This window comes from Adhaeribacter aerolatus (assembly GCF_007991635.1).
GTDB lineage: Bacteria > Bacteroidota > Bacteroidia > Cytophagales > Hymenobacteraceae > Adhaeribacter > Adhaeribacter aerolatus.
In genome coordinates this window covers 1-115,343 of sequence record NZ_BJYS01000007.1, presented here as the reverse complement: position 1 = coordinate 115,343, position 115,343 = coordinate 1, and the positions used below count along the sequence as shown (strand labels likewise).

Annotated in this window: 106 protein-coding genes and 2 tRNA genes (1 of these 108 running past the window's edge); 78 read left to right on the top strand and 30 right to left on the bottom strand. The window is 44.1% G+C overall.

Annotated features, from left to right (window positions below; all coding sequences use genetic code 11):
* Positions 1–1,093, bottom strand: partial view of a pyrroloquinoline quinone-dependent dehydrogenase gene (locus AAE02nite_RS06900; protein ID WP_371863461.1) — the 5' portion only. It extends 1,076 nt beyond the left edge of the window; the window shows 1,093 of its 2,169 coding nt (coding positions 1–1,093); it begins with the start codon at positions 1,091–1,093; the stop codon falls past the left edge of the window.
* 15 nt (positions 1,094–1,108) lie between these two features.
* Complete coding sequence (locus AAE02nite_RS06895; RefSeq protein WP_146896432.1) at positions 1,109–1,999, bottom strand: 3-hydroxyacyl-CoA dehydrogenase family protein; 891 nt, start codon at positions 1,997–1,999, stop codon at positions 1,109–1,111.
* Positions 2,000–2,326: 327 nt separating this feature from the next.
* Between AAE02nite_RS06895 and AAE02nite_RS06890 the strand changes: the two genes are divergently transcribed.
* Positions 2,327–2,479, top strand: coding sequence for a lmo0937 family membrane protein (locus tag AAE02nite_RS06890; protein WP_146896319.1), 153 nt, complete (start codon positions 2,327–2,329; stop codon positions 2,477–2,479).
* A 58-nt stretch (positions 2,480–2,537) separates the two neighbouring features.
* Positions 2,538–2,693 carry a lmo0937 family membrane protein gene (locus AAE02nite_RS06885; protein ID WP_146896317.1) on the top strand — a complete coding sequence of 52 codons (156 nt, stop codon included), beginning with the start codon at positions 2,538–2,540 and terminating at the stop codon, positions 2,691–2,693.
* Between the two features lie 119 nt (positions 2,694–2,812).
* On the opposite strand, the gene AAE02nite_RS06880 is transcribed toward AAE02nite_RS06885, so the two are convergent.
* Together AAE02nite_RS06880 and AAE02nite_RS06875 are read right to left on the bottom strand one after the other, a co-directional pair.
* On the bottom strand, positions 2,813–3,532 hold the full coding sequence (locus AAE02nite_RS06880; protein ID WP_146896315.1) for a hypothetical protein: 720 nt from the start codon (positions 3,530–3,532) through the stop codon (positions 2,813–2,815).
* 60 nt (positions 3,533–3,592) lie between these two features.
* A complete protein-coding gene (locus AAE02nite_RS06875) occupies positions 3,593–5,209 on the bottom strand; it encodes an ABC-F family ATP-binding cassette domain-containing protein (protein ID WP_146896313.1) in 1,617 nt (538 codons plus the stop codon).
* Positions 5,210–5,511: 302 nt separating this feature from the next.
* Here AAE02nite_RS06875 and AAE02nite_RS06870 point away from each other — a divergent pair, with 302 nt between their 5' ends.
* Together AAE02nite_RS06870 and AAE02nite_RS06865 are read left to right on the top strand one after the other, a co-directional pair.
* The gene (locus AAE02nite_RS06870; protein ID WP_146896311.1) at positions 5,512–5,985 is read left to right on the top strand and encodes a DUF4199 domain-containing protein; all 474 of its coding nucleotides are present in this window, start codon (positions 5,512–5,514) and stop codon (positions 5,983–5,985) included.
* Between the two features lie 658 nt (positions 5,986–6,643).
* Positions 6,644–7,252: a hypothetical protein gene (locus AAE02nite_RS06865; protein WP_146896309.1), complete on the top strand. Its 609-nt coding sequence runs from the start codon at positions 6,644–6,646 to the stop codon at positions 7,250–7,252.
* An 89-nt stretch (positions 7,253–7,341) separates the two neighbouring features.
* Here the strand turns inward: AAE02nite_RS06865 and AAE02nite_RS06860 are convergent, their stop codons facing one another.
* Positions 7,342–7,776, bottom strand: coding sequence for a hypothetical protein (locus AAE02nite_RS06860; protein ID WP_146896307.1), 435 nt, complete (start codon positions 7,774–7,776; stop codon positions 7,342–7,344).
* Between the two features lie 141 nt (positions 7,777–7,917).
* On the opposite strand from AAE02nite_RS06860, the gene AAE02nite_RS06855 reads away from it, so the two are divergent.
* Entirely contained in the window at positions 7,918–8,769 is an 852-nt protein-coding gene (locus AAE02nite_RS06855; RefSeq protein ID WP_146896304.1) for a murein L,D-transpeptidase catalytic domain family protein, read from the top strand.
* An 86-nt stretch (positions 8,770–8,855) separates the two neighbouring features.
* Here AAE02nite_RS06855 and AAE02nite_RS06850 read toward each other — a convergent pair whose 3' ends face one another.
* Positions 8,856–9,056: a hypothetical protein gene (locus tag AAE02nite_RS06850; protein WP_146896302.1), complete on the bottom strand. Its 201-nt coding sequence runs from the start codon at positions 9,054–9,056 to the stop codon at positions 8,856–8,858.
* A 228-nt stretch (positions 9,057–9,284) separates the two neighbouring features.
* On the opposite strand from AAE02nite_RS06850, the gene AAE02nite_RS06845 reads away from it, so the two are divergent.
* Together AAE02nite_RS06845 and AAE02nite_RS06840 are read left to right on the top strand one after the other, a co-directional pair.
* Positions 9,285–10,094, top strand: coding sequence for a M48 family metalloprotease (locus AAE02nite_RS06845; protein WP_146896300.1), 810 nt, complete (start codon positions 9,285–9,287; stop codon positions 10,092–10,094).
* Between the two features lie 14 nt (positions 10,095–10,108).
* Complete coding sequence (locus tag AAE02nite_RS06840) at positions 10,109–11,023, top strand: diacylglycerol/lipid kinase family protein (protein WP_146896298.1); 915 nt, start codon at positions 10,109–10,111, stop codon at positions 11,021–11,023.
* A 4-nt stretch (positions 11,024–11,027) separates the two neighbouring features.
* On the opposite strand, the gene AAE02nite_RS06835 is transcribed toward AAE02nite_RS06840, so the two are convergent.
* Both AAE02nite_RS06835 and AAE02nite_RS06830 read right to left on the bottom strand, forming a co-directional pair.
* On the bottom strand, positions 11,028–12,068 hold the full coding sequence (locus AAE02nite_RS06835; RefSeq protein WP_170252537.1) for a metallophosphoesterase: 1,041 nt from the start codon (positions 12,066–12,068) through the stop codon (positions 11,028–11,030).
* Between the two features lie 194 nt (positions 12,069–12,262).
* Positions 12,263–12,898 (bottom strand): LON peptidase substrate-binding domain-containing protein, encoded by a 636-nt coding sequence (locus AAE02nite_RS06830; RefSeq protein WP_146896294.1) that lies wholly within the window; start codon positions 12,896–12,898, stop codon positions 12,263–12,265.
* A gap of 250 nt (positions 12,899–13,148) precedes the next feature.
* On the opposite strand from AAE02nite_RS06830, the gene mtgA reads away from it, so the two are divergent.
* Positions 13,149–13,871, top strand: a complete 723-nt coding sequence (gene mtgA, locus AAE02nite_RS06825; protein ID WP_146896292.1) for a monofunctional biosynthetic peptidoglycan transglycosylase — start codon at positions 13,149–13,151, stop codon at positions 13,869–13,871.
* A gap of 7 nt (positions 13,872–13,878) precedes the next feature.
* Here mtgA and AAE02nite_RS06820 read toward each other — a convergent pair whose 3' ends face one another.
* Both AAE02nite_RS06820 and AAE02nite_RS06815 read right to left on the bottom strand, forming a co-directional pair.
* Entirely contained in the window at positions 13,879–15,060 is a 1,182-nt protein-coding gene (locus AAE02nite_RS06820; RefSeq protein WP_146896290.1) for an App1 family protein phosphatidate phosphatase, read from the bottom strand.
* Positions 15,061–15,226: 166 nt separating this feature from the next.
* Positions 15,227–16,051, bottom strand: coding sequence for a M48 family metalloprotease (locus AAE02nite_RS06815; RefSeq protein WP_146896287.1), 825 nt, complete (start codon positions 16,049–16,051; stop codon positions 15,227–15,229).
* A 272-nt stretch (positions 16,052–16,323) separates the two neighbouring features.
* Between AAE02nite_RS06815 and AAE02nite_RS06810 the strand changes: the two genes are divergently transcribed.
* Positions 16,324–17,403, top strand: coding sequence for a DNA topoisomerase IB (locus tag AAE02nite_RS06810; protein WP_146896285.1), 1,080 nt, complete (start codon positions 16,324–16,326; stop codon positions 17,401–17,403).
* A 20-nt stretch (positions 17,404–17,423) separates the two neighbouring features.
* Here AAE02nite_RS06810 and AAE02nite_RS06805 read toward each other — a convergent pair whose 3' ends face one another.
* The 4 genes from AAE02nite_RS06805 to AAE02nite_RS06790 form a co-directional block, all read right to left on the bottom strand.
* Positions 17,424–18,908, bottom strand: coding sequence for a hypothetical protein (locus AAE02nite_RS06805; RefSeq protein ID WP_146896283.1), 1,485 nt, complete (start codon positions 18,906–18,908; stop codon positions 17,424–17,426).
* Positions 18,909–19,314: 406 nt separating this feature from the next.
* Entirely contained in the window at positions 19,315–20,712 is a 1,398-nt protein-coding gene (locus AAE02nite_RS06800) for an exonuclease domain-containing protein (RefSeq protein ID WP_146896281.1), read from the bottom strand.
* Between the two features lie 326 nt (positions 20,713–21,038).
* A complete protein-coding gene (locus AAE02nite_RS06795; protein WP_146896279.1) occupies positions 21,039–21,512 on the bottom strand; it encodes a ferritin-like domain-containing protein in 474 nt (157 codons plus the stop codon).
* 109 nt (positions 21,513–21,621) lie between these two features.
* On the bottom strand, positions 21,622–22,755 hold the full coding sequence (locus AAE02nite_RS06790; protein WP_146896277.1) for an AI-2E family transporter: 1,134 nt from the start codon (positions 22,753–22,755) through the stop codon (positions 21,622–21,624).
* 340 nt (positions 22,756–23,095) lie between these two features.
* Here AAE02nite_RS06790 and AAE02nite_RS06785 point away from each other — a divergent pair, with 340 nt between their 5' ends.
* The 8 genes from AAE02nite_RS06785 to rplT all read left to right on the top strand — a co-directional run bounded on the left by AAE02nite_RS06785 (position 23,096) and on the right by rplT (position 33,381).
* Complete coding sequence (locus AAE02nite_RS06785; protein ID WP_146896275.1) at positions 23,096–24,970, top strand: DNA topoisomerase IV subunit B; 1,875 nt, start codon at positions 23,096–23,098, stop codon at positions 24,968–24,970.
* Entirely contained in the window at positions 24,963–27,659 is a 2,697-nt protein-coding gene (locus AAE02nite_RS06780; RefSeq protein WP_146896273.1) for a DNA gyrase/topoisomerase IV subunit A, read from the top strand. The genes AAE02nite_RS06785 and AAE02nite_RS06780 overlap by 8 nt, the downstream gene beginning before the upstream one ends.
* Positions 27,660–27,706: 47 nt before the next feature.
* On the top strand, positions 27,707–28,492 hold the full coding sequence (locus AAE02nite_RS06775; protein ID WP_146896271.1) for a tetratricopeptide repeat protein: 786 nt from the start codon (positions 27,707–27,709) through the stop codon (positions 28,490–28,492).
* A gap of 483 nt (positions 28,493–28,975) precedes the next feature.
* Positions 28,976–30,115: a tetratricopeptide repeat protein gene (locus AAE02nite_RS06770; protein WP_146896269.1), complete on the top strand. Its 1,140-nt coding sequence runs from the start codon at positions 28,976–28,978 to the stop codon at positions 30,113–30,115.
* A gap of 15 nt (positions 30,116–30,130) precedes the next feature.
* Positions 30,131–32,071, top strand: coding sequence for a threonine--tRNA ligase (gene thrS / locus AAE02nite_RS06765; protein WP_146896267.1), 1,941 nt, complete (start codon positions 30,131–30,133; stop codon positions 32,069–32,071).
* 103 nt (positions 32,072–32,174) lie between these two features.
* Entirely contained in the window at positions 32,175–32,705 is a 531-nt protein-coding gene (infC, locus tag AAE02nite_RS06760) for a translation initiation factor IF-3 (protein WP_146896265.1), read from the top strand.
* Between the two features lie 65 nt (positions 32,706–32,770).
* Complete coding sequence (gene rpmI, locus AAE02nite_RS06755) at positions 32,771–32,965, top strand: 50S ribosomal protein L35 (protein ID WP_146896263.1); 195 nt, start codon at positions 32,771–32,773, stop codon at positions 32,963–32,965.
* A 71-nt stretch (positions 32,966–33,036) separates the two neighbouring features.
* Entirely contained in the window at positions 33,037–33,381 is a 345-nt protein-coding gene (rplT, locus tag AAE02nite_RS06750) for a 50S ribosomal protein L20 (protein ID WP_146896260.1), read from the top strand.
* 136 nt (positions 33,382–33,517) lie between these two features.
* Here the strand turns inward: rplT and AAE02nite_RS06745 are convergent.
* Positions 33,518–33,591 (bottom strand) — tRNA-Met (locus AAE02nite_RS06745).
* 115 nt (positions 33,592–33,706) lie between these two features.
* Here AAE02nite_RS06745 and AAE02nite_RS06740 point away from each other — a divergent pair.
* The 8 genes from AAE02nite_RS06740 to bshB1 all read left to right on the top strand — a co-directional run bounded on the left by AAE02nite_RS06740 (position 33,707) and on the right by bshB1 (position 42,375).
* Positions 33,707–34,102, top strand: a complete 396-nt coding sequence (locus tag AAE02nite_RS06740; RefSeq protein ID WP_146896258.1) for an START-like domain-containing protein — start codon at positions 33,707–33,709, stop codon at positions 34,100–34,102.
* Between the two features lie 77 nt (positions 34,103–34,179).
* On the top strand, positions 34,180–35,601 hold the full coding sequence (locus tag AAE02nite_RS06735) for an LptF/LptG family permease (RefSeq protein WP_146896256.1): 1,422 nt from the start codon (positions 34,180–34,182) through the stop codon (positions 35,599–35,601).
* Positions 35,602–35,710: 109 nt separating this feature from the next.
* Complete coding sequence (rpsO, locus tag AAE02nite_RS06730; protein ID WP_146896254.1) at positions 35,711–35,986, top strand: 30S ribosomal protein S15; 276 nt, start codon at positions 35,711–35,713, stop codon at positions 35,984–35,986.
* A 111-nt stretch (positions 35,987–36,097) separates the two neighbouring features.
* Positions 36,098–38,239 carry a polyribonucleotide nucleotidyltransferase gene (pnp, locus tag AAE02nite_RS06725; protein WP_146896252.1) on the top strand — a complete coding sequence of 714 codons (2,142 nt, stop codon included), beginning with the start codon at positions 36,098–36,100 and terminating at the stop codon, positions 38,237–38,239.
* Between the two features lie 213 nt (positions 38,240–38,452).
* Positions 38,453–39,316 carry a sigma-70 family RNA polymerase sigma factor gene (locus AAE02nite_RS06720; protein WP_026464485.1) on the top strand — a complete coding sequence of 288 codons (864 nt, stop codon included), beginning with the start codon at positions 38,453–38,455 and terminating at the stop codon, positions 39,314–39,316.
* Positions 39,317–39,505: 189 nt separating this feature from the next.
* Positions 39,506–40,444 carry a thioredoxin-disulfide reductase gene (trxB, locus tag AAE02nite_RS06715; RefSeq protein WP_146896250.1) on the top strand — a complete coding sequence of 313 codons (939 nt, stop codon included), beginning with the start codon at positions 39,506–39,508 and terminating at the stop codon, positions 40,442–40,444.
* Positions 40,445–40,619: 175 nt separating this feature from the next.
* A complete protein-coding gene (locus AAE02nite_RS06710; protein WP_146896247.1) occupies positions 40,620–41,651 on the top strand; it encodes a M23 family metallopeptidase in 1,032 nt (343 codons plus the stop codon).
* A 4-nt stretch (positions 41,652–41,655) separates the two neighbouring features.
* Complete coding sequence (gene bshB1 / locus AAE02nite_RS06705) at positions 41,656–42,375, top strand: bacillithiol biosynthesis deacetylase BshB1 (protein ID WP_146896245.1); 720 nt, start codon at positions 41,656–41,658, stop codon at positions 42,373–42,375.
* On the opposite strand, the gene accC is transcribed toward bshB1, so the two are convergent.
* Positions 42,372–43,874 (bottom strand): acetyl-CoA carboxylase biotin carboxylase subunit, encoded by a 1,503-nt coding sequence (accC, locus tag AAE02nite_RS06700; RefSeq protein WP_146896243.1) that lies wholly within the window; start codon positions 43,872–43,874, stop codon positions 42,372–42,374. The two genes, bshB1 and accC, sit on opposite strands and share 4 nt — an antisense overlap.
* 205 nt (positions 43,875–44,079) lie before the next feature.
* On the opposite strand from accC, the gene AAE02nite_RS06695 reads away from it, so the two are divergent.
* Both AAE02nite_RS06695 and AAE02nite_RS06690 read left to right on the top strand, forming a co-directional pair.
* Positions 44,080–45,327 carry an aminotransferase class I/II-fold pyridoxal phosphate-dependent enzyme gene (locus AAE02nite_RS06695; RefSeq protein ID WP_146896241.1) on the top strand — a complete coding sequence of 416 codons (1,248 nt, stop codon included), beginning with the start codon at positions 44,080–44,082 and terminating at the stop codon, positions 45,325–45,327.
* A 118-nt stretch (positions 45,328–45,445) separates the two neighbouring features.
* Positions 45,446–45,661 carry a BF3379 family histone-like protein gene (locus AAE02nite_RS06690; RefSeq protein WP_146896238.1) on the top strand — a complete coding sequence of 72 codons (216 nt, stop codon included), beginning with the start codon at positions 45,446–45,448 and terminating at the stop codon, positions 45,659–45,661.
* Positions 45,662–45,970: 309 nt separating this feature from the next.
* Here the strand turns inward: AAE02nite_RS06690 and tyrS are convergent, their stop codons facing one another.
* The gene (tyrS, locus tag AAE02nite_RS06685; RefSeq protein ID WP_146896236.1) at positions 45,971–47,281 is read right to left on the bottom strand and encodes a tyrosine--tRNA ligase; all 1,311 of its coding nucleotides are present in this window, start codon (positions 47,279–47,281) and stop codon (positions 45,971–45,973) included.
* 298 nt (positions 47,282–47,579) lie between these two features.
* Between tyrS and holA the strand changes: the two genes are divergently transcribed.
* From holA to trmB, 9 genes are all read left to right on the top strand, one after another.
* Entirely contained in the window at positions 47,580–48,623 is a 1,044-nt protein-coding gene (holA, locus tag AAE02nite_RS06680) for a DNA polymerase III subunit delta (RefSeq protein WP_146896234.1), read from the top strand.
* A gap of 188 nt (positions 48,624–48,811) precedes the next feature.
* The gene (locus tag AAE02nite_RS06675) at positions 48,812–51,871 is read left to right on the top strand and encodes a tetratricopeptide repeat protein (RefSeq protein WP_146896232.1); all 3,060 of its coding nucleotides are present in this window, start codon (positions 48,812–48,814) and stop codon (positions 51,869–51,871) included.
* A gap of 27 nt (positions 51,872–51,898) precedes the next feature.
* Positions 51,899–53,596 carry a TonB-dependent receptor gene (locus tag AAE02nite_RS06670; RefSeq protein WP_146896230.1) on the top strand — a complete coding sequence of 566 codons (1,698 nt, stop codon included), beginning with the start codon at positions 51,899–51,901 and terminating at the stop codon, positions 53,594–53,596.
* Positions 53,597–53,598: 2 nt separating this feature from the next.
* Positions 53,599–54,807: an HU domain-containing protein gene (locus tag AAE02nite_RS06665; protein ID WP_146896228.1), complete on the top strand. Its 1,209-nt coding sequence runs from the start codon at positions 53,599–53,601 to the stop codon at positions 54,805–54,807.
* 1 nt (position 54,808) lies between these two features.
* On the top strand, positions 54,809–55,522 hold the full coding sequence (locus AAE02nite_RS06660) for a MotA/TolQ/ExbB proton channel family protein (protein ID WP_170252536.1): 714 nt from the start codon (positions 54,809–54,811) through the stop codon (positions 55,520–55,522).
* Between the two features lie 2 nt (positions 55,523–55,524).
* Positions 55,525–55,929: an ExbD/TolR family protein gene (locus AAE02nite_RS06655; protein WP_146896226.1), complete on the top strand. Its 405-nt coding sequence runs from the start codon at positions 55,525–55,527 to the stop codon at positions 55,927–55,929.
* Position 55,930: 1 nt separating this feature from the next.
* On the top strand, positions 55,931–56,797 hold the full coding sequence (locus AAE02nite_RS06650; RefSeq protein WP_146896224.1) for an energy transducer TonB: 867 nt from the start codon (positions 55,931–55,933) through the stop codon (positions 56,795–56,797).
* 24 nt (positions 56,798–56,821) lie between these two features.
* Positions 56,822–58,114, top strand: a complete 1,293-nt coding sequence (locus AAE02nite_RS06645; protein WP_146896222.1) for a bifunctional folylpolyglutamate synthase/dihydrofolate synthase — start codon at positions 56,822–56,824, stop codon at positions 58,112–58,114.
* A gap of 7 nt (positions 58,115–58,121) precedes the next feature.
* Positions 58,122–58,790 (top strand): tRNA (guanosine(46)-N7)-methyltransferase TrmB, encoded by a 669-nt coding sequence (gene trmB / locus AAE02nite_RS06640; RefSeq protein ID WP_146896220.1) that lies wholly within the window; start codon positions 58,122–58,124, stop codon positions 58,788–58,790.
* A gap of 114 nt (positions 58,791–58,904) precedes the next feature.
* Here trmB and trpF read toward each other — a convergent pair whose 3' ends face one another.
* A complete protein-coding gene (gene trpF, locus AAE02nite_RS06635; protein WP_146896218.1) occupies positions 58,905–59,525 on the bottom strand; it encodes a phosphoribosylanthranilate isomerase in 621 nt (206 codons plus the stop codon).
* Positions 59,526–59,775: 250 nt separating this feature from the next.
* On the opposite strand from trpF, the gene mnmA reads away from it, so the two are divergent.
* The 5 genes from mnmA (at position 59,776) to AAE02nite_RS06610 (ending at position 66,499) form a co-directional block, all read left to right on the top strand.
* Positions 59,776–60,879 carry a tRNA 2-thiouridine(34) synthase MnmA gene (mnmA, locus tag AAE02nite_RS06630; RefSeq protein ID WP_146896216.1) on the top strand — a complete coding sequence of 368 codons (1,104 nt, stop codon included), beginning with the start codon at positions 59,776–59,778 and terminating at the stop codon, positions 60,877–60,879.
* Positions 60,880–60,884: 5 nt separating this feature from the next.
* A complete protein-coding gene (locus tag AAE02nite_RS06625; RefSeq protein WP_146896214.1) occupies positions 60,885–61,571 on the top strand; it encodes a hypothetical protein in 687 nt (228 codons plus the stop codon).
* 2 nt (positions 61,572–61,573) lie between these two features.
* Complete coding sequence (locus AAE02nite_RS06620; protein ID WP_146896211.1) at positions 61,574–63,244, top strand: S8 family serine peptidase; 1,671 nt, start codon at positions 61,574–61,576, stop codon at positions 63,242–63,244.
* Between the two features lie 149 nt (positions 63,245–63,393).
* Positions 63,394–64,053 (top strand): ribulose-phosphate 3-epimerase, encoded by a 660-nt coding sequence (rpe, locus tag AAE02nite_RS06615; RefSeq protein WP_146896209.1) that lies wholly within the window; start codon positions 63,394–63,396, stop codon positions 64,051–64,053.
* Between the two features lie 31 nt (positions 64,054–64,084).
* Positions 64,085–66,499 carry a TonB-dependent receptor gene (locus tag AAE02nite_RS06610; protein WP_246150839.1) on the top strand — a complete coding sequence of 805 codons (2,415 nt, stop codon included), beginning with the start codon at positions 64,085–64,087 and terminating at the stop codon, positions 66,497–66,499.
* Here AAE02nite_RS06610 and AAE02nite_RS06605 read toward each other — a convergent pair.
* Positions 66,496–67,365 carry a DUF2911 domain-containing protein gene (locus AAE02nite_RS06605; RefSeq protein WP_146896205.1) on the bottom strand — a complete coding sequence of 290 codons (870 nt, stop codon included), beginning with the start codon at positions 67,363–67,365 and terminating at the stop codon, positions 66,496–66,498. The genes AAE02nite_RS06610 and AAE02nite_RS06605 overlap by 4 nt on opposite strands.
* A gap of 403 nt (positions 67,366–67,768) precedes the next feature.
* Between AAE02nite_RS06605 and hisG the strand changes: the two genes are divergently transcribed.
* From hisG to hisIE, 8 genes are all read left to right on the top strand, one after another.
* Positions 67,769–68,620: an ATP phosphoribosyltransferase gene (gene hisG / locus AAE02nite_RS06600; protein ID WP_146896203.1), complete on the top strand. Its 852-nt coding sequence runs from the start codon at positions 67,769–67,771 to the stop codon at positions 68,618–68,620.
* Complete coding sequence (hisD, locus tag AAE02nite_RS06595; RefSeq protein WP_146896200.1) at positions 68,617–69,909, top strand: histidinol dehydrogenase; 1,293 nt, start codon at positions 68,617–68,619, stop codon at positions 69,907–69,909. Before hisG ends, hisD begins: the two co-directional genes overlap by 4 nt.
* A gap of 4 nt (positions 69,910–69,913) precedes the next feature.
* Positions 69,914–70,978: a histidinol-phosphate transaminase gene (gene hisC / locus AAE02nite_RS06590; protein ID WP_146896198.1), complete on the top strand. Its 1,065-nt coding sequence runs from the start codon at positions 69,914–69,916 to the stop codon at positions 70,976–70,978.
* A gap of 7 nt (positions 70,979–70,985) precedes the next feature.
* Positions 70,986–72,089, top strand: coding sequence for a bifunctional histidinol-phosphatase/imidazoleglycerol-phosphate dehydratase HisB (gene hisB, locus AAE02nite_RS06585; RefSeq protein ID WP_146896196.1), 1,104 nt, complete (start codon positions 70,986–70,988; stop codon positions 72,087–72,089).
* A 71-nt stretch (positions 72,090–72,160) separates the two neighbouring features.
* Complete coding sequence (hisH, locus tag AAE02nite_RS06580) at positions 72,161–72,742, top strand: imidazole glycerol phosphate synthase subunit HisH (protein ID WP_146896194.1); 582 nt, start codon at positions 72,161–72,163, stop codon at positions 72,740–72,742.
* Positions 72,742–73,461 carry a 1-(5-phosphoribosyl)-5-[(5-phosphoribosylamino)methylideneamino]imidazole-4-carboxamide isomerase gene (gene hisA / locus AAE02nite_RS06575; protein ID WP_170252541.1) on the top strand — a complete coding sequence of 240 codons (720 nt, stop codon included), beginning with the start codon at positions 72,742–72,744 and terminating at the stop codon, positions 73,459–73,461. The genes hisH and hisA overlap by 1 nt, the downstream gene beginning before the upstream one ends.
* Positions 73,455–74,210, top strand: coding sequence for an imidazole glycerol phosphate synthase subunit HisF (gene hisF / locus AAE02nite_RS06570; RefSeq protein ID WP_146896190.1), 756 nt, complete (start codon positions 73,455–73,457; stop codon positions 74,208–74,210). The genes hisA and hisF overlap by 7 nt, the downstream gene beginning before the upstream one ends.
* Positions 74,207–74,821, top strand: a complete 615-nt coding sequence (hisIE, locus tag AAE02nite_RS06565; RefSeq protein ID WP_146896188.1) for a bifunctional phosphoribosyl-AMP cyclohydrolase/phosphoribosyl-ATP diphosphatase HisIE — start codon at positions 74,207–74,209, stop codon at positions 74,819–74,821. Before hisF ends, hisIE begins: the two co-directional genes overlap by 4 nt.
* 312 nt (positions 74,822–75,133) lie before the next feature.
* Here the strand turns inward: hisIE and AAE02nite_RS06560 are convergent, their stop codons facing one another.
* On the bottom strand, positions 75,134–75,703 hold the full coding sequence (locus AAE02nite_RS06560) for a TetR/AcrR family transcriptional regulator (RefSeq protein WP_146896186.1): 570 nt from the start codon (positions 75,701–75,703) through the stop codon (positions 75,134–75,136).
* Positions 75,704–76,340: 637 nt separating this feature from the next.
* On the opposite strand from AAE02nite_RS06560, the gene AAE02nite_RS06555 reads away from it, so the two are divergent.
* The 5 genes from AAE02nite_RS06555 to AAE02nite_RS06535 all read left to right on the top strand — a co-directional run bounded on the left by AAE02nite_RS06555 (position 76,341) and on the right by AAE02nite_RS06535 (position 83,998).
* Positions 76,341–76,742 carry a phage holin family protein gene (locus AAE02nite_RS06555; RefSeq protein ID WP_146896184.1) on the top strand — a complete coding sequence of 134 codons (402 nt, stop codon included), beginning with the start codon at positions 76,341–76,343 and terminating at the stop codon, positions 76,740–76,742.
* A 312-nt stretch (positions 76,743–77,054) separates the two neighbouring features.
* Positions 77,055–77,303 (top strand): hypothetical protein, encoded by a 249-nt coding sequence (locus AAE02nite_RS06550; RefSeq protein WP_170252535.1) that lies wholly within the window; start codon positions 77,055–77,057, stop codon positions 77,301–77,303.
* 319 nt (positions 77,304–77,622) lie between these two features.
* On the top strand, positions 77,623–80,199 hold the full coding sequence (locus AAE02nite_RS06545) for a phosphoenolpyruvate carboxylase (RefSeq protein ID WP_146896179.1): 2,577 nt from the start codon (positions 77,623–77,625) through the stop codon (positions 80,197–80,199).
* A gap of 844 nt (positions 80,200–81,043) precedes the next feature.
* The gene (locus tag AAE02nite_RS06540) at positions 81,044–82,246 is read left to right on the top strand and encodes a zinc ribbon domain-containing protein (protein WP_146896177.1); all 1,203 of its coding nucleotides are present in this window, start codon (positions 81,044–81,046) and stop codon (positions 82,244–82,246) included.
* A 438-nt stretch (positions 82,247–82,684) separates the two neighbouring features.
* Positions 82,685–83,998: a Gfo/Idh/MocA family protein gene (locus AAE02nite_RS06535; RefSeq protein ID WP_146896175.1), complete on the top strand. Its 1,314-nt coding sequence runs from the start codon at positions 82,685–82,687 to the stop codon at positions 83,996–83,998.
* A gap of 122 nt (positions 83,999–84,120) precedes the next feature.
* Here AAE02nite_RS06535 and AAE02nite_RS06530 read toward each other — a convergent pair whose 3' ends face one another.
* The 3 genes from AAE02nite_RS06530 to AAE02nite_RS06520 form a co-directional block, all read right to left on the bottom strand.
* Positions 84,121–85,032, bottom strand: coding sequence for a c-type cytochrome (locus AAE02nite_RS06530; protein WP_146896173.1), 912 nt, complete (start codon positions 85,030–85,032; stop codon positions 84,121–84,123).
* A gap of 258 nt (positions 85,033–85,290) precedes the next feature.
* The gene (locus AAE02nite_RS06525; protein ID WP_146896171.1) at positions 85,291–85,683 is read right to left on the bottom strand and encodes a hypothetical protein; all 393 of its coding nucleotides are present in this window, start codon (positions 85,681–85,683) and stop codon (positions 85,291–85,293) included.
* Between the two features lies 1 nt (position 85,684).
* Positions 85,685–86,257 (bottom strand): cupin domain-containing protein, encoded by a 573-nt coding sequence (locus AAE02nite_RS06520; protein WP_146896169.1) that lies wholly within the window; start codon positions 86,255–86,257, stop codon positions 85,685–85,687.
* Between the two features lie 136 nt (positions 86,258–86,393).
* Here AAE02nite_RS06520 and AAE02nite_RS06515 point away from each other — a divergent pair, with 136 nt between their 5' ends.
* From AAE02nite_RS06515 to AAE02nite_RS06455, 13 genes are all read left to right on the top strand, one after another.
* A complete protein-coding gene (locus tag AAE02nite_RS06515) occupies positions 86,394–87,008 on the top strand; it encodes a TetR/AcrR family transcriptional regulator (protein ID WP_146896167.1) in 615 nt (204 codons plus the stop codon).
* 854 nt (positions 87,009–87,862) lie between these two features.
* Entirely contained in the window at positions 87,863–88,135 is a 273-nt protein-coding gene (locus tag AAE02nite_RS06510) for a hypothetical protein (RefSeq protein WP_146896165.1), read from the top strand.
* Between the two features lie 620 nt (positions 88,136–88,755).
* On the top strand, positions 88,756–89,184 hold the full coding sequence (locus AAE02nite_RS06505) for a tail fiber domain-containing protein (protein WP_146896163.1): 429 nt from the start codon (positions 88,756–88,758) through the stop codon (positions 89,182–89,184).
* 608 nt (positions 89,185–89,792) lie between these two features.
* On the top strand, positions 89,793–90,230 hold the full coding sequence (locus AAE02nite_RS06500) for a DUF2267 domain-containing protein (protein WP_146896161.1): 438 nt from the start codon (positions 89,793–89,795) through the stop codon (positions 90,228–90,230).
* 388 nt (positions 90,231–90,618) lie between these two features.
* Positions 90,619–91,590: a TIGR03885 family FMN-dependent LLM class oxidoreductase gene (locus AAE02nite_RS06495; protein ID WP_146896159.1), complete on the top strand. Its 972-nt coding sequence runs from the start codon at positions 90,619–90,621 to the stop codon at positions 91,588–91,590.
* A 149-nt stretch (positions 91,591–91,739) separates the two neighbouring features.
* Positions 91,740–93,074: a Na+/H+ antiporter NhaC family protein gene (locus AAE02nite_RS06490; RefSeq protein ID WP_146896157.1), complete on the top strand. Its 1,335-nt coding sequence runs from the start codon at positions 91,740–91,742 to the stop codon at positions 93,072–93,074.
* 232 nt (positions 93,075–93,306) lie between these two features.
* The gene (cobA, locus tag AAE02nite_RS06485) at positions 93,307–94,032 is read left to right on the top strand and encodes a uroporphyrinogen-III C-methyltransferase (protein ID WP_146896155.1); all 726 of its coding nucleotides are present in this window, start codon (positions 93,307–93,309) and stop codon (positions 94,030–94,032) included.
* Positions 94,033–94,158: 126 nt separating this feature from the next.
* A complete protein-coding gene (locus AAE02nite_RS06480) occupies positions 94,159–95,310 on the top strand; it encodes a glycosyltransferase family 4 protein (protein ID WP_170252534.1) in 1,152 nt (383 codons plus the stop codon).
* Positions 95,297–95,926, top strand: a complete 630-nt coding sequence (locus tag AAE02nite_RS06475) for a polysaccharide deacetylase family protein (RefSeq protein ID WP_146896151.1) — start codon at positions 95,297–95,299, stop codon at positions 95,924–95,926. Before AAE02nite_RS06480 ends, AAE02nite_RS06475 begins: the two co-directional genes overlap by 14 nt.
* Positions 95,923–97,017: a glycosyltransferase gene (locus AAE02nite_RS06470; protein ID WP_146896149.1), complete on the top strand. Its 1,095-nt coding sequence runs from the start codon at positions 95,923–95,925 to the stop codon at positions 97,015–97,017. Before AAE02nite_RS06475 ends, AAE02nite_RS06470 begins: the two co-directional genes overlap by 4 nt.
* Positions 97,018–97,042: 25 nt before the next feature.
* Complete coding sequence (locus tag AAE02nite_RS06465) at positions 97,043–97,819, top strand: TatD family hydrolase (RefSeq protein ID WP_146896147.1); 777 nt, start codon at positions 97,043–97,045, stop codon at positions 97,817–97,819.
* Position 97,820: 1 nt separating this feature from the next.
* On the top strand, positions 97,821–98,897 hold the full coding sequence (locus AAE02nite_RS06460; protein WP_146896145.1) for an asparaginase: 1,077 nt from the start codon (positions 97,821–97,823) through the stop codon (positions 98,895–98,897).
* 69 nt (positions 98,898–98,966) lie between these two features.
* A tRNA-Ser gene (locus AAE02nite_RS06455) sits at positions 98,967–99,054 on the top strand.
* Between the two features lie 293 nt (positions 99,055–99,347).
* On the opposite strand, the gene AAE02nite_RS06450 is transcribed toward AAE02nite_RS06455, so the two are convergent.
* Complete coding sequence (locus AAE02nite_RS06450; protein ID WP_146896143.1) at positions 99,348–100,337, bottom strand: Vgb family protein; 990 nt, start codon at positions 100,335–100,337, stop codon at positions 99,348–99,350.
* A 206-nt stretch (positions 100,338–100,543) separates the two neighbouring features.
* Between AAE02nite_RS06450 and AAE02nite_RS06445 the strand changes: the two genes are divergently transcribed.
* Both AAE02nite_RS06445 and AAE02nite_RS06440 read left to right on the top strand, forming a co-directional pair.
* On the top strand, positions 100,544–102,016 hold the full coding sequence (locus tag AAE02nite_RS06445; protein ID WP_146896141.1) for a PQQ-dependent sugar dehydrogenase: 1,473 nt from the start codon (positions 100,544–100,546) through the stop codon (positions 102,014–102,016).
* Positions 102,013–102,408, top strand: a complete 396-nt coding sequence (locus AAE02nite_RS06440; RefSeq protein ID WP_146896139.1) for a c-type cytochrome — start codon at positions 102,013–102,015, stop codon at positions 102,406–102,408. Before AAE02nite_RS06445 ends, AAE02nite_RS06440 begins: the two co-directional genes overlap by 4 nt.
* 355 nt (positions 102,409–102,763) lie before the next feature.
* On the opposite strand, the gene AAE02nite_RS06435 is transcribed toward AAE02nite_RS06440, so the two are convergent.
* From AAE02nite_RS06435 to AAE02nite_RS06425, 3 genes are all read right to left on the bottom strand, one after another.
* On the bottom strand, positions 102,764–103,201 hold the full coding sequence (locus AAE02nite_RS06435) for a DoxX family membrane protein (protein ID WP_146896136.1): 438 nt from the start codon (positions 103,199–103,201) through the stop codon (positions 102,764–102,766).
* A gap of 151 nt (positions 103,202–103,352) precedes the next feature.
* Entirely contained in the window at positions 103,353–103,898 is a 546-nt protein-coding gene (locus AAE02nite_RS06430; RefSeq protein ID WP_146896134.1) for a carboxymuconolactone decarboxylase family protein, read from the bottom strand.
* Positions 103,899–103,932: 34 nt separating this feature from the next.
* Positions 103,933–104,550, bottom strand: a complete 618-nt coding sequence (locus tag AAE02nite_RS06425; protein ID WP_146896132.1) for a nitroreductase family protein — start codon at positions 104,548–104,550, stop codon at positions 103,933–103,935.
* A 105-nt stretch (positions 104,551–104,655) separates the two neighbouring features.
* On the opposite strand from AAE02nite_RS06425, the gene pdxR reads away from it, so the two are divergent.
* Positions 104,656–106,179 (top strand): MocR-like pyridoxine biosynthesis transcription factor PdxR, encoded by a 1,524-nt coding sequence (gene pdxR / locus AAE02nite_RS06420; RefSeq protein ID WP_146896130.1) that lies wholly within the window; start codon positions 104,656–104,658, stop codon positions 106,177–106,179.
* Between the two features lie 115 nt (positions 106,180–106,294).
* Here the strand turns inward: pdxR and AAE02nite_RS06415 are convergent, their stop codons facing one another.
* On the bottom strand, positions 106,295–108,451 hold the full coding sequence (locus AAE02nite_RS06415; RefSeq protein WP_146896128.1) for a PAS domain-containing response regulator: 2,157 nt from the start codon (positions 108,449–108,451) through the stop codon (positions 106,295–106,297).
* Between the two features lie 306 nt (positions 108,452–108,757).
* Positions 108,758–109,675, bottom strand: a complete 918-nt coding sequence (locus tag AAE02nite_RS06410; protein ID WP_146896126.1) for an NADP-dependent oxidoreductase — start codon at positions 109,673–109,675, stop codon at positions 108,758–108,760.
* Positions 109,676–109,949: 274 nt separating this feature from the next.
* Between AAE02nite_RS06410 and AAE02nite_RS06405 the strand changes: the two genes are divergently transcribed.
* The 8 genes from AAE02nite_RS06405 (at position 109,950) to AAE02nite_RS06375 (ending at position 114,193) form a co-directional block, all read left to right on the top strand.
* On the top strand, positions 109,950–110,162 hold the full coding sequence (locus tag AAE02nite_RS06405; protein ID WP_146896124.1) for a hypothetical protein: 213 nt from the start codon (positions 109,950–109,952) through the stop codon (positions 110,160–110,162).
* An 86-nt stretch (positions 110,163–110,248) separates the two neighbouring features.
* Positions 110,249–110,566: a transposase gene (locus AAE02nite_RS06400; RefSeq protein ID WP_146896122.1), complete on the top strand. Its 318-nt coding sequence runs from the start codon at positions 110,249–110,251 to the stop codon at positions 110,564–110,566.
* Between the two features lie 93 nt (positions 110,567–110,659).
* Positions 110,660–110,854 carry an IS3 family transposase gene (locus AAE02nite_RS06395; RefSeq protein WP_170252533.1) on the top strand — a complete coding sequence of 65 codons (195 nt, stop codon included), beginning with the start codon at positions 110,660–110,662 and terminating at the stop codon, positions 110,852–110,854.
* 51 nt (positions 110,855–110,905) lie between these two features.
* On the top strand, positions 110,906–111,082 hold the full coding sequence (locus tag AAE02nite_RS26225) for a hypothetical protein (protein ID WP_170252532.1): 177 nt from the start codon (positions 110,906–110,908) through the stop codon (positions 111,080–111,082).
* 215 nt (positions 111,083–111,297) lie between these two features.
* Positions 111,298–111,399: an IS3 family transposase gene (locus AAE02nite_RS27005; RefSeq protein ID WP_371863460.1), complete on the top strand. Its 102-nt coding sequence runs from the start codon at positions 111,298–111,300 to the stop codon at positions 111,397–111,399.
* A 309-nt stretch (positions 111,400–111,708) separates the two neighbouring features.
* On the top strand, positions 111,709–112,296 hold the full coding sequence (locus tag AAE02nite_RS06385) for a YceI family protein (protein ID WP_146896118.1): 588 nt from the start codon (positions 111,709–111,711) through the stop codon (positions 112,294–112,296).
* A 7-nt stretch (positions 112,297–112,303) separates the two neighbouring features.
* Positions 112,304–113,599 (top strand): hypothetical protein, encoded by a 1,296-nt coding sequence (locus AAE02nite_RS06380; RefSeq protein ID WP_146896116.1) that lies wholly within the window; start codon positions 112,304–112,306, stop codon positions 113,597–113,599.
* 39 nt (positions 113,600–113,638) lie between these two features.
* Positions 113,639–114,193, top strand: coding sequence for a hypothetical protein (locus tag AAE02nite_RS06375; RefSeq protein WP_146896113.1), 555 nt, complete (start codon positions 113,639–113,641; stop codon positions 114,191–114,193).
* 373 nt (positions 114,194–114,566) lie between these two features.
* Here the strand turns inward: AAE02nite_RS06375 and AAE02nite_RS06370 are convergent, their stop codons facing one another.
* Positions 114,567–115,046, bottom strand: coding sequence for a DUF6992 family protein (locus AAE02nite_RS06370; RefSeq protein ID WP_146896111.1), 480 nt, complete (start codon positions 115,044–115,046; stop codon positions 114,567–114,569).
* Positions 115,047–115,343 lie beyond the last annotated feature (297 nt).

Sequence of the window (115,343 nt, the reverse complement as noted above, 5' to 3'; positions counted from 1 at the left end):
TACCGGTTTCCCTGTCCAGCAGAAAAATGAAACCGGATTTAGTAGCCTGCGCGACGGCATCAATTTTTTTACCACGGTGGTTTACGGTTACCAGATTAGGCTGGCAGGGCAAATCCCGGTCCCAGAGATCGTGGTGTACCGTTTGGTAGTGCCATACGCGCTCACCGGTAGCGGCTTTTAAAGCAATTATACAATTTGCAAATAAATTCTGACCCGGCCGGTTGCCCCCGTAAAAATCGAAAGAGGCCGAACCGGTTGGTAAAAACACCAAACCCCTTTTTTCGTCGAGGCTCATGCCGCTCCACACATTGGCGCCACCTATCTTCTCCCACACATCTGCGGGCCAGGTATCATAACCCAATTCGCCGGGTTGCGGTATGGTCCGGAAAACCCAGGCAATAGCGCCCGTCCGGATGTCGTAAGCCCGTATAAAACCCGGTGCAGCATCGGCATTCTCCGAAACCCGTGAACCCAGAATGAGAAGATTTTGAAAAACAATGCCCGGCGTAGTACTGATAATATAAAAACCTTTCAGGTCCCGGCCTAAACCTTCGTAAAGACTTACCTGCCCATTATTTCCAAAGGACGTAATGGGTTGACCTGTTTGGGCATTAAGGGCATATAGTACCGGACCGGCCGTAAACAATATTCTTTTGTCGGAGCCATTTTCCCAGTAAGTTACGCCCCGGTTGGCATGTAAGGTTGGGTCTTTGTGCTGGAACGGATCAAATTGCCAGCGCAAGGTGCCGGTAGCTGCATCCAAGGCCAGAACTTTTAATTTTGGCGAGGTTGTATATAAAACCCCGTTTTTAATAATGGGGTGGCTCTGCATTTCGGTGCCTTTGCCGGTGTTGTCGCCGGTATGGTAAGTCCAGGCTACTTGCAGGCGGCTTACATTTTGGGTGTTTATCTGGTTTAAGCCCGAGTAGCGGTTACCCTGGGCGTTGCCGCCGTAAACTGGCCATTCTTTTTCCTGTCCCACGCGCCCCGGTACCTGATTCGCCTTCTGATTTATTTGGGTACAGCCACCCAAGGCAGCTAAGCAAATAAACAGCGATTTAAAGTAAGTTGATTTCTTCATGCTAAAATTCATCGCAGCCATAAATATCTATCTTCTGAATTGTTCGGCTACTAGTAAATCTTTGCTGCCGGCGGTGTAGGTATAAAAGCCCTTGCCCGATTTAACCCCCAGGTGCCCGGCCTGAACCATATTTACCAGCAAAGGGCACGGAGCGTATTTAGGATGACCAAATCCATCCTGCATCACTTTCAAAATAAATAAACAAACATCCAATCCAATAAAATCAGCTAGTTGCAGCGGCCCCATTGGGTGCGCCATGCCTAATTTCATAACGGTGTCAATTTCTTCCACGCCGGCTACGCCTTCGTACAGGGCATAAATGGCTTCATTCAGCATGGGCATTAAAATGCGGTTGGCAATAAAGCCCGGATAATCGTTTACTTCGGTCGGCATTTTACCTAATTTTTTTGCCAAATCCATTACGGTAGCCGTTACTTCCGGTGAGGTGGCGTAGCCGCGGATTACCTCTACCAGTTTCATAATAGGAACCGGGTTCATAAAATGCATACCAATTACCTGACCGGGGCGATTGGTGGCCGCAGCAATCCGGGTGATGGATATAGAAGAAGTATTAGAGGCCAGAATAGCCTCGGGCGGGGTAAAAGCCTCTAAGTCCTTAAATATTTTCAGTTTTAAATCCGCATTTTCGGTGGCGGCTTCCACTACCACATCTGCCGTAGCAACGCCGGTTTTCAGGTCGGTAAAAGTTTGGATATTGGCAAGGGTAGATTTTTTTTCGACTTCGGTCAGGGTGCCTTTCGTCATCAGCCGGTCCAGATTTTTAGCAATGGTAGCCAAAGCACTTTCCAGGGCTGGGGCCGAAACATCAATTAAAGCTACGTTAAAATCATGCTGCGCAAACACGTGGGCGATGCCATTGCCCATGGTGCCGGCACCAATTACGGAAATATTTTTCACCATATTTTTTTCTTACGTACCAGTTTAAGTACGCCGCTCTAAATTTATAGATTTTAAGGTATCCGGCAGCAAAACCTGTTCTGAAATATTGAGTATATAGGGGTGGATAACTCGTATATTTATGCCAGTTTTTTCAAGCTTTTTGTAAAAAGAAATAAAAAAAATATACCTATATAAATCTTTTGGAATATAACTGCGTAAATAGGAAAAATTAAAAATTGAAGTCTCTGGAAAAACAAGGGTAGCTGATTAAAAGCTTGTTTTTAAAGGGGTTTTAAAAAAAATTAACAATTTAGATATTCGTCCTTATATTAAAAAAAACAAACTATGGGAAACATGCTTTATATTATTGCAGTAGTATTAATTATACTATGGCTAATCGGATTTCTTGGATTTCCAAACCAGGTAGGTGGCATTATTCACATCTTGCTGGTAATAGCCGTTATTGCCATTATTCTCCGGCTAATCCGCAGCGCTTAACTTTCGATTTTAGACTTAAACCTTGAACTTAAACTTTGATCTTTAAACAATTAAAACTATGGGAAATTTATTGTATATTATTGCAGTTGTGTTAATTATTCTTTGGTTAATTGGTTTCTTAGGATTTGGTGACACTGTTGGTGGCATCATCCATATTTTACTGGTTATTGCCGTTATTGCCATTATTTTAAGATTAATTCGCGGAGCTGCTTAAATAGCCAGTTATAAAATAATTAATAAACAGAAAGAGCGCCCGCAAGGCGCTCTTTCTGTTTATTAATTATCTAGCTTCAACCGGAATATTTATTTACTGTGAAAGGTAAGTACAGTAAGCTATTTTAAATTATAGATAAAACCAGCCCGTAAAATAGGCCGCGAATTTCGCACGCCGTTAGAGTTGGCAATATTAAACAGCAAATACAAGTCAAAACCGAAACGGTCCGAAGCCATTTGCCGGTAGCCGGCTCCGGCCAGCGTAGATTGAATATTTTGGCGGCTATCCGGTGTAATCCGGCCCGACGAATCATAGCCTTGGGTATTTAATATTTGGTGTTCGGCGTGCAGGAAAAATGCTTTGTAAAGAATAACCTGCGTAAAAGCTTTAGCACCGTAATCGCTGAAAGACCTGCCCCCTAAATTATAATAATTATAAACTATACCGGGGCCCAGCGCAAAACGCTTGGTGATGCGGTAACCCAGAATAGGAGAGGCGCCAATATTAAAAAAGTTGCCGTAGTAAGAATTGCTGCTGAATCCTAAATCGCCGCTGCCGCCGATAAATAGTTTTTCGCGGATGCTGGGTCTTTCTGTTACCGGTTCTTCTTTTTCTTCGGGTTCAGGTTCGGGTTGCGGTTGAGGCGGTGGCACTGGCCGGTTGGGTTGGGTAACCGGGGCTTGCGGCTGCGCCGGAACGGCCGGCGGACTGGTATCTAGCTGCGGTTTTTGCTGGGTACTATCTCTTTCCTGGGCCACTGCCGTAGCCCAGGTACCCCAAAAAAAGAAAACCAGAAGAACAGCCCAACGGCTGAATTTGTTAGTATGGGTCGGCAGCATTTCTGCGGAATTTAAGTTTAATACCAAAACGATTTACCTGACCTAAAAGTATAAAGTGGCTTAATTATACATTTTCTGCCGTAAAGCTTTTATCTGCTCATCTTCCAGGTATTCTTCGTAACTCATGCGCTTGTCTATAATTCCTTTAGGTGTAAGCTCTATAATGCGGTTAGCAATGGTATCAACAAACTGTAAATCGTGCGAAGAAAATAAAATAGTGCCGGTAAAGTCTTTTAAACCGTTGTTTAAGGCTGTAATAGACTCTAAGTCCAGGTGGTTCGTAGGTTCATCCAGTAACAGGAAGTTACCCGATTGCAGCATCATTTTAGACAGCATACAACGCACTTTCTCACCGCCGGATAAAACATTGGCTTTCTTAAGCGATTCTTCGCCGGTAAACAACATCCGGCCCAAAAAGCCGCGGATAAAACTCTCGTCCTTTTCATCGGAGAATTGTCGCAGCCAATCCACCAGGTTCAAATCGGTATCGAAATAATGAGCATTGTCTTTCGGGAAGAAAGCCGTAGTAATCGTAGTGCCCCAGGTAAATGAACCGCTGTCCGCCTGTTTCTCACCCATTAAAATTTCGAAGAAGGTAGATGCCGACAAGTCGTTGCGGCCCAAAACGGCAATTTTATCTTTTTTATCAACGGTAAAGCTGATGTTTTTAAATAAAGTTGTGCCGTCTTCCAGTGTTTTGCCCAGGTTTTCTACGGTTAGCAGTTGGTTTCCGGCTTCCCGCTCGGGTTTAAACTGAATGTAAGGGTACTTCCGGGAAGAAGGCTTAATATCTTCTAAGGTTAATTTATTCAGTAATTTCTGGCGCGAAGTAGCCTGTTTAGATTTAGAAGCATTGGCGCTGAACCGCCGGATGAATTCTTCCAGTTCTTTGCGTTTATCTTCGGTTTTCTTGTTGGCTTCGGATCTCTGTTTAGAAGCTAACTGGCTCGATTCGTACCAGAAAGAATAATTTCCTGCGTATAACTGAATTTTACCGTAATCAATATCGGCCACGTGCGTACACACCGCATCCAGGAAGTGGCGGTCGTGCGAAACTACAATTACCGTATTAGTAAAGTTATCCAGAAAATGCTCCAGCCACAGAATAGATTCGGCATCCAGGTGGTTGGTAGGCTCATCGAGCAATAAAATATCGGGGTTGCCAAACAGCGCCTGGGCTAATAATACCCGCACTTTTTCGCTGCCGCTCAATTCTTTAACCAGCGAATAATGCAGTTCTTCTGTTATGCCCAATCCGTTCAAAAGGGTAGCCGCGTCATTTTCGGCGTTCCAGCCTTCCAAATCAGCAAACTCGGCTTCCAGATCAGAGGCCCGCAAGCCATCTTCTTCGGTAAAATCCTCTTTCGCGTAAATGGCGTCTTTTTCCTGCATGATATCGTACAGGCGTTTGTGACCCATTATTACGGTTTGCAATACCGGGAACTCGTCAAACTCAAAGTGGTTTTGCTTTAAAACAGCCAGGCGCATTCCACCCGGAATTTCTACCCGTCCCGTCCGCGGATCGATATCACCGGATAATATTTTAAGGAAAGTTGATTTACCGGCACCATTGGCACCTATCAGGCCGTAACAGTTACCGGGGATAAATTTTATGGTTACGTCTTCGAATAATGTGCGCTTACCGTACGACAAGCTAACATTGGAGGTACTAATCATATCAGGAATTTTTTCGGCCGCAAAGGTACGGAAATTATTTTGGTTAAACTTTTAATTGAACTAATTTAAACTAACCAAACAGGTTAAGCGGAGGTTCGAAAGAATCTGAACTTTGTTTTGGCGCCGGTTTACAGGCATCAGACATAATGAATAAGAAATAATAATAAGCTGGTAAAACAGAAAAAATGGCTAAAATATAAAACACAGAGTGGGATAACCTAGTATATAATTTCAAACATATAAGAAGAAACAGTATCAGGCTTTTTATTTTTTATAAAAAGTTAACCATTAAACGAAAGAATATGGCAACAGAAAAAGTCTCTATACCAAGTATCGGCGTACGATATGGTATAATTGCGTGTGTATTAATGATAATTTATTTTATAGTAATGGTTTTATTGGGCCTGTCGGATATAGAGGTGGTCCGTTTTTCCAGTCATATCTTTATTATAATTGCAGTAGTGCTGGCTATTGGTACTTTTAAACGGTCCAGAGGCGGTCATATGCCGTATCTGCCTGGTTTAGGAATTGGGTTTGTGGTTGGTCTGGTAGGTTCCGCGCTGTACGCGGCTTTTATATTTTTATACGCCCATTTCATCGACCAGGATTACCAGCAATCTTTAAGAACCCAGGATTATTTTGGTACCTTTTTATCACCTCTGGCTTTGGCCGGCTCCATTACGTTGTTGGGCCTGATGATTGGGGCTTTTACCGGCTATACCCTGATGATGTTATACGATAACTCCGGTGGCAGCTTCGAGAACAAGAAGGCCTGATTTATTAAGAATCGGGAATAGAAATCTTATTGGGACGCGGCCATGCAGCTTTAAGCGTTAGAATACAGAAAGCCGGTATATTGCCGGCTTTCTGTATTTTAGTCCTGCGGAATATTTATTTAAGCGATTTGGCTCGATAGACCAAAGGTATTTTGTCCTGAATTTTAAAATTTTTATATCTACACCAGCGGGCCTTTAAATTATCTGCTAAAGAAATGCATGAGGCCACCATCATTGCCTGAAGGATAAAACAACAGCATTGGATTTTCTGCCGCTTTTAACACCGCAAACTTATCTGTTTTGTATTCAGGTTAAAAGTACATAGTTCTCTAAATTTGTATAAAGCCTTGGTAAAATCTGGCCTTTTTTAGGGCAGATTGTATTATTTCTTTTTCCTTAAAAAATGATAGGAATGGGATCATCAACGGATGGTTCTTTGAAGTTGATTTATACTGTTGGCTACAACCTCGGTTGTGCTTACCAGAGCTGAAAAGTGCTTAATTTTAATTTTTTGGCCATTTTTTTCCACCAAATTGGCTCATATACGTATAAAACAACAGCAAATAATAGCTAATGAGCTAAAAATTTACTAACTTAAAGTAAACAATTTCAGCAGCTCAGAAACATAATTGACAAGGTTAACTAAAGTTATAAGAATATGAAGAAGTTAATTTTAAGTACTTTTTTTACGCTGAGTGTTTTGGCTGTTTCTGCCCAAACCGAAGGCAGCGCTGGTATGGCTCACCATACCGGAAAACCAAATAAAGATTACCTTTCTACGGTAAGTACCAGCGATGCTATCCGGCAACTATCAAACCAGATGCAACTAAACGAAGGCCAGTATATTCGTTTGCGCGATTTAAGCCGGGCTAAAAACGAGCAGGTAAGAGAAATAAATAATATGTATGCCAATGATGCAGCCACCCGGCAGCAAAAATTACAGGCGGCAAACCAGGAGTTTGAGCGGCAATTGGCTCAGACTGTTTCACAGGAACAATTTACGGCTTACTTAGCAACCCAGGGCCGGGCGCCTGCCAACACCGCTGGAAACAATTATCAGGCTACCGGATACGGGGGACAGTCTTTGGAGGGTGCCGCCGCAACCGGTACTTCGGTTAATGGTGGTGCCGTTAACCCCAACGAGGCTGGTACCACAAATAACCAGGGTGCTATAAACGCCAATACCGGCAGCAATAAAGAGAAGAAGGCCAAGCATATTAAAAAAGAGAATCGCCGGAACAAGATGAAAAAAGATAACCATCAGTAAGAGCGTAACAGCCGAATCCTTGCAAGAAAAAAGCCGCTAAAATATTTAGCGGCTTTTTTCTTTAAATATTATACCAATGTTTGATTGCGCTATCCTTCATTATCAACCCGGACTTTATAAACCCGATCCAGGGCATCGAACCGGATAAAAAGTTTACTGGCGGCGGATTGCATCGTCTTGTTTTTACATTGGTCGCCGGACTGGAGGTAATAGAAATAAACCCGCTCACCGCTTTTTTCGAGCGAATTTCCTTCGGGCTTTCCTAACGTTGACAATATTTGGTTGTGATTTAAACCAACCAATTGCGATTTGTTTTTAAGTAAGGCCGGCACTAAAGTGGGTCTGATATTCTGGCAACTCCGGACATCTTTTTGCCAGGCTTTTTCGTCAAAATCCGGTAAATCAACCGGCGATGAACAACTGGTAATAAAGCAGGTAAAAGCTAAAAGAATTACATTTAAAAAAGCTAAATGCTTGCGCAAAAATATTTTGTAATTATCAGAATTGACTAATAATAAAAGCATGGGAAAGGATTAATAATTAAATTATAGTGCAAAGATGCTGCGCGGCGGGGATAAATTGGAGAAAAAACGCTTAAATTTTAAAGTTGGGAACAATTATCTTTGTAAATCGCGTTCATAGAGTACCCTAATAAAAAAGCATATATGAAAAGATACACTGTACTAAGTGCCGCTTTTATCTTATTTGCCTTTACCAAGCCTGCCGTTAGTCAAAGTCCGGGTATTACTCCGGCGCAACCCATAATAGCCTCGGCTAATGTTACTGCCGAACGTGCGATGGCGATGGAAGCCGAAAACCCGGCGATAGCCGAACTTTCGGTAGAAAAAGCCTTTGAAGATTATATTGATGATAGCTTCGACCGGATGGATTTAAGAGGAAAAGGCTTAAAACTGGATATTTACCGGAAAGCAGTAATCGGTTTCCAAAATCTGAAGCGCAACAAAAAAATACCCGCTACCAAATCTGTTTTGTCGATTGTTGATTTTAGTAAATCGAGCCGGCAGAAGCGCCTGTGGATTATTGACCTGAAAAGCGAAAAATTAGTTTATCATACGTTGGTAGCGCACGGGCAGGGCAGTGGCAACGATTTGGCTACAGTTTTTTCGAATAAAATAAATTCGCACCAGAGCAGCCTTGGTTTTTATGTAACCGGCAATACCTACTTTGGCAAACACGGCTTGTCTTTAAAGTTACACGGCATGGATGCCGGCTTTAATTCCAACGCTTATCAGCGAGCCATTGTGGTACACGGGGCCGATTATGTCAGCAACGATTTTGTTAAACGCCAGGGCCGGTTAGGCCGCAGCCATGGTTGCCCGGCGGTTCCTGCCGAATTAAACGAAAAGATAATAAATTTAATTAAAGACAAATCTGTGCTATATATTGATGCGGATGTAGATTCTTACTCCTCGGTGTATTTAGATAAAACCGGTGCCCTGACCCAGTTTGCCGCCGAAAATAAAACTTTCCCATCGAGTATTCAGGCAAGTATTTAAGGTTAAATCCGTATAAACTACGAGGTAATTAAAACAAAGAAGCCCACCGACCATAATAGTCGGCGGGCTTCTTTGTTTTAAAGCGTTTAAGCTTCGTCTTTGGTGCCTTTTACCAGGCCTATACCGGAACCGAAAAATATTAATCCTACTACAAACGGAATCAGAGCATTAAAACGGCCACCGGGCAAACCACCGCCGCCACCGGTCATAAAACTATATGCACCCCAAATTATGCCAATTATGCCCAGTATGGTTAAAAGGGCACCAAAAGATCTTTTCATGTTCATGGTTACAGTATTTAAGTTTTTCTTTCTATTCTAAACTGTTCACCTTTTACGTTATAATTAACTGCGGGTATATAGTTTTTTTTTAATTTCTACCCAGCCCTGTTTTGTAGCGAATGTCTGCCTGTAGCCGGTAATTTTAGAGTTGAAAATATTCCTTGTTTCCGGAATATAACCATGAAACTATACCCCCGCTTTAGCGTTCATACATCCGTATAAATACTAGAAATCATGCGCGGATCCCTTAGATATATTATCGCCTTACTCATTGCCGGTTTTTCCTTTATTACCTATTGGTGTAAACGGGAAGAAAATGAAATTACCGGCGAAACCCAACACATAGACATGACGGTAGACCAGGAAATTGCCCTGGGTTTACAGGCCGCGCCGGAAATGGCGGCGCAGTACGGCGGCTTGCATTCCGACCAGCAGGCCACCGCCAAGGTAAAAGAAATAGGGCAGCGGTTGGTAGAACAAACCAAAGCCGGTACCAGCCCTTATAAATTCGATTTTCACTTGCTGGCCGACGAAAAAACATTAAATGCTTTTGCGTTGCCCGGCGGTCAAATATTTATAACGGCGGGCTTACTGAGTAAGCTCCAGACCGAAGGGCAACTGGCCGGAGTTTTAGGGCATGAAATAGGTCATGTAATTGCCCGCCATTCGGCCGAGCAGCTGGCAAAAGCTAAACTTACCCAGGGCTTATCCAGTGCAGCCGGCATTGCTACTTACGATCCGGATCGGCCGGCCAGTGCCACCGGCGCAGTTGCTGCGGCCGCTATAGCCAAACTCATGACTTTAAAATACGGCCGCGATGATGAACTGGAGTCGGATAACTGGGCCGTCCGGTTTACTGCCCAGGCCGGCTACGATCCTCGCGCTATGATAGGGGTAATGGAAATATTGGGCGCTGGCCGGGAAGGCGGGGGCGGTGTAGAATTCTTTCAAACCCATCCCAATCCCGAAAACCGGATAGCCCGTCTGCAAACCGCTATAGAGCAGGAGTTTCCAGAGGGTGTACCTAGTGGCTTAATTAAATAATCATTATCCTATTTATGTTACAAAAGCCTTCTTTTCAGAAAGCATTATTTGTGCTGAACCCTATTTCGGGCGATATAAGCAAAGAAGAGGTTCAGGCCATGGTGGAAGAATATTGCTACGAACACCACTTGCAACTTACCTTTTACCACACTACCGGAGATAACGATTGCAACGAAATAAAAGAGTTAATAGCAACCCAAAAGCCGGATGTAGTAATGGCTATTGGCGGCGACGGAACCGTGAGCCTGGTAGCCGAAATTCTAAATTTTAGTTCTATTCCGCTGGGTATTATTCCATTGGGTTCCGGCAATGGTTTATCTAAAGATATTGGCATACCCCAGGAAATAGATCAGGCACTGGCGCTCCTCAAAAACGGCGTTATCCGGAAGATAGATTCTTTGGACATTAACGGCAAAACCGTTTTTCATTTAAGCGACTTAGGTTTTAATGCGTTTATCGTAAAAAAATTTAATGAGGGCGAAACCCGTGGACCTGGTGCCTACGCCTGGATTGCTTTGCAGGAATATATCAATTACGCACCTTTTTCTTATAAAATCCAGACAGATAAAGAATATTGGGAAGGAGAAGCCTTTATGGTAACCATCGCCAATGCCAATGCTTTTGGCAGTAACGCTACCATAAACCCCAGCGGCATTCTAGACGATGGCTTTTTTGAAATTTGCCTGATAGAACCTTTCCCGAAAGGAGCAGCTATTGGTTTGCTCTTTAGTTTATACACCGATAAAATTCATAATTCGGTTTACTCCCGCATATTAAAATGCAAATCGGCTACTATCCGGAAAAGCGCCGATGATATATTACAGATTGACGGCGAACTGGTAGAAACGAGTGATACCTTAATCGTTAAAATGAATACCAAAAGTTTATCGGTGCTGATGCCGCCAGTTGTAGAAGAGGAAACGCAATAAAATATTAAGAACCCAAAACTTTGCGCTGAAAAATAATTTCCTGGGCGTGGCTTAGCAGGGTGGGTGGTTCGAGGGCCCGCAGCCAGACCTCATTAGGCGCGTAATAATCAACTACAAAAAAGCCTTTGTGTTCGTGGGTAAAGGCTGCTTTGCCGCCTTTCTTTACAAAAGCGGTTTTCGAACCCGAGCCACTTACTAAATAATGGTTGCCTCTAATTGGGAAATATTGCAGGTTATGGTCGTGGCCGGCTGCGTAAATAATATTTTTATGCTGGTGCAGTAAACGCAGTAATTTTTTGCGGAGCCGGCGGTACCGGGGATGCGCCATATCTTCGTAAGCTCCAAAAAATTTGCGGTAAACCGGGTATACCGAGCCAGCTACCGGTAAGGGTACGTATAATTTTTTGTGCGCCGCCGTTAACGGGAAAAAGTGCTGTTTTACCGTTGAGTGTCCTCCGTGCTGGGCATTGCTGAACAAAGGATGATGGGCCGCCAGCACTACGCAGTCGTTGCGGTGCTGCTCCAGCAAAAGACTTAACTCCTGAAAAAACTGTTCTTCGGTTTCTACCGTGCAGTTGTAGTTTTTGCCAATAGGGCGCAAGCCCCTTTGTACCCACCATTGCGTATTAATAATAATTAACTGCAGCCCCGGCACTAACGGCCTGGAAACCGGACCCGGACAGCCATCTAAAGGCAAGTAACTGTGCGTATTATTTAGCTCTTTCCGGATGAATTCCTGCTGCTCCAGCACGTACTGGTATCCATTGGAGCGGCCTTTATTCCAGTCGTGGTTACCGCTCAGGTATATTACCTGGCCCTGGTGTTTTTTAAACGTGTTGAGTTGTGCCATTATCCGGCGCTCGGCCTGTTCTCTTTTAAATCCGGAAAATGGTGGTAAGCCAGTGGGGTAGATATTATCGCCCAAAATAATCAGCGTGCCGTCCGGGCCATTCTTTTCCATCCATTTGCGCATTAGCACCAGAATAGGATCGTTTTCGGAATCGGTTATGCTGCCCGGATCGCCGAGTAAGGCCACCGAATGCACTGGTTTTTCCAGGTCGGACAGGGAGGCCGGACAGTGATCAGCTTGAAGTTTAAAATAGGGCCTGCGCCGGTAGCGGCGTTCGAGTAAATAGGCAGCCAGAAAACAGAGACAAAGCGATATGAAAAAATAAAGAAAATAATGATAAACCATGCACCAGCCTGAGAACTATTTAGTATACATACCTTTTTTGAGGCTTAAAAGTTAGGCGGTACCACATTTTTAAAATGCCCGTTCATTTTTACCCGTTCTTTTAGTTTCTCGGTTTCCAGCACCACTGGCAATAATTTCTGCAGGTGCAGCCACACAAACTCCTGCCGGGTTAGTTCATCGGGCAATTGTAACAACTCGTACTCCTGCTCGGTAGTCAGCCCTAGGTGATGGGCAATATCAAATATCCGGTAGTTGGCCGGTAATTGCAAAAATATTTTATTAATACCCAAAATGCTGTACAACTGCCGGATGCATTCTGTAATTTTTATTTTAAGCTGCGGATCTTCGTTCAGAACATCGGGTATTTCTTCAATAGTGCCGGCCGGGTAAAATTTATTCGGTGCCTGCTTAAAAAAGTCGAGAACCCGGATAAGTCGCAGGCCTTCGGTTTTAATATCCATTTCGCCTTTGGAGTGAATCTTTTGAATACTTAAAAGTTTCACCTCAGTGCCAATGGCGGAAACCTGGTTTTGCAAATAAGCCGGAATGCCAAACGTGACGCCGCTGGTTTCACACTCCTGAATTAGTTGTTTGTAGCGGGGCTCAAAAATATGCAGGTTCAGCTTCTCGCCGGGAAAAACCACCAGGTTCAACGGAAACAAAGGCAAAAATCGCGTCATTTAAAAGAAGTAAGATAACGAAAGTAACCTTTTATACGGAAAAATACGGAGCCGGACGGCTTTACTTTATTTGAAGCGCCCGGATTGCGATACTGTTCGTAAATATACTGAACTGTCATCGCTGCTTAAAACATTTACAAGTATTAAAGGAGTCTTTTAAATTAATGAAAAGCCTATAAAGTGGCTCCGGTATGTTGGGCAGATTGGTTTACAGAAATTTTAATTTTGTATTTTTGCGCAATAAGGAAGCATGAAGAAGGTAAATCTGAATATCAAGGCACTGGTAGTAAAGCTTATTTTGATTTTATTTCTGGGGAGCATTCTTTGGGTTTTGATATACCGTTGGTTACCACCGCCGGCCACCTTGCACATGTTTAAACGCCGTGCCGCCGCCGGTAAACAGGAATTGCCTAATAAAAAAATCAAATACACGTACGTTGCCATCGAGGAGGTATCGGAACAAGTGCCATTGGCCTTAATTGCCGCCGAAGATCAATTGTTTCTGAAACACGATGGGTTTGACTTTAAAGCCATGAAGGGTGCTTTTGAGCATAACCAGAAAAGCAAACGTGTTGCGGGCGGGAGTACTATTAGCCAGCAGGTAGCCAAAAACGTGTTTCTCTGGCACGGCCGAAGTTACCTCCGCAAAGGCGTAGAAGCTTATTTTACCTTTTTAGTAGAACTGCTATGGGGTAAAAAACGCATCATGGAAGTTTACCTGAACATAGCCGAAATGGGAGACCGCATTTTTGGCATAGAAGAAGCCGCCCGGATATATTTTAAAAAATCGCCAAAAGATTTAACACCAAACCAAGCCGCTTTAATTGCTTCGGTATTGCCCAACCCCATAAAATATTCGGTTAAAAACCCAAGTGGCGCTATTTTGCGCAAAAGGCGGCGCGTGGTACAGAATATGCGCCGGCTAGGCGGCGTAGCCCACGTAAAGCCAATTACCGACGGAAAAGAAAAATGAGTTAAGTTTATTTATCGGTCTTAGGTGTTGGGTTTTCAGGTGCTGCATTTTCTTCCGGTTCGGGACTTTCGTCTTTTATTTTTTCTTCTACAATAGCCGGAATTTCTTCCTGAAAAATCAGGCCTATTTTGGCTGCGTGCTCGGCGGCTTTTACGGTATTTTCTACTAGCAGCATTTCTACTTTACCTTTTTTAAGTTCTTCCGATACTTCCACCACCATTTTGGCCCGGTCGGGAAGTTCCACATCGCGGATGTAAATGGCCAGGATGCGGGTCGGGAAATTTTTAACTACTTCGCGGTAAATATTGGCGTCTTCCTGGCCGCTATCACCAATCAGCACAAAGTTTAGTTCCGGGTAAGTAAGCAATATATTCTGGATTTCTTTGTACTTGTGGCCCATGTGGTCGGAGCGGAAGAGTTTTTCTTTTTCCAATCCGAAATCGCGGAGCAAGATGGGCCCTGGCGGAATCCCGTTGATATCCATGAAATCGTGGAGCAAATCGTACATATTCCAGGGGCTGCTCGATACGTAAAAGAAAGGATTATTGCGCTTACCGTTGCGACCTAATTGCAGCGATTTGTAAAAAGCCGAAACGCCGGCAAATGGTAGCCGCGAGTGGGCATTATGAAAAACCACGTTGCCCCACATGGCCACCATGTTGGTAGATTGGGTTTTAATAATAGTATCGTCTATGTCGCTGATAATGCCGTATTCGGCGTCCAGTGGCGGTACTAATATCTCGGCTTTCGCCTGCAGCCCATCCGGAATTTTTACAGGAGCATCTACCAATTCAACTACCATGTGGTGCCAGATATCGGCTAATTCCAACGGTGTTTTGGGTTCCAGGTTTATGACAAAGTAGCCTTCTTTATCGGTAGTGGTAAAATATTCCTGGTCCTGAAACATTATTTTTAAACGGGCATTCGGTATTTCATCGCTTTCAAAACGCCGGTAGATGTTCAGAATATTATCCAGAATAGTATCCGTATCAGCGGGCGGAGTAACGCCTTTATCGGCCAGCACCCGGCCTTTGAGGTAAAGCCGGTTTCGGGTGCCGTAGCTCCGATAGGTAATAATTTGCAAGGGATTAAATAAACCCAAGCGCTGGCGGATGCTCAGAATAATATCATCGGCTTGGTCTTCCAGGTTAGATGCCAGGCGCGTAAATTGTTTTTGCCAATCTGCCATAACGTTCAAAATTTACCTCCGGAACGGTTGCCGGAGTAGTTCTGTTATTTCTTTTTCTTTATGCTTCGTAAGGCCGGTTAATAGAAAACACTGGCAATAAAGCTTCATAGCCGGAAATAAAAAATCCCGGTTTTTACCGGGATTTACTCTTTTTTTACCGGTTGGGTTACTGATTAAGGTTATTCTTTAGTTGGGCAAAGCTGCCGGAACCCGAAGGTGTGGTTTTACAGCCTTGCTGCTGGGCTTTATCGTTAATGGCCTGGATGCGGTTACCCGGATTGGGGTGCGTACTAAAAAATTCCGGCACAGCGCCGCCCTGATTTTCGGCTTCCATTTTCTGGAAGAAACCGGCTGCCCCGTTACAAGCATAATCGGTACCGGACAAGTAAATTACCGAAAAATCATCGGCTTCCCGCTCGGCATCCCGGCCAAACTTTAATCCGGTCAGACTGGTGGCTATTTGGGTAAGGGCACCCTGGTTTTCGCCGAGTACAACGGCCAGCAAAATATTAATACCGTACTGGGTTTGCAGTTGCTTGGTGGTGTGGCGCTTATCGGCGTGGGCAATTTCGTGGCCCAAAACCCCGGCAAACTGGTCTTCATTATCCAGGTATTTTATCAGGCCGGAAAACACGTAAATATGCCCGCCCGGGGTGGCAAAAGCATTTAGGGTTTTATCGTCTTTTATTATTTTGGTATCCCATTTAAATTCATCTTTATAAGCTACCTGACCCGAGTTTAAAATACGCTTCACAATCAGGTCGAGATTTTGGTAGGCAGGAGCGTAACGGGCATTATTCCGCTCAATTAACTGGCCTTTAGCCCGGTAAGTAGAATCTACGGTGTGGGCAACCTGCTCGCCCAGGGCAATATCCTGATCAATTGAAAACAACAGCCGGTCGCCGTTTTTATCTTTAGCGCACGATTGGGTAAAGAACGCCAGCAGCAAACCAAATAATGCCAGACGGTAAGAATAAATAATTTGTTTCATAGTTTAAAGCGTGAAAATTTAGCGCAATTTAAGCAAAGCCTTTGGGTTGCCGAATTCTTTTCAGACTGACAGCGGCTTTTTACAACGGTATTCATTCGTTTTACGAAAAACTAAATCGGGCAGCTTATTAATATTTCAGGAGAAAGATGAACCTAATAGGGGCAGGGAATTTTAAATAGCTACAACTATTTGGCTAAGCCACTTAACCAAAAACCTTTTAGGCTAATATCGGTTAATAATTACATTCCGAACCGGAAGTAAATATTCTGAAAATGACAAAAAGTTTAGCCGTAATAGATGTTCAGGCACTCCATGCCGATTTAGCCGGCGCCGCCTCCCTGGCTGGTTTACGGTATCTGCCCGACACCCGCAAAGGCATTACCCGCGAGAAACAAGGCGAAGATTTTAAATTTATTGACCCGAAAGGTGAAGAAATAACCGATGAAAAAACGCTGGAACGAATTAAAAAATTAATAATTCCGCCGGCCTGGACCGATGTTTGGATCAGTCCTTCGCCCAATGGGCATATACAAGTTACCGGCCGCGACCAGAAAGGACGGAAGCAATATATTTACCACGCCAAGTGGCGCGATGTACGGAGTTTAACCAAGTTTGGCCGGATGATAGCTTTTGGCGAAAGCCTGCCCCAAATGCGGGAACAAATTGAGAAAGACCTGTCCCAAAAAGAGTTAAATAAACGCAAAATTGCGGCGGTAGTGGTAAACTTACTCGATAATTCACTTATCCGGATTGGTAACAAGTACTACGCGGAATCAAATAAATCTTACGGCCTTACCACCCTGCGCGACAGGCATGTGAAAATTGAAGGCGATAATATTAAATTTAGCTTTGTTGGTAAAAAAGGTGTAGAGCACGAAATAGATGTTCGGGACCGCCGCCTGGCTAAATTGGTAAAAAAATGCAAAGATATTCCGGGCTACGATTTATTTCAATATTTCGATGAAAACGGCGAGCGGCAAACCTTAGAATCGGGTGATGTAAACGAATATATTCAGGAAATTAGCCAGCAGGATTTTACGGCCAAAGATTTCCGGACCTGGGGCGGCACTGTTTTAATGGTGCAATGCCTGGAACAAATGCTGGAAGAGCAGCCCGAACTGGAGAAAGAAAAAACAGTAAAGGAAGCTTTTAAACACGTAGCTAAAGGCCTGGGCAATACCCCCGCTGTTTGCAGCAAATATTATGTACATCCCCAAGTACTGGATATTTTTAAAGAAGATAAGCTCTACGATTACCTCAAAAAACACGATGCCCCCAGCAATGGTACTTCCTATTTGTCACCGATCGAGCGAATGGTGCTGGAGATGTTGAAGTCGGTAAAACCAAATTAAATAAAAGATTCAGTCGGTATTTATTTCGATTTATGCCCTTCAGCCATTAATTCGGTTTTACTTTTTCTTTCTTTAATTTTTATTACCGGAGTTCTTTTGCCCGGCTTATCTACTACAAATTCATCTTTATTACCCACGCCATCTAACGTTATCTTCTTAGTATCCTGGTAAGTAAAAATTCGATGATAAAGAAGGCGAGGCGATTCCCCGGGGGTTTCGGGTAAGGTAAAAACTTCTACCAGGGTAGTTTTGTCTGGCAACTGCTTTACAATAAATTTCTCCCTTTTTTCAGAACCCAAAACCTTTACATTGCTGGCTAACAACTGGTAATATTCGTCGGCTAATTGGGGTAAATTATTTACGCGTTGGGTTAACTTTTTACTTATTTGGGCACTAGCCCCTTGATTAACCGGATGCGGAAACCTAGACATGGCCTCTTGAATAACCGGCTGAGAAAGAGCTGACTGAAGTTCCTTCGCCACCTGTGCCCATTCTTCTGCCGAAATTTGGCTTAAAAACTTTTTGTCTAACTCTCTGCCTTTGTAAGCCAATCCGGCTACATCCGGAATATTATGAATAAAGGCTTTCATCTTTCCAACTAAAACCCGACGGGTCAGCAGCCAGGGAATCAGGCCATCGGCAAATTGGTAATAAGCATAATCTCGGTCTTTGGGAATGGGTTTATAAATGACGGTACCAGCGTCCATGCGGTATTCGGCCCAATTCCACTGCCCTTCGTGGCGATCTAAATCCATTATCAGAATATCGAACAAGCGGGCGCGGGCAAAAGCCAATTGATCTACCTGGTTATGGTGAGATGATTTTACCTCCCGGAACAGTTTTTTGGAGTTTATAACTTGCGTGGCCTTGCCAAAGTTAGGCGTTAAAGATTCTTTATTTTCGAATTTCTCTTCCAGCATTACTAATTTCCCCGCAAATAATTCCTGGAATTTACCTAAACCGGAACCGGCGGCCGGAACATAAAACAAATCCGGATTGGTGTGGAATATTTCCCCAGCTTTGGCCAGCGGCGGTACCGTAAAGGCCCCGTACGGGTTTATAGCCGATGTTTGATCCCGCATGATGTTACTGATAAAGGTTTTTTGCCAGAACGGCGACAAAGATTTAACCGGGTCTTTATCGAGGGTACGTAAGGTAAAAGAGCGGCCTTCGGAGTTTACCAGGGTCAGGCTGGTGGTTTGTAAGCCGCCACCTATTTCGGACGGCACTAAGCCGCCGCTTATTTGAGTTAAATTTAATATTGGTACTGCCACCGGCGTGGCCCACACATCCCGGTAATGCTTACCCCAAATGAAGGTGTGTACCTTAGATCGTTGGTAATGCTTACCGGCAGTTGCCCAAACAAACCCTGGTTCTGGCTGCGCAAGTTTTTCTGCCTCCGAGGCAGTGTATAGCGCATTTTTCTGAAAATAATTTTCCCTGGCACAACTCCCCAGGAATAATAAACTGAAAAGAAAAACAAAGCGGGTTAACGGCTGCAACATGCTTTTAATTTATTTATATAATCTGACCGCTTATTTTCTGCCGAAGGATTTAGCCAATTTAATCTGTTTATGGCAGTAAATACGTAGAGAAAATTGCGTGTACGGTAATAAATACTTAAACGTAGAAATATAGATTAAGTATAATAAATATTATATATAAATAAGGGATTAATAGCAATAGGAGAGAACGAGGTTAAGCTTTTAATTAGGTGGGAATATTTTTGGAAGGCAAAAGGAGCTTTCTAATCAGTAATACTTAAATTATTGGGATTGCCGGGAAAGATATTACCGCTGGAGAGGTTAACTGTAATAAAGCCTTTTTCTTGCAGAAGATAGGTGGTTTATAAAATTGTTTACGCCTGAATTTATTTAATCAGTAATTATGCTTATTGCCAGAAATAATAAATTAAAAAACAAGTAATTTATCGCGCATACCAGAACGCATATAGCCCCTAATTATTTGCTGCACGTCTTTATTGTCGTTGTAGCGCTTGATAACTTCTTTAAAATCATTAAAATTAGCTGCACTAAAAGTTTCATCAATAAAGCCAAAACCCAAGTAGTGACCGTTTTCGATGCAAACTATCGATTTTTCTTCGGGCGTCCGGCCTTTACCAATCAGTACAAAATTTTCGTGCTCAAAGCTAAAGGAATCAATAGCCGCATCTACCCGGGCGTTGTATTCTTCCGGCGATTCCTGACCCACGCAAGCGCCTTTGCATTGGTGCACCTGATAATCGAAGCAAGCTCCGTTAGATTTGTACAGGCTGCACATTTTCTGGCAAAGATTAAACTTCTCTACCTTATGAAAAAGAAAACTTTTAGACTTATGATGATTCGAAAGCGCAATAAGTGGTATGCGGTCGCTGCTCACTTTATCGTAAGTCAAGCGTTTGTAACCATTCTGGTCGTAATAAGCATAAATGCCGGAGCTAAACACGCTGCGGCGTTGTTGCCGGTTATAATAAGGTTTCAGCCTTTTTATTTCGTCCGACTCGTACAACAAAGCCACCAGTTCGCTCCCGGTTAACTCGTAAGTTATATCAGCAATCCGGTTCTTAAACTCCAGCGATTTTTTGCTTTTATAATCAATATTAAAATGCTGGATAATACGTTTGCGAATATTTATGCTTTTACCTACGTAAATAATTTCACCATCGCTGTCGTAGAAATAATACACGCCGGCCTGATCTGGTAACGCATCTATCTGCTCGCGGGAGATCTGCGGGGGCAGCAACGACGTTTTTACCGCCGAGGAAATTATCTTTTTATTATTTTCCAATGCATCTGGCGTGGCATCTATAGCGGGTTGGTTCAATTTCAGCAAGCGGTCGAAAAGAACGGCGGTGGCTTCGGCATCGCCAATGGCCCGGTGCCGCATTTTAAGTTCTATGTTAACGCTCTGGCAAAGTTTACCTAAACTGTAAGAAGGTAATCCCGGTATTAAAGAGCGGCTAAGCCTTACGGTACACAAGGTTTTACGCTGGTAATTGTAACCCAAATCACCAAATTCTTTTTTTACAAAAGAATAATCGAACCTAACGTTGTGGGCTACAAATATTTTGCCCTCGGTAAACTGGACAATTTCTTTGGCTACTTCGTGAAATTTAGGCGCATCCCGCACCATATCGTCGGTAATGCCGGTGAGTTGGGTGATAAAGTAGGGGATGGGCCGCTGCGGATTAATGAGAGTATGATATTTATCTACAATGGCTTTACCATCGTGGATAAAAATGGCAATCTCAGTTATTCTGTCCTGGGCCGGCTGACCACCCGTGGTTTCAATATCTATAATGGCGTACAAAACAAAGAAGAGTTTTTAAGAACGATTATTTCGGGGCTTATAGCAGCTCTGTTTTACAAACCCGAAAAAAGGCAAATACGTTTCCTTTTATTAGTAATACTAAATTAGTTAGTAAAAAGTTAAAAATTCAATTTAAGTTCTATTTTATTTAAAAATCTTTACTGCAGGTAAATTATTTTAGCTTCCCACCATATTAATTCCTGTCATTATTAATTTATACTTTCAAATTCAGGTAAGCATATAGTTGCGTCCCACTAAAAAGGCTATAAAAAAAAGCAGCCTTATTGGCTGCTTTTTTCCTAACAAACACTAAACTTACTAATTTTTTACATTCCTGTTTTTAGGGTTGTTAAGCGGTTTTTAGCTTCCAGAATGTCATGGTGCTGTCGTTCAATCACACTCCGTACATCCATAGGTAAGTCCTGAACTTTGAGGGCTTCTTCATAGGTTTTCAGCGCCGCAGCATCGCCGTTTTCGCATTCGTTTAAAATAGCAGAGGTGCTATTACCCGAAATGGCCGATTTTAAATTAATCCAACCCCGGTGTACGGCATTAGCAGCATCCATTACCACACCTTCTACGGTATTGTCGTTCCGGGTTTCGATGCCGTATTGGCGGGCATTGGTTTCTAATTCGCTTACAAATGAAGCCCGTTGTTGGGCTAAACGGCTTAGTTCCGCTTTAATCTGCGGATTTTCTACATTTTCGGCGGCGGTTTCGTAGCCTTTCATGCCGGCTTTGGCAGTTTCTACGAGGTCGTTTACGGCCCTAAAAGTTTTTTCTTCAAAATTGCTATTCATAGTTTTTTCAGTTAACAAGGTCCAATTCCCGGCGCAATTTTCTTTTTCTTAAGTAATTCCGGCCGGAGTAAAACTTTATACCCCTTTCAGACACTTTAAGTTACATGGGTTATTTGGTCTCCTGTTCGGAAGGCTGAGATTTGAGCTTCTTTTTAATTCGGGTAATCAGGTTACTGAAAAAGCCCGGCTCGGTGTTTTTCTGACTGGTATCGCCCAGCAGAAAACCAATTGGCCGTAGCGGTTCGTAAGCATCAAATACAACTTTTAACATGGCAATTACCGGAATAGACAAAATCATGCCGGCGGCTCCCCATATTTCGCCCCCAATAATTAAAGCCAGAATAGCAGCAAACGGGTTAATACTTACTTTAGAACCGGTAATATTGGGCGTAATAAAATTTCCTTCTAAAAACTGAACGAAAGTAAATATACCAACTACGATGAGGGCATTGAACAAGGAACCCGTTTGGATGAGTGTAAATAAAGCCGGTAGCAAAGCTCCGATTAAAATACCAATATACGGAATAACGGTCAGCACCGAGGCAAAAGCGCCAAAGAAAATAGCATAAGGCACGCCCATAATCATTAAACCAATGGTATTCAGGATGGCCACAATTACTATTACAATCATTAACCCGGAAATATAGCTTTCTACCACTTTCTGAATATTATCCATCGTGGTCATAAAAGCATCGCGTTTATCCCGCGAAATACACTGGAAGATAAACCGCCGGAAATGGTCGCGGTAATAGAGCATACAAAAAATATAGATGGGTATTAAAGTAATTACACTTAAAGCGCCGGTAGTAACCGAAATAGTGCTACCCAGAAATCGGGTGCCGGTTTCCTGCAAAGCAGTTAAGTTTTTGCTTAACAGTTCATTTTTGCTGGTAGGCTGAATGCCAAACTTCTGAAAAAGAAATTGTTGAATCTTGTTTACAAACACCAGCAGCTTATCCGAAATATTCTTCATCTCTTCCGAAAAGCTGGCTATCTGCATCGAAAGCAAATAAATAAGCAAGCCTAAAATCAGAATAATAAATACAATGCTGGTAATAATAGCTAAAGAACGAGGCATTCTTTTTTCGAGCCGTTCCGAGATGGGCAATAGCAACAAAGCAAATAAAACAGAAAAAAGAATAGGCACCAGAAAAGACTGAAACATTTGGAGCAGGTAGAGCAATAAAATCAACCCCAGTAAAATAATGGTGTATTTTAAGTAATTTGGTAATTTAAGTTCCATAAAAAGTTAACGTTTAAACCTTTAAGCGTAATGAGTTTTATTTTGTTTGGGAATATAGGGTAATATTTTTCGCAGGACTTGGCGGTAATAAAATTAAATATTATTATTAATCTATTTTGCTCTTTATATTAGCAAAAAAGCCAATTAAAATAGCTTTTTATTGAACCTGTTCCGTCTGAATTTGGTTACTTATAAACCAGAATAAAGATGCTTATTTTATAACATTTTATGTGATTTTTTACGCCCTTTGGCCTTTAGCGGCTCATTCGCCGGTTTTCCGTATCGGATTAAATCCTTACCTTTAGTCTAATTTTATTCTAAAATTTATTGCTTTTTAAGAATGGCAGAAACAAATAATGCTTATACCGAAGACAGTATCCGCTCCCTGGACTGGCGCGAACACATTCGTTTGCGGCCGGGAATGTACATTGGGAAACTGGGCGATGGCTCTTCCCAAGACGACGGTATTTACATTTTAGTAAAAGAAATTATCGACAACTCCATCGACGAATACGTGATGGGCAATGGCAAAACCATTGAAATTAAAATTTCTGAACACAAAGTACAGGTACGCGATTATGGCCGCGGCATTCCGCTGGGTAAAGTAATCGACTGCGTATCTAAAATAAATACCGGTGGTAAGTACGACAGCAAGGCTTTCCAGAAATCGGTAGGTCTGAACGGGGTAGGTACTAAAGCCACCAACGCTTTGGCCAGCTATTTCCGCGTGCAGTCGGTGCGCGAAGGCCAGATGAAAGTAGCCGAATTTGAACGCGGCGAACTGGTGCAGGACCATCCGGTAACCGAAACCAACCAGCGTAACGGTACTTTAATCACGTTTGTACCCGACGATACCATTTTCAAGAATTACCGGTTTATTCCGGAATACCTCGAAAACCAAATGTGGAATTACGTGTACCTGAACGCCGGGCTCACGGTTAATTTCAACGGTCAGAAATTTTATTCCGAAAATGGTTTAAAAGATTTGCTCAGTCGTAAAGGCGATCCCGAAAGTTTGCGTTACCCAATTATTCACCTGAAGGGCCAAGATATTGAAATTGCTTTAACGCACGGCGATGAGTACGGCGAGGAATATTATTCTTTTGTAAACGGCCAGTATACTACCCAAGGCGGTACCCACTTAGCGGCTTTCCGCGAAGCCATTGCCCGGACGGTAAAAGAATTTTTCAAGAAAGATTACGAAGCCTCCGACGTGCGCGCCTCTATAATTGGTGCCATCAGTTTGCGGGTGCAGGAGCCGGTTTTCGAATCACAAACCAAGACTAAATTAGGTTCTATCCTGATGGGGCCCGACAGCCCAACGGTGCGCGGCTACATCAACGATTTTGTGAAGGAGCATTTAGATAACTACCTGCACAAAAATCCGGCCGTGGCCGACGCCATGAAAAGGCGGATTGAGCAAAGTGAGCGCGAACGCAAAGATATGGCCGGCATTAAAAAGCTGGCGAACCAACGGGCTAAGAAAGCCAATTTGCACAACCGCAAACTCCGCGATTGCCGCATCCACTTTACCGACGAGCAAAACGAAAAACACTTGCTTTCTACTTTATTTATTACAGAGGGCGATTCGGCGAGTGGTTCTATTACCAAATCGCGGAACGTGGAGTCGGAAGCCGTATTTAGTTTACGGGGTAAACCGCTGAACTGCTATGGCCTGAAAAAGAAAGTAGTATACGAAAACGAAGAGTTTAACTTGTTGCAGCACGCTTTAAATATCGAAGAAGGTCTGGAAGATTTGCGTTACAACCGCGTGGTAATTGCCACCGATGCTGACGTGGATGGCATGCACATCCGGTTACTACTGCTTACGTTCTTTCTGCAATTTTTCCCCGACTTGGTAAAAAATGGCCACTTGTTTATTCTGGAAACCCCTTTGTTCCGGGTGCGCAACAAGAAAGAAACCATTTACTGCTACAACGAAGAGGAAAAACAGGCAGCCATGAAAAAGCTGGGCAAAAACCCGGAGATTACCCGCTTTAAAGGTTTAGGCGAAATTTCGCCGGATGAGTTTGGTAAATTTATTGGCGATAATATTCGCCTGGAGCCGGTAATTCTGCACGCCGATACTTCTATCCCGAAAACGCTGAGCTACTACATGGGCAAAAATACGCCCGAGCGCCAGCAATTTATTATTCAGAACCTGAAGGTGGAGAAAGACATTGTTGCCGACGTAGAAGAAGAAATTTATGCTTAACGATACTGAAAACGAAGGCCTTTTAAACGAACCGTTTGAAGGCGAAGAGAAAATACACGACATTACCCCGGTTGATGGTTTATACCAGAACTGGTTTTTAGATTACGCTTCCTACGTTATTCTGGAACGGGCAGTGCCGGCCATTGAAGACGGGTTGAAACCCGTGCAGCGCCGCATCCTGCACGCCATGAAGGAAATGGACGATGGTCGCTTTAACAAAGTGGCTAACGTAATCGGCCAAACCATGCAGTATCACCCGCACGGCGATGCTTCTATTGGCGATGCCATTGTAAACCTGGGGCAGAAAGATTTATTAATTGAAACGCAAGGTAACTGGGGCGATGTACGCACCGGCGACAGTGCGGCTGCACCCCGTTATATTGAAGCACGCTTATCAAAGTTTGCGCTGGATGTAGTTTTTAACCCCGATACCACCGTTTGGCAGGCTTCTTACGACGGCCGGAAAAACGAGCCGGTTACCTTGCCAGTAAAATTCCCATTGCTGTTGGTGCAGGGCGTAGAGGGGATTGCCGTTGGATTGTCTACGAAGATTATGCCGCACAACTTTAAGGAGCTAATCAAAGCTTCTATTGATGTGCTCAAAGGCAAGAAAACGCAAGTATTGCCGGATTTTCAGACCGGTGGTATGATTGATGTGACCGATTACAAAGGTGGGGCGCGCGGCAGCCGGATTAGAGTACGGGCAACCATTGAAAAGGTAGATAAATCTTTGCTGATTATCCGGGATGTGCCTTATGGTTCTACCACTACGGCTTTGATGGAATCTATCGTAAAAGCCAGCGAAGCGAATAAAATCAAGATTAAAAAGGTAGTAGATAATACGGCGGCCAACGTGGAAATTCACGTGCAATTACCGCCCGGTGTATCGCCCGATTTAACCATTGATGCACTTTACGCCTTTACCGATTGCGAAATTTCTATTTCGCCGAATATTTGCGTAATTATCGAAGATAAGCCGCATTTTATGACGGCCGACGACGTATTGCAGATTTCGACGCAGAAAACGTTGGCCTTGCTGAAGCGGGAACTCGAAATTCGAGCGGCTGAACTGGATCTGAAATGGCACATGTCGTCGCTGGAAAAAATATTCATCGAGAACCGCATCTATCGCAAAATTGAAGAATGTACTACCTGGGAAGCCGTACTGGAAGCTATTGATAAAGGATTAAAACCTTTTAAAAAGCTACTGCGCCGGGAAGTTACCCAGGAGGATATTATTCGATTGACCGAAATAAAAATTAAGCGGATTTCGAAATACGATTCTTTTAAAGCCGACGAATATATTAACAAGCTGGAAGAGGAAATGGCCGAGGTAGCCGATAACCTGGCGAACCTGGTGCGCTTTGCGATTGCTTACTTCGAAAACCTGTTAAAGAAATATGGCCAGGGACGTGACCGCAAAACTCAAATAAGAACTTTTGATGTAATTACGGCTCAAAAAGTTGCAATCGCGAATCAAAAGTTATATATTAACCGGGCCGACGGCTTTGTGGGGTACGGATTGAAGAAAGACGAGTTCGTGTGCGATTGCTCCGACATGGATGATATTATTGCCATTACCAAAGACGGGAAATTTAGGGTAACTCGTATTGCCGAGAAAACTTTTGTGGGCAAGGATATTATTTATGCCGGTATTTACAGTAAAAACGACGAGCATATGGTGTACAACATGATTTACGTGGATGGTAAATCTGGTATTTCCATGGCCAAGCGCTTCTCGGTAAATGGCATAACCCGTGACAAAGAATACGACTTAACCAAAGGCAACAAAGGTTCGAAGGTACATTATTTAACCGCCAACCCGAATAGTGAGTCGGAGATTGTAACCATTACGCTGGCGCCAGCGTCTACAGCCAGGGTAAAAACCTTCGACTACGACTTTGCCGAGCTGATGATTAAAGGCAAAGGTTCGCAGGGCAACATGGTTACGAAGTACCCGGTGAAGAAAGTAGTACAGAAAAGCCTGGGCGAATCGACTTTAGGTGGCCGCGAAATATACTACGACGAAGTAATTGGCCGTTTAAATACCGAATCCAGAGGACGTTACCTGGGTAGCTTTAATACTGAGGATACGATTCTGGTGCTGTTTAAAGATGGCAGTTATGAACTTACTTCGTTCGACCTGACGAACCATTACGATGTTCAGAATATTGAAATAATTGAAAAGTTTGATCCGGAGCGGGTAATTACGGCTATCCATTACGACGGGGAGAACAAGCAATACTACGTGAAGCGGTTCCGGATTGAAACCCGCACCACGGGTAAGCGTTTCTCTTACCTGAACGAAAGCAAAGGTTCAAAACTGGTTTCGGTAAGTACGCAGGAAGAACCCATTGCAGAAGTGAAGTACCAGAAAGATAAGAAGAGTGAAAAGGAAACCGAAACTATCAGCCTGAACCTCTTTATTGATGTGAAAGGTTGGAAGGCAACCGGCAATAAACTGAATTATTTTAAAATACATAATATTCAAATACTTAAAAAAGCAGAAGAGGAAGTGCCTGAACCAGCGCCGAAACAAGTTAAAAAAGTGCCAAAGTCTATACCTATTACGCTGCCGAAAGAAGTAGAAATATCCGTAGATGGGGCAACTATTCCGCTGGAAATGAGTAGTATAGATGGTACAGAAGATAAACCACCAAAAGCAAAAAAGCAATTAAATTTATTTTAATTCTTGCTTTTGTACTATATTCTTTTATGAAATGACATAGGTAGTATATGATTAAGACCTTTAAAGTTTTTATTTTGGTATTAGGTGCATGGCTGGCAGTGGCGGGCCATGCACTTGCCTCTTTACCTTCGGATGAATTGCTGAAAGAAGCTAACCGTTTGTACCTGGAGTATAAAGACGGGGAGGCCCTCCAAAAATTTGAACTGGTTTTAACCTTTGATTCCAACAACTACGAAGCCCTTTACAAACTAAGCCTGCTCGACCTCCGGATTGGCTCCCGCTTTTCCGATGAAACCCAAAGGCTACAATTTCTTACTTCGGCCCGAGATTATGCTCAGAAAGCACTCTCCGTAAATGCCAATGGGGCTGATGCCCATTATGCGATGGCAGCCGCTTTAAACAATTTATCGTTAATGTCCGGGGTAAAAGAACGCCTGGTTAATATGAAGCTGGTAAAGGCACATCTGGATAAAGCATTAGCCTTAAATCCGGCTCATGCCGATTCTTGGCAGCTATTAGGCCGCTGGTATTATAAAGCAGCTAATCTCAATTTTTTTGAATGTACGGCCTCTAAATTCATAAGCGGCGGCCTGCCGGTTGGCGCCAGCAATTACAAAGCCATTCAATCGCTTAACCGGTCTATCGAGTACAATCCCAGCAATATTAGCAGTTACTACGACCTGGCTATTATTTACCGCGACATGAAAAATCCGGTTAAAAGCGTTGAAGTACTTGAAAAAGCAATTATGCTGCAATTGGTTACCTCCGATGATTTGGAGCTGAGCCGTCGCTGCAAAGCTTTGTTGCATAACCTTGGTAAAACTGCTGCCTAATGTTTTTAGTACAATAATTTGGCTTAAACCATTTCACAAAGTTTTAGGGTTAGCAAAAAAGGAAAATATTCCTTCTTTCAGTATAAAAAATATTCCTTTTTTCAGTAATAATTTAAGCAAATTTATCCCAGATCTATTTATTAGAAGTAATGGATTGGTGCGGTTGAAACATTGTGCGGACTTAAATTATGTATTAACCAGAAAGACCCAAACTACCTTCCCGAAAAGCAAAACCACCTGGATTAAAGGTAATTCCTGTTCCTTATTATTCTCTGTTTTAGAAAAAAATGAATCCTTCCTGTTTCTACTAAAATTCTAGGACTTGGCTTAGGAAATAACGTGGCCGGTGCGCCAGATAGGTAAATCCTTCCATTGTGAGCATAATGGGTATTTCTGTGAAAAATTAAGCAGTTCAAGAGGCTACTTTACTATAATTTATGATTATAGCGGAATAAGTAATAATTTAGCACCGGATTATAGTTTATGAAAGGTTTAGGTGGCATATCGGGCTTTCTGCTGACAGCATATTTATTTAGCGTAAGCGCATGCACCACCGAAGTCATAAACCAGGACCCAATGGTAAATACCAAGGCGCTTACCGGGGTTAGCGAAATCAAAATAGCTGATTTAAACGAGGCTTTAAACCTGGACCAGAATAATGCCGGTTTATATGCCAAGCGGGCTAAACTTTTCTGGCAGGCTAAAAAGCTCGATAAAGCTTTAGCCGATATAGAGCAGGCTATAAAATTTAACAGCAACCAACCCGATTATTATTTCTGGGAGGCCGTTATTTTGCGCGATATGGGCAGAATAACCCAAGCCTTAAACAGGGTGGAGGAAGCTGAAAAAATTGGTTTAAAAGAAGCTAACGGGTATTTACTCGGAGCTGAACTGTTAATAAAGAAAAAGAACTACCAGGGAGCGCTAGAAAAAGTAAATCTGGCGCTGGACGAGGAACCCGATAATGAGTACGGCCTATTTTATAAAGGCATAGCCCGGGCGGCTTTAGGCGATACTGCTTCGGCCATGGTTTTATACCGGCGGGCCATCCGGAATGCACCTGAGTTTGTGCATCCTTATTTGCATTTGGGGAGTATCTACAACGCGCAGCAGAATTATCCGGAGGCCGCTGTTTTCCTGGCAAAAGGAAAAATTTTAGAACCGGCGAATGCCTTTTTATGGTATCAGAAAGGTCTTTGGTACAAAGGCCTGAAAAAACCGGATAGCGCTTATGTGAGTTTTGCCCAGGCCCAAAAGTTAGACCCGGATTTATATCTGGCTAACTACCAGTTAGCTTTAATGGAGTACAAGAAAAGGAATTATGCCGGCGTGGCGGCTAACCTGGAAAAGGTAAAAACCGGACTGCGGAACCTGGAGCAAGGTCAGGAAATGTTAGCCGAAAGCTATGAAAAAACTGGCCGGTATCAGGAAGCCTTAGCGGTTTATAGTCAGGTTTTACAGCGGAAACCCAACGATATTAAATCGATGTGGGGGGTACGTCGTTCAACTTGGGGCATAAAAAAGACGGAGCGGGACAGCCTGCGCAGAACCCGTAATTATAATAATATTATGCCGGCAGATATTTATATTCCGGATGATATCATACAAGACACTATTTATTAAATTTATATAATAAAAATGATCAATATTACTTTGCCAGATAACTCGGTGAGGCAGTACCAACCGGGTGTTACCGGTATGGAAATAGCCGCCAGCATTAGCGAAGGGTTGGCCCGCAATGTATTAGCCGTAAAAGTAAATAATGAAGTCTGGGATTTAAGCCGGCCCATCGAGGCAGATGCCAGGGTGCAATTACTCACCTGGAACGATACTGAAGGCAAAGCTACTTACTGGCATTCATCGGCGCACCTCCTGGCCGAGGCCCTGGAAGCGCTGTACCCCGGCGTGAAATTCGGTATTGGTCCGGCCATCGAAAATGGCTTTTACTACGACATAGATTTGGGCGGGAAGCAGTTGTCGCAGGATGATTTTCCGGCTATCGAACAAAAAATGCTGGAGCTGGCCCGCAACAAAAGCGAATATATTCGCCGGCCCGTACCTAAAGCCGAAGCCATCGAATATTTCAAAACCAAAGGCGACCAGTATAAGCTGGATTTGCTCGAAGGGCTGGAAGATGGTTCTATCACTTTTTATTCGCAGGGCAATTTTGTTGATCTGTGCCGCGGACCGCATATTCCGAATACCGGGTTTATAAAAGCGGCCAAACTCATGAACGTAGCCGGCGCTTACTGGCGCGGAGATGAAAAACGCGAACAGCTTACCCGCGTTTACGCCATTACTTTCCCGAAGCAGAAAGAATTAACCGAATATCTGGAGCGCCTGGAAGAAGCCAAACGCCGCGACCACCGCAAATTAGGTAAAGAGCTGGAGTTATTTGCTTTCTCCGAAAAAGTTGGAATGGGCTTGCCCTTGTGGTTACCCAAAGGCACCATGCTGCGCGAACGCCTGGAGAGTTTTATGCGCAAAGCCCAAACCCGGGCTGGTTATCAGCAGGTAGTTACGCCGCACATTGGCAGCAAAGAACTATACGTAACCTCCGGGCATTACGAAAAATACGGCGCCGATTCTTTCCAGCCCATCCGCACCCCGAACGAAGGCGAGGAGTTTCTGCTGAAACCGATGAACTGCCCGCACCACTGCGAGATTTACAAAACCAAGCCCCGGTCTTACCGCGATTTACCTTTACGGCTGGCCGAGTTTGGGACTGTTTACCGCTACGAGCAAAGCGGTGAGCTGCACGGTTTAACCCGGGTGCGCGGCTTTACCCAGGACGATGCACATATTTTCTGCCGACCCGACCAGGTGAAAGAAGAATTTATTAAGGTTATTGACTTGGTGCTGTATGTATTTAAAGTGTTAGGCTTTGAAGATTATACCGCCCAGATATCTTTGCGCGACCCGGAAAATCAGCAGAAATATATTGGTACCGATGAAGCTTGGGAAAAAGCCGAAAGCGCTATTATAGAAGCAGCCCACGAAAAAGGATTGCGTACCGTAACCGAATTAGGCGAGGCGGCTTTTTACGGACCAAAGCTCGACTTTATGGTAAAGGATGCCTTGGGCCGGAAGTGGCAATTAGGTACCATACAGGTAGATTATAATTTACCGGAACGCTTCCAACTGGAATACACCGCCCCGGATAACACCAAACAACGGCCGGTGATGATTCACCGGGCGCCGTTTGGATCGTTGGAGCGCTTTGTGGCCGTGTTAATTGAGCATTGTGCCGGCAATTTCCCTCTTTGGCTGAGCCCGGAACAGTTTGCCATTCTGCCTATTTCGGAAAAATACCATGAGTACGCTGAAAAAGTTTACCAGCGTTTATTGCAGGAAGACATTCGGGGCTTTATTGACAACCGCGACGAAAAAATCGGCCGGAAAATCCGGGATGCTGAAGTTCAGAAAGTGCCTTATATGATAATTGTAGGCGAGAAAGAACAGGAAAACGATATTATTTCGGTGCGGAAACACGGCGAAGGAGATATGGGCAACTTAACCGTTGATGCATTTATTCAGAATTTTAAAGAAATGTTATCAGATATTTTAAGCAAAAATTAGAATTATTTTTTCATAATACCTGAATTAGTGCGATATTCGCACCTTAGTTGTAAAAACCGTTATTTAAGGAGGCAAAATTATCAATACGAATACTAACAGACGGATGCCGCAGCGTGGGGTGGTAGAGGAACCCTACAAGATCAATAATAAGATTCTGGCCCGGCAGGTAAGATTAGTTGGTGAGAATATAGAGACCGGCGTGTATTCCACGGAAGATGCTTTACGCATTGCCCGGGAACAAAACCTCGATCTGGTAGAAATATCGCCTAAAGCTGAACCGCCGGTTTGTCGTATTGTTGATTACTCCAAGTTTAAGTACGACTTGAAGAAGAAGCAGCGGGAAATGAAGGCCAAAACGCAGAAAGTGGTAACAAAAGAAATCCGCTTTGGCCCCAATACCGATGATCATGACTTCGAGTTTAAAGTAAAACATGCCCGGGCTTTCTTAGAAGATGGCGCCAAAGTAAAGGCTTATGTGCACTTTGTTGGCCGGACCATTGTGTTTAAAGAAAGAGGAGAGGTGTTGTTACTTAAATTTGCCCAGGCCCTGGAGGATGTAGCAAAAGTAGAGCAATTGCCGAAGCTGGAAGGTAAACGGATGTTCTTGTTCCTGACACCGAAGCCAAAGAAATAAAATATTACGGTTTGAATTATTTCGGCCGGAAAAAAGTTTAAATCAATTACCTAAATTTCTATAAAATGCCTAAAGTTAAAACTAAATCTGGTGCAAAGAAGCGGTTTTCTTTAACAGGTACAGGCAAAATTAAGCGGAAACACGCTTTTAAGAGCCACATCCTGACCAAGAAAACCACCAAACAGAAGAGAGCATTAACGCACGTGGGCCTGGTTAGCTCCGCTGACGAGAACCGCGTAAGAGCCATGCTCAACATCTAAAATTATTTTTCACCCGGGGCCTGGTAAAAAGAATTCCGCTGGAATCACCAATCTCCAAAAATTAAGTTAAAATGCCAAGATCAGTCAATGTCGTAGCTGCCCGACAAAAAAGAAAGCGCATCATGAAACTGGCAAAGGGTTATTTCGGACGTCGCAAGAATGTTTGGACCGTTGCCAAGAATGCCGTTGAAAAAGGTTTAGTTTATGCTTACCGCGATCGCAAAGCCAAGAAAAGAGATTTCCGTGGCTTGTGGATCCAGCGTATTAACGCCGGTGCGCGCGAATATGGTTTATCTTACTCTCAGTTTATGGGCGGCTTAAAGAAAGCCAATATTAACCTGAACCGGAAAGTATTAGCCGATTTGGCAATGAACAATCCGGCTGCCTTTAAAGGTATCATCGAAAAAGTTAAATAGCCTTAATTGCATAAATAAAAAAAGCTTAGCCCCCCGCTAAGCTTTTTTTATTTAGGTTAAATATTCTTTATGATATTTTATTATATCTATATTGTAAAAAACAAAAAAAGCCTTAGGCAGTTAACCTAAGGCTGTGTAGCGGGGAGGGGATTTGAACCCCTGACCTCAGGGTTATGAATCCTGTGCTCTAACCAACTGAGCTACCCCGCCGTGTAATTGGAGTGCAAATGTATAAATAGGTACATACAAACACAACTTTTTTTAAAATAAAAAATATTGATTTTATTTGAGCATCTTTTCTACTCTACCCTCTAACCTCTGTGCTATGAAAAAGCATAAATTTGTATGCGAACGCATCATCAATGCCTCCCCCCGCATGATTTACCCTTATTTAAGTTCTGCTTCCGGTTTGGAACAATGGTTTTGCGACAAAGTAATTGTGAACGAAGACAAAACCTTCAACTTTATCTGGGATAACCAGAACCATTTCGCCGAAATGACCAACCACCGCTTAAATAAATCGGTGCGGTTTGTTTTTCTGACCGATGATAAAAAACACGAGCCTGATGCGAGTTATATGGATTTTACCATAGAAACCAGTGACCTAACCCAGGAACAGTACCTGCGGGTAATAGATTATTCAGACGAAGAAGATATGGAAGAGATGAAAGAGTTGTGGGATGGCCTGATTGTGAGTTTGCGTGAAATTATTGGGGGCTAAATTTCGTTATTAAATAGCTTAAAATATCCGGCACGGATTTATGAAAGCAATAGGAATATTTATTGCTTCGACCCTACATGAAAAAATTAGATAAGTTAATATTAAAATCTTTTTTAGGTCCTTTTGTTTTAACGTTTGCGGTAGTAGAATTTATTCTGCTCACGCAGTACATGCTTAAATACCTCGACGATTTAGTAGGCAAAGATTTAGGCATACAGGTAATTATTCAGTTATTAGGTTACTTTAGTTTAAACATGGTGCCCGTAGCTTTGCCGCTGGCTGTTTTGCTTTCGTCGCTGATGACTTTCGGGAACCTGGGCGAGCACCATGAACTAACGGCTATTAAAACTTCCGGTATTTCGCTGCTCCGTATTTTGCGGCCGGTTTTTTTTGTCGCGTTATTATTATCTGTCGGCGCCTTCTTTTTTAACGAAAAAATAGTGCCGAAAGCCAATTTAAAAGCTTACAGCTTGCTCTGGGATATCCGGCAAAAAAAACCTTCGCTCGATATCCGGGAGAAAATATTCTACAACGGTATTCCGGGGTATAGCATTAAAGTAGATAAAAAGTATGATGATGGTTCTACGCTGAAAGGTGTAATGATATACGATCACTCTGATGCCAATGGCAATACCAACGTTATCTTGGCCGACTCCGGCCGGATGTACACTAAATTTAACGAGCAATATTTAGCGCTCGATTTATTTAATGGACAGTTGTTTGCCGAAGGGGCGCAGCAAGGTTCTATGTCGGCGACGAACAACAATGGGGCTGGTTTTTTCCGGCAGCGCTTCGAAACAAATAAACTGCTTTTTAACTTATCTTCTTTTAACCTCGACCGGACCCGCGAAGAATTATTTAAAGGCAGCAAAATGATGCTGAACATTAAAGAATTGCAGCACGTCACCGATTCGCTCCGCACCCAGTTAAGTAAAGATAAGGAAACCAGTGGGATACAAATTAGTCCTTATTATACGTATTTACCCGTAGATTCTGCCCGGCGGGCTACTAAACCCAAGGTGGCAAAAGTAACTAAACGCAAACTGGAGCCTGTTACCCGCGATATTTATTCGGCGGCGGCCAATAAGGCCCGTAATATTCGCAGCTTTACTACTACGGCAGCCGATAAACGCAAGGTTGCTTATCGCGAGGCCAACAACTACGAAATTGAAATTTACAAAAAGTACACCCAATCGGCAGCCTGTTTAATTATGTTTTTAATAGGTGCCCCGCTGGGCGCCATTATAAAAAAAGGTGGCTTGGGAATGCCCGTTATTATTTCTATTATATTTTTTATTATTTATTACGTGCTCACCATTTTGGGCGAAAAATGGGGGCGCGAAGGCCTGGTGATTGTACCGGCCGGGATGTGGGCGGCTAATTTTATATTATTGCCGGTTGGCTTATTTTTCCTGTACCAGGCTCGCAACGACTCTAATTTGCTCGAACTTGATTTCTGGCGGAAGCTAAGCCTGCGGCTAAAGAAAAATAAAATGTAGCATTAGGAAAGTTTAGGAAAAAATTTCCGATAAAGGAAACAATTTTGTAACTTTGCGCCTTATATAAAAAAATATACTCGGAAATAGATTGATAAGTATAAATACCCCGATGAAATTAACAACTGAAGCGAAACAAGAAATTTTTGAAAAAAACAGTTTAAGTAAGTCTAAAACCGATACTGGTTCTCCTGAATCGCAAATCGGTCTGTTTACCCATCGTATAATCCACCTGACAGAGCACTTAAAATCTAATCAGAAGGATTTTTCTACCCGGTTAGGTTTGCTGAAACTGGTAGGTAAAAGAAGAAGACTTTTAAACTACTTATCAAAAACTGATATCGCAAGATACCGCGCCATTATCAGTGAGTTAGGTATAAGAAAATAATAAACTATTAGGGAATTCATAAAAGGGTTCCCTAATATTTTTATACCTATTTCTTTTTCTTATTACAGATCTTATGCAGGCTTATGCCTGCTTTTTAATGTTTTAAAATAGATGTCTTATAAAGTTATAAATAAAACTATACGCCTGGCCGACGGAAGGGAAATTACCCTCGAAACCGGAAAACTGGCGAAACAGGCCGATGGTGCCGTAGTGGTAAGAATGGGTAATACCATGTTGCTGGCTACCGTTGTTTCGGCTAAAGAGGCCCGCGCCGGCGTCGACTTTCTGCCTCTGTCGGTAGATTATCAGGAGAAATTTGCTTCCTCCGGTAAAATTCCGGGTGGCTTTCTAAAAAGAGAGGCGCGTTTATCAGATTACGAAATCCTGATCAGCCGCTTGGTTGACCGGGTGTTGCGTCCTACTTTCCCGGATGATTACCATGCCGAAACGCAAGTATTAATCAGTCTTATCTCGGCCGATACGGAAGTATTGCCGGATGCCCTGGCCGGTTTAGCCGCTTCGGCTGCTATCTCGGTTTCCGATATTCCATTTAATGGTCCCATTTCGGAAGTACGGGTTGCCCGCATCGATGGTCAGTTTATAATTAACCCGACCTTAACCGATTTAGGCCGGGCTGATATCGACATGATTGTAGGTGGCTCCATGGAAGGGGTAGCTATGGTAGAAGGTGAAATGAACGAGGTGTCGGAAGAAGAAATGCTGTCCGCCATTCAGTTTGCCCACGAAGCTATCAAAGACCAGTGTCAGGCTCAGATTGAGTTTGCCCAGGAAGCTGGCGCTACCGAGAAGCGGGAATATTCGCACGAAACCCACGATGACTCCTTGAAAGACCAAATATTTAAGGCCGTATACGATAAAGCTTACCAGGTAGCTTCCAGTGCCAACCCGGTGAAAGCCGAACGTAAAAAAGCTTTTGGTGCCATTAAAAAAGAGTTTGTTGATTCTTTGCCGGCCGAACAGGAAGTAGACGAAGAATTAATATCTAAATATTACCACGACGCCGAAAAAGCAGCTGTACGGAACGTTGTTTTAAATGAACGGCTACGGTTAGACGGACGTCAGTTAGACGAAATCCGCCCGATTTGGTCAGAAGTGAATTATTTGCCATCTACCCACGGATCGGCGGTATTTACCCGCGGCGAAACCCAGTCGTTAACCACGGTTACGTTGGGTACCAAACTCGATGAGCAAATGATCGACGGAGCCATGTTCTCGGGTTATAATAAATTTATCTTACACTATAATTTCCCGGCTTTCTCTACCGGCGAAGTAAAACCAAACCGCGGCCCCGGCCGGCGGGAGGTAGGCCACGGTAACCTGGCCATGCGCGCCTTGCGGAAAGTATTACCTGGTGAAGAAGAAAATCCTTATACCATCCGGATTGTATCGGATATCCTGGAATCAAACGGTTCTTCCTCGATGGCTACAGTTTGTGCCGGTAGTTTGGCGCTGATGGATGCCGGGGTGCAGGTTAAAGGTGCAGTAGCGGGTATTGCCATGGGTTTAATTACCGATACCGAAACCGGTAAGTTTGCTGTGTTGTCTGATATTTTAGGTGATGAAGACCACTTAGGTGATATGGATTTTAAAGTGGCTGGTACCAAACAAGGTATAACAGCTTGCCAGATGGATATTAAAGTGCTGAGCTTAAGCAATGATGTTTTGTCACAGGCTTTAAGCCAGGCCAAACAAGGCCGCTTGCACATCCTCGGCGAAATGGAAAAAACCATTACGCAGCCTAATGCGGATTACAAACCGCATACGCCACGTTCGCAGAATATTATTATTGAAAAAGAATTTATCGGCGCTATTATTGGGCCAGGCGGTAAAGTAATTCAGCAGATTCAGAAAGATACTGGTGCAACTATCCAGATTGAAGAGAAGAACGAAAAAGGCTACGTTAATATCTTCGCGGTGAACCAGGAAGCCATGCAAGAAGCCGTACGTAAAATTAAAGCCATTGTAGCCGTGCCCGAAATAGGAGAGGTTTACGTAGGAAAGGTTAAATCTATTCAGCCTTACGGAGCCTTTGTGGAGTTTATGGCCGGTAAAGATGGTTTGCTGCACATTTCGGAAGTGAAATGGGAGCGTTTAGAAAGCCTGGAAGGCGTATTGGAGATTGGCGAAGAGATTAAAGTGAAGCTGATGGATGTAGATAAGAAAACCGGCAAATTCAAACTGTCTCGGAAAGCTCTGTTACCAAAACCCGAAAATGTGAGCGATAAAAAATAAGCTGCGCTTCGGCGAACTAATTTTAGTATAAATTCAGTTACAAATAAGATATCTGCACACTACCAAATAGAAGCAGAACCTAACAATCAGAAAAGCTTTAAATCATTAATCAGGGAGGTGCATTGAACCTCCCTGGTAAATATTAAAGGGCCAATAATTGTAACTGAAAGATCTTAACTAATTAAAAAATTAAATTATTTAGACAATACTCTAATGAGACAGCTTAAAATAAGTAAACAAATAACCAACCGCGAAAGCCAGTCGCTTGATAAATATTTACAGGAGATTGGAAAGGTTGATTTGCTTACTCCGGACGAAGAAGTAACGTTAGCCCAGCGCATTAAAGAAGGTGATCAGTTTGCGTTAGAAAAGTTAACGAAAGCCAACCTTCGCTTTGTGGTTTCGGTAGCCAAACAATATCAGAACCAGGGTCTGTCTTTAGGGGATTTAATTAACGAAGGTAATTTGGGTTTGATTAAAGCCGCCAAACGCTTTGACGAAACCCGTGGTTTTAAATTTATTTCCTACGCTGTTTGGTGGATTCGTCAGTCTATTCTGCAGGCTTTGGCCGAGCAGTCGCGGATTGTGCGTTTGCCTTTAAACCGGGTAGGTTCTTTAAATAAAATCTCCAAATCATTCTCAGAACTGGAGCAGAAGTTCGAACGCGAGCCCTCTCCGGAAGAAATTGCAGAAGTACTGGAATTAACCACTTCTGAAGTAGTTGATACCCTAAAAATTTCCGGCCGCCACGTATCGGTAGATGCGCCGTTTGTGCAGGGAGAAGAAAACAGGTTGTTAGATGTGCTGGAGAACGAAGATGAAGAATCGCCGGATACCGGTCTGATGAACGACTCTTTGCGCAAAGAAGTGCAACGGGCCTTATCTACTTTAACCAAGCGCGAAGCCGATGTGATTACCCTTTACTTTGGTTTGAATGGGGAACACTCTTTAACCCTGGAAGAAATTGGCGAAAAGTTTAACCTGACCCGCGAGCGGGTTCGGCAGATTAAAGAAAAAGCTATCCGGCGCTTACGTCATACTTCGCGTAGCAAAGCCCTGAAACCATATTTAGGTTAATATTTAAAACAAAAAGCCTTAACCAACCAAGTTAAGGCTTTTTGTTTTTAAGTTCTTATCAAACCCCCACTTTACCGCAAAAGCACCTGTTCTAATCCGGCTCATTTTAAGGTTCTGCTTTGGTAGTAGTGAAATTAGCTGCAGAATATTTTGTAATATTGCAGCCACAAAATTTGCTTAGAGAAAGTAATGGATTCTGAAATAATTAAATGTTTAATTATTGGTTCCGGACCGGCAGGTTATACCGCCGCTATTTATGCGGCCCGCGCCGGTTTACAACCAGTAATGTACCAGGGTTTACAACCCGGTGGGCAGCTTACCATCACCAACGATGTTGAAAATTATCCGGGTTATCCGCAAGGCATAAACGGCCCGCAAATGATGGAAGACTTTAAAGCCCAGGCGGCCCGGTTTGGCACGGATATCCGGTACGGCATTGCCACTGGAGTTGATTTTTCGAGTAAGCCCCTGAAAGTAACCATCGACGACAACCTGACTCTGGCTGCTCACACCGTTGTTATTGCAACCGGCGCTTCGGCCAAATGGCTGGGCCTGGACTCGGAAGCACGTTTAAATGGCAACGGGGTTTCGGCTTGTGCGGTTTGCGATGGCTTTTTTTACCGCGGACAGGAAGTTGCCATTGTAGGAGCGGGCGATACTGCCTGCGAAGAAGCTACCTACCTCGCTAATTTATGCTCGAAAGTATACATGATTATCCGCCGCGACGAAATGCGGGCTTCCCAAATTATGCAGCGCCGGGTAAAAAATAATCCCAAAATTGAAATAATCTGGAACTCAGTTACCGATGAAATTCTGGGAGAGCAGGCCGTGGAAGGGGTACGTTTAAAAAATACGATTACCGGGGAATTAACCGAAATACCGGTTTCGGGTTTCTTTGTAGCCATTGGGCACGAGCCTAACTCCAATATATTCCTGGATTATATTAACCACGATGAACAAGGTTACCTGCGTACTATTCCGGGCTCAACCAAAACCAATATAGACGGTGTTTTTGCCTGCGGCGATGTGCAGGACAATGAATATCGCCAGGCGGTTACAGCCGCCGGAACCGGTTGTATGGCCGCACTTGATGCTGAACGCTACCTGGTGGCAAATGAAATCCACTAGATATACCTAAAGCTGTTTTAAGTAGATTCAGAATTAATATAATAAAATAAAAATAGCTGCCTGTGGTTAATAAAACTATGCCTGATTTGTTAAAATGCAAGCCACAGGCAGCTAAATTTAAAGGCTAATGTTATTGAATAAACTTAAAATACATTTTTTTCTTCTACTTATATTTATGTTGGTAAGTATCCTGCCCGGCTACGCCCAACGAAAAAATAATAATAAATCCAAATCAAAAGATTTCTTTAAACCAAAGTCGCCGCAGATTAAATATGTGCGTCCGGACACAACGGTTTTAATTAAGTACGAGGATTATCCGGATGATAAATCTGATGCCGGTAAATCTGTTCCTTTTAACCCCGCTAAAAAACTTTCGATTGTTAACGAAGATACATCCTCGCTGGACCTGGGCCAGCAGAGCATTGTGGAAATGTCGGAAGAAGTGCTGGTAGATAGCACCTGGATTAAAGTGGCAGGTTATTATTACATTTGGGATACCAAAAACATTAACCCCTATCAAATGGACGGTCGCCAGATAAAAGAAGAAATTCCGTTAAAGCTAGTAGATGCAGCTAACAAGCGGTACAGCAAAATGCCCCTAATCCAAACGCCCGTTACATCGGATTTCGGATTTCGGGGTTACCGATGGCATTATGGTACCGACCTGGATTTGGATACTGGCGATTCGGTACGGGCAGTTTTCGATGGGGTGGTGCGAATTTCGAAATGGGATGGCAGCGGCTACGGAAATTACCTGGTGGTACGGCATTATAACGGCTTGGAAACCTTGTACGGACATCTGAAACAAGCTATTGTAAAAACAGGCCAATACGTAAAAGCCGGCGAACTGATAGGATGGGGAGGAAGTACGGGTCGTAGCACCGGGCCTCATTTGCATTTTGAAGTACGTTATCAGGGAAACCCCTTAGACCCGGAACGCGTTTATGATTTTCCGGATTACGCTCTGATGTCCGAAGAATTTAAAATTTCGGCCGCTTTGTTTAATTATTATAACCAAACCAAGCGCTCGTCCAGTCGCAGCCGGGCCAGTTCGGCCAGGAGGGTAGTCAGTCACAAAATCCGGAGCGGCGATACCCTGAGTGGCATTGCCAAACGGTATGGCGTTTCTGTGTCGCAGCTTACCCGTTTAAACGGCATTTCCAGTCGTACCACGCTTCGCCCCGGGCGCAGTATTCGTATAAAATAATATTATGAAATTAGATATTCTGGCTTTTGCCTCGCACCCCGACGATGTGGAATTAGGTTGTGCCGGCACTATTATTTCGCATATTCGCCAAGGCAAAAAAGTAGGTGTGGCCGATATTACCCAAGGTGAGTTAGGTACCCGCGGAACGCCCGAAATCAGGGCACAGGAATCTGAAGCGGCCTCTAAATTACTGGGTTTACACGTTCGGGTAAATTTAGGTTTGGCTGACGGTTTTTTCCGGAGCGAGAAAGACCAGTTACTGGCGGCGGTAAAAGTAGTGCGGCAGTTTAAACCCGAAATTGTTATTGCCAATGCCGTTCACGACCGGCACCCCGACCATGGCCGCGGTTCCGCATTTGCTTCAGAAGCCTGTTTTCTGGCTGGTTTAAAACAAGTTAAAACTACTGATGAAACTGAGCAGGAGCAGGAAGCCTGGCGTCCTAAAGCTGTTTACCATTATATCCAGGACCGTTATATTCAGCCGGATTTTGTGGTAGATATTACCGACTACTGGGAAGAAAAACTGGAAACCATTAAGGCCTTTAAATCCCAGTTTTACGATCCGCAAAACACGACTCCCAACACCTATATTTCGGATCCCAACTTCTTAAAATTTGTAGAAGCCAGGGCCCGCGAAATGGGGCATGCCATTGGTGTTGTTTTCGGCGAAGGTTTTACCAAAGAACGCCAATTAGGTGTCCGGAATTTATTTGATTTAATTTAAGAAGATCGGTTCTTTTTCCAGTTAGATTCAGTTGGATGATTGGAGATTGTGCCGGATGCGGCTGTTTGCGGCCGGGCTTGCTCGTAAATAAAAGCAGCTAATACAGCAGCAACCTGTTCAGCTTCGGGTGCTGGGGTAGGAATTAAACTTTCTGGCCCAAAATAATTCTGAATAAATTTGGTATCGAAGTTTCCGGAGCGGAAAGCTTCGTGCTCCATTACAAACTTCCCGAAAGTCAAGGTGGTTTGCACCCCGGTAATCTGGTATTCTGCTATCGCCCGAATCATGCGGTCGATGGCTTCTGCCCGGGTTTGCCCGTAGGTAATTAATTTGGCAATCATCGGGTCGTAATAAATAGGTACTTCCATTCCTTCTTCAAAGCCGTCATCTACCCGCACGCCTAAACCCTGCGGCCTTTTGTAAGTGGTTAACCGGCCAATATCCGGTAAAAAATTATTCAGCGGGTCTTCGGCGTACACCCGTAGCTCCAATGCATGACCCGATATTTCTAAATCTTCCTGTTTAAAAGACAAAGGCTCGCCCTGCGCAATTTTAATTTGCTCCTTTACCAAATCCAATCCGGTTATCAGTTCGGTTACGGGATGCTCTACCTGCAGCCGGGTGTTCATTTCCAGGAAGTAGAATTGAAGATTTTCATCTAATAAAAATTCTACGGTACCGGCCCCCACGTAATTACAGGCCCGGGCTACCGCTACGGCACATTGTCCCATTTGCGCCCGCAAGGCCGGGGTTAGTACCGCCGATGGCGCTTCTTCAATTACTTTCTGGTGGCGGCGCTGGATAGAACATTCGCGTTCAAACAGATGCACAATATTACCGTGGGTATCGCCCAGCACTTGTATTTCGATGTGCCGCGGCGAACCAATATATTTTTCAATAAAAACAGCGCCATCGCCAAAAGCCGAAACAGCTTCGTTAACGGCCAACTGCATTTGTTCTTCGAAGGCACCTGCTTCTTCCACCACGCGCATACCTTTACCCCCCCCGCCGGCACTGGCCTTAATTAAAATAGGGAACCCAACTCTTTCGGCAATATTTTTAGCTTCGGCAATATCCGTGATGGCTTGGTCGGTACCCGGTACCATCGGAATATTATAGTTGGCCACCGCAGCTTTAGCTGCCAGCTTACTACCCATTAAACTTATAGATTCAGGCTCGGGACCAATAAATATAATACCAGCGGCGGCGGCAGCTTGGGCAAAGGCAGCATTTTCCGATAAAAAGCCATAACCCGGATGAACAGCATCTACTGCTAGCTTTTTACAAACCTCCAGAATAGTATCAATTTTCAGGTAAGAATCAGCGGACTTCGGCCCTCCAACACAAACGGCTTCATCGGCATAACGCACATGCAGCGCGTTCCGGTCGGCCTCGCTGTAAATGGCCACTGTTTTAATGCCCATTTCTTTGGCCGAGCGCATAACGCGTAAGGCAATTTCGCCCCGGTTGGCCACTAATATTTTTCTGATTTTATTCATAATCGAATTACCTTACCGCAACTCAAAGAAACAGTATTACCCGCTAATATAAAAATAGGAGCCTCTTAAAATAACGTTAAAAGGCCGGGCGGCAACATTGGATATGAAAAGATAAAACTATAAATTTGTGCCCACCAAAAGGGTTCAGTTTAAGGTTAATAGACTGAACTTTATTTAATTGATTTTTTATAAAAAAATTGAGATAGTGGATTTATTCGAAAAATTACTTGCTAACCGTGGCCCTCTAGGAAGCCATTCGCATTACGCTCATGGTTACTTTACTTTCCCGAAGTTGGAAGGAGAAATTAATCCCCGCATGACTTTCCGGGGAAAAGAAGTGCTAACCTGGAGTTTAAATAATTATTTAGGTTTGGCAAACCATCCGGAAGTGCGAAAAGTAGATGCCGAAGCCGCTGCTGAGTGGGGTATGGCTACGCCGATGGGAGCCCGGATTATGTCGGGTAATAGTACACAGCACGAATTACTGGAGTCTGAATTGGCTGATTTTGTGCAGAAAGAAGACGCGTTACTTTTAAATTTTGGTTACCAGGGGGTTGTTTCGATTATTGATGCCCTGGTAGACCGGCACGATGTTATCGTTTACGATGCAGAATCACACGCCTGTATCATCGATGGTGTGCGGCTGCACCAGGGTAAGCGTTTTGTATACGCCCATAACAACATGGATAACCTGGAAAAGCAGCTGCAGCGGGCAACCCGCATGGTAAACGAAACCGGTGGTGCCATTCTCGTAATTACCGAAGGGGTATTCGGTATGTCGGGAAACCTGGGGAACTTGCCGGCAATTGTGGCTTTAAAAGAAAAATATAAATTCCGGCTATTTATTGATGATGCCCACGGATTTGGTACCCAGGGTAAAACCGGTGCCGGAACCGGCGAGCATTTTGAGGTGCAGGACGGCATTGATGTTTATTTCTCTACCTTTGCCAAATCCATGGCCAGTATCGGCGCGTTCGTGGCCGGTCCGGAGCAGGTTATCGAATATTTGCGCTACAACATGCGCTCGCAGATATTTGCCAAATCGTTGCCTATGCCACTGGTAATTGGCGCTTTAAAGCGGTTGGAGTTATTGCGTACCCAGCCACAGTTAAAAGATAAGCTATGGGAAATTACTTACGCGCTGCAAAATGGCTTGCGGAGCCGTGGTTTTAATATTGGTACCACGCAATCGTGCGTAACACCGGTTGTTTTAAAAGGACAGATACCGGATGCTACTGCCCTTACTTTGGATTTACGCGAAAACTTTAGTATTTTCTGTTCTATTGTGGTGTACCCGGTAGTGCCAAAAGATGTTATCATGCTCCGGTTAATTCCTACTGCCGCGCATACTTTAGCCGACGTGGAAGAAACAATCAGCGCTTTCGAGAAGATTGCGCAGAAGCTGGAACAGGGACAATATTCTAAACAAACTGCAATACCGGCTGTTTCGTAAAAGAAATATTACCCAGATCGACTTTAAATAGTAAAAAAAGCTGTTTTTTTTGCTTCTAATTCAATTTTTACTATATTAGAGCGATCAAATACATGTTCCACACACATAACAAAAAACAATGAACAAGTTCAGTAAAGTAAGAGATTTAGTAATGTCGCTGGAAGCGGATTTCGAAAAGTTCTATGAGAAGGGCAATTCCGCAGCAGGTACGCGTGTTCGTAAAGGTATGCAAGACCTGAAGAATTTAGCGCAAGACCTTCGGAAAGAGGTGCAGGATATGAAAAATAACACTGCCAACGAAGACGCAGCTAAAGCAAGCAAAGCCAAAAAGTAAGCCAACCTTAATTAACGCTGAACACAAACAAAAAAGGTGACCAGGAAGGTCACTTTTTTTATTTATAGCCAGTAGGGGGCTTGCCCTAATAAACTGTTCTGGTAATTCTTAAATTAACCTCCTTATTAATATTAATATGGCAGATTGTAAACCTGACATATTTAAATTATGAAGCTGTTTTGAGCAAGAACGAGTGCTATTGGTAGTGTTATCACCACTAATTTTAAGCTACGCAGCACCCTTGCTGGATTATAAACTAGCAAGGGCAGCGGTTTACTTTACTTAAACAACTAAACAAGTTCTCTGCTACTATTCAGTTACCGCCAGTAGGTAATAATTTTTCTTGCCTTTCTGTACCACCAAATATTTATTGTGCAGTAACTCAAAGCCATTGCCGGCATCGAATAAACTTACTTTTTGCCGGTTAATGTTTACCCCACCATTCTGGATCATGCGCTTGGCTTCGCCTTTCGATTCAAAAACCTGCTGCTGGGTAGCGTCCGCTAATAAATCCGGTACAGTAGCCGCCGATTCAAAATCTGACCGGGAAACCGAAACCAGAGGTACGCCTTCAAAAACCGTTAGCAATAAGTCTTCCGATAATTTCTTCAAGGCATTAATATCGCCTTTACCAAACAATATTTCGGATGCCTCTACAGCGGCCATGTAATCTTCGGCGGAATGCACGCGGGTAGTTACTTCTTTGGCCAAGGCTTTTTGCAAAGTGCGCAAATGCGGCGCTTCGTCGTGCTGGCTTATTAAGCCTTCAATTTCTTCTTGGGGTAAAAGGGTGTAAACTTTAATCAGCTTTTTTGCTTCGTCATCGGCCAGGTTCAGCCAGAACTGGTAAAACTGGTACGGCGAAGTTAAGTTCGGGTCGAGCCACACATTGCCGCCTTCAGATTTACCAAACTTAGTACCATCAGACTTGGTAACCAGCTTCCCTACTAAGGCAAAGGCTTTACCACCGTCTATTCGCCGGATTAACTCAGTACCGGTAGTTATATTGCCCCATTGGTCGGAGGCTCCCATTTGCAGCAGCACGTTTTTATGCTTGTACAAATGGTAAAAATCATAGCCTTGCAGCAACTGATACGAGAACTCGGTGAACGAAATACCTTCGGCGCGGCCTTCTCCTTCTTCGCTTACATTCAGGCGTTTTTGCACGGCATCTTTTTTAATCATGTAATTCACCGTCAGGTGTTTGCCTACTTCCCGCAAAAAGCCTAAAAAGGAGAAATCCTTCATCCAATCGTAGTTATTTACCACTTCGGCCGAGTTGGCGCCGCAGTCAAAATCCAGAAATTTTTCTAACTGTTTTTGAATGCCCGCCTGGTTAAATTGCAACGTTTCTTCCGAAAGCATGCTGCGTTCCGAAGCTTTAAAAGAAGGGTCGCCAATCATGCCGGTAGCGCCGCCTACTAAGGCAATAGGTTTATGACCGGCCCGTTGCAAATGCACCAAAAGCATAATGGTGGCCAGGTTGCCAATATGTAAAGAGTGGGCTGTAGGGTCAAAGCCAATATAACCGGTCGTCATGCCGGAAGCTAGTTGTTCTTCGGTGCCGGGCATGAAATCGTGCAGCATGCCCCGCCATCTTAATTCTTCAATCAGGTTCATGGTATGTAATTAGCGGTAGTGGTTTAATAACCAGCTATTTTTAGCGGTGCAAAGATATGGGAAAAATCAAGCTGTATTATATAATTGCAAGCGTAAAAGCCCGGTAGTAGCGCTCGGGAGCAAAATTTTAACCTTTCCGGCAAGCTATTTTTGGTCTGAATTTTGAATGGGCTCAACCAACAAAAGGAAAAACTGCTGTTTAGGACGATTGACCGGTTATCCTATTTAATATCCAGGTAGGTCAAATCGAATACCTGCTTTCCTTGTTCCTTCGGGTTTACTACCGTATTTTTGTTTTATGACTGCCGACGAAATTTTAGTAAAATTAAGGAATAAACAATACGCACCGATTTACTTCTTGCAGGGCGAAGAACCTTATTATATTGATTTAATCGCGAATTTTATCGAAGAAAAGGTTTTATCGGAAAGCGAAAAAGGTTTTAACCAGGTGGTTTTGTACGGCAAAGACGTAGATATTGCTACTATTCTGCTGCAGGCTAAGCGCTACCCCATGATGGCCGAACGGCAGGTAGTGATTGTAAAAGAGGCCCAGGCTACAGCCGATATCGACAAAGAATCGGGTATAAAGCAACTGGAAGCTTATTTTCAGAACCCATTGCCCAGCACCGTACTGGTATTTTGTTATAAACATAAAGTACTGGACGGCCGCAAAGCATTTGCCAAAACCGTAAACAAACACGCCGTACTCCTCACCACCAAAAAACTGTACGATAACCAGGTACCCGCCTGGATTAACAGTTATATCAAAAACAAAGGCCTGCAGATTAATCCCAAGGCTACGATGCTTTTGAGCGAGTACATTGGGGCCGATATTTCGCGGCTTGCCAACGAAATAGACAAACTCGCCATTAACCTGAAAGAAGGGCAAACCATTTCGGAAAACCTGGTGCAGGAAAATGTAGGCATCAGCAAAGATTACAATATTTTTGAGCTCCAAACGGCCCTGATTAACCAGGATGTGCTAAAGGCTAACCGGATTGTTAATTATTTCGAAGCCAACCCGAAGAATAATCCCCTGATTCCCAATATTACCTTGCTGTTCTCTTTTTTTACGAAACTCCTTTGCCTGCACGCATCGCCCGATAAATCTGAAAGTGCCATTAGCAAGAGTTTGGGTAACCGCAGTTTTTTGGTAAAAGAATATGTGCAGGCCATGCGCCTGTTTAATTATGGCCGCACGGTGCAAATTATTCATTTTATCCGGCAGGCCGATCTGCAATCGAAAGGCATCGAGGGCGGCAACATGGGCGACGGCGAAATTTTGCGGGAATTGGTTTTTAAAATTCTGCACCCGATTCCGGAAGAAGTTTTAGCGGTTTAAACCAATATTTAACCTGGCGGGGGCGTTATGTAGCAACACCCGGTTTAGACCTTAACCAGAGGAAAGAACTCCTATTAAAATTTCTTCCGGTTCCAAACTTCCGGTTAAAAACTGCTTTCCCGCAACCTATTTTTTATTATTTTTGACGACTCAGAAGTTCCGGAAGCACACCGGTCAAGACAATTGGTATGAATAAATTCCACAAGATAATCATTACATCGGCTTTGGTAAGCGGCGCTCATTGGGCAGAAGCCCAACACCAGCAAGCATTTACTTCGAAAGAACGTTTTTATCAGGAAGGGTTGGAATTATTCGATCGGCAGTTGTACGGGGCAGCGCAGCAGGCTTTTGCCAAATACGTAAGCTTGCAGCAAGACGATGCCCAGGCTGCCGATGCCCAATATTATTATGCGGTAAGTGGCCTGTATTTATTGCATAACAATGCCGAAAATCTAATCCTGGATTTTGCCAGTGCTTACCCGGCCCACCCTAAAGCGTCGCTGGCTTACTACGAACTTGGTCTTTTTTACTTTAATAAAAAGAATTACAACAAGGCCGTAGAATATTTAGAAAAAGTACCCACGAATAAACTGGATAACAAGCAAGCCAAAGAAGCGGAGTTTAAGCTGGGCTATGCATATTTTGCCCAGAAAGATTTTAAAAAGGCCAAACCGCTTTTCGATCGGAGTAAAACTGGCGACCACGGTTTTGTTTATGCCGCTAATTATTATGCCGGTTATATAGCCTACCGCGACGGTGATTACGCCAGTGCCAAAAAAGATTTACGCGAGGCGGAAAAAAATGAAGCATACAAGCAGATTGTGCCGTACATGCTCACCGAAATTTCTTACAAGGAAGGTGATCTGAAAGAAGTAGTTTCGTACGGGGAACGCGTGTTAAAAAGTAATCCGCTGCCACAAAATGCCGACGAAATCCGGGCTTTGGTAGGAGATGCTTATTTTCAGCAGGGCGATTACAAGAATGCCAACCGGTATTTTAACGAGTATGTGAAAGGCAAACGCACTATTGAAGATAACCTGGAGTATAAAATTGGTTTTTCTTATTACAAAGTAGACGATTATAAAAACGCTATTACTTACCTGAAGAATGTGGCCTTGCAAAAAAATGCTTTAGGGCAGAATGCCGCCTACCATTTGGGTTTAAGTTACCTGAAAGAGAAAAATCCGCAGTTTGCCCTAACGGCTTTTGACCAGGCCCGCCGCCAGGAGTTTGACAAACAAATTACCGAAGCTTCTTATATTAAATACGCCCAGCTTAATTACGAAACCGGCAATTTCAGTGAAGTGATTAATGCCATGGCGGAGTTTAACAAAAAATTCCCCAAGTCAAAATTTGCTTCCGAAGCCGACGATATTTTAAGCGAATCGTACCTGAACTCGAATAACTACGCCGAAGCCATCCGGCACATCGAAAGCCTAAGTAACCGCAGCGAACGTATTAACCAGACCTACCAGCGGGTTACCTATTACCAGGGTGTAAAATTGTTTAACGACAGCCGTTTTCAGGAAGCGGTACAAATGCTTGATAAATCGCTGCAATTTCCTTACGACAATGAATTAAAAGCAGCCAGTCATTTCCTGAAAGGCGAAGCTTACTCGATTGCGCAACGGTATAACGATGCCATTAACAGTTACGGCGCCGTTTTCCGGACCGCTAAGGCGAATAAAACCGAATATTACCCAAAGACCCGTTACGGCATTGGCTACGCTTATTACAATACCAAACAATACGATAAAGCCCAGACGCATTTTAACGCCTACATTTCCGACAGCGAGGCCAAAAGCAACCCGGCTTACCTGAATGATGCGCTCATCCGGCTGGCCGACTGTTATTACATTGCCAAAAATTACCCGCAGGCCCTGAAACTGTACGATCAGGCCATTGCTCAGAACGCTCAAGACCGCGACTACGCTTACTTTCAGCGGGGTGTAATATTTGGCCTTACCGGCCGGCGCGAAGAAGCCGACCAGAGCTTACGTACTTTGCTAGCACAATATCCTAAATCGCAATACGCCGACGAAGGAATTTACCAGAAAGCCATCCTTGATTTTGAAGCCGGCAGTTATGCTACCGCTATATCGGGCTTTTCTGATTTAATTGTGAACCGTTCTGCCAGCCGTTTGGTACCTTTTGCCCTGCAAAAAAGAGGCCTGGCTTATAATAACTTAAAGAAGCCAAACGAAGCTATTGCGGATTTTAAACGGGTTTTGGATGAATATCCTTCCTCTAAAATTGCATCCAATGCTTTACTGAGTTTGCAGGAAACCATGGCGGCCAATAACCAGAGCGAAGGCGTAGAGCCGTATATTGCCCGTTTCCGGGCGGCTAACCCACAAAGCAATGCCCTGGAAAGTATTGAGTTTGAGGCAGCTAAAACCTTGTACTTCAACGAAAAATATGCCCAAGCTATTACCAAGCTCGAAGCTTATATAAAAGCTTACCCCAACACCACTTTTGCCGGCGATGCCAAATATTTCCTGGCGGACGCTTACCTGAAATCAAACAAAAAGGATCAGGCCCTGGTGCAGTTTAGACAAGTAGTGGCCGATAACCAAACCGAGTACATGAACCGGGCGTTGCAAAGGACCGCAGAACTGGAGTTTGAGGGTAAAAACTACGCCGAAGCGATTAAATATTATAGCCGCCTCAGCGAAACGCCGGCCAACAAGCGGGAGCAAGCGAATGCTTTAATGGGTATGATGCGAAGCTACTTTTTGCTGAACGATTATGCTAATACCACCAAGGTTGCCGATCAGTTAATTGCCGAAGGAAATGCAGCCCTGAATGCTTATAACTCGGCGCTCCTGTTTAAGGCCAAGGCAACTTATGCGCAGGGCAATCTAGATGAGGCCCTGAAACAATTTACGGCTACGGCTACTTCGGCTACCGATGTAAACGGCGCTGAAGCCCAGTACGCTATCGCCGAAATATATTATAAGCAAAACAAATACAAAGAGTCGCTGGAGGCAGCTCAGAAAGTAAGCGCCAACTTTGCTAATTACGACTACTGGCTGGTAAAATCGTTTTTGCTGATCGCCGACAATTATGTGGCTCAGAAAGAAACCTTCCAGGCCAAAGCCACCCTTAATTCTATTATCGAAAATGCCACCATTAAAGAACTGGTAGACGAAGCTAAAGCTAAATTGACCGCCCTGGACCAACCAGCCGCCGCTCCGGCCCCTGCGCCCGATACTACCAGTACCAGTGAGGCAAATCCAAATAAGTAATTAAAGCAAAGCGCTAATAGTCCCGATATGAGTAGTAATCTGAAAAAAATAAGTTTAATTACGTTTTGCAGCCTGGGTGTTTTCTGGTCATTGCCATTGGCGGCCCAGCAAACCGGCTGGGGCGAAAAAAATAAACTCGAAGACGCGGAAATTGTAGTGGAAAAAAACCGCGTGAACGAATTGCCGGAAGCAACCCGTAATTTCGAGAAACTGAGAATTCCGCCGCCCGAAAAAAAGCCGCGTCAGGTAAATTACCGCTTTGCCGATTACCGGTTGGCAACTAATAATTTAAACCTGCCCATGCGGGTTTTAACCATTAAGCAAGAGGATTTGACCCAGGTAAACGGCAATTATATAAAATTGGGATTGGGCAATTACAGCACCGCTTACGTTAAAGGTTATTTTCATAACAAGCGCGACAATCAATTCTCTTACGGGGCTGATGTGAGCCACGTTGCTTCTGCCAAAGGCCCCGTGGACGGTAGCAATTCCGGCGTTTCCAATTCAGAAATTAAATTCAATGCGGAGTCGTATACCCGCGATTTGACCGTAGGCGGTAACTTGTATTACAATCATGATCGCTATAATTTTTACGGATACAGCCCTGTTATCGAAAAGATTGACCGCGATACCATCAAGCAGGTGTTTAACCGGATTGGAGCCGATATATTTTTTAACAACAAGGTATCTAAAAGTGAATTGCAGTTTCAGGGCGGCGTAGGCTTTAAATATTTTACCAACCGGTTTGGGGCCCGCGAGTCTAATATTTTAACCAATATTGGGGTAGGCTACGCCTTAGACGAAAATGCCAAAATTAACGTAGATGCCAAAGCTTCTTTTGTAGGATATAAAGATTCAACGTCTATAAACCGCGGGTATTTTAGGTTGCGGCCTTCTTACGAAAGTGTTTCGGATTTGGTAAGTTTATCGTTGGGGGCGGTTATTGCTTATACCGGCGACGAAGTAAACAATGCCCGTAAATTAAATATTTATCCGTCGGTGCGGGTGGGTTACGAAGTGGTGGATGATCAATTCCAATTATTTGCCGGCGTCGAAGGCGACCTGAAACGGGTAACGTTGCATGATCTAACCCAGGAAAATCCTTACCTGAACCAGGATGTACAAGTAGCCGACGAAAACAAAGTGCTGGATTTTTACGGCGGCTTAACAGGTAACCTGGGCAGCAGCCTGAAATTCACGGCCCGGGCCGGTTACCAGAGCTTCCGTAATTTGTATTTCTTTAACGCCAGCCAAACCGATTCTACCAAATTCGATTTAGTTTACGACAATGGTACCACCAAGGTAATCAACTTTTTAGGCGAGTTATCTTATAATTATTCCGAGCGGTTCCGGTTAGGCCTTAAAACCGAAATTAACAAATATACAACCGATTTATTAGCCAAACCATTCCACCGGCCGGCTTTCCAGACCAATATTTCGGGTAGCTATAACTACAACGATAAAATATATTTCCATACTGAGTTATATTACCTCAGCCGCACGTATGGCCAGGTTTTCCGCCGCGATAATGAAGGTATTTACCGACCTGCCCTGAAAGAGACCGACAATATAACTGACTTAAATTTAAAAGTAGATTATAGATTCTCGAATAAATTTTCAACATTTGTAATGGGAAATAACCTGCTGGGCAACCAGTACCAGCGCTTTGTTAATTACCCCAACAAAGGTTTGCAGTTGATTATTGGTGCGTCATATATATTTTAAATATGGTAGAGGAGCATATTAACAAACTTTTATTTGAGCACGATTGTGTAATTATTCCGGACTTTGGCGGTTTAATTACCCATTATGCGCCAGCCCGAATTCATCCGGTAAAAAATACGCTGACCCCGCCTTCGAAGCGCATTGCTTTTAACGAGAAGCTGAAGCTGAACGATGGTCTGCTCATCAGCACCCTGGCTTACGAACGGAAGCTAACCACCGAAGCAGCTCAAACGGAAGTAAACGCATTTGTGCGGCAACTGCAGGATTCTTTGTTGCAGCATCAGCGGCACGAGCTAAAAGGAATTGGGATATTCCGGTATAATGCCGCCCAAAAGTTAGAGTTTGATTATGTGCCGGCCGATAATTTCCTGAACGATAGCTTCGGCTTGCCCGAATTATTAGCGCGGCCCCTCGAAACGCCGGATGCGGCTAATAGTCTGCGCACTTTACTTCAGGAGAAGAGAACCGAGCAACCAGCCCCTCTTACTACATTAACCTGGCGCCGACGGCTAAGAAAAATATACGATACGGCTGCGGTGGTCGTAATTGCGGGTTTAAGCGTTACCGCCCTCTACGTTTTATCTTTACAAAACGAATACAGCCAAAGCTCTTTAAACCCATTTGCGGTGTTAAATATTGCGGCCAATACCGTTGCGCCTAAACCGGCCACGCTGGAAGAGCAAATCACCGCTATTTACCCCGAGGAGACTCCGGCCGAATTTACGGCCACCGATAATATTAGCCCGATTAATTCAGCAGCAACTGAAGAAATAAAATCAACAGAAGTAGAAAGTACCCCGGAAACTTTACCTACAGCAGAAAGTCCTGCTTCTGCCGGATTGGTTGAAACAAATAAAAATGTTGCCGCCTCTAAAACGGAGAAGTTAAAAACTGAAAACGCTAATTCTGCTGCAGTAGCTATTGTAGCTGTACCCGCCGTAGCACCCGCTAAAAAGTTGGGTATTAACATTAAGGAAGCTACCGACCGGTATTATGTAATTGCCGGCGGTTATTCAACTTTGCCAAAAGCCGATTACAGCCGGAAAGTAGCCAATCGTTTTGGCGCTCAGGGGCGGATCATCTTCCCTTTCGGAGATGGTAAGCTTTACCGGGTCTCAATCGCTGACTTTGATAGCAAAGAAGAAGCGCTGGTTTATTTACCTAAGCTTAAAATAAATTACGGAAAAAACATCTGGATACTTAAATATTAACATGCACCTTAATCTTCTCTTACAAATTACCACTACCACCACTGTTGCCGATAGCACGGCTGCCGCCACCGGAGCCACCGGGGCTCCCGAATCTGTTTCGTTACTCGATTTAGCCATGGCTGGCGGGTGGGCCATGATCCCACTTTTATTGTTATCCATTGTTGGTATTTACATTTTTGTGGAACGGTTGTTGTCTTTGAAAAAGGCGCAGGCAGCTAGTTCAATGCGGTTTGTAGATCGGATTAAAAATATGGTACTGGCCGGCGATATTAACGGAGCCAAATTATTATGTGCCCAAACCAACACGCCGGTTTCGCGCATGTTGCAGAAAGGTATCTCGCGCTTAGGCAATCCCTTAAAAGATATTGAAGCGGCTATTGAGAACGTAGGCAAAATTGAAGTAAGTAACCTGGAGAAGAATTTATCAACTTTGGCAACTGTAGCGGGGGCTGCACCAATGCTGGGCTTCCTGGGAACAGTAACCGGTATGATTCAGGCCTTTATTGCCATCGCCCAGGCCGAAGGTTCGGTAAGCCCTAAGTTACTATCGAGCGGGATTTACGAAGCGATGGTAACCACGGCGGCCGGCCTGATTATTGGTTTACCAGCGTATGTGGGTTACAATTACCTGGTTTCCAAAATTGACAAAATTGTGCATGCCATGGAGTACAGCGCCATTGAGTTTATGGATTTACTACAGGAACCACAGTTATAAACATGAATTTTCGCTCTAAAAATAAAGTTAATCCGGAGTTCAGCATGTCGTCAATGACAGATATTATATTTCTGTTATTGATATTTTTTATGCTGACTTCCAATTTTGTTACGCCTTCGGGTTTGCCGGTGAATTTACCGTCAAGTAAATCTTCTACTATTGTAATGCAGAAGATAAGCGTAACCATTACCCCAGACCTGCAATATTTCGTAAATGATAAACCAATGGCCTTCGAAAATATTGAGCCGGAACTGAAAAGTTTATTAGCCGGAACGGCTGCCGGGGGAGAAGGTGTTGTGGTATTACACGTGGACAAATCGGTACCGGTAGAATATTTGGTAAAAGTAGCCGGCATTGCCACTGAATTAAAAGCAAAAGTAACTTTGGCAACTTTGCCAACCGAATAAAATGTTAGAAACGAGCCAGGAACAAAAAGATAGGAGAATAGCCTTAACGGTAAGCATTGTTTTTCATGCCTTGCTGTTATTGCTGTTGTTTTACATTATGGCCTGGCGGGCTCCGGATCCGCCGTTGCCGGAGTTTGGCATTGAATTAAACTTTGGCATGGATGCTACGGGTAGTGGCGATGTGCAAAGTGCGGCTGTGGCCAACGAAACCCCTAACCGGGAAGACAGCCGGCCTCCCACCAAGGCCCCAACCCCCACCAAACCGGAAGTAGTAGAACCTGTGCGGACAGCCGTAAAAGCAGAGCCTCAGCAGGCGTTGGCTACGAACAACGATAATCCGGTAGCATTTAAGAAAGAAGAAGTAAAGCCTACTCCCGAGCCGCCTAAAGAAGAAGTGAAGGTTGTGGAAAAACCAAAATCTTTGTATCCGGGCAAAACTGTTACGAATAGTTCAGGTAATGGCACAGCTGGCACCAGCAATCGGCCCACCGGCAATAATAACGGCGACGACAAGGACGCCGTGGGCGACAAAGGTGACCCCAACGGCAAAATGGAAGCCAAAAGTTTGTACGGTAAACCAGGCGGCGGGGGCGGAGGCCCCAGTTTGAATATGCCGGGCTGGCGCTACGATCTTAAGCCCAAAGATGACCCGTATGAAAATGAAACCGGCAAGGTAGTTTTTCGCATCACCATTGATCCGGATGGTAACATAGAGTCAGTTCAGGTGGTAGAAACGAACGTATCGCCGCAGGTAGTAAAATGGTACCGCGACGAAGTTTTTAAAACATCTTTCAGCCGGACGAATGCGAGTGCTCCCACTGATAAAGGTGCTACTGGTACCATTACTTTCATTATCCGGTCGCGCTAGTAATTTACGCTGCGGTTTTCGCTTATGACTTACCAGGAATGCCTTGCTTATTTGTATGAGCAGTTGCCCATGTTTCAGCGGGTAGGCAGCAGCGCCCTAACCAAAGATTTAAATAATACCATTGCGCTTTGTGCAGTTGTGGGTAATCCGCAAGCTAATTTTTCCTGTATACATATTGCGGGTACCAACGGGAAGGGTAGTAGCTCTAACATGCTGGCTGCTGTGCTGCAAAGTGCCGGGTATCGTACCGGACTCTACACTTCGCCGCATTTAAAGGAATTCACCGAAAGAATTAAAGTAAACGGTGCCGATATTCCGGCCGATTATTTAATCAGCTTTGTTCAAGCGCATAAATCTTTATTCGAAGAAATAAAGCCGTCCTTTTTTGAAATGACGGTGGCACTGGCTTTTAAATATTTTGCCGATAACCAAATTGATATTGCGGTGGTGGAGGTTGGTCTAGGTGGTCGCCTCGATTCTACCAATATTATTACCCCTTTGGTTTCTTTAATTACCAATATAAGCCTCGACCACCAGAATATTCTGGGCGATGATTTAGCAACTATTGCGGCGGAAAAGGCCGGTATTATTAAAAAAGGAGTACCGGCTGTCATCAGCAAAACCCAACCCGACATTGCAGCGGTATTTACCCAAAAAGCCGAAGCTGAAGCCGCACCCCTTTACTTCGCCGACCAGGATCTAAAAGTTACTTCCCTAAAAAACGAATTAACCCGGCAATATTTTAGGGTTGAAAAGGAAAATCAGATCTTGTATCCAAATCTAGAATTAGGCTTAGCCGGCAATTATCAGCAATTTAACTTACCGGGTGTTTTAAAGACTATAGAGCTGTTAAACCAAAAAGAATTTCCGGTCCCGGCAGATGCACTGCAAAATGGTTTAGCCCGGGTAAACGAAATAACTGGTTTTAAAGGTCGGTGGCAGGTAATCAGACAGAGTCCTTTAACTATCTGCGATACAGGTCACAACGAAGATGGGATTAAACAAATACTCCAGCAATTAGAAAGCCTCCAACGTCCGGCTGTGCACCTGGTTTTGGGCTTAGTTAAGGATAAGGATGTAACTAAAATACTAAGCTTATTGCCTACCGGTTATAAATATTATTTTTGCCAGGCTCATTTGCCGCGCGCCTTACCTGCGCAAGAACTGGCGCTGATGGCAAGTGATTTTAATTTAAAAGGAAAAGCCTACCCGGATGTGAACGAAGCTTATGCGGCTGCCCGCAAAGTGGCCAATCCGGATGATGTTATTTTTATTGGCGGTAGTACCTTTGTGGTAGCCGAGTTAGCAGAATTGTAAAGAATTAATGGGAAGATCGAAATTAGAGCGCTTTGCAGTAATTGCCGAGCGGCAAAATGTAATTGAAAACGGGAAAGAACTATTTACCAATTTAAAAGGAAAGTGGTCGGAAGAATATTTTGGTAATAACCACGATTTAATACTGGAAATTGGCTGCGGTAAAGGCGACTATACAGTGGGCATGGCCAATTTATTCCCAAATAAAAACTTTATTGGCGTCGATATTAAAGGTTCGCGGTTGTGGAAGGGCAGCACCGTTGCCGAAGAAAACGAATTAACGAATGCAGCCTTCTTGCGGAATTTTATTGAACACCTCGGCGAGAATTTTACTCCGGGCGAAATAAGCGAAATCTGGATTACTTTCCCGGATCCTCGTCCCAAGAAAGGCGATATCAAGAAAAGACTTACTTCGCCGCGTTACTTAGATTTATACGAATCGTTGGTGAAACCCGGCGGGATTATTCATTTCAAGACCGATAACCTGGAGTTGTTCCAGTACACCCTGGATTTACTGCAGGAGCGAAAGGTTACTAACTTAATTTACTCCTTCGACCTGTATGCCTCCGATTTGCAGCACCACACCCTAAATATTCAGACTACCTACGAAAAGCGTTTTCTGGCTGAAGGTTTGCCTATTAAATATTTGCAGTATACAAACAATCCGGCAACTGCCTAGTAGATTTTACTTTGTTCTATTAAGATATAGTTTCTAATCAACCTAAAAGCAAAGCGCTGTTTCCCTGCAGAAATAGTGCTTTGCTTTTAAGGTGATTCCGGTGAACCGTTGCGGCTAATCTTCTAATTCTTCTAAGATGTGGCTTAATTCGTCAAAGGTTTTCAGCCCCGGTTTTATTTCGTGACCACCTTTCAGGGCAATACCGGCCGGATTTACTTCTTCTAACAGATTCAGTATATTTTCTTTACTGATGCCAAAACCAATTAGAATTGGAAAGCTCCGGGCTAAATCGGCCAGGAACGGAATATTTGTTTCGTCGATGCCGTTGAAATCGTCCGTGGCTATTAAAAAGTACCGTATTTTGTTTTGGTAAACCCGGAAATAATCGACCAGTTCGCTTTCGTCGGTATCTTTGTTAATTAGTACGCGCTGAATAACCGGCACTTTTATGGCTGAAATATCGTCCAGCAAATAAGGTTGGTTTAATTGTACCAGATGCAAGCCGCAGGTATCTACCAGCTCATTAATTAAGTCGGGTGCTTCATCTAAGAATTCGCCGGCCAATTTAATCCCCGAAACCCAACCTGCAATTTCTTTGACGGCCGTAGGAGAAGTATAACCCGGTTGCCCTTCGCTTAAACAAAAGCCTAAAATGTCTACACCCATGCCCGCACAATACCGGGCATCACTTAAATTATTAATATTGTTAACAGCTACTAAGGTTTTTAAATTCATGCTTTTATGCTGGTTGGTTTAAACTTAAACTAGAAGCTATGTGTCTCTTCTAAATCCTGCGTAAAAGTAACATTCTATTCTTTTCTGATAAATATTAATGCTGTTTACGGTGTAATTATCTTTTTTACTGCTTTTGACGCAGAAAAGATTAACCTTAAAAAATTAAAAATAAAGAGATAAACCTATATTGCTCAATCGTTGTTGGTATATTTGCAGAAGTTTTTATTTGAGTAAATTTAATATAATATAGATGAGTAAGTTAGGGAGGGTATTGGTAGCCATGAGCGGCGGTATAGATTCGTCGGTGGCGGCTGTTATGCTGCACGAGCAAGGCTACGAGGTTGTAGGCATGACGATGAAAACCTGGGATTATGCTTCATCGGGTGGTAACCGCAAAGAAACCGGTTGCTGCAGCCTCGATTCCATCAACGATGCCCGGAATATTGCCGTTAACCTGGGTTTTCCGCATTATATAATTGACATCCGGGAAGAGTTTGGTGATTTTGTTATTAACCATTTTACCGATGAATATATTGCCGGTCGCACGCCTAATCCGTGCGTTTTGTGTAATACCCACATTAAATGGGACGCCCTGTTGCGCCGGGCCGACCAGTTAGACTGTGATTTTATTGCCACGGGACATTACGCCAATTTAAGAGAAGAAGACGGCCGCTTTGTTATTTCCAAAGGTCTGGATGAGCATAAAGATCAATCGTATGCCTTGTGGGGCATTTCGCAGCAAAGCCTGAGCCGCACACTATTCCCGTTGGGTAACTTAAGAAAAACCCAAATCCGGGAAATGGCGCTGGAACGTGGTTTCAACGAATTGGTGCAAAAGCCTGAGTCTTACGAAATTTGTTTCATTCCGGATAACGACTACCGCGGTTTTCTGAAGCGCCGGGTAAATGGCCTCGAAGCCGAAGTAGCCGGTGGGGAGTTTGTAATGGAAGACGGCACCGTAGTAGGAAAACACGAAGGTTATCCGTTTTATACCATTGGCCAGCGGAAAGGATTAGGGGTGGCGCTGGGCTTCCCCGCTTACGTAACCCGCATCGAGAAAGATAAAAACCGGGTAATTTTAGGAAATTACAACGATTTAGCTAAAAATGGCATGACCGTAGGCAAACTGAATATGAGCAAATACGCTGATTTGTGGGGTCGGCCTACCCAAACTGTTACAAAAGTACGTTATAATGATGCCGGTACGCCTGCTATAATTGAGCAGGTAGAAGGCAAAATGGTAGTGCGTTTCCAGGAAGGAGTACATGCTATTGCGCCCGGCCAGGCGGCTGTTTTTTACGAAGGCAACGACGTAATAGGTGGCGGCTGGATAGAAGCCAGCTACAACGAATAGAATATATGCTTAGAAATCTGCTTTTGGGGTTGTCTGTAATATTTTGCTTCGCCCGGTGCTCGGAAGAAGTAACCACTACCGATGCCGAAATAGGTCGGGAGTATTACCCAATTAAAATTGGCAACTACTGGATTTATGATGTAGTGGAAACCCGAGTGTCTAACAACAAATACGACTCCACTAAATACCAGGTGCGGGAACGTGTAGATACAGTTTTCCGGAATGCCGCGGATGAATTAACCTATCAGCTGGTCCTTTCCCGGAAAAACAGGGCAGATGCTAACTGGGGTAATGATTCATTGGTTCTGGTAAATAAATCCTTATCGGATGTCCTGAGAACCCATAATAATTTTAAAACTATAAAATTGTTGTTTCCGGTACAGGAGGGTAAACAATGGGATACCAACGCCTTTAATATTCTGGATGCGGATGATTTCAGCTACGCCCGGGTTAACCAGCCGTTTGTGTTGCATAATATTACGTATGACTCAACCGTAACTGTGGTTCAGGGTGAACCCAATGAAGTAATGTTGGATGACCGGACCGAAGTTTATGCTTATAATATTGGGTTGATTTATAAAAACTTTACAGTTTATGAGTATGTGCAGACTCAGGGTGTGTCCGACAAAAACAAAGTAGCAAGAGGGCTTCGGCGGGTTTTTAAATTAAATACTTTTCACGCAGCGGAATAATAATGACGGCTCATAAAGGTGAAACAGCTACAATAATATTCTTTTTAATATACTGTTTAGGCTTATGCTTACCAGTAGCTGCGCAATCAGGCGGCCAGGCCCGTAAACACCTCATTTATTTTCGGGATAAAGCTAATTCGCCTTTTTCGGTAGATAACCCACAGCAATATTTATCTGATAGAGCCATCAGCCGACGGCACAAGCAGCAAATTAATATTACCGCGCGCGACCTGCCGGTCAATCCTTTGTACACTGCCGGCCTAAAAAGCAAAGGTGCAGAGGTATTGTATGCTTCCCGGTGGTTTAATGCGGCCGTAGTTTATTGCGACTCTTCGGTTTATACCGAGTTGGTAAAGCTGCCTTTTGTGAAGAACGGACAAACGTTGAGCCGGCGCAATACCAGCACCGTTACTATCCGGAATGGCAGTGCCTCGCCTAAACCGGCCCCGGCCAATAATCGCCGGCTTAAAACCGACCGGCAGACATACGGGGCGGCTTACAACCAGGCCAATATGCTGGGGGTGTTGCAAATGCACGAAGCAGGCTTTCGGGGCGAGGGCATGCACGTGGCAGTTTTCGACGGGGGCTTTAGCGGGGTTCACCGGGTACCGGCATTTGCCCATTTGTTCGAGGAAAGCCGGGTAAAAGCTACTTTTGATTTTGTAGATAAAAACGAAGATGTGTTTGAAAAGGACACGCATGGCACCAATGTATTATCTACGTTAGCCGCCTATCAGCCCGGAACCTACGTGGGCAATGCGTACAAGGCCAATTATTATTTGTTTATAACCGAAGATTCACGCGGCGAGCACAACATTGAAGAAGTAAACTGGTTATTGGCCGCGGAATTTGCCGATAGTGCCGGTGTAGATGTAATTAACTCTTCGTTGGGTTATACCACTTTTGATGCACCTTCGCGCAGCTATTCTTACAACGATTTAAACGGCAGCCTGGCTATTGTAACCCGGGCGGCAGATTATGCCGCCGCAACCGGTATGCTGGTGGTAAACAGTGCCGGCAACGAAGGCAACAAGCCCTGGCGGTACATTAGTGCCCCGGCCGATGCCGATTCGGCGCTGAGTGTAGGGGCGGTTGATTCCCTAGGGCGGCGGGCTGCTTTTAGTTCGGTTGGTCCTACGGCTGATGGCCGGATTAAACCTAATTTGGTAGCGCAAGGTTTATTGGCTGCGGTAGTTACACCGGGCGGCCAGGTTGTGCGGGCTAACGGTACTTCATTTTCGGGTCCAATATTATGTGGACTAGCCGTAGGTTTCTGGCAGGCCAATCCTACGCTTACCAATATGCAGGTGATAAAATACCTCGAAAGAACCGCTTCACAGGCTAGTATTCCTGATTTCCTTATAGGTTACGGTATACCTAATTTTTCCCAGGCCCATAAACTAGCGCAGGAAGAAGAAAATAAGTCTGTAATTTTCCCGAACCCGGTGCAGAATAACCAACTGCAGATTCGGATGAGTAAGGAGTTTATAAACCAGCGGATAAACGTAACCATTTACAATACCGTTGCCCAAAAAGTTGTAAAAGAAATTATTGCCACGACACCGGTTAGTCGGAATGTAGTGGTTGATATTTCCTCGCTAAGTCCGGGCATATACAATTGTGTGATCAATGGCAATGATGGTCCGAAGATTTTTAAATTCTTAAAAATTTAAAAATAAAGGGTTAAGCAAGGGTTTGCCAGTCAAAGGCTAAACTTTTAATAAACCTTAATTAAGTCTACTATTAATATTTATAAATTATTAAAGCAACGTACCGGAATCAGCAAACAAAGCTGGTAAATAGCCTAACCAACAACAAGCCCGTGAACACGATTATTGCGCCATCTCTTTTAGCCGCCAATTTTGCTAACCTCCAATCCGAAGTAAACATGCTTAACCAAAGCGAAGCCGAATGGATTCACTTTGATGTAATGGATGGGGTGTTTGTGCCCAATATTTCTTTCGGATTTCCGGTACTGGAGGCAGTTAAAAAATACGCGACCAAGGTGCTGGACGTGCATTTAATGATTCAGGAACCTGGCCGTTATGTAGAGCAGTTCCGGGCTGCCGGAGCCGGAAATATTACCGTGCACTACGAGGCTTGTCCGCACCTGCACCGCACGGTTCAGCAAATAAAAGATTCCGGCGCCAAAGCCGGCGTTGCATTAAACCCCCACACACCAGTGCAGGTTTTATCTGAAATTATTCAGGATTTAGATCTGGTGCTCATCATGTCGGTAAACCCCGGGTTTGGTGGCCAGAAATTTATTCAGCGTACTTTCCAAAAAGTACAAGAGGCAAAAGAATTAATCCGGGAGAGTGGCTCTAAAGCTTTAATTGAAATAGATGGGGGCGTAAACCAACAAAATTCGGTGGCGTTAATAGAACAAGGGGCCAATGTATTGGTAGCCGGTAATTTCGTGTTTTCATCGCCGGAACCTTTAAAAACCATTGCGGCTTTAAAAAATTCAGTTAACGTTTAATTGAATGCACCCGAAACTATTTACCTGTTGTTTGCTTTTTTTATTTTCTTTAAGGGTATTTGCCCAGCAAGCTACAGTAACCGGTAAGGTCGTATCGCAATCCCAAACGCCCCTGTTTTCGGCTTCGGTAGGCCTAAAAGGTACCAACACCGGAACCCTCACTAATGCCCAGGGCGTATTTAAATTATCTGTTCCGGCAGAAGAGGATATTCAGCTCATTATAAAGTATATAAACTATCGGGAGCAGCAGGTGGCTTTACGCCTGAAAACAGGAGAACAACGCGAAATAACAGTGGTGCTGACAAATGATACCACTGCCCTACAAACCGTTACAATTACCGGGCTTAAACGCAATAACACGCGCGAGGAGGTAAGCATTACCCGCCTGGAGCCCCGGCTTACCAAACAACTACCCACGCCTTTCGGCGAGTTTAATAAAATATTGGTAACGCTGCCCGGCGTAATCAGCAACAACGAATTATCTTCTACTTATTCGGTGCGGGGCGGTAATTACGACGAAAACCTCGTGTATGTAAATGGCATTGAGATCTACCGGCCGTTTTTGGTTTCGAACGCCCAACAGGAAGGCTTAAGCTTTATTAACCCCGACCTGGTTGGTAATATTGAATTTTCGGCCGGCGGTTGGCAACCGAAATATGGTGACAAACTTTCCTCCGTTTTAAATATTGATTACAAAATACCCACACACTTTGCCGGTTCGGTTACGGGTGGTTTGCTGGGTGGAGCTGCGCACTTGGAAGGTATTACCCGTAATAAACGATTTACTTACCTGATAGGTACCCGTTATAAAAACGCCCAGTTACTCTTTAATAAAAGTTTGCAAACCAGTGGTAATTATCAGCCTAAATTCGGTGACATACAGGGTTACTTTAACCTGAGTTTAGGTAAAAAGGAAAATCCGGAACGTACGACATTAGGTTTCGTGGGCAGTTTAGCCCGGAATAAATACCTCGTAATTCCCAGCTTACGCGAAACTACTTTTGGTACCGTAAACCAGTACGTGCGACTGCGGGTAGCTTACGAAGGGCGGGAGCGGATGGAGTATGATGCTTACCAGGGCGGCCTGAATTTACAGCACCGGTTTAACGATGCCTACACAGCTCATTTTATTATTTCTTCTTTGCTATCGCGGGAGCGGGAGTTGCGAAACATTGAAGCCGGTTATAACTTTTGCGATATCGATCTGGACCCCAACTCCAAAGACTTTAACAAATGCGTACAGGAGCGCGATGCAGGTACCGAATACAACTACGCGCGTAATAATTTAACGGCCCGTATTTTTGCCCTGGAAACCCGCCACGTTTGGGAATTAGGTAACCGCAACCAGGTACAATGGGGCATTAAATGGAGCCAGGAACGGATACAGGATATATTGGATGAATACCGGTTTGTCGATTCAGCTGACTTTGTTTTTCTTAAAAATTCACTGAAGACAGATATTTTACTCAATTCCAATCGCTTCAGCGGATATGCCCAGCAAACGTTGCGCTGGGACGGTGGCGAAACCCTGACGTATGGCGTAAGGGCTAACTACTGGAGTTTTAACAAAGAATTAACCTTTAGCCCGCGCATCCAGTATGCTTTTGTGGCGCCTACAAACGATCGGCTTTCGTTTAAAGTGGCGGCCGGCGTTTACTACCAACCACCATTTTACCGCGAACTCCGCGACCAGGCCGGTAACCTGAACCAGAACCTGAAAGCGCAACGTTCCGTCCATTTTATTGCGGGCAACGAGTACCGGTTTAAAGCCTGGAACCGCGACTTTAAGCTAGTTACCGAAGCTTATTATAAATATCTGACCAACGTAGTCCCTTACGAGGTAGATAATGTCCGGCTGCGGTATTATGCGAAAAACAATGCCAAGGCTTATGCTGTTGGATTCGATACCCGTATTAATGGCGAATTTATTAAGGGTGCTGAGTCGTGGTTTAGTTTGGGTATATTGTCGGCGCGCGAAGATATTACCGGCGATTCCACGAATATTTACGACGCAAAAACCCGGAAAATAATCGGACGGGCGCCACTAGGCTATATCCGGCGACCAACTGATCAGCGGATTACGTTAGGCATATTTTTCCAGGACCAGTTACCCAACGATCCCACCGTTAAAATGAACCTGAACCTGGTGTATGGTACCGGTCTGCCGTTTAGTCCGCCCGGTATTGAAGGCATTCGCAACCAGTATAATATGCCGGGCTACAAACGGGTAGATATTGGTTTTTCTAAATTAATTACCCTGCGGCACGAGAACGAAGATAAATTTGGCTTGGAGAGTTTGTGGCTCGCCCTGGAGGTTTTAAATTTACTCGCTACTAATAATGTGGTTTCGTACAATTACGTGCAGGACGTAAATGAAATTACTTACGCCGTTCCTAATTATTTATCGTCAAGGTTGCTCAACGTGCGCTTTATCGCCCGTTTTTAATCCCGGCTGTGCATTTTAACTTTCCACACGTCTAAAGAGCGCTCCATTTCGTGAGTTAATGGCGTAAAGGTTTTATCGTCTTTGCTGCCTAATTTTAAAGCCTTTTTCGTCAGGTTAATGGCTTCTTCGTATTCGTCTTTTTGGGCCAGGAGCTGGGCTTTCAGCCAGTTGTTATAAAAGTTCTCTTTTATCTTAATCGATTTATTAATCCACTGCAAGGCCAGTTCGTGTTGCTTGTTGTTCTGAATCAGAAAATGGGCAGCTTGGGCATAGCTGTTCCAGTCATCGGCTTTTACACTAGCTAAATCTTCTTTTAAAGTGGCTACCGTTTTGTTAAAAACTTCAACTGTAATGGTAAACGGAATTTTAAGCTTTTCCCACACCAGGTTCAAGCGCCCCTCCGTGGCTTTCATATCCGAAAAATAATAAAGCAGCGATTCGTGGAAAGGGGCCGCTTCTGGTTTTACCGGCACCCGCAGCACATCTTCTTCCGGCTTGTAGCCCTCGGTGCCCCATAATTCGGTATTGCGGTTAAATATTACGAACCAGTTGGTTTCGGATTCGGGTAAGGTAAAAAAGGAATAAGTACCCGCCGGCAAGTCCTGTCCGTTTATTTTAACATCATCAGAAAAGGAAATTACCGTTGCTTCGTTCGCCCCGCTCCGCCAAACTTGGCCGTATGGTACCAACTTGCCCCATACCGGTCGGCCTTTTACACCCGGCGTATGGTAAGTAACGGTTATATCGGTTAAGCCAATGGTTTGCGAAACCACCGCTTCCGGGCTGGGTTGCGGCAAACGGATTTGGGCAAATGTATAGCTACAACATATAAAGAGGAGCAAAGTGGTTAAAAAATGCTTATTCATATCTTAATTTTAGCCAACAAATTAGTACAACAGCCAGGCTCTGTTTTGTAACAAAGGAAAAATGATGCCAGATAGGTTCTACTTATTAAATCTTTTTACAAAAATATACCTTTATAAGTAAATTTTCCTAAAAAATCAAACTTAAGGCTAACGCATTTTTGTAATTCGCCAAAACCGTTTACCTTTGGACTCATAATGAGCACCAGCAAAAAAAATATTTCTTCTCCTGTTTCTACCGAAGTATTTTCCGGCAGCCCAGCCACTTTTTTGCATTGCTTTCATCATCACCATTCTTCGCACGAGGAATAATTAATTTCTTACAAAATCTCTATACGGGATTATTCCTCATTTTTAAGCACATTATTCGTGTTTGGGTTATATCTTTGAAAATATTTTTTAATTCATGATCCGTTTAGCTATTCAAAAGTCCGGTCGGTTAAGTGAAGATTCTCTAAACCTGATTCGGGAGTGCGGTATTTCTTTTATCAACAGTTCGCTTAAACTAAAAACCGAAGCCACTAATTTTCCGCTCGAAATCTTATTTCTGCGCGACGACGATATTCCGGGCTATGTAGCCGACGGAGTTGCCGATATTGGTATTGTTGGTGAAAACGTACTCGTGGAAGAAGGCAAGCAGGAACTGGCCATTCAGAAGTTAGGCTTTTCCAAGTGCCGGCTTTCCATCGCCGTTCCAAAATCCGCTGAGTACCGCAACATACAGGATTTACAGGATAAAAACCTGGCTACTTCCTATCCTAATTTATTACAGGCTTATTTAACCCAGCAGGGCGTAACTGCCAATATTCACACCATTAGCGGCTCCGTAGAAATTGCGCCCAGTATTGGCTTGGCCGATGCTATCTGCGATATTGTGAGTTCCGGCAGTACTTTAATCAGTAATGGGCTGCGCGAAGTTGAAAGCGTGTTCCGTTCCGAAGCCGTCCTGATTTCGAATACAGAGTTAACCGCCGAGAAGACCCGGATTCTAAACCAATTGGTATTCCGAATTCAATCGGTCCGGAAGGCTCAAAAGGCGAAATATATCTTGTTAAATGCGCCCAACGAGGCCATCCCGACTATTAAATCTTTATTACCCGGCATGAAAGCGCCTTCTATTCTGCCCTTGGCTGAAGAAGGTTGGAGCTCGGTACATTCGGTTGTGAACGAAGACGATTTCTGGGAAATTATTGAAAAGCTACGGGAGGCCGGCGCGCAGGGTATATTGGTAGTGCCTATCGAAAAAATGATTTTATGATCCGGCAAGTCCTTTATCCTACCCCCGACGAATGGCCGGCGCTTACACAACGGCCGGTTCAGCAACTAGCCGCCATTGAGCCCGCTATTCAGGCCATTTTTGAGCGGGTAAAAGCCGAAGGAGACGCCGGCTTACGGGCATTAACCGAAAAGTTTGACGGCGTTTTGCTGAATAATTTTTGGGTAACCGAAAATGAAATTACGGCTGCCACTGGTTTTGTAGCACCGGAATTGCAAATAGCCATCCAAAAGGCAGCCCAAAATATTAAAGCTTTTCATGAACAACAACGCGAACCCAGCCGGCGGATAGAAACGGTTAACGGCGTGACCTGCTGGCGGAAAAGTGTACCCATTGATAAGGTAGGTTTATATATTCCGGGCGGTTCGGCACCGTTGTTTTCGACGTTACTAATGCTGGGCATACCAGCCCAATTAGCTGGTTGCCGCAATATTATTTTATGTACTCCGCCTGCCAAAGACGGTTCTGTTCACCCGGCTATTTTGTACACCGCCGGTTTACTAGGCATTACTAAAATTGTGAAAGTAGGAGGTGCCCAGGCCGTTGCGGCTTTGGCATTTGGCACTGAAAGTATTCCGGCCGTTCATAAAATATTTGGTCCAGGTAACCAGTACGTTACAGTTGCCAAACAACTGGTTGGAAAATTAGGCGTGGCGATTGATATGCCGGCCGGGCCTTCCGAAGTATTGGTAATGGCAGATGCTACAGCTAACCCGGCTTTCGTGGCGGCCGATCTGCTTTCCCAAGCCGAGCATGGCCCGGATTCACAGGTTGTATTACTTTCGGAATCAGTAGATTTTGTTACTCAGGTTGAAGCAGAACTGGAAGTGCAATTAAAGGTTTTGCCGCGTCGCGAAGTGGCCCAAAAAGCCTTAAATAATAGCCTAGGTGTGGTGCTGCCAAGTGTTGACCAGATGCTGGCTTTTTCGGATTTATATGCGCCCGAGCATTTAATATTGGCTGTGGAAAATTATGAGCAGGTAGCCGAAAAAGTAACAAATGCCGGCTCCGTGTTTTTAGGAAATTATAGTTCCGAATCGTTCGGCGATTACGCCTCCGGTACCAACCATACCTTACCTACCAACGGATTTGCCCGGGCTTACAGCGGCGTTTCCCTGGATAGTTTTGTGAAAAAAATTACCTTTCAGGAAATATCGGCTGCGGGTTTGCAGCAATTAGGTAAAACCGTGGAAACGATGGCGGCCGCCGAAGGTTTAGATGCCCATAAAAATGCGGTTTCTATCCGGTTAAAGCAATTAGAAAGTTTATAATATTATGTTTGATATAAAAACGCTGGTCCGGGCCAATATTCTGGCTATGAAACCTTACTCCTCGGCCCGCGATGAGTTTAAAGGAGAAGCCAGCATTTACATTGATGCCAACGAAAATAATTTGGGTAGTCTGGCGCAGAACCAGTCTTTTAACCGCTACCCGGACCCCTACCAGCGGAAGCTAAAAGCAAAAATTGGCTTTATTAAAGGGGTAGACCCCAGCCAGCTGTTTTTGGGCAATGGCAGCGACGAAGCCATTGATTTATTAATCCGGCTGGTTTGCAAACCGGGTCACGACGAAATATTAACGTTTGGCCCTACTTACGGCATGTACGATGTGGCGGCCAACCTGAACGATGTTTTTCTCCGGCACATCAGCCTCGACGAGAATTTTCAGGTGCAAATCAGTAAACTGCAGGGGCAGATTCACGCCAACACCAAAATCATATTTCTATGCTCGCCGAATAACCCCACAGGTAATTTGATAAACCCCAAAAGCATCGAATATATTCTGCGGAATTTTGCCGGCTTGGTGGTGGTAGACGAAGCTTATATTGATTTTGCGGATGCCGAAAGCTGGTCCAAACGCTTGGCCGAGTTTCCGAACTTAGTGGTGCTGCAAACTTTTTCCAAGGCCTGGGGTATGGCGGCGGTGCGGTTAGGAATGGCTTTTGCCTCACCCGAAATTATCAATTTCCTGAACAAAATTAAGCCGCCTTACAATATCAGCGAAGCCACCCAACTCATTGCGCTGGATGCTTTGCAGCGCGCTGACCAACTGCCCGAAATGATTGCCGAAATAAACCAGGGCCGGGAATATTTGCAGCAAGCTCTAAAACAAGTGCCGGTGGTGCAGAAAGTTTATCCGTCGGATGCCAACTTCCTCCTCATTCAGGTAACCGATGCAAATAAAATCTATGATTATTTGTTGCAGCAGGGCATTGTGGTGCGTAACCGTACCAATCAGCTTAATTGTTATAATTGTTTGCGGGTGTCTGTCGGCACCGACTCCGAGAACAAAGCGTTGGTAGAAGCTTTAAAAGCGTTGGCCGAAAAAAGATTTAGTTAAATAAAGCATGATTAGCAAAAAGAAGGTTTTGTTTATCGACCGGGATGGCACCATCCTGCTAGAGCCACCTACCGATTTTCAGGTAGATTCTTTCGAGAAATTTAGTTTTTACCCCGGTGTTATCCGGAACTTATATAAAATACAAACCGAACTGGATTACGATTTTGTAATGGTTACGAACCAGGACGGGTTAGGCACTACTTCCTACCCCGAAGAAACATTCTGGCCTTACCAAAACAAAATGTTGGAAATCCTGGAAGGGGAGGGCATTACATTCAGCAATATTCACATCGACCGGAGTTTCGAGCACGAGAACTTGCCTTCGCGCAAACCGGGTATTGGCATGTTAAATGAATATTTTGCCGAGACTTACGATTTAGCCAACTCTTATGTCATCGGCGATCGCCTGACCGATATTCAATTAGCCGAAAACCTGGGCGCTAAAAGTATTTTATTGGCAACTGCGCCGAATGAACGTGCAACCATAACCACTACCAACTGGGACGAAATTTATAAATTCCTAAGGCTGCCCGATCGAACCGCTTCGGTTGTCCGGAACACGAATGAAACCAAAATACAAGTAAGCCTGAACCTGGATGGCAAAGGCCACATGCAAATTCATACGGGTTTGGGTTTCTTCGACCATATGCTGGAGCAGCTCAGTAAACATTCTGGCGCCGATATGGCCATTCAGGTACAAGGTGATTTACACATCGACGAGCACCATACCATTGAAGACACCGCTATAGCTTTAGGCGAAGCCTTCAGCCAAGCTTTAGGAAATAAAATGGGCATCAGCCGTTACGGTTATTTATTGCCAATGGATGATGTACTGGCGCAAGTAGCAATCGATTTTTCCGGCCGCCCTTGGCTGGTTTGGGAAGCCGAGTTTAAACGCGAAAAAGTAGGCGATATGCCCACCGAAATGTTTTACCATTTCTTCAAATCGTTTAGTGATGCGGCCAAGTGCAACCTGAACGTAAAAGCCGAAGGCGCCAACGAACACCATAAAATTGAAGCCATCTTTAAAGCCGTTGCCAAATCTATTAAAATGGCCGTTGCTCGCGATGTTACCAATATGGCTTTGCCCAGTACCAAAGGAGTTTTATAATTTAGTAATTAGGTATTGCACAGGGAAATATTAAAACTAACTACTAATAACTAACTACTAACCACTTAAATATGAACGTAGTTATTATTGATTATAAAGGCGGGAATGTGCAGTCGGTGCGGTTTGCGCTGGAGCGCTTAGGCGTGCAGGCTACCTTAACCGAGGACCGCGAAACTATTCAGCAAGCTGATAAGGTTATCTTTCCGGGGGAAGGCGAAGCAAATTCGGCTATGCGCCAACTAACAGCCGATGGGCTGGATAAAATTATTCCAGCACTGACACAACCCTTTCTGGGTATTTGCCTGGGAATGCAACTCATGTGCCGCCACAGTGAAGAAAATGATACGCCCATGCTGAATATTATTCCTTTAGACGTAAAACGGTTTGTAACCGATCTGAAGGTGCCGCACATGGGCTGGAACAATATTTATAACTTAAAAAGCCCCTTAATGAAAGGGCTGAACGAGCAGGATTACGTTTATTTCGTACACAGCTACCACGTGCCCCAGAGCGAACACACCATAGCAGCCGCCGATTACCCCCAACCTTTTAGTGCGGCCGTACAGTACCAGAATTTTTACGCCGTGCAGTTTCATGCCGAAAAGAGCGGCCCTACCGGCACTAAAATCCTGCAGAATTTTTTAGATTTATGATGCGAATTATTCCGGCTATTGATATTATTAACGGCCAATGTGTGCGCCTCACCGAAGGCGATTTCAGTCAGCAAAAAACCTACGACAGCAACCCGGTAGAAGTAGCCAAGCGTTTTGAAGGCGAAGGTATTACGCACCTGCACTTAGTAGATTTGGATGGTGCCCGCGCCCGCAAACCAGTAAACTTAGCCGTGCTCGAAGCTATTGCTAAAGCAACCAACCTGGATATTGATTTTGGCGGTGGCATTCAATCACAAGAAGCGATAGAACAGGCCTTTTCGGCGGGAGCCGGGCACATTACTGCTGGCAGTATTGCCGTACGCGAACCCGAAACGGTTACCCAGTGGCTGGCAAAATACGGTGAGGAAAGAATATTTATTGGGGCCGATTTCCGGGACAACACCATCTCCATCAATGCCTGGGCTGATCAATCAGATATTACGGTAGCTAATTTTGTTTCGGATTACTTAGCAAAAGGCGCCAGTACTTTTATTTGTACCGATGTTAGTAAAGACGGCAAACTGCAAGGCCCCGCTACCGAAACTTACACCAACCTGGTAAAAACCTACCCGGAAGCCCAGATTATTGCTAGTGGCGGTGTAACCACCATCCAGGACTTAGAAGAATTAGAAGCAGCCGGTCTGTTCGGGGCCATTATTGGCAAAGCTATTTACGAGGGCACCATTACCCTGCTCGAATTAAAACGATTTGTATGTTAACCAAACGCATTATTCCGTGCCTCGATATTAAAAACGGGCGTACGGTTAAAGGCATTATGTTCGAGAACATCCGGGATGCTGGCGACCCGGTTGAACTCGGCGCCGAATACGCCCGCCAGGGAGCTGATGAACTGGTTTTCCTGGACATAACCGCTACGAACGAAGAGCGTAAAACCTTTGCCGCGCTGGTTAGGGATATTGCCCGCCATTTAGATATTCCGTTTACCGTAGGCGGTGGCATTAGTTGTGTGGCCGATGTGGAATTATTGTTGCTGGAAGGAGCCGATAAGGTTTCCGTTAATTCAGCGGCCATTAAAACTCCGGAACTGGTAAATGAGCTGGCCAAGCGCTTCGGCAGCCAATGTATAACCGTAGCCATCGATACCAAATTCACTCCTCAGGGCTGGAAAGTATTTAGCCGGGCCGGTACCCTCGAAACCCCTTACGAAACCGTAGAGTGGGCCAAAATGGTTACAGATTTAGGGGCCGGCGAAATATTATTAACCTCGATGAGCAACGATGGTACAAAAAATGGTTTTGCCTTAGATATCACCGGCGCAGTTTCCAAAGAAGTCAGTATTCCGGTTATTGCCTCTGGTGGCGCTGGCTCCGTCGAACATTTCTCCGAAGTATTTCAGGAAGCCCAGGCTGACGCGGCTTTAGCGGCCAGTATCTTTCACTTCGGCGAAATAGAAATACCTTATTTAAAAAACTACCTGGCTGCCCAGAATTTACCCATACGCTTATGAATTTAGACTTTCAAAAAACGGGCGGATTAATCCCGGCCATTATTCAGGACCACGCCACCGGGCAGGTATTAATGCTGGGCTACATGAACGAGGAAGCTTTAGCGCAGACCCAGCAGGAAAAAAAAGTTACTTTCTTTTCCCGGACTAAAAATCGACTCTGGACCAAAGGCGAGACCTCCGGTAACTTTTTAAATGTGGTTAGCATCCAGCAGGATTGCGATGCCGATACCTTGTTGATTAAAGTTAACCCGGTTGGTCCGGTTTGCCATACCGGCTCGGCTACCTGTTTCACCGATCAAAAAGAAGTTTATCCCACGCATAATGGCAGCGCTTTGTTCCTGGAATACCTCGAAAATTTAATCCAGGATCGCAAAAATAATCCTTCCGAAAACTCTTATACTAATTCGCTTTTCCAGCGCGGCATCCAGAAAATGGCCCAGAAAGTAGGAGAGGAAGCCGTAGAAGTAGTGATAGATGCCGTGGCTGGTAACCGGGAACCCATGAAAGGCGAAGCCGCCGATTTGCTTTATCACCTGTTAGTGCTGTTAGCGGGTTCCGACATGAAACTCAGCGACGTGATTCAGGTGCTGGAAGAAAGACACAAAAGATAGAAGTATATAGGTTTCCTATATTTTTAGCTTTGCCTCAGACCATTTCAGTTGTAAATTCTTATATACCTGTTACAGAAAACAAAAGGACTTAAAGTATTTTAAGTCTTTTGTTTTCTGTAAGTGTAATCATTATGTTAAATAATTTGAATTAACATTACTTTCGTATTGCTGCTGTCTTAATATTTCTAATTAACTGTCTTAATATTTCTAATTAATAATAACTAAAGGGTAGATTCCGGCAGGAGACCATCACCGGCATTACACCAGCAGAAACCTTGGCCAAAGCACACATTAAATTGTTTTTTAGTATCATTACTTTCGGATTTGTTCCCGATATTTCAGTATAAGCAAATTGGCTATATCATCAACGGGGTAGTTCTCGTAGAGCAGGTAGTGGTTGGTAATACCATCCAGGGTGGCAAATAAAAGCTTCGCTTCCAAACCCGGAAAAGGAATGCCGCCATTTATTAAATTTTCTTCTATTCTTTTCTGCATGAATTCTGTTTCAGCTTTCATCTCTGCTTCCAGTTTCTGAATAACCGGCGATTGCATCCGGATACCGTGCAGCAGCTTCCAATAAGAACGGTTCTGCTTTAGTATTTTAAAGGTTAACCGGATATGATTTTCAATATCATTATACCGGTTTTTATCGCCGTCAGGGGTAAGGGCAACCTGAGCATCCTGCCTGCCTCGCCGGAATATTTCTTTCAGTAATTCATCTTTACCAGCATAATAATTATAAAGTAAGCCCAAAGAAATATTAACTCTTTGGGCAATCATTCGGATAGAAGTCTTCTCAAATCCGTGCTCCGCAAACAGGATTAAGGCTGCTTCTTCTATTTGCTGTTTACTCTGTTCTCGTTGTTGCTCAAATTTATTCATACTTATGAATGAACGTTTGTTCAGTGAAATTAAACAAAATTTCTGAGATTATTTATCTTCATCTTAAAATATATGTAGTTTATTTAAACTGATATAATAAATTGATTTTCAGTTCGATAATTAAGAATTACTAAGAAGGTAATAAAAAAGGTACAGTGGGAAATGAATTAACTTACTCAATTTAAGATTCATTTTTTTCAGGCTATCTTACTAATATCAAACAAGTAAAGTATTTCGGCATTTTACCTGCGCATTTTTGAAAAGCCGCTTGTAATGGTTATTAGGTAACCTTATTTTTGGTTCCTACTAAAGAAATTGCAGTGGCGCTTTCTTCTGCGAGAGGCGTGCCTAATAGGTTTGCTACCAGCTAATGTGGCCTGGTGAAAATCCGGTGCTCCTCAGTGATTAACAATATGTGATCCACCAGCAATAAGAAAGCAGCGCAGTAAGCGCAAATATATGGATGTTCCATAAGCTTAATAACTCGCCTCTTTTGACGAATGGACGGGTTCGCTTTTTAACTCTCTTAAAGAGGTAAACCTGATCCGACTTCTAAATTATCCCCGGCAAAAAATCCAAAATAAGAAAGTCTCGTAGAACAAATCATTTTACATCGACTTTTAAAATCTATAAAACTATGGACTTTATCATTAATCTTCTGGTAAGCGCTGGTGTGCTTTTAGTATTAGCCTATTTGATGCCCCAGGTTCACGTTAAAAGTTTTTTAACAGCCTTATGGGTGGCGCTGCTAATTGGTCTTTTAAATGCAACAGTGGGCTTAGTTTTACGCTTTATTGGTAATTTATTTACTTTATTTCTGCTTAGTTTTATTATTAAGCTAATAGTTACGGCTGTTGTTATAAAAATTGCGGATAAACTTACCCGCAACTTCGAGGTGAAAGGTTTCTGGCCAGCCTTGATAATCGCAATCGCGCTGGCCATTGCGAGTACTTTAGTAGATCGGGCCCGGGCCGATGATGAATATGCCGGGGAGGCTTTACAGCCGGCTAAAACCGAAGAACTGTATGAATGGGCTTAATAAAAGCCTTTTGAAAAAGTTACAAAGCCTGTTCTGCTAAGCAGGGCAGGCTTCTTTTTAATTATTGCTATAATTAAATATTAAATAGCGAGCAGGGTAATTTATCAGACTTAAGAGTCTAATGAAATTATGTGAATAATCCTATTTAAATTAATGTAAAAACATCTGTATGGTTCTGTTTACCTCTTAAATAATGTTAAATTCTGTTCTAAGTAAAACTAAAAATCATATTTTCAGTATAGACAGTTAAGAGAGTGTAAAGTTAAACTTTTAAAAGATTAACGATGATATAAAAATACTACTCACCCAAAAATGTTACGGACAAAAGAACATATTTATAGCTATCTTATTCAGCCTTCTCACTTGTTTTTAAAACAGGTGGTTAAGATTGTTGAGACAAACCGCTACATATTGGTTCTTGACCTTCGTAATACCAAGAAACTTTTTATTCCAGATCAGGTTATTGAAAACTACGAAAACCGCCTGGAAACAATCAAAAAGGAAGCTTTTAAAAGCAGCGAGTACGACGGGGTAAAGTTTATTTTAGTACCCAAGAGTTAATTTGGGTTCAGATACCTATTTGCTTGCTTTCCAGTTATTCCAAAAACTCCTTTTAAACTTTTAGTTTACCAAAGGAAATCCAAACAGTATATTCTTATAACCGGGCCGCTCCATTTTGCCAATTCTCAAACAATAGTCAGAAGCTTTTGTTTTGATCTAATTAGATTATCAGTTTAGCCAGTTGAAGTTATCTTTGCCGGAAAAGAACCTATCCTTAGCATGGTTAAGGCTGAAGGCCAGAATTTATTTAATTTTTATTCCGGAATAGCTTTAAAATTGTAAGAAAACGATAGATTTGTTCGGAATTAATTAAAACACCATGAGCGCTTATGCCAACAACCCTACCCAGATTTTTCGAACGTTGGTTGGGTTTAAATATGAGATGTACAACAGCCTTTTTTCTTCTCTTCCATTTTACCGGATGGAAAAAACAGGCGTTTACTTATCTTTATTCCTGTTGCATTGTGAAGAAGGTTTAAAAAAAGAAGCCAGTCCCGACGAAATTATAGATTCATTCTTCCGCCAGTATACCACCTATGGTACTGAAAAAGAACAGTTGGATTTGCTTTTCCGGTTCGTGCAATTTGCTGAGCGACAAGTCGTTTTGTTTGATGCATTAGAAGACGCGGCTTTTAGCCAAATTAACGATATGCAGGGCTTGGGCACCCTCAAGAATTTAGAGGCCAATGTGGTGCAAAACCGGGCGCAGGCTAAGCTGAAAGAAAAATTAAAAGATTTTTCGGTTCGCCTGGTATTAACAGCGCATCCTACTCAGTTTTATCCCAGCGAGGTGCTAGGTATTATCAACGATTTGTCGAAGGCCCTGAATAACGATAACACGGCGCTTACGAATTCTTATTTGCAGCAGCTGGGCAAAACGCCATTTTTCAAAAAGGAAAAACCAACACCCTACGACGAAGCCGTTAACCTCATCTGGTTCTTAGAAAACGTATTTTATAACGCCGCCGGGCAATTATTATCTTACCTGAAAAACCAGTTCCCGGAAGCGGTTAACACTAAAAATCCGTTAATTAGAATGGGTTTCTGGCCCGGAGGCGACCGTGACGGCAACCCGTTTGTTACCGCCGAAACCACTTTAAAGGTGTCGGAAGCCCTGCGGGGCGGAATTGTAAAATCTTATTACCTGGAGGTACGCCGCCTGAAAAAACGGCTAACTTTTAAAGGAGTAGCTAATCTTCTGGCCGATTTAGAGCAGCGGCTTTATAACAACTTATTTGTACCGGGTTACAAAGCCGACCTGACCAAAGAAGAAATTCAGAATACTTTAATTCAGATAAAAGAAACTATAACTAAGTTTCATAACGGCTTATTTATTAACCAGGTAGAAAGCCTGTTAAATAAGCTCGACTTGTTTGGTCTCTATTTTGCCTCGCTCGATATTCGTCAGGATAGTTCGGTGCACAGCCAGTTGTTGCAGAAAGTTGCTGAATTAACTACGGCTTTGCCCGCCGATTACCAAAAATTACCCGAGTCTGACAAAATAGATGCGTTGCTCCGGGTAAATGAAAAGGTTGACCCGGCTATTTTCAGTAACGAATTATACCGCGATACCCTGGAAACTATTGGGGTAATTAAAACTATTCAGAAATGCAATGGCCCCGAAGGCTGCCACCGGTATATTATCAGCCACAGCACCAGTGCCTTAAATATTATGGAGGTTTACGGTTTGTTTTTACTGAGTGGCTGGCAGCATGATCGTTTGAATATAGATATCGTGCCATTATTCGAAACCATAGATGATTTGAAGAATGCGGCTCCGGTAATGCAAACCCTTTACGAAAACCCAACTTACCGCCGGCATTTAGCTAAACGCAACCATACCCAAACCATAATGTTGGGCTTTTCGGATGGCACCAAAGATGGGGGCTACCTGATGGCCAACTGGAGTATTTATAAAGCCAAAGAGGAGCTGACCAGTATCTCGACACAATACGATATTGAAGTGGTATTCTTCGACGGCCGGGGTGGGCCACCGGCCCGGGGCGGGGGTAAAACGCACCAGTTTTATGCTTCCATGGGGCGCAATATTGCGAATAAAGAAATTCAGCTTACCATCCAGGGGCAAACCATTAGCTCTAACTTTGGTACAGCCGATGCGGCCCGTTATAATATAGAGCAGCTAATGCACGCAGGCATCAGCAATGGCTTATTTGCGGACCGGGAAATTACACTTAGTACACAGGAAGAAGACTTGCTGCTTACTTTAGCTCAGGAGGCATATGAATCTTATAAAGAGCTAAAAAATCATCCCGACTTTCTGGAATACCTGAACTATGTAAGTCCCCTGCGCTATTACGCTGAAGCAAATATTGGCAGCCGCCCTTCGAAGCGTAAATCGGGCCAGTTGAACCTCGACGATTTGCGGGCTGTGCCTTATGTGGGCGCTTGGAGCCAGTTAAAGCAAAACGTGCCGGGTTATTTTGGGGTAGGTACCGCCCTGCAACGCTTAGAAGAAACCGGTCAGTGGCAGGAAGTAAAACAATTATACGAGGGGTCGCTGTTTTTCAAGACCCTGTTAGATAACTGTGAAATGGCTATGAATAAATGCTTTTTTCCGGCAACGGCTTATCTGGCCAAACATTCCAAATACGGGGTGCTTTGGAAAATTATGTACGAAGAATTTGAGCGCACTAAAAAATACCTTTTACGTTTATCGGGTGCTAACGAGTTAATGGCCGATAAGCCGATCGACCAATTATCTATTCAACTGCGCCAGCGCATAGAATTGCCTCTCATAACCATACAGCAATACGCTTTAACCAAAATCAGGGAAATAGAAGAAGCCGAACAAAGTGCCGCTGATAAAAAAATATACGAAAAACTGGTGATGCGTTGCTCTTTCGGGATTATTAATGCTGAAAGAAATTCAGCTTAAAGCAATTTTTCAGACATAAATAAGCGCTGTTCCAATTAGGGTAGCGCTTTTTTTATGGTCGTAGTTTTTATTAATACTAAATGGAATAAAGGAGGCCGGTGAGCTACGTTTCGAAGCTGGCGAGCCTTGAAATCCTGGCACTAAGCGGGTAATAATATTTAATGCGGCACTCATCTGGCAAACCCATGGAAAGGTTATAGCGGTTTTGGCTTTAAGTGAATAAGGTAATTACCAGAGTAGGGTTTGGCATAGCAGGGTAGGGGAGGGGTTGCATTTGCTTAACGCAGTAAGCTAATAGCGGGCAAATATTTATCAAATATTCCTAATCAAACTATACTATATACCAACCTAATTTAGGCCTGCGCTTTTGACCATCTAACTTAAGTTTTACTTAATGTTAATCTCCCGACTTATCCAACCTTCCCCTGGATTATGGAAGCTATATTCAAATTAAACTAACACATATTCCTTAAGGGTAGGCCAAGTTTATGCTATAATCAAATTAAAAACCCATAAAAATTCTTTTAGTAGAAATAAGATACAGACGAAAAGTTGTTTTCGAGGTAAAGATTATTTAAGAAAAATCTTATAAATGAAATTATATTTGCAGCTGATGGATTTAGTTTGTAAGAAAGGTTTTTATAAGGATAAAAATTGATTCTATTAAAATTCTTTTTATTTAAAAGATGTTAATAATTGATAGTTATCCATAACTGTAGACAAGTGTGGATAAGTGTTAATTATCCATAACAGAAAAATATCCGTATATTATCTTATATTTAGTTAAGTAGTTCTTATATTTGTTAAGCTACCTGCAAATAGGTATGGTTTTATTCTAGGCATTATGGAAGAGATTATCTGCAATTCTTGCGGTGCAACGGCCTTAGAAAAGGCCATTTTCTGTTACCAATGCGGTAATCAGGTAAGATGTAAAGACTGCCTGGAAGTATTGGTGCCCGGTGCCAAGCACTGCATAGCCTGTGGTACTCCCGTGGGAGAAAATCAGGGTCAGCAAGCACAGAAGCCTTTTAATAAAATAAAAATTAAGGAAAACGGCGATGAGCGGCTCTACGAAATAGAGTTTACCGATGATGTAGGCAAAGAAATAAAAGACGTAATGGCCGATTTGCTTAAAAATAAATTCGGCCGGCTACCTGGGCAGCCAGTTACTATCCGGGAAAATATAATGGAGGAGAATATTTCTGGTACCCTGGCCGTAAACCCGGTTGCTTTAGCCGGAAAGACGGAGCTAAATACCGAAACAGTTGCAGAAGAATACACGGCATCAACGCCAGGATCACCCACCTACCCGCACCTGAACGACCTGGAAGTAAAACTGGATTGTCGTGAAAATGAATGGTTACTGCTTTATGCCTTCTATAGCTCGGGTTATGGCAACAGTACTTTTACCAAAGAGGTAGTATGGCAACAATATAAAGATAAGCGTTTAACCGAAACTCGTTTCAAGAATTTAGGAACCAATTGGAAAAGCTTATTTAAAAAATATATATGCACCGTACGAGAAAATGAATTTAAATTTACCGCCCAGGGATTGGATAAAGCGAACGAGTTGCTATTGGCAGCCACCAACGACAGTAAATTTTCACCTCGTTCTCTCCGGAAAACCATAGCCTTTGCGCAGCAGTCTGCAAATTCACACCGAGCGTTGCCGGCTTCCCGGAAAACGGCAGCCCATTCTATAGTAGCCGATGAATTTGACGTTTATAAAAATGAACTGAAACCATCGCTGGAAGAATTTTTTGCGCGTAAAATGCCGGGCGCTGGTAATCCTAACCGGATCGTTGCAATTGCTTACTACATTACCAAAATAAACCACCAGGAATATTTTACCGAAGGAAATATTGATTTTGCATACCGAATTTTAAATTTACATGGCAAACCGGTGCATCTGAAACAAGTTATTGTAAACCTGAAGAATAGCCGGATTTGGTTTCAGAAAGTAATAGACCGGGGTACCAGCGGTTGGCGGTTAACGCGTCAGGCAGAAATTTACGTGGAAGAAAAGTTGCCCACCTACAAGACTTAACTTCGGCTTAAACTGCATTGTATTTAACATAAGTTAAGCAATTTCGGAATAGAAGGCTAAAAAAAGTACTTTCTGCTTTCTATAATATTCCACGAGCTACCCTTCTTTTATGTGCGGCGGATTAATTAATAGGTGGGAAACTGTTTTTGCTTTCATAGGTCTGCTCAGTAACATGGAACCCATGGTAGAGGAGAACCCGATATGTTTAATTTCTTTCTCGAAGTCTGAAACGCCAATTGGCCTTCTATAATAACAGTGCATCGGCCGGGGAGAGTAACCTATCCGGTAAAGCAATTTATTAGATGCTTAAAGGTATGTAGTGATATTTTCTTTTTTAATTATCAACCACAAGGCACCTAATTTATCTCCTTTGATCTGCAAATTGAGAATAAATGATTATTTTAAGCCCAAATACGGTCCATCAATTTAAAGTTACCAATGGAAAAAAATTACAAGGAAAATAAAGGTATTTCGCGGCGCCAGTTTATGGGCAAAGCTGCGGCCATTACGGCTTTCATGATTGTGCCGCGCTACGTGTTGGGTGGTAAAGGCTATGTGGCCCCAAGCGACATGATCAACCTGGGTTTTATTGGAACCGGCCGGCAAAGCGGTGGCCTGCGTAATAACTTCCTTAAAACCGGCGAAGCCCAGATTGTAGCTGCCTGCGATGTGTACCAAAGCAAATTAAATGATTTCACCCAAAAGGTAAACCAGTTTTATGCCGAAAAAGCCGGCCAGGAAAGTTACGAGAGTTGTAAACTATACGGCGATTTCCGGGAAGTACTGGCACGTCCTGATATAGATGCCGTGGTAATTGCAACCCCGGATCATTGGCACGCGGTGCACGCAGTGCGGGCTGCCGAAGCCGGAAAAGATATTTACTGCGAAAAGCCGTTATCGCTCACCATTAAAGAAGGCCGGGCCATGGTAGCGGCTACGCGCAAGCACAAACGGGTTTTCCAGACCGGTAATATGCAACGTTCCTGGCCCGAGTTCCGGCAGGCGGCAGAATTGGTTCGTAATGGCTATATCGGCGATATTCAGACGGTGAAAGTTAATGTGGGCGGCCCGCCGCTACCTTATACCCTGGGCGCCGAGCCGGTACCGGCCGGCGTGAACTGGGATTTATGGCTGGGGCCTAACGAATTTAAACCCTTTCATAATTACCTGGCTCCGGACCCAACGGCTACTTTCTGGGCCAGGTGGCGCGATTACAAAGGTTTTGGCGGCGGCGGTATGACCGATTGGGGTGCGCATATGTTTGATATTGGGCAGTGGGCGCTGGATATGGATAATAGTGGACCGGTAGCCATTATTCCACCCGACGGCAAAGAGTATAAATATTTAACTTATAAATACGCCAACGGCATTACCATGACCCACGAAAATTTTGGTAAAAATAATGCCATCCGGTTTGTTGGTACCAAAGGCCAGATAGATGTGCAGCGCGGCAAACTCGAAACTACCCCCAGCACCCTGCAAACCCAGGTAATTGGCTCCAACGAAAAGCACGTATATTTAAGCGAAAACCATTATAAAAACTGGCTTAGCGCCATTCGCACCCGCGAAAAACCTATTTGCGACGTAGAAGTAGGCCACCGCACCGCTACCGTTTGTACCCTGGGCAATATTGCTTACGAACTGAAGCGGCCTTTAACCTGGAATCCTAAGAAAGAAAAATTTAAAGGCGATAAAGAGGCCAATGCTATGCGCTCCCGCAATATGCGGCCGGAATGGGCGATTAAAGTTTAAAAAGAAAAGAGCAGGCTATTTAATTAGCCTGCTCTTTTCTTTTAAGGATAAATGCACAAATGGAGCAATATCCCTTTGATACTTTAAAATCCAACCATAAGCTTAAACGACTTTACTAATGATTAATTAGTAGCCAGGCTTTTGGCTTTGGGCAGGCTCAACAAAAATTTCCTTACGGCTTTTAGTTCGGTTTCGGAGAACTCCCGGGTTCTGGGCCAGGGCATCTTGGTGCTGTCCAGTTGCTGACCTTCGGGGGTTAAACCGGTGCGCAGGGTGCGCATAAACTCTGTCTCTGTCCATTTACCCACCCGGCCGTTTGCCGTAATATTAGGTACGGGCGGGTAGCCGGGGGCCAGGGGAGGACCACCCTGAAAATCGGACTGGTGACAGGCCGTGCAGTTGGTAGCTAAGTATTCTCCGTAGGCAACGGTAGCATCGGGTTGTATTTTGCGAATAGGCTGGAGATTATGGTTTATTTTTTCGGCTGGGAAAAATTTAGGGTCCATCAGGCCGGCAACCATCCGGAGCAAAGGGCCCATTTGTTGCGGAGGCAACTGTTTATTTACGGGCGCACTACTCTGGCAAAAAGAGATAATATCGGCTAAGTCCTGGTCTGATATTTTTGTGGTTTCGTGGGCGGGCATGATCAAGAGTGGTTTGCCTTCCCGGTTTACTCCGTGCTTCAGGGTCCGGAGCCAATCCTGTTCTTTAAAATCTGCCGGCAAACCACCTTTGCCACGGGTCAGGTTACGGGCTACCAAACGGCCCATTACAGGATTATCTAAAACTATTCTTCCGCTTAAATCCGGACCGTGGCAATCGCGGCAGGCGTGTACCACGTAAAGGTGAGCTCCCCGGGTTACAGATGCGGAACCTTTGGAAATGGTAATCGCCGGCGTTTGGGTCGGGTATACTTTGTTCAGGCGGTGCTCGGTATTCAGGTAAGCGTAGCCATAAGCCACTGTGGCCAACAACAGGCAAGCCAATACCAGATAGCCCAGCCACTTACCTAATTTTTTAATGATTTTTTTCATAGTAATGTAAATAGAATATTATGTTAGAATTAGATCGGGTGAAAATTTAAGCTTCAAACCAGGCATACTTTTTCCATGGCAGCTTTTTCGGTGCTTCAGGTCAATTTTTTAAAAATATTTATAGAAATTTATTTTAGCTCCATACCAGGTTGGATCGCCTTTACCAGCATTTCTTTAAGTAAAAGCATGCACCTGAATTATATAACCGGTTTTAAAGGATTAACTGGAATTATTAAAAATTTAATAATCGGAAGTAAATTATCCGAAATGGAATTTATGTTTTAGACGGGTAAGATGCAGAACAGACCGCAGGCCAGCCAGTGCAATCAATAGAATAAAAACAAAAGCTTCGGCCCAGTCCCAAAAACTGCCATGCCGGTAACGGAAAATAGCTGGGAAGTAGTAAAAGACTCCAATGCTTATTTGGGTTACACACAAAACCAGGGTAGAGATTACCGCCCATCGTTTATCTACCACGCTCAAGGCTGACCAAATCAGGAAGAAGGCATAACCTGCTATTTCAATGGTGCCGAAAGTATCAGCGGGATGCTGATTTAAGGTGAAGCGGTAATATTGGTATGTCATGGAAATCAGGTAAGCGGCCACCAGGTAGCATAAGGTAATTCGGTCTTTATAGATTGCTGGTTCCATTTCAATCGCAATAAGTATTTAGCAATTCTTTCTCAATGCCACGTTTCCGGGCCTGACGGGCTTTCCATTTAAAAACCGGCATCAGCAGCGAAAGAAAACCGGGGAGGTAAGTATCGCTTAGGGTTAATACCAGTGCCAGGTGCGAAAACTTTTTAGGTACACTTTTATTGTTCGTGAGCCCGTCGCAAGCCAATCCGTAAGCTATTTTTATGCTTTGTTCAAACCCTTCGTGCCCCGGCCGTAATTCAACCAGAAATTTAACAGGTTTATCCGAAGGGTTATGGAAAGCATGATGCGTAAGCGGTTGCACTGTATAGGATTCGCCTTGCTTTAATAAAGTACGTTTTTTGCCTACCTGTACTTCCAGATCGCCGGCTAAGGGCCGGAAGGTTTCAGAAAATGTGCGGTGAATGTGCAGTTCATTGCCGCCTCCCGGGGCCACTTCTACTTCAATCAAAGTATATTCACCATTGGTCTCACGCGAAGTTTTCAGGAAAATTGCTTTGTCTTTGATAATGGGGTTCTCATAAATTCTTTGGCTGAAAGGCGGTTCGGGGAAAGTTAAAGCATTCATAGTTTTTGGTGTTTTAAGGGTCCGTAAATTTTTATATTTGGTTATTAACCAATTCTTAACAAAGATACGGTTGGAAAAAGCGTTTGTCAAGTGTTTTATTGGTTATTAACCAAAATAATTTTTAGTTTTGTCTGGCATGAAAACAAAAGACCGCATCCTAGGTAAAGCTTTAGAAATGATGAATGAAAAAGGACTGGAGAAGGTGTCTACCTATGACATTGCCCGGGCGCTGAATATCAGGCAAAGTAACATTACTTATTACTTCCCAACTAAATTGGCTATTATAAATGCTTTGGGAAAACAGATGATACAGGAGGTAGACCAACCTTTTGAGATGGTAGATCCACACGCCTTTTCTTTTTCTTACTTCTACCAATTAATAGATCGGGTAATGCAGATACATCTCCGTTACCGTTTTTTATTACTCAATTATGCGCCTATTATTACCGCCGATCAGGAGTTGAACGACTATTTTAAAAAGGTGCTGGAGGGCCGCTATGCTCAATTAGATGGAATTATTACCCTACTAGATGCGAACGGTTACTTGCGGGGAGCGGAAATGCTGCCGCACAGCCGGAATATTATGCTTGTGCAAAACATGCTGGCTGTTTACTGGGTGCAGGAATCGGCCATTTACAACGCCGACAAAACCGACGAGGAAAAACGCCGCCACCATTTAAAGCTATTGTTTCAATCCTTTGTGCCTTACTTAACTCCTAAAGGCGAAGAAAATTTACTGCCCCTTTTATGATCAATATTTTTTTATGCCAATTAACAGAATCGCGTCACTGCTTTCTTTTTATTTCTTGATGGTTTGCTGCTGTAAGGCTGGACCCAGGAAAGCCATTGTCGTAAAAATAAATAGGCCTCTTGGTTTAGCGCATAAGTTGAATTAAAATAAGCTTTATGGAAGAAGATAAAGCAAAAGAACAGAACCAAACGCAAGGCAAAAAGGCAACTGCCGAAGACAATATGACTTACAACTGTTATGACTTACAACTGTGATACCGAAGCACTAAAAAACGGCACTACAACTGCAATGGTTATTTTTATTCGGCAGGATCGATAGCCGTAGAGGGAGCCAGGGTAGAAGACAGCCGGGAAAGCAGCACAAGCGATTCAGAAAAAGCAAGGCCATAACCTTAAAAGAAACCATCCGGAAAAAAAAGCCATAACAGGTCTGCTATGGCTTTTCTTTTTAGGGCCGAGAAACCTGAAGAAAATATTAACCTGAATATTTCTGCCGCTACCAGTGTACTGCCAACAGGACTGTTCTAGATTCATCACATTAGAATTCAATAGCTCCCTGTCCTTCTCTTCCTTAAACAAACCTGCTTTTTACGCATAAAACGGTAAAATTGAGTTGCTAAATTGTATAATGCCTTTCTAAAATTACAAATCCAAAAGGGGGAATTATATAAATTCTTTATCCGTAAAATAAGGATTTTGCAGAATATTACAACAACAAGCTTAACCTTAACCTAAATTAAGTCGTAACCTAAATCTAATTTAAATATGATTAAATTAATTTTTAAAACATTAGAAATGGTATCTCCGTTTTGATAATTAGGTATTAACCATTCATTAATAAATTAATATAAAACTATGGAATCATCAAACTTAAAAGCAAAAGCCGACAATTTTAATCCGGAGCACAAAGAAGGACCTGTTGCTGCCGCCATCGAAAAATATACCGCTAAGTTACCATCAGACTTGTTTTTATGGGCCGCCTTGGGTTCAATGGCCATTTCGGCTACGCTAAAAGTAATGAAAAAGGATGACGAAGCTCTTTTTGTAGGACAATGGCCAGCCCCATTTTTACTATTAGGTTTATATAACAAATTGGTAAAAATGGAAGGTTACGAAAAAGATAAATAGTAGCTTTTTAAACTATTTTAAAAAAGAGGAGGCAATTGCTTCCTCTTTTTTTATGTACCAGTTTTACAATTTAGCTTTAATGTTATCGCGAAATTCGGTCCAAATAAATTTATTTTTTGCCAGAGCCAAGTTTTGAAGGAAAATAAAAAGAAGTAACCCCAACACTGCTAATATTAGAAGTTTAGCACCCAATTTAAAGTCGCAAGCCAGACTTTAACATGACAAAGCAGATTAGATTTTTAAATTTATCCTTTCCTATACTTAAGTTAAACCTGCTTCAGGTTTACTGCCAAAATGAATAGTGGCATCTGTATCAAAAAGCCTATTAAATGAAATCCTTAATAAAATTTGAATAAGCACTTCATATTTAAACTCATGTTTGTTTTTTTTATAGGTTTTATCCAAAAAGAAGTAAAATTAAAATATGCTTTAGAGTTTTAGGATTAGTTAAAAATTTTTCAAAAGTACTCATATTTAGAACTTATAAAGTTTTTGAAAATTGATAGGATGCTATCTTTAATGGATTTTAATTTTATTTTAATCTATATTTAATACGTCTTTAATCTGGTAAATCTATATTTGCGGTATCAAAAAAAGATAAATTTCAAAAGTTATTAGTTATGAATAAATTTAAGAAGATAAAGTTTTTAACGGCGGTTTTTGCATTATTAAGCGTTAGTTTTTTCGTGTTTGGGCAGCATTTTTCGGACCGGGAACTGAAGAAAAATGTAATGCCGGTAAAAAATGCCTTGGTTACAGTGCAGCAATTGGAACCAAAAAAGTTTGAGTATAACACCGATAAGTATGGCCAGTTAAAATTGCCGGCCGGCAAGCAATACGGCTTCATTGCCGAAGATGTACAAAAAGTTTTACCTGAACTGGTACGTTCCGAAAGCCGCTCAACTCGGGTAGGTAAGAATAATTACCAGCAGGCTACCCTCAAAAGCACCGATTTGGATAGCATGGTGCCGTTATTGGTCGCTGCTATTCAGGAGCAACAAAAACAGATTGAAGATTTAAGGCGCCAGCTAGAAGCTCAGCGAAACTAGAAGCTGTTTCGTATTATGGTTTTGAGCAGCATTAGGTGACATTGGTGAGGTTAGCCTCACCAATTTTAAAGCTTCTGCCTGACTACTCGCTGATGAATATACGCTTTAAGAGCAGTGGTTATTACCAACTAACTAAATGCTAAACAGTTTTATAGTCCAAAGCCTAAAATAAGAATAATTTACGTTAGCCCACCCGTCCTGTGCATGAAAAATCAGGAGAAATAATTTCTTTTCTTAGAAGAAAAAATAGTCTATTTATCTTCGTTTTCACGGCAGCGCCAGGTGGGCTACTACTTTAAGTTAATTAATTATTCAAAAATATAGTAACCAGGAGCAACCATCTCCATTTACCAGGATACTTTTAAGGCAGAATTGGCTCGTTTACGCAGGGATTAACTGAATAATCTACATTTCCCAACAGTAAAGCTCCAGCTACTTCTGTGTTCCTGAATACTTTGGCCGTTTACAACTTCGTATTTTCTGTTTTATCGGATATTTAATCTGTTTAGAAGAATTAGTTGCAAGGATTTTCAATCCGCGTAAACCCCTTTTCCTAACCTGCCGTTGTAGTATTAACGTTTTTTTGTTAATTCCAGCTTCGCAGAGATATGTCCTTACATTTTGAAGACTACGTTACCAAGGCAAATACCTGGCTGAACCGGGTAGCTGAGCATATAGATATTCAGGACCGAAATAAAGCCGGCCGTATATTCCGGGCTGTATTACATGCCTTGCGCGACCGTTTACCTTCCGGCGAAGCCACCCATTTAGGCGCGCAGTTACCCATTATTTGGAAGGGCATTTATTACGACGGCTACCGGCCCGACCACGAACCTATGCGGATTAGGCACGAAGACCAATGGCTGGAATTTATTCGCTCAAAAGACGCGCTGGCTGAAATTAAAGATTTACCAACCTTGCATGATGCCCGGCGAGCTTACGAAGGGGTGATGGCGGCTTTGCACGATTTGCTGTCGCCGGGGCAATTCGAAAAGTTGCAGAACGCTTTACACAAAGACATCAAGCCGGATCCTATTAAGCATTAGTTAAACCTTAGTCAGGTTTTTCTCAAAATCCATTTATTTCCTTCAACTTTCTGACCGCTTTTGGGTATAAGGTTAGTTTGTATTTTACTAAGTACCAGACAGATTTATTTACCTAAAAACATTTAATTGGTATAATCCAGAGCGCCTTTTAATCTGAATAAAGGCCATTTAGATATGTCATTAATATAGAAGCTGTATGGTTTTTAAACTAAAACCAAATAATAGTCGCCATTGATGATGTTATTACCACCAATTTTGGGGCTTTCGCCCAACTACTTGCCCGTGAAAACACTCGCAAGGGGTACAGACTAACGAATTATTAAATTGCTATACAGCTTTAGAAGTAAAAGTGTAAGAGCGTAATATTTTAATTTGAAGAAAATATTTTATGGCCATATTAGGGTATCACAATTCACACGAGCAATTTAAACCCAGTGTTTTATTAGACTACGTGCGGCTGGCGGAACAAGCTGGCTTCCAGGGAGCTTTGTCTTCGGATCATTTTCACCCGTGGAGCAACAGTCAGGGCGAAAGCGGCTTTGCCTGGTCGTGGTTAGGGGCGGCTTTGCAAGCTACTAATCTTACCTTTGGCGTGGTAAATGCGCCCGGTCAGCGTTACCATCCGGCAATTATTGCACAGGCAGCGGCCACCCTCGCCGAAATGTTTCCGGAGCGGTTCTTTATTTGCCTGGGATCGGGCCAAGCCTTGAACGAAATGATAACCGGCGATAAATGGCCTGCCAAAGCTGAACGCAATGCCCGGTTAAAAGAATCAGTAGAAATCATACGGGCCCTCTGGAACGGCGAGCGTGTAACGCATAAAGGCCTGGTTAACGTTGAAGAAGCCCAGCTTTATACCTTACCCGAAGTACAGCCCTTAATAGTAGGCGCTGCCGTTTCCGATAAAACTGCCGAGTGGGTTGGGAGTTGGGCCGATGCTTTGATTACAGTTTCCAAGCCACCACAAGAACTGAAGAAAACGGTAGAGGCTTTCCGGCGGGGCGGAGGTGAAGGTAAACCGATGTACCTGAAAGTGCAATTATCTTATGCCCGCAGCGAGCAGGAAGCCCGGCAAGGTGCCCACGACCAATGGCGGGGCAATATTTTTAATAATAGTTTACTAACCGACTTGCGCATACCGGAGCAATTTGAAGCTGCGGCCGAATTTGTGAATCTGAACGAGCTGGATAATTTTGTGCGAATATCTTCAAGTGTTCAGCAACACATTGACTGGCTGGGTGAATATATTCAACTGGGTTTCAATAACCTGTACTTACACAATGTAAACCTGAACCATTTACCATTTATTGAGGATTTTGGGGCAAAAGTGATTCCGGCTTTAAAAGACGTTTCAGCTTAATTTTACTTTAATAGCGACCAAATATCAAAAAAAGCCTGAACTCATACTTGGCAAACAATATGCATGCCTGGGTTCAGGCTTCATGGTTTTTAGTAAAAGTCTTTCGCTTTGGTTTTTTCAATTATTTTTGCTTCCCAATAATAAGTTTAATGAATCAATTGCAGAAAAGTGGCGGAGTGGCTTTACTGCCGTTTTTGGTTTTTGTGCTGACGTTTTTAGGCGCCGGAATAGGTCTAGCTGACTTTTATGCGTTTCCTTCGCCGGTGGCCGTTGTGCTGGGTATTATAGTAGCTTTTTTAATTTTAAAAGGTTCGATAACGGCCAAGGTAGACGCCCTTATCCGGGGTTGCGGCGATTCCCGGATTATGACCATGTGCCTGATTTATTTGTTAGCCGGGGCTTTTGCCACCGTTAGTAAAGCGATGGGTGGGGTGGATGCTACCGTAAATCTGGGACTTGCGCTGGTGCCGGTAAAATTTTTGGCTTTAGGTATATTTTTACTGGCCGGCTTTCTTTCAACCGCCTCCGGAACTTCGGTAGGTTCTATTGTGGCGCTGGGGCCCATTGCCGTAGGGTTAGCCGAACAAAGCCAGACTTCTATGCCCCTGATGCTGGGCGCTTTATTAGGCGGTGCCATGTTTGGCGATAATTTATCTTTTATATCGGATACTACTATTGCGGCTACGCAGTCGCAGGAGTGCAGCATGAAAGATAAGTTTAAAGTAAATATTCTCATTGCTGGACCTGCCGCTTTGCTTAATATTTTTTTATTATTTCTGGCCGGGCAATATGCGGTGGCGCCCGAAGGTCTTTTGCCCGAAGCCGCTGCCTTTTCTTTCTGGCCCATTGTGCCGTATCTACTGGTAATTGTGCTGGCTGTAACCGGCGTTAATGTATTTGTGGTGCTATCCATCGGAACTTTATTAGCAGGTTTAATCGGTTTTATAGATGGTAGTTTGCAACCGCTGCTGTTTGCGCAGAAAGTTTACGAAGGCTTTACAGGTATGACGGAAATATTCCTGCTATCGATGTTAACGGGCGGTCTAGCCGAAATGGTCAGAGCCGCCGGCGGCATAGATTACCTGGTATCCGGAATAAGCAAAGCCATTGGCAGCCACAAAACAGCGCAAGTTGGAATAGGAGCGCTGGTGAGCGGTACCAATGCGGCCATTGCCAACAATACCGTTTCGATTGTGGTAACCGGACCGGTGGTGAAAGAAATAAGCCGCAATTACGCCGTTGATAAACGGAAAACGGCGGCCTTGATGGATATTTTCTCGTGTGTAATCCAGGGTTTATTGCCTTACGGGGCTCAAGTTCTAATCATCATCGGGTTTACAAAAAATTCGGTATCATTTACCCAATTATTGGCCCATGCCTGGTATTTGTACTTGTTATTCGGCTTTACCTTACTGGCCATATTTACCCCTATTGTAGATAAGTACCTGGCCCGGCTACCGGCAGCAGAAACTCCGGCCGGTTAATATTTTACCGTCAGTTAAATCAAATAGGCAACAAATTCCTTCCCATTACTTGCCGTAAAAAAACCTGTAGTGACGGAAGCTGATAATGTATTTAAGCCAAAATATTTCCGAATACCATCAGTTCTGAACCAGTTAAAGTATGGTGTAGCAGGGTGGAGGTAGATTAACCACACTTGGAAGCCTGCTGAAAATTGTTTTATATTGCCGCTCTTAAAATACCGGCCTTTTATAAATGCAAGCTCAACAGCCGAAAGTAACTCTAATAGGCGCTGGCCCGGGAGCCACCGATTTAATTACCCTCCGGGGCGTCAAGGCCCTGTCGCAAGCCAATGCTGTTCTTTATGATGCTTTAATAAATACCGAACTGCTGGATTTGGCGCCGGCCAATGCGCCCCGCATTTTTGTAGGCAAGCGTTCGGGTAACCACGAGTACACCCAAACCGAGATAAACGAACTCATTGTGTCGTACGCCCAAAATTACGGCCACATTGTGCGCCTGAAAGGCGGCGATCCTTTTGTTTTTGGCCGGGGCTACGAAGAAATAGCTTATGCCAGTTCTTTTGGTATTGAAACTTCGGTTATACCAGGTATTAGTAGTGCAGTGGCGGTGCCCGAGGCTTTTAATATTCCGCTTACCAGCCGCGGCGTTTCCGAGAGTTTCTGGGTGATTACCGGCGCTACTACCCAGGGCCATATTTCTTCCGATTTACAACTCGCGGCGCAGTCAACGGCTACGGTAGTAATATTAATGGGCATGAATAACCTGGGCCATATTACCGCAGTATTTAAAGCGGTAGGTAAAAGCCAGACCCCGGTGGCGGTTATCCAGAATGGTACCCGGCCCAACCAACGGATAGTAGTGGGTACCGTCGAAACAATTGAAACCTTAGTAAAAGAGCAGCATTTTGGTTCGCCGGCCATTATTGTAATCGGCAACGTGGTAGATTTACAGTTTTGAAATTTTTCTTTTATCCTTTTCCGGCACCATATTCGTTTACCGGACGTACATTAACTTTTGCCGGAAAAACTGTTATTGGCAAAAAAATATGCCGGTACAAAACAAAATTTTAAAACCCAATTGTTTTTGAAGATAGCCGTAAATACCCGTTTTTTAATACCAGACAGATTAACGGATGTCGGGAAATTTACCCACGAAGTATTGCGCCGGCTAGCGGTTAAATATCCGGAACACGAGTTTTACTTTCTTTTCGACCGGGCTTTTGATCCACAATATATTTACAGCGTCAATGTAAAACCGGTGGTGGTTTATCCTTCGGTGCGGCACCCGGTTTTATATTATTGGTGGTACCAGGTAAGTTTGGCCCGCGCCCTGCAAAAAATCAAGCCCGATGTATTTTTGTCTACCGATGGCATGACTACCCTGAATGCTAGGGTGCCGCGTGTAACGGTAATGTCCGATTTGGTAGTGGAGCATTTCCCCCAGGAAGTAGACTACCTCAGCCGGAAATATCTAAAAAATTACAATCCACGTTTTGCCCAGATATCCGCTAAAATAATTACTTTTTCCGCTTTTACCCGCCAGGAAATTAGCAGGCTGTACAAAATAAATTCAGGCAAAATAGAAGTGGTGGCGCCGGCCGCCGGCGAAGAATTCCGGAAAATAGACTTTGGAAGGCAGGTAGCCGTACGGCAAAAATATACCAATGGCGAGGCTTATTTTATATCCGTTGGGGCGTTGCAGCCGCGCCAGAATATCGCTAATCTTTTCCGGGCGTTTGATTTATTTAAAGAGAAAACCGGCAGTGAAGTAAAATTGTTGATAGCAGGTAATAATAAATTAAAATCCAGGGGAATAAAGCAGGTTTATAAGCAGATGCGGTTTAAATCTGAGGTGGTTTTTACGGACAGGGTAAAGGATGCCGAACTTATTGAACTATACGGCGCTGCTGTGGCTGCGGTATATGTGCCGCTCCGGGCAGATGCCGGTATTTCGGTTATCGAAGCGCAAAAGTGTGGTTGTCCGGTTGTTGCCGCCGCTACCGGTGCCCTGCCCGAAGTCGCCGGCGCGGGCGCCCTGCTGGTAAATCCGGTAGCAATAGAAGAAATCTCCGAGGCGCTGATTCAGGTATACCACGATTTAGAAGTGCGCTCCCGGTTGGTACAAGCAGGGTTTAGAAATACGGAAAAATTTTCATGGGATAAAAGCGCGGAGAAAGTAATGCGGCTCCTCGAAGAAACAGTTAAAACCCAGGCAACATCCCGTGCGCATCTTTAAAACGCCTTCGTTGGTAAAGAAATTATTACCGGGCCTGATCTGGGACCAATCCACCCGTTCGGATATTATTTACCTCACCTTCGACGATGGCCCGGTGCCCGAATATACCCCATTTGTTTTAAACCAACTGGCCCTTTACGGCGCTTTGGGTACTTTCTTCTGCGTGGGCGATAACCTGCGCAAATACCCCGACATTGCCCGGCAGGTCGCCGCCGCCGGCCATACGCTGGCCAACCACACGTATCATCATTTAAAAGGCTGGCAAACACCAACGGCAGCTTATTTAACTAATATTCGCCAATGCCAGGAAGAACTGGGAATAATAGTTCCGGTAAAAAAAAATAAATTATTCCGGCCGCCCTACGGTAAGTTAACCAGGTCGCAATACAATTTATTAAAATCAGATTATCAGATAATTATGTGGGATGTTTTAACCTATGACTTTGATAATAAATTAACACCAGCGGCTTGTTTGCACCATGCTATTAAAAACACCAGGCCCGGTTCTATCGTTGTGTTTCACGATAGCCAAAAGGCCGGCCGCAATATGCAGTTTGTTTTGCCGCAGTATCTGGCTCATTTTACCGCTTTGGGTTACCGGTTCGGCGCTTTATGATTGTATCGCTCATTTACTTCAGTATCTTTTTCGGTATATTTTTATTGGTGGTGGTATTGCAGGTGGTTAATAAACCGAAGCTGCCTGCGCCTTTAACCTTAGAACCCTACGTTAGTATTTTAATTGCTGTCCGCAACGAAGAACACACCATTATAAAATGCTTAGAGGCCATCGGCCGCTTGGATTATCCCCAAAACAAAATAGAAATATTGCTCGGCGACGATGCCTCTACCGATAGCACCTACGACGTAATCCGGCAATATATCCGCCAAAAGCCTTTTTACCGCTGTGTCCGCATTAAAGAGTATTTAGGTCAGGCGCGGGGAAAAGCCAATGTGCTGGCCCATTTAACCCGTTTAGCTACCTCCGATATTTATTTTATTACCGATGCCGATATACAAGTGCCCCGCACCTGGATAAGAGATATGCTGGCCGGCACCCGCGGGCAAAATATTGGCATTGTTACCGGAGTTACCACCGTAAAGGGCGGGGGCCTGTTTCCGGAACTACAGGCCATAGACTGGATAAATGCCCTGGGCCTGATGCAGGTTGTTTCGGATTTGAAATTACCGGTCAGTACCATGGGCAATAATATGCTGGTAACGCGGGTGGCTTACGAAACAACGGGCGGTTACGAAAATATGCCTTTTTCAGTAACCGAAGATGTGCAGTTGTTTAAAGCCGTTATCCGCCACAAATTCTGGACTACTAATTTATTTCATCCGGGGGTACTGGCTTTTTCGTCGCCGTCGCCTAGTTGGCGGCAACTGTTGCACCAGCGAAAACGCTGGATGCAGGGCATCTGGCACTTGCCCTGGTACATGAGTATGGTTTTGGTGGTGTATGCTTCTTTTTACGCCTTTTGTCTGCCCTTTGGGGCGTATACCTCCGGGTGGGTGGTGTTAGGTATTTTCCTGGCTAAATTATTTCTGCAAACATGGTTCATAAACAGGTGCTTAGCCCGGCTGGGGTTAAGGTATCGCATTAGTACCGTTATTTTGTTTGAGTTTTATGCCATATTTGTATCCCTGATCACCATTCTGTTCTTTCTGCTACCTGTAAAGGTATCCTGGAAAGAACGGAAATATTAACCAGGGCTAAATATTAAGCTGCCGTATGTCCGTTTTAAACTACATAGATTCACACGCTCATATTTATTCGGAACAATTTAAACCCGACCGGAATGAGGCTATCCGGAAAGCAACTGAAGCTGGGGTAATCCAAATTCTCATGCCCAATGTGGATCATACTTCCATCGACGTGATGCTGCAAACGGAAGCGGATCATTCGGAAAGCTGCCTGGCCATGATGGGTTTACACCCTTGCTCGGTTCAGAAGCATTTTGAAAAAGAATTGTATACTGTAGAAAGCTGGCTTAATAAAAGGAAGTTCATTGCAATTGGTGAAACCGGGGTTGATTTGTATTGGGATAAAACTTTTTTGCCGCAACAACAGGAAGCTTTACAAATTCAGGTAGATTGGGCTAAGAAATTTAATATTCCGATTGTGCTGCATACCCGCGAGGCTTTTAAAGAAGTTTTTGAAATAATAGAACAGAATCAGGACGGTAGCCTGCAAGGTGTTTTTCACTGTTTTTCAGGTACTGCCGAAGAAGCGCAGCAAGTGATAAAACTCGGTTTTTATTTGGGCATAGGAGGGGTAGCTACTTTTAAGAATGGCGGCCTGGATAAAGTTTTGCCCGAAGTACCCTTGGCATCTATTTTACTCGAAACCGATTGTCCGTATCTGGCGCCGGTGCCCTTCCGGGGAAAACGCAACGAACCGGCTTATCTGCCTTTAATTGCGAAGCGGGTAGCCGAGTTAAAGAAAATACCAACGGAGGAATTGGTGGTGGCCTGCACGGCAAATACTAAAAAACTATTTAATTTGTAGCATGGCCTTACGCAAAATAAATCTCAATACGGCTTTAACCCTCGAACCGGAAGGCTCGGTGCTGCTAATTTATACCGGTGGTACTATTGGTATGATTTACGACCGGACCGGGAGTCATTTGGTGCCTTTTAATTTTGAGGAAATATTGGTGCGGGTGCCGGAATTAAGACAATTAAATATTGCTTTATCGCTCATCAGTTACGACGAGCCCATTGATTCCTCTGATATTACCGAAGAAGACTGGATTAAACTAGCTGCTATCATCCAGGAAAATTATGAAGATTATGATGGTTTTGTAATCCTGCACGGTACTGATACCATGGCTTACAGCGCCTCCGCTTTAAGTTATCTGCTAGAAAATTTGCAAAAACCCGTGGTATTTACCGGCGCCCAGGTACCCATTGGTAAAATGCGTACCGATGCTCGCGAAAACCTAATTACGGCTTTAGAGGTGGCGGTATCTACCCGGAAAGGAAGGTGCATTGTGCCGGAAGTTTGCATTATGTTTGGGCGTTTGTTGTTGCGGGGTAACCGGTCTAAAAAAGTGGAAAGCCGGCAATTCAATGCTTTTCGTTCGTCAAATTATCCGCCCCTGGCCCATGCCGGCGTAAATATTGAGTATCATTCTATGGTTTTGCTGCCATTCCCAACGGGAACCTTTAAAGCGCACCAAAAACTCGAAAAAAATATTGTCCGGTTAAGGCTATTTCCGGGCTTAGCCGAGCGGGTTATCCGAAACTTATTGGCTACAAAAGGCCTGAAAGGCGTAGTACTGGAAAGTTACGGCTCGGGTAATGCCCCAACGGCTCCCTGGTTCTTAAACGCCATACGCGAAGCAGTAGACCGGGGTACTTTTATTTTAAACGTAAGCCAGTGCGATGGTGGCCGGGTAGAGCAGGGCATGTACCAGACAAGTAAATTTTTAAGCGATTTGGGGGTAATTGGTGGCTATGATATTACCAGTGAGGCGGCCGTAACCAAGCTTATGTTTGTACTGGGGCAGGGATGGTCGCCGGAGCAAAGCCGGAAAATGCTGGAGAGCAATTTGCGCGGAGAAATATCTTTAGAACCATTGTAAACCCGGCGTAATAAATTTGAAATATTTGCATAGTGCCGTTTTAATCCTTTAATTTGCAAACCCAATTACAGAGAGGTGTCCGAGTGGTTGAAGGAGCACGCCTGGAAAGTGTGTATACCTCAAAAGGGTATCGTGGGTTCGAATCCCATCCTCTCTGCTGATTAACTTTAAATAACCAACTAAAATCCTGCGAATGAAATGTTTGCAGGATTTTTTCTTTTCCGAATACTACCAGATTATTCACGATTTATCATAAAGGGGTGAGTGATTCGATGAGTAAGTGATTCCGATAAGCAATTAGAACAGGTAAGGGGTTTTAATAGCGGTGCTGGTAAACGGACAGAAATAGCTGCTAAAATCTTTACGCTAGCTGCTAGTATTTCAGCATTTTTCACTATCTATTGGTTAGGCTATATTAGGCAACTATTGGTATTTAACAGATGTCTTAGCTTATGGAATGGCTACTCTTGAAACGGTAAATGGTAAGTTTGGTAAAGCAGGGTTAGGATTGGTACTACTGGGCCGAAGATTAAGTTGGCTGTTAAGAACCAATAAATAATCTTCCACCTTGGCTATAGTTGTATTAAATTTAAGATTTTGGCCAAACCCCGTACCAACTGTACCTTGGGTAAAATTTTCATTTAGAACAACCGAAAAAATCTGCCCATTTGCATTTCTGGATACATACAACGTTTTATCATCTAACCACAAACCATCCCCGGAGGTTAGGGCAGCATTCAATTGAATTTCGGTAATGGCTTTGCTGGCGGTGTCGATGCGGTATAATTTTCCAGTATTGGAAATTACAATTAAAAGGTATTTACCGTCGGAGCTGAGGGCAGCCCCATTGGCATTAAATCCGGCACCATACGGAATTTGCTGGTCTGTAAAAGAGAGCCATTCTTCCATTTGACCTGGTGCATCTGTATTTACCTGGGTGCGGTAAATTTTTTGCACCCGGGAATCCGTAAAATATATAAAAGAACCATCTGTTACACAATCATTGATAAAGCCGGATTTAAAAAGGGCAAAAGTGTCCCATGTTCTAATGAGGTGACCATTGGGGTCTAATACATGAATCTTATTTTCCTGCCCGCCACAGAGCCATAATCGGTTTTGGGCATCTGTTTTTATTCCTCTTACATCGGTTCGGCTTTGCCCGGCACCGCTCGAAAACAAACTGCTTTCGCCGTTTTCTACGTTTACCTGTACCACATCTCCATTCATGGTACTGCCCACGTAAAACATTCCTTTATTGGGGTTGTAAGCAATTCCTTCCGGAAACAGCTGATCTCCTGGCAAGGAATACGTTTCCTGTTTAGCCTCAAAGGTCTTTGTAGTATCGTTACTATCTTCACAAGAAATGCAGCAAAGCAATACCATTGCAAATAGGAGCTTCGTAAATTTATTCATGGCGGTTTGTATGGCTAAGTTGTACATTAAAGAGGTGGCAAAGTCTTAAGTTGGTAAATACTTTGCTTTATTCCCATCTACGAGCGCTCCTCGTTATTGGCTAGCTATTACCTGATTTTTAATAATTATTTCCTGCCTTAAGATACCTGGTGAAAGATTTTTCCCGGACTAAAACCATTTTTAGCCTTATTGGTATATTTATATACAAAGGTTCCGGCTACACAAACCAAACTATGAAGAAAATTTACTTACTTTTTAAACCGCACTTGCTGGTTTTGTTATGCTGCCTAGGCTTAAACAGCTGCTGGAAACTACGGGGACACTATGGTGGTCCTAAGTCATTCGAGCCAGTGGAGCGCCTGGTGCGGCCTACCGATGTGGCTCTACCAACCGGTTATAAAATAGAAGCTATAGCCCAGGGTTTAACCTATCCTACAGCGCTCACCTTCGATGACAATGGCGATATATATGTAACAGAAGCCGGATATTCATACGGTGAAGTCTGGACGCAACCCCGCTTGCTACGCCTGGAGACCGGGGGGAAAACGACCATTGTAGCTACCGGCGAAGAAAATGGCCCCTGGTCCGGATTAACCTTTTTCCGCGATGCTTTTTATGTTTCGGAAGGAGGCACCAAGCAGAGCGGCCGCATTCTGAAAATCACCCGTGATGGCGAAGTTACCCCATTGGTGCAAAATCTGCCCAGTAGTGGCGACCATTTTACTACCGGACCGGTAATCAGCCCCGATGGCTATTTGTATTTTGGCCAAGGTACGGCCACTAATTCGGGCGTGGTTGGACCGGACAATTACCAGTTTGGGTGGCTGAAGCGTAACCCGGATTTTCATGATATTCCCTGCCAGGACATAACGCTTACCGGCCAAAACTTTGAGTCTGACAATCCCTTAACGCCGGATACCAAAGATAAAACGGTTACAGGACCTTTTTCTAAGTTTGGTACTCCTGCTACGGCCGGTCAGGTTATAAAAGGCCAATTACCTTGTTCCGGCGCAATTATGCGCCTGCCGGTAGCCGGCGGCAACCTGGAGTTAGTGGCCTGGGGCTTCCGTAATCCTTTCGGTATGGCGTTTGGCCCTGGTAATACCTTGTTTGTTACCGATAATGGCTACGATACCCGGGGCAGCCGTCCTATCTACGGTTCCGGGGATTACCTCTGGGCTATAAAACCGGGTACTTGGTATGGCTGGCCAGATTATTCTGATGGCAATCCATTAAATACTTCCGATTACGAAACCGGTAAACAAGACCCTAAATTTATTCTGGCCAAGCACCCTAATAAGCCGCCTAAACCTGCTGCCACCCTAGGTGTTCATTCTTCCGCCAATGGATTAGATTTTTCTACTAATACCAGTTTTGGGCATGTAGGTGAGGCATTTATTGCGGAGTTTGGCGACCAAGCTCCCAATGTGGGCCGCATCTACGGACCGGTAGGTTATAAGGTAGTGCGGGTAAATCCCACCAATGGTGTAATCCAGGATTTTGCGGTAAATAAAGGACGGGTGAATGGCCCTGCCTCTATGCAGAAACACGGTGGCCTGGAGCGTCCCATTGCCGTACAGTTCGACCCAAATGGAGAAGCTTTGTACGTGGTGGATTTTGGTATTATGCCGATTACCGAGGAAGGAGAATCGCCTAGAAAAGGGACAGGCGTGGTTTGGAAAATAACCAGGGAAGTGAACAGATGAAAAATACTTATTCTTTAACTGGATTCAGCCTGTTTTTTGGGGTAGCTGTAATATTGCTGGCTGCTGGTTGTGGCTCAGCCAGGCGCAGTGAACCGCTTCGGGGCCCACTTACGCTAAACGAACAGTTGCAACGCGGCCAAATAGTATTTATGAATAATTGCCACAAGTGCCATCCGGGCGGTGAAGCCGGTGTTGGGCCCTCCATTAATAATGTTCCCCTGACCAAAGGAATACTTAAGTTTCGGGTACGAAGTAAAGCATTTTTATTGGGTTTGGGCCGTATGCCTTCCTTTAAAAAGCACGAGATTTCCAGACAGGAGCTAAACGACCTGGTACGTTATATTAAAGTGCTCAAAAAGCACAAAGAGGATTTACCTACTGCGACACTTTAAAAATTAATTTTAAACTCAAGTGCCAATTCCCCCTAATACAGATTTATCAGCTTTTCTGACCCAAGCTGATAACCAGGTTTATGCAGAAAAGGGTATATTTAACAGAGGTGCACTAATATTTCATCAGATACGATGAGACAAGTATCTTCAATTTACAAAAATAAAAGGGTTAGGAGTTGAGTTTAAGCAGAAACTTAAGGACTTTATACCTGGCCGCAGCAGGATTGATATTACATAGGACTTGTTGTAAGCTTTAGCAGAAGAGCGATTTGACGTAACTCTACTTAATTTGGCGCATAACCGGGTTGATTTCCTTAGGATTGAATCTGTTTGCCACGTAATTTATGTTTAAATGTCAAAAATGATTTATAGACCACTTGATTGATTCCCTATCTTGGAGAGAGGCTAAAAGCAGGCAGGAAAAACTGACCACGAAAACGGAATAATTAAACTGGGCCCGATAGTGGATGAAGAACAGCATACTTAGTGCAAATACCAGTGTAAGCACGAAACTACCGAAGGCGGCGAGCTTGATTTTATAACCGACAATAAGCATTATGCCGCATAATGCTTCTCCAATAGTAGCTACAAGACCAAAGTAGGCAGCCATTTGTGCAGATACATAAGGCATCAAACTGTGTATATAGTTTACAAAATTGGTCCAATTCCCCCATGTTACATGAACACTGCCCGGAGCGCCTAAAAAACCTAAGCGGTCAAATACCGGTAATATGAAGCCAGCCCCTAACGAGAATCGTAATAGTGCCTGTGCCTTTGGAAAAATCTTTTTCATTATGGATTTATATGAATAGGTACAAAAGTCTTTGGATGCCTGTAATGCTAAAGGTACCGGATAGATATAATAAAATAATGCAGTCGCTTTTGAGATTGCACACGCAGTTCATTGGGCTGGCTCGGAGATTGTCGATGCGACCGGATTGAGGTTAGATCGAGCCAGCCGGCGTAACGGCGGGAAAGTCCTTCCTGGGATCGAACACGTTATTGAGAAAGTTCGTCAGGGAGTACATCGCCACCAGCGCGATAATCTCCATGATGTTCGCATCCGTGTAGCCAGCATTGCGGACGGCAGTTACATCGGCGTCACTGACATTACCGCGTGTTTCTATGACTTTGCGCGCAAACTGGACGGCGGCGTCCCGCTTCGGGTCGCTGGCATGGCCTTTCCGAGCGAGAATAATTTCATCGGCCGGCAGCTTGGCCATATGCTCGGCCGTAAAGCTGTGAATCGTCAGGCAGTAGTTGCAGCCATTCACTTCGGAGACGGCTAGGCCGATGCTGTCACGCGTCTTTACGTCTAGCGTCTTGCTCAAGGAGCCGAGCAGTGTAGCCCATGCGTTGAACGCGATCGGGCTCTGCGCGAAAGTCGCCATCATATTTGGGGTGAACCCGATGTTCTTGGTGAACCTATCGAGAGTCGGTTTCGAATCGGCCGGCACATGTTCCGGCTTTAGAGCTTCAGTTCTTGGCATCGTAGTTTCCTTAAGTTACTGATTTAACTAATAATTATACCAAATCCAGCACGTCGGCGATCGGTCGGCGCGGCTTCTGCTGCCAGTTTCCAGGACGCTCAGCGCCTATGGACAACAACATGACCGGCACTTCGTCCTCGGCCAGTCCGAACTCGCGGGCCACCGCTTCGGCATCAAAACCGATCATCGGCGTCGAACCCAGGCCGAGCGAGCGAGCTGCATAGATCATCGCCGCCGCGCCAAAGGTGCCGCTGCGTACTGCTTCGTCGCGTTGGCGTTGCGGGTAGTGCATGTACAGATCGCGTGCGGGGATTTCCCATTCCGGTACCATCTTTGCCGGCATGATGCCCGCTTCCACCAGCGGTGACAGGCGCTCTGGAATTACGCTGGAATCGGCCAACTGGCCGCAGACGATGAAGGTAACAGCTGCTTCGGAGATCGCGGGCTGGCTCCAGGCGATCGGACGCAACCGAGCCTTGGCTTCAGGCGTGCGTACGGCGATGAAGCGCCAGTTCTGCAAGTGGAAGGATGTCGGTGCGGTGGTGCCAATTCGCACCAGCTCGCGGATTTGGTCGTCGCTTAAGGTGGCAGCAGGGTCGTAGTACTTGGCGGCGCTGCGGCTCAAGATCGTTTCGATGACAGCGTTGGTCATGATTTTACTATTTAAAGTTGTACAAGATTTTTAATGTTAGGATAAAATTATATCTTAAGTTGGATACCTTAGTGGTCCAATTTTAAAATATATAGGGGTCCAGTTATGATAAATAAACTTCTTGAGATTTCATTTAGAAAAGACGGCGGGCATAGTCCTTTATACCTGCAATTAGAGTCGGAAATTATTCAGCTGATTTGTCGTGGCATCTTGAAACCAGGGCAGGCACTTCCCTCTTCACGTGAACTGGCGCAGAGCCTAGGGCTCAATCGTAAAACAGTGGTGGCGACCTACGAGGAATTGGATGCGCAGGGCTGGGTAGAAACCAGGGAAAGAAGTGGCGTTTATGTTTCCAGCCACCTCCCTGATACTTCGGCTCGGGCCATTAACCAAAATGGCAAAAAATTGATACGAAACTGGCAACCCGCTTATCCGATGGTAAAACGACCTTCTGATGGAGCAACCAGAACAAATTCAGATATGGAACTCAATGCCGCAGGCGCGCCACCGCCATTGTATAAAATCGATGACGGTTTTCCTGATCCCAGAATCGCACCTATTGAGCAGCTGGTGCGAGAATACAGAAGATTTGGGAAGAACCACTTTGCAAACCGGTTCCTCACGTATGGCCCGGAGCAAGGCTCCTACCGGCTCAGGGTCGAACTTGCTAAATTTTTAAACCGGACCAGGGGGATGCAGGTCACTGAAAAAGAAATCCTGATAACCAAAGGAACGCAGATGGCCATCTATTTAACTACGCAGCTACTCATCCGTCCCGGGGACACTGTATTTGTGCCGGAACCAGGCTATCTGGATGCGAATCAAACCTTTAAGCTGGCTGGAGCTAATCTGGAATATGTTCCAGTAGATAAAGAGGGCATGGATGTAGACAGCATTGAGCAGTTGTGTAAAACGAAGGTGCCCCAGATGATCTATATTATCCCGCATCACCACCGGCCTACCACTGTTACGCTGAGTGCAGAGCGACGTATGCGACTTATGGACCTGGCACACAAGTACGGATTTGCTTTGCTTGAAGATGATTATGATTTTGATTATCATTTTACAAGCAACCCTCTTTTACCTTTGGCAAGTCTGGATACGGGTGGACACATTATTTATGTAGGTTCCTTCTGCAAAAGCATTGCACCCGGTATCCGAATCGGGTTTATGGTGGCTCCGGAAGTGGTAATAAACGAAGCCGCTGCAATTCGTAAATTAATAGACCGGCAAGGTGAACAGTTGCTGGAAGAAGCGACCGCCGAACTTTTGAGCGCTGGTGATATTTCCCGGCACATCAAAAAGTCGCACAAGGTTTATCAGGAGCGGTTGGAAAATACTTGCCGATTGCTCCGGGAGCAGTTGGGAGAATATTTAACTTTTGAGAAGCCGAACGGTGGGTTGGCCATCTGGGCAGCCTACAGAAAAAATATAAGTGCTAGCGCAGTTGCCCTGAATGCAGGAAAGTTGGGATTAAAAATCAGTGATGGACGTAATTATTTTTTTCAACCCAATGTTTCTATGCCACACGACTTCATACGCATAGGTTACTGTTCTTTAGATGAAACAGAAATGGCCAGTGCAATTGATATATGGAAACAGGCCCTTACTACATTTGCTGTAAAATAATAGGTGAAAATTACAAAATACACTATACGCCAATTAGATATTTAAGTAGATATAAGCTACCTGAGGACAATAAAAACATAATTATCCCCAACTGACGAATTTGTATCGGTTCGAGCTAATCCTTCGGTAGTTTTGGTTGGTCTTGAATCTGTTCCGTTTTTCTGACAATGTCTCTTATAACACTATCCAATTCATAAGCCGAGGCCAAGATAAAACTTAATATATCAGCTTGGTAAGCCATTTCCGGGGGATGATTTTGAAGCAGGGTAATCAATCCCATCAACTTGGCCAAGGGCGCCCTGACCACATGGGATTGAATCCAGGCGATCTCCCGCAGCCTATTGTTTTGCTCTTTGATTGCTTGGAGATACTTCATCCGTTCGCTGATATAAGTAGCAATAATTAATCTTGTTTTCCTGCCGCCCAGATCTACAAAGCTATTATTAATATCGGCATCCATCACTTCTCCGCTTTTCTTAACCAACTTGATAATATAGTGGTAGTGCACCGGGTCTCCTTGCAGGGTATTGGCAATTTGCTCCAGCTTGCCAGGTTCTTCTGCTTTAGGGCGGATATCCGCCAAGGTCATACCTAGGAACTCCTCTTTGCTGTAACCTAACTGGTTAACAGCCGCCTCATTTACATCCAGAAAACGGCCCGTTGCCACGTCATACACCCACATGGGGGTAGGACTCAATTTAAATAAGTTGCGGTATTTCCCTTCACTTTTTTCCAGCGCTTTTTTGGTTAGCTTACGCTCTGAAATATCCTGTTGAATTCCGAAAATGCGGAAAGGCTTGCCCTGATGATCAAATTCAAAGCACCAGGCTAAAAATACATGTCTTACCTGGCCCTGCTGGCGCAGGATACGAAATTGGATGGAATCGTTTTCCAATCCGGCACAAGCCTGTTCTAACCTGGATAAAACGGCCTGCCGATCTCCCGGATGAATAAAAGATGCTAAACTATCAAAGGAAGGTATGATTAGGTTTCTGTCGGCGCCAAACATGCGGTACATTTCATCTGACCAAAGGCAGCTTCCATCGGTTAAATTCAATTCCCAATTGCCCATCCGGCCAATGGCCTGAGCCTGCTTTAACCTGGCTTCGCTCGTTTGAAGTGCTATTTCAGCCGTTTTGCGGATGGTGATATCCCGGAAAAACAAAACAATAGCCTCAACCGCTGGTTCCTGGAGGTGGTTGTGGAAGGTTGCCTCCAGCCATTTGTAAGAACCATTGGCCTTCCGGAAACGAATTTCTAAGGTGTGGGTATGACCAAGGCGGTCCTTTACCTTTTCCCATGCTTGCCGGAAGTCAGCCAAATCTTCCGGATGAACCAGGTCGAATCTTAACTTCCCGCTCCTCTCTTCTTCACCTAGTTCAAGCACTTTCAGGGAGGAGGGCCATCTTTCCAGAACGTAACCATCTGCGGCAATCAAACAAATTCCTTCGGTGCTATGCTGCAAAAGGATACAGAGTCGCTTTTCGATGTGTTCGACCTTTTGTGCGGTTTGCCTGATGGCGGCAGCATCCCTGGCCACACCATATCCTCGCTTGGTAAGTGGATCCCAGTGCCAGGACCAGTATACCGTAATCGTCTGGCCATCTTTCCGGATAATATGGTTTTCTAAATTCACTATTTTCGCCCCATCCTTTAAATCAGCAAAGGCCTTAAGGGTGCTTGCCCGATCTTCTTCATCCACCAGCTCGAACGCACTTCTGCCTGCAAGCTCTTCCGGCAAATAACCCCATGCGGCTAAAGCAGCATTACTAACCGCAACAAATCTTCCTTCCTCATCCAAGATGCAGATCACGCCCAAAGAAAGGCTCATAATTTTTTGGAGCAGCCTCCATCGTTGGTTCAGCTGGAAGGCCTTAACTTTCTTTTGAATCCGCTTCTTTGATTCTTGTAAAGCCAGAAGGATTTTAGGTGTTAGCTGATCTATTTTTTCTTTCAAAACCAGATCCGTAGCCCCCATCTTAATTAAGTTTACCGCATTATCCACGCTAATATTGCCCGACAAAACAATTAAAGGCGTTTGCGGGGCAGCCTGTTGTCTGATATGAAAGGCAGCAAGTACGTCAGAAAAGGGATGTGCGTAGTCAGTTAAAATAATATCGGGATTGCTGCTGGTAATGGCCTTTTCATATTCCTCCTGGTTGTGAACTATTTCCATAACAGGTTGGAGGCCACCCGCATGCAAGGACAGCTCCAGCCTACCAATATCATAAGGGGCGTGCACCAGCAATAAAATTTTGATCCTATTATCCATGTGAAAGTAAAAGCAGTCCTGTATTCCGAATCTGTCTGAAATCCCGTTGGTGTTTTGGTTAATTCTTCACCTAAATGCTAAGCCTGTGCACAACCTGCAGGTTAAACTAGCTGACTAGCTACACTGGACCATATAATTTCCGGCGGGCGTGACAAGGCTATGATTAAAATTCACCTGCTGGAGGTGGGAGAGCCACTTGTTTTTCCTCCCAGTGGCCCCACGGAGCATTTTTACATTTTCTGCAACCTGTGTTTATCGCTATATTCATCCACGAGGAGGCCATGACTAATCGTCCTCCCTGAGTCCTTATGGGCGAACGCGGATGATCGTCTTCCCCTTGACCCGCTTGGCCGGATTGAAGGCGAGGACGGCGTCATCGAGAGTGGAGACGACGCCGATGTTTGTCCGCAGCCGACCCTCCCTTAACCGCTGGACGATCTCACTCAATTGGGCGCGATCAGGTACGACGACGAAGTCAATAGTCAGACCGCCAACGGGCCGCGCCTCAGTTGGGCCGGTGATGGTTACCAGCGTTCCTCCGGTGCGAATCATGCCCGCAGACCGCTTCACGATGTCGCCGCCGAGGACATCAAAAACCAGATCGACCCCACCAACATCTTCTAAGATGTCGTTATCGAGGTCGACGAACTCCTGCGCGCCGAAGTCGAGAGCCGTCTGACGGCTTGCAGTGCGCCCGGTGCCGATGACGTACGCGCCGGCCTCACGTGCGAGCTGGGCTGCCATCGAACCGACTATGCCGGCCGCACCATGCACGAGTACGCTCTGCCCCGCCCGAAGGCGGCCGTGCTCGAACAGCCCCTGCCACGCGGTTAGCCCCGGCATCACGAGGGCCGCGCCCACCGTGAAATCAACGTCGCCCGGAAGCGGCGCGAGATTGCGTGCCTCTACGGCCACATACTCCGCCAGGGTACCGTCGCGATGCCAGTCCGTAAGGCCGAAAACCCGCTGTCCCACCGACAGCCCCGTTGTGCCATAGCCGAGAGCGGTGACCACTCCGGCCAGTTCATGGCCAGGGATCGACGGGTTCCGGTCTCGGCCGAGGCGATCGGTCCAAGTGGAGGGCCATGAGATCTCATCCCCGGTTATACTCGACGCGTGCACCTGAACGACAACGTCGTTAATCGCTGCCTGCGGCTCGGGCCGATCTACCAGTTTCATCCCGGCTGCTCCCGCAGCCTGGTCTGTTACAACTATCGCCTTCATAACAAACCTCCTTTTTTGCTCATCAGCAAACACCCACTTGATGAAGTGATGTTGCCGTACACTATTGCTTTCAGCATGATTTTACTATTTAAAGTTGTACAAGATTTTTAATGTTAGGATAAAATTATATCTTAAGTTGGATACCTTAGTGGTCCAATTTTAAAATATATAGGGGTCCAGTTATGATAAATAAACTTCTTGAGATTTCATTTAGAAAAGACGGCGGGCATAGTCCTTTATACCTGCAATTAGAGTCGGAAATTATTCAGCTGATTTGTCGTGGCATCTTGAAACCAGGGCAGGCACTTATAAAGATGCATCTGGGAAGATTACTGCTGATCTAACAAAACCAGGCATTGGCTTAGCTTCGTCTGATCAACGAGTTTCTAGGCGTATTTATACTTTTAAAGGAGGTAATGCAGAACGGGGGATTGTACAACATGCTGTTCCAACTGAAAACGAAAACTTAATTGCAAAAGAATTGTAAATTATTACACTGTTGTATTGAACTTGCTACCTTTGACTGGAGGGATTTTAATAGGCAGATTTAGATAAAGTATTAAATTTGACTAGATGAGCAAACGGGTATTTGATGCCTCCTTTAAAAGGATGGCTATCAACCTTTCCTATGCGAGGGGCCCGGTAAAAGAAGTGGCCGAGGAACTGGGAATAGCTCCAGGCCGCATCAGTAAATGGCGCCAACAGTGCAGTACCGTTGAGAAAGCTTTTACTGGGCTTACAGACGAGCAAAAAGAGATTAGAAGGCTGCAAAAAGAGCTGAAAGAAATACAACTGGGAAGATACATCCTAAAAAAGACGGTGGCATCTTTTCCAAGAGAGACGGGCGATATTCGGAATTATAAAAGAGCACCGGAACCAATTTCCTGTTGAAAAGATGGCCGGATTTTTAAGGTAAGCGCCAGTGGGTACTATTACTGGATCCAACACCCGGTAGGAACAAGAGCGGATAAGGAGCAGGAGCTTTTGAGTCGAATACAGCAGCTCTATCAGAAAAGTAATGGCCGCTACGGCAGCCCCAGAATTACGGTAGAATTGAAAGCACAAGGTGTTATGACTTCCAGGCCACGTATAGCCCGGCTGATGCAAAAAGCGGGCATCAGAAGTATCAACCGGCAGAAATACCGGGTACCACAGATTCTAACCACAACTATCCGGTAGCGGAGAATCTTCTTAACAGGGATTTTTCAGCGGAAAGACCAGCCAAAATGGGTGTCCGACCTTACTTATATCAAAACAGAAGAAGGCTGGCTCTACCTGAGGGCTATCTTGGAACTGGCGGACCGGAAGGAGGTGGGCTGGGCTTTAAGCAATACGATGGCCCTACAAAGTAACCAGTGTGGCGGCCTGGCAGATGGCCATCTGCAACAGGCCGGTAAACTAAACTAACCACTTTTGTTTCATTCTGACCAAGGCGTGCAGATTGCCTGTTAGGATTTCCGAGAGCAATTGACAGGGATGCCGGTGTGGCAGAATATGAGTAGAAAAGGTAATTGTTGTAACAATGCGGTAGCCGAAAGTTTCTTTGAAACGATGAAAACTGAGCTGGTTTATCATGTTTCTTTCAGACCAGAGCGCACGCAAAGCTGGCGGTATTTGAATATTTGCAAGTTTGGTATAACCGACAAAGAAGACACTCGGCGCTGGGATATTTAACTTCTTGCCAATACGAAAAACTTTTGAAGCAACAGCCTATGGCTGCCTAAAAAATTCTCCAGTAAAACCTTGCAATTCCAGTTACCAATAATTTAGCATTGTCATTCGTAGCGTCTTTTCTAATCTAAAATATTGAGAATAATTAAGGTCTAAGATGCCGCAGCACTACTTTGTGCCGGTATTCCTAAGCACAATTGTCTCAATGCTCAAATTAAATTCTAAGCTGAAATCCAGAAGGGTATATTCATGCGGCTTTATAACTTATCGAAGATATCCAAAATCATATAGTAGCCTGATATCGCTCATCTTTTCTCTGGTTTTCCTACCCTAGCTTTGTATCAACAATTAAAGCAAAGGATATGAAACTGAAATATTCCAATATGCCTCACCTGACAGCAACGCTGGGTCTGATGCTGGGGCTGAGCCTCTCCTTAAGTGCTCAAAACATTTACCACCTTACCGGCAAACCTGAATTAAAAGTAATGGGCGGCTCTACGCTCCACGATTGGGAGATGGTAGCCACCGCAGCTACGGGTAAGGCCGAAATAACGCTCGACAACCAAAGTATACAAGGTATTCGCCTGGCTGAAGTAACCATGAAAACCACTGCTCTGAAAAGCGGCAAAGGCCAGATGGACGATATTGCCTACAAAGCTTTAAAAGCGGAAAAGAATCCGAACATCAACTTTCGGCTAACCTCTTTCAAAAGCCTGGGCGGCAACAAGGCCAACGTAGCTGGCTACCTTACTATTGCCGGTACAACCCGACCTGTCAACTTCGAGGTACTTTCTCTGGTTAAGGGCCAAACGGTAGAACTGAAAGGTGAATCAACCTTTAAAATGACCGATTTTCAGGTAACCCCACCAACGGCTATGTTTGGCACCATTAAAACAGAAGACGAAGTAACCATTTCATTTAAAGCTAATTTCAATACTATTAATTTATAATACAGTCATGAAAAAGATACTACTTTCCCTAGGCCTGTTGGCCGGGCTTCAGCTTAGCGCTTCTGCCCAAATGACCCTTGGCGATATTCCTTATTGGAGACCTTACGACCAGCGAGGGGTCAATGTATTCGAAACAAAAAAAGAAGATACCCTCGGGTTCGACGGCATTAAGGTACGGCTGGGCGGCAGCTTTGCCCAGCAGTTTCAGGGTCTTGAACATTCCAACACCGTTACCAAAAACCTGGGAGCCGGTGAAACAAGTCCCAACAAACTCATTAAGATTGGCAAAGGCTTTAACCTGGCTACCGCTAACCTGAACCTGGATGTGCAGTTGGCCGATGGTATCCGCCTTAACCTGATTAGCTACCTGTCTTCTCGTCACCATAATGAAACCTGGGTAAAAGGAGGATATCTGCAGATTGACAAGCTCGGTTTCCTGCACAATGCCCTGGCAGATAAAGTAATGGAAAACGTGACCTTGCGGGTGGGCCACATGGAAATTAACTACGGCGATGCCCACTTCCGAAGAACAGACAATGCGCAGGCGCTGCAAAATCCCTTTGTAGGCAATTACATTATGGATGCCTTTACCACTGAAATTGGAGCGGAGGCAGTTTTCCAGAAGAATGGCTTCCTGGCGCTGGGCGGTATAACCGGCGGCGAGTTACAGGGTGGATTAACCAGCCCGGACGACAGAGCTCCTTCCTTTTACGGCAAGGCAGGTTACGACGGCTATCTGAATGAGCTCCTGCGGGTACGCCTGACCGGCTCAGTCTACACCACCAACAGTTCTGTAAGAAATACCCTCTATGGTGGCGACCGGGCCGGTTCCAGGTATTATCTGATAATGGAGAACGAGGCAGCTACTCCTAATGCGCAGTTTACTTCCGGCCGGTTTAACCCGGGCCTAACCGATAATATTACTGCCTTGGTGGTCAACCCTTTCATCAAGTTTGGTGGCCTGGAGTTCTTCGGAAATTTTGAAAGAGCCACTGGTAAAGCCGCCGCTGAAACCCGCGACCGGACCTGGAACCAGATAGGTACCGACCTGATTTACCGCTTTGGTCCTAAAGAAAACATCTACATAGGCGGCCGTTACAACAAAGTAAGTGGCAAGCTGGCAACCGTAAACACCAGTGCGAATATCAAACGTACCGCTTTCAGTGCCGGTTGGTTTGTAACCCGGAACATTCTGGCCAAAGCAGAATATGTTAACCAGGAATACAATAACTTCCCAACCAGCAGCATTTATAACGGTGGCAAGTTTAATGGTGTTATGCTGGAAGGAGCAATTTCCTTCTAAAAGAAGCACAAGTACTTTAATAATTAACTACCAAACATAATGTTACCGCTGTATTTTTTGATGCCATTGTTTATACTCTTCCCGGGAAGAGTAGCCAAAGAGGCTTACTTAGTGGTGCGAGGAGAGCGCATCACGGTGCAAGCCTCCACCTCTCTGGGAGACATCAATTGCAGCTATTCTGAAAACCGGCCGGGCGATACCCTGTATCTGAATAGGCCAATAGGGCCGCGGGAGCGGTTGGTGTTAAACCTGCCGGTTAAAGAATTTGCTTGTGGCAATATGCTTCTTAACCGAGACTTCCAGCGGACGCTTAAATCAGGAGACCATCCGCTGGTGCAGGTAGAAGTGTTGGAACTGGTGCAGAATGGTCCACATTTTCTGGGAAAACTTCGGTTGCAAGTGGCCGGAAAAAACCAGGTATTGCGGGGAGTTGACTTCCGCCGGCAAGCCGGTCAAAAGCTAAGCACCAAACTTTGCCTGAGCTTTCCGGATTACGAGCTATCTACCCCGCAGAAGCTAGGTGGGTTGGTAAAAGTGGAAGAAGAACTACAGGTAACCGTAGAACTGCTCCTGGCTCCGCAAACATTCCTGTAAAAAATCTTTATATAAGTAATAACCATAAAAGCAGCAAAGCCGATAAGTTTTTATCGGCTTTGCTGTTTGTGTTTCCCCAAAAACTTCGCGTAGTCTATTATTCGCGTAGTCTATTAAATGATCAGATTCGATAAACGCATCCAATAGGGGTTTGATTAATAGCTTGTCGCAACTTTAGTTGGTTAAGGCTTTAACAGCTATTTACTTAAGTTAAATTTATAAGGTTGTTAAAGTCAGATGTTGTAAATCATTTATTTAGATCTAAAGAGTGGTACAGCATTTATGCTCATGATTTTTTAGTATGGTTTATTTACACTAATAGCCTTTCAAAGTACCTGAGTTATCTTATAATGAGCACTGCCAGTTAGGTTTGCTAACGTCCTTCCGTCCGATGCTGCCAAATTGGATAAACCTTCAAGCGATTTCTTAAATGAAGCCGGTAAAAGAAGGTGTCTTGCCCGAGTAAAAAGGCTCTTTGCATGATTACAGATGTGCCGAAGCCCTTCCACATGGCCGGGTAGGAAAGCTTTGGGGTATGTCCTAGCCGCTGTAGTGCAAAGCCACTGGCTATAAATGCCAAATCCAAACCAATACTGAACAGCACCATTTTTTCAATATGCCGTTGATGGTCCATTTGTTGCAGGAGCGTTTGCGGCTGCTCAAATACCTCATTATGATGTGCATAGAGGAACCACGCGACTCCCAAATTCACCAAACCCCAACTACTGTTCATCGCATGGAAGGAAGAAAGCTGTTCATCCGTAGTGATAACCATTGATATTCCCCCGAAAATCAAAATAAAAACTGCCCAAATGGCGAGCACAACGGCATGCCTCGTTTTCAGTTCTTTCATCTGCTTTTCAAAATATAATAAAGCATCTGTTTGCAATTGATGGGAAAAGGATAAACCTAATAAGAATAAAGATAATAGAGGCAGCTAATTTTGTGGTTGCTATAAAGCAATGTTAGCAACAAAAAGAAGGTCTAATCTCATGTATTAAAAAATAAATCAAAAGACCTATATTCCTTATTTAAATTATATACAAGCATTATAAAAGCTGTACTAGAAGAGGGGGAAATATAAATATTACTAATCTGTAAAAAGCTATTTTAACCTTTGATTTAACCTGTAGTTTTATCACGTTTCTGT

Bases quoted from the DNA above. Each gene is read 5' to 3' on its own strand.
- AAE02nite_RS06890 (WP_146896319.1), top strand. From the start codon at position 2,327: ATGGGAAACATGCTTTATATTATTGCAGTAGTATTAATTATACTATGG.
- AAE02nite_RS06885 (WP_146896317.1), top strand. From the start codon at position 2,538: ATGGGAAATTTATTGTATATTATTGCAGTTGTGTTAATTATTCTTTGG.
- AAE02nite_RS06880 (WP_146896315.1), bottom strand. From the start codon at position 3,532: ATGCTGCCGACCCATACTAACAAATTCAGCCGTTGGGCTGTTCTTCTG.
- AAE02nite_RS06875 (WP_146896313.1), bottom strand. From the start codon at position 5,209: ATGATTAGTACCTCCAATGTTAGCTTGTCGTACGGTAAGCGCACATTA.
- AAE02nite_RS06870 (WP_146896311.1), top strand. From the start codon at position 5,512: ATGGCAACAGAAAAAGTCTCTATACCAAGTATCGGCGTACGATATGGT.
- AAE02nite_RS06865 (WP_146896309.1), top strand. From the start codon at position 6,644: ATGAAGAAGTTAATTTTAAGTACTTTTTTTACGCTGAGTGTTTTGGCT.
- AAE02nite_RS06860 (WP_146896307.1), bottom strand. From the start codon at position 7,776: ATGCTTTTATTATTAGTCAATTCTGATAATTACAAAATATTTTTGCGC.
- AAE02nite_RS06855 (WP_146896304.1), top strand. From the start codon at position 7,918: ATGAAAAGATACACTGTACTAAGTGCCGCTTTTATCTTATTTGCCTTT.
- AAE02nite_RS06850 (WP_146896302.1), bottom strand. From the start codon at position 9,056: ATGAACATGAAAAGATCTTTTGGTGCCCTTTTAACCATACTGGGCATA.
- AAE02nite_RS06845 (WP_146896300.1), top strand. From the start codon at position 9,285: ATGCGCGGATCCCTTAGATATATTATCGCCTTACTCATTGCCGGTTTT.
- AAE02nite_RS06840 (WP_146896298.1), top strand. From the start codon at position 10,109: ATGTTACAAAAGCCTTCTTTTCAGAAAGCATTATTTGTGCTGAACCCT.
- AAE02nite_RS06830 (WP_146896294.1), bottom strand. From the start codon at position 12,898: ATGACGCGATTTTTGCCTTTGTTTCCGTTGAACCTGGTGGTTTTTCCC.
- mtgA (WP_146896292.1), top strand. From the start codon at position 13,149: ATGAAGAAGGTAAATCTGAATATCAAGGCACTGGTAGTAAAGCTTATT.
- AAE02nite_RS06820 (WP_146896290.1), bottom strand. From the start codon at position 15,060: ATGGCAGATTGGCAAAAACAATTTACGCGCCTGGCATCTAACCTGGAA.
- AAE02nite_RS06815 (WP_146896287.1), bottom strand. From the start codon at position 16,051: ATGAAACAAATTATTTATTCTTACCGTCTGGCATTATTTGGTTTGCTG.
- AAE02nite_RS06810 (WP_146896285.1), top strand. From the start codon at position 16,324: ATGACAAAAAGTTTAGCCGTAATAGATGTTCAGGCACTCCATGCCGAT.
- AAE02nite_RS06805 (WP_146896283.1), bottom strand. From the start codon at position 18,908: ATGTTGCAGCCGTTAACCCGCTTTGTTTTTCTTTTCAGTTTATTATTC.
- AAE02nite_RS06795 (WP_146896279.1), bottom strand. From the start codon at position 21,512: ATGAATAGCAATTTTGAAGAAAAAACTTTTAGGGCCGTAAACGACCTC.
- AAE02nite_RS06790 (WP_146896277.1), bottom strand. From the start codon at position 22,755: ATGGAACTTAAATTACCAAATTACTTAAAATACACCATTATTTTACTG.
- AAE02nite_RS06785 (WP_146896275.1), top strand. From the start codon at position 23,096: ATGGCAGAAACAAATAATGCTTATACCGAAGACAGTATCCGCTCCCTG.
- AAE02nite_RS06780 (WP_146896273.1), top strand. From the start codon at position 24,963: ATGCTTAACGATACTGAAAACGAAGGCCTTTTAAACGAACCGTTTGAA.
- AAE02nite_RS06775 (WP_146896271.1), top strand. From the start codon at position 27,707: ATGATTAAGACCTTTAAAGTTTTTATTTTGGTATTAGGTGCATGGCTG.
- AAE02nite_RS06770 (WP_146896269.1), top strand. From the start codon at position 28,976: ATGAAAGGTTTAGGTGGCATATCGGGCTTTCTGCTGACAGCATATTTA.
- thrS (WP_146896267.1), top strand. From the start codon at position 30,131: ATGATCAATATTACTTTGCCAGATAACTCGGTGAGGCAGTACCAACCG.
- infC (WP_146896265.1), top strand. From the start codon at position 32,175: ATGCCGCAGCGTGGGGTGGTAGAGGAACCCTACAAGATCAATAATAAG.
- rpmI (WP_146896263.1), top strand. From the start codon at position 32,771: ATGCCTAAAGTTAAAACTAAATCTGGTGCAAAGAAGCGGTTTTCTTTA.
- rplT (WP_146896260.1), top strand. From the start codon at position 33,037: ATGCCAAGATCAGTCAATGTCGTAGCTGCCCGACAAAAAAGAAAGCGC.
- AAE02nite_RS06740 (WP_146896258.1), top strand. From the start codon at position 33,707: ATGAAAAAGCATAAATTTGTATGCGAACGCATCATCAATGCCTCCCCC.
- AAE02nite_RS06735 (WP_146896256.1), top strand. From the start codon at position 34,180: ATGAAAAAATTAGATAAGTTAATATTAAAATCTTTTTTAGGTCCTTTT.
- rpsO (WP_146896254.1), top strand. From the start codon at position 35,711: ATGAAATTAACAACTGAAGCGAAACAAGAAATTTTTGAAAAAAACAGT.
- pnp (WP_146896252.1), top strand. From the start codon at position 36,098: ATGTCTTATAAAGTTATAAATAAAACTATACGCCTGGCCGACGGAAGG.
- AAE02nite_RS06720 (WP_026464485.1), top strand. From the start codon at position 38,453: ATGAGACAGCTTAAAATAAGTAAACAAATAACCAACCGCGAAAGCCAG.
- trxB (WP_146896250.1), top strand. From the start codon at position 39,506: ATGGATTCTGAAATAATTAAATGTTTAATTATTGGTTCCGGACCGGCA.
- AAE02nite_RS06710 (WP_146896247.1), top strand. From the start codon at position 40,620: ATGTTGGTAAGTATCCTGCCCGGCTACGCCCAACGAAAAAATAATAAT.
- bshB1 (WP_146896245.1), top strand. From the start codon at position 41,656: ATGAAATTAGATATTCTGGCTTTTGCCTCGCACCCCGACGATGTGGAA.
- accC (WP_146896243.1), bottom strand. From the start codon at position 43,874: ATGAATAAAATCAGAAAAATATTAGTGGCCAACCGGGGCGAAATTGCC.
- AAE02nite_RS06690 (WP_146896238.1), top strand. From the start codon at position 45,446: ATGAACAAGTTCAGTAAAGTAAGAGATTTAGTAATGTCGCTGGAAGCG.
- tyrS (WP_146896236.1), bottom strand. From the start codon at position 47,281: ATGAACCTGATTGAAGAATTAAGATGGCGGGGCATGCTGCACGATTTC.
- holA (WP_146896234.1), top strand. From the start codon at position 47,580: ATGACTGCCGACGAAATTTTAGTAAAATTAAGGAATAAACAATACGCA.
- AAE02nite_RS06675 (WP_146896232.1), top strand. From the start codon at position 48,812: ATGAATAAATTCCACAAGATAATCATTACATCGGCTTTGGTAAGCGGC.
- AAE02nite_RS06670 (WP_146896230.1), top strand. From the start codon at position 51,899: ATGAGTAGTAATCTGAAAAAAATAAGTTTAATTACGTTTTGCAGCCTG.
- AAE02nite_RS06665 (WP_146896228.1), top strand. From the start codon at position 53,599: ATGGTAGAGGAGCATATTAACAAACTTTTATTTGAGCACGATTGTGTA.
- AAE02nite_RS06660 (WP_170252536.1), top strand. From the start codon at position 54,809: ATGCACCTTAATCTTCTCTTACAAATTACCACTACCACCACTGTTGCC.
- AAE02nite_RS06655 (WP_146896226.1), top strand. From the start codon at position 55,525: ATGAATTTTCGCTCTAAAAATAAAGTTAATCCGGAGTTCAGCATGTCG.
- AAE02nite_RS06650 (WP_146896224.1), top strand. From the start codon at position 55,931: ATGTTAGAAACGAGCCAGGAACAAAAAGATAGGAGAATAGCCTTAACG.
- AAE02nite_RS06645 (WP_146896222.1), top strand. From the start codon at position 56,822: ATGACTTACCAGGAATGCCTTGCTTATTTGTATGAGCAGTTGCCCATG.
- trmB (WP_146896220.1), top strand. From the start codon at position 58,122: ATGGGAAGATCGAAATTAGAGCGCTTTGCAGTAATTGCCGAGCGGCAA.
- trpF (WP_146896218.1), bottom strand. From the start codon at position 59,525: ATGAATTTAAAAACCTTAGTAGCTGTTAACAATATTAATAATTTAAGT.
- mnmA (WP_146896216.1), top strand. From the start codon at position 59,776: ATGAGTAAGTTAGGGAGGGTATTGGTAGCCATGAGCGGCGGTATAGAT.
- AAE02nite_RS06625 (WP_146896214.1), top strand. From the start codon at position 60,885: ATGCTTAGAAATCTGCTTTTGGGGTTGTCTGTAATATTTTGCTTCGCC.
- AAE02nite_RS06620 (WP_146896211.1), top strand. From the start codon at position 61,574: ATGACGGCTCATAAAGGTGAAACAGCTACAATAATATTCTTTTTAATA.
- AAE02nite_RS06605 (WP_146896205.1), bottom strand. From the start codon at position 67,365: ATGAATAAGCATTTTTTAACCACTTTGCTCCTCTTTATATGTTGTAGC.
- hisG (WP_146896203.1), top strand. From the start codon at position 67,769: ATGATCCGTTTAGCTATTCAAAAGTCCGGTCGGTTAAGTGAAGATTCT.
- hisD (WP_146896200.1), top strand. From the start codon at position 68,617: ATGATCCGGCAAGTCCTTTATCCTACCCCCGACGAATGGCCGGCGCTT.
- hisC (WP_146896198.1), top strand. From the start codon at position 69,914: ATGTTTGATATAAAAACGCTGGTCCGGGCCAATATTCTGGCTATGAAA.
- hisB (WP_146896196.1), top strand. From the start codon at position 70,986: ATGATTAGCAAAAAGAAGGTTTTGTTTATCGACCGGGATGGCACCATC.
- hisH (WP_146896194.1), top strand. From the start codon at position 72,161: ATGAACGTAGTTATTATTGATTATAAAGGCGGGAATGTGCAGTCGGTG.
- hisA (WP_170252541.1), top strand. From the start codon at position 72,742: ATGCGAATTATTCCGGCTATTGATATTATTAACGGCCAATGTGTGCGC.
- hisF (WP_146896190.1), top strand. From the start codon at position 73,455: ATGTTAACCAAACGCATTATTCCGTGCCTCGATATTAAAAACGGGCGT.
- hisIE (WP_146896188.1), top strand. From the start codon at position 74,207: ATGAATTTAGACTTTCAAAAAACGGGCGGATTAATCCCGGCCATTATT.
- AAE02nite_RS06560 (WP_146896186.1), bottom strand. From the start codon at position 75,703: ATGAATAAATTTGAGCAACAACGAGAACAGAGTAAACAGCAAATAGAA.
- AAE02nite_RS06555 (WP_146896184.1), top strand. From the start codon at position 76,341: ATGGACTTTATCATTAATCTTCTGGTAAGCGCTGGTGTGCTTTTAGTA.
- AAE02nite_RS06550 (WP_170252535.1), top strand. From the start codon at position 77,055: ATGTTACGGACAAAAGAACATATTTATAGCTATCTTATTCAGCCTTCT.
- AAE02nite_RS06545 (WP_146896179.1), top strand. From the start codon at position 77,623: ATGAGCGCTTATGCCAACAACCCTACCCAGATTTTTCGAACGTTGGTT.
- AAE02nite_RS06540 (WP_146896177.1), top strand. From the start codon at position 81,044: ATGGAAGAGATTATCTGCAATTCTTGCGGTGCAACGGCCTTAGAAAAG.
- AAE02nite_RS06535 (WP_146896175.1), top strand. From the start codon at position 82,685: ATGGAAAAAAATTACAAGGAAAATAAAGGTATTTCGCGGCGCCAGTTT.
- AAE02nite_RS06530 (WP_146896173.1), bottom strand. From the start codon at position 85,032: ATGAAAAAAATCATTAAAAAATTAGGTAAGTGGCTGGGCTATCTGGTA.
- AAE02nite_RS06525 (WP_146896171.1), bottom strand. From the start codon at position 85,683: ATGGAACCAGCAATCTATAAAGACCGAATTACCTTATGCTACCTGGTG.
- AAE02nite_RS06520 (WP_146896169.1), bottom strand. From the start codon at position 86,257: ATGAATGCTTTAACTTTCCCCGAACCGCCTTTCAGCCAAAGAATTTAT.
- AAE02nite_RS06515 (WP_146896167.1), top strand. From the start codon at position 86,394: ATGAAAACAAAAGACCGCATCCTAGGTAAAGCTTTAGAAATGATGAAT.
- AAE02nite_RS06510 (WP_146896165.1), top strand. From the start codon at position 87,863: ATGGAATCATCAAACTTAAAAGCAAAAGCCGACAATTTTAATCCGGAG.
- AAE02nite_RS06505 (WP_146896163.1), top strand. From the start codon at position 88,756: ATGAATAAATTTAAGAAGATAAAGTTTTTAACGGCGGTTTTTGCATTA.
- AAE02nite_RS06500 (WP_146896161.1), top strand. From the start codon at position 89,793: ATGTCCTTACATTTTGAAGACTACGTTACCAAGGCAAATACCTGGCTG.
- AAE02nite_RS06495 (WP_146896159.1), top strand. From the start codon at position 90,619: ATGGCCATATTAGGGTATCACAATTCACACGAGCAATTTAAACCCAGT.
- AAE02nite_RS06490 (WP_146896157.1), top strand. From the start codon at position 91,740: ATGAATCAATTGCAGAAAAGTGGCGGAGTGGCTTTACTGCCGTTTTTG.
- cobA (WP_146896155.1), top strand. From the start codon at position 93,307: ATGCAAGCTCAACAGCCGAAAGTAACTCTAATAGGCGCTGGCCCGGGA.
- AAE02nite_RS06470 (WP_146896149.1), top strand. From the start codon at position 95,923: ATGATTGTATCGCTCATTTACTTCAGTATCTTTTTCGGTATATTTTTA.
- AAE02nite_RS06465 (WP_146896147.1), top strand. From the start codon at position 97,043: ATGTCCGTTTTAAACTACATAGATTCACACGCTCATATTTATTCGGAA.
- AAE02nite_RS06460 (WP_146896145.1), top strand. From the start codon at position 97,821: ATGGCCTTACGCAAAATAAATCTCAATACGGCTTTAACCCTCGAACCG.
- AAE02nite_RS06450 (WP_146896143.1), bottom strand. From the start codon at position 100,337: ATGTACAACTTAGCCATACAAACCGCCATGAATAAATTTACGAAGCTC.
- AAE02nite_RS06445 (WP_146896141.1), top strand. From the start codon at position 100,544: ATGAAGAAAATTTACTTACTTTTTAAACCGCACTTGCTGGTTTTGTTA.
- AAE02nite_RS06440 (WP_146896139.1), top strand. From the start codon at position 102,013: ATGAAAAATACTTATTCTTTAACTGGATTCAGCCTGTTTTTTGGGGTA.
- AAE02nite_RS06435 (WP_146896136.1), bottom strand. From the start codon at position 103,201: ATGAAAAAGATTTTTCCAAAGGCACAGGCACTATTACGATTCTCGTTA.
- AAE02nite_RS06430 (WP_146896134.1), bottom strand. From the start codon at position 103,898: ATGCCAAGAACTGAAGCTCTAAAGCCGGAACATGTGCCGGCCGATTCG.
- AAE02nite_RS06425 (WP_146896132.1), bottom strand. From the start codon at position 104,550: ATGACCAACGCTGTCATCGAAACGATCTTGAGCCGCAGCGCCGCCAAG.
- pdxR (WP_146896130.1), top strand. From the start codon at position 104,656: ATGATAAATAAACTTCTTGAGATTTCATTTAGAAAAGACGGCGGGCAT.
- AAE02nite_RS06415 (WP_146896128.1), bottom strand. From the start codon at position 108,451: ATGGATAATAGGATCAAAATTTTATTGCTGGTGCACGCCCCTTATGAT.
- AAE02nite_RS06410 (WP_146896126.1), bottom strand. From the start codon at position 109,675: ATGAAGGCGATAGTTGTAACAGACCAGGCTGCGGGAGCAGCCGGGATG.
- AAE02nite_RS06400 (WP_146896122.1), top strand. From the start codon at position 110,249: ATGAGCAAACGGGTATTTGATGCCTCCTTTAAAAGGATGGCTATCAAC.
- AAE02nite_RS06385 (WP_146896118.1), top strand. From the start codon at position 111,709: ATGAAACTGAAATATTCCAATATGCCTCACCTGACAGCAACGCTGGGT.
- AAE02nite_RS06380 (WP_146896116.1), top strand. From the start codon at position 112,304: ATGAAAAAGATACTACTTTCCCTAGGCCTGTTGGCCGGGCTTCAGCTT.
- AAE02nite_RS06375 (WP_146896113.1), top strand. From the start codon at position 113,639: ATGTTACCGCTGTATTTTTTGATGCCATTGTTTATACTCTTCCCGGGA.
- AAE02nite_RS06370 (WP_146896111.1), bottom strand. From the start codon at position 115,046: ATGAAAGAACTGAAAACGAGGCATGCCGTTGTGCTCGCCATTTGGGCA.